Source organism: Carboxylicivirga linearis (assembly GCF_018271995.1).
Taxonomy (GTDB): domain Bacteria; phylum Bacteroidota; class Bacteroidia; order Bacteroidales; family Marinilabiliaceae; genus Carboxylicivirga; species Carboxylicivirga linearis.
The window spans coordinates 1-115,343 of the sequence record NZ_JAGUCO010000015.1; the positions used below are offsets into that span (position 1 = coordinate 1).

At 36.9% G+C, this 115,343-nt stretch carries 73 protein-coding genes and 1 tRNA gene (1 of these 74 running past the window's edge); 52 read left to right on the forward strand and 22 right to left on the reverse strand.

The genetic code is table 11. The features are described from left to right. Positions 1-128: 128 nt before the first annotated feature. Positions 129-203 (reverse strand) — tRNA-Val (locus KEM10_RS15850). 63 nt (positions 204-266) lie between these two features. Next, positions 267-1,571 (reverse strand): bifunctional folylpolyglutamate synthase/dihydrofolate synthase, encoded by a 1,305-nt coding sequence (locus tag KEM10_RS15855; RefSeq protein WP_212217009.1) that lies wholly within the window; start codon positions 1,569-1,571, stop codon positions 267-269. Between the two features lie 81 nt (positions 1,572-1,652). On the opposite strand from KEM10_RS15855, the gene KEM10_RS15860 reads away from it, so the two are divergent. From KEM10_RS15860 to KEM10_RS15880, 5 genes are all read left to right on the forward strand, one after another. Continuing rightward, positions 1,653-2,972 carry a PhoH family protein gene (locus KEM10_RS15860; RefSeq protein ID WP_212217010.1) on the forward strand — a complete coding sequence of 440 codons (1,320 nt, stop codon included), beginning with the start codon at positions 1,653-1,655 and terminating at the stop codon, positions 2,970-2,972. Between the two features lie 117 nt (positions 2,973-3,089). Continuing rightward, positions 3,090-4,412: a tRNA (N(6)-L-threonylcarbamoyladenosine(37)-C(2))-methylthiotransferase MtaB gene (gene mtaB / locus KEM10_RS15865; protein WP_212217011.1), complete on the forward strand. Its 1,323-nt coding sequence runs from the start codon at positions 3,090-3,092 to the stop codon at positions 4,410-4,412. 3 nt (positions 4,413-4,415) lie between these two features. After that, on the forward strand, positions 4,416-5,207 hold the full coding sequence (locus KEM10_RS15870; protein ID WP_212217012.1) for an inositol monophosphatase family protein: 792 nt from the start codon (positions 4,416-4,418) through the stop codon (positions 5,205-5,207). Beyond that, complete coding sequence (locus KEM10_RS15875) at positions 5,208-6,089, forward strand: lysophospholipid acyltransferase family protein (protein WP_212217013.1); 882 nt, start codon at positions 5,208-5,210, stop codon at positions 6,087-6,089. Positions 6,090-6,105: 16 nt separating this feature from the next. Then, positions 6,106-7,137: a glycosyltransferase family 2 protein gene (locus KEM10_RS15880; RefSeq protein ID WP_212217014.1), complete on the forward strand. Its 1,032-nt coding sequence runs from the start codon at positions 6,106-6,108 to the stop codon at positions 7,135-7,137. Here KEM10_RS15880 and KEM10_RS15885 read toward each other — a convergent pair. Both KEM10_RS15885 and gldJ read right to left on the reverse strand, forming a co-directional pair. Continuing rightward, a complete protein-coding gene (locus KEM10_RS15885) occupies positions 7,132-8,421 on the reverse strand; it encodes a UDP-N-acetylmuramoyl-tripeptide--D-alanyl-D-alanine ligase (protein WP_212217015.1) in 1,290 nt (429 codons plus the stop codon). The genes KEM10_RS15880 and KEM10_RS15885 overlap by 6 nt on opposite strands. A gap of 87 nt (positions 8,422-8,508) precedes the next feature. Next, complete coding sequence (gldJ, locus tag KEM10_RS15890; protein ID WP_212217016.1) at positions 8,509-10,008, reverse strand: gliding motility lipoprotein GldJ; 1,500 nt, start codon at positions 10,006-10,008, stop codon at positions 8,509-8,511. 324 nt (positions 10,009-10,332) lie between these two features. Here gldJ and porU point away from each other — a divergent pair, with 324 nt between their 5' ends. From porU to porE, 5 genes are all read left to right on the forward strand, one after another. Next, the gene (gene porU / locus KEM10_RS15895) at positions 10,333-14,100 is read left to right on the forward strand and encodes a type IX secretion system sortase PorU (protein WP_212217017.1); all 3,768 of its coding nucleotides are present in this window, start codon (positions 10,333-10,335) and stop codon (positions 14,098-14,100) included. An 88-nt stretch (positions 14,101-14,188) separates the two neighbouring features. Beyond that, positions 14,189-15,289, forward strand: coding sequence for a type IX secretion system outer membrane channel protein PorV (gene porV / locus KEM10_RS15900; RefSeq protein ID WP_244825933.1), 1,101 nt, complete (start codon positions 14,189-14,191; stop codon positions 15,287-15,289). A gap of 9 nt (positions 15,290-15,298) precedes the next feature. After that, a complete protein-coding gene (gene ispF, locus KEM10_RS15905; RefSeq protein WP_212217019.1) occupies positions 15,299-15,778 on the forward strand; it encodes a 2-C-methyl-D-erythritol 2,4-cyclodiphosphate synthase in 480 nt (159 codons plus the stop codon). Between the two features lie 3 nt (positions 15,779-15,781). Then, positions 15,782-16,090: a thioredoxin family protein gene (locus tag KEM10_RS15910; RefSeq protein WP_212217020.1), complete on the forward strand. Its 309-nt coding sequence runs from the start codon at positions 15,782-15,784 to the stop codon at positions 16,088-16,090. 95 nt (positions 16,091-16,185) lie between these two features. After that, a complete protein-coding gene (gene porE, locus KEM10_RS15915; protein ID WP_212217021.1) occupies positions 16,186-18,171 on the forward strand; it encodes a PorE family type IX secretion system protein in 1,986 nt (661 codons plus the stop codon). Here porE and KEM10_RS15920 read toward each other — a convergent pair. Beyond that, positions 18,163-18,603 carry a hypothetical protein gene (locus KEM10_RS15920; RefSeq protein WP_212217022.1) on the reverse strand — a complete coding sequence of 147 codons (441 nt, stop codon included), beginning with the start codon at positions 18,601-18,603 and terminating at the stop codon, positions 18,163-18,165. The two genes, porE and KEM10_RS15920, sit on opposite strands and share 9 nt — an antisense overlap. Positions 18,604-18,688: 85 nt before the next feature. After that, positions 18,689-19,654 carry a bile acid:sodium symporter family protein gene (locus KEM10_RS15925; RefSeq protein ID WP_212217023.1) on the reverse strand — a complete coding sequence of 322 codons (966 nt, stop codon included), beginning with the start codon at positions 19,652-19,654 and terminating at the stop codon, positions 18,689-18,691. A gap of 260 nt (positions 19,655-19,914) precedes the next feature. On the opposite strand from KEM10_RS15925, the gene KEM10_RS15930 reads away from it, so the two are divergent. Then, a complete protein-coding gene (locus KEM10_RS15930) occupies positions 19,915-20,577 on the forward strand; it encodes a Crp/Fnr family transcriptional regulator (protein WP_212217024.1) in 663 nt (220 codons plus the stop codon). 45 nt (positions 20,578-20,622) lie between these two features. On the opposite strand, the gene KEM10_RS15935 is transcribed toward KEM10_RS15930, so the two are convergent. From KEM10_RS15935 to KEM10_RS15945, 3 genes are all read right to left on the reverse strand, one after another. Beyond that, entirely contained in the window at positions 20,623-23,703 is a 3,081-nt protein-coding gene (locus KEM10_RS15935) for a T9SS type A sorting domain-containing protein (protein ID WP_212217025.1), read from the reverse strand. Between the two features lies 1 nt (position 23,704). Continuing rightward, positions 23,705-24,100: a hypothetical protein gene (locus KEM10_RS15940; RefSeq protein WP_212217026.1), complete on the reverse strand. Its 396-nt coding sequence runs from the start codon at positions 24,098-24,100 to the stop codon at positions 23,705-23,707. Between the two features lie 157 nt (positions 24,101-24,257). Further along, the gene (locus KEM10_RS15945; RefSeq protein ID WP_212217027.1) at positions 24,258-26,600 is read right to left on the reverse strand and encodes a glycoside hydrolase family 127 protein; all 2,343 of its coding nucleotides are present in this window, start codon (positions 26,598-26,600) and stop codon (positions 24,258-24,260) included. Between the two features lie 462 nt (positions 26,601-27,062). Here KEM10_RS15945 and KEM10_RS15950 point away from each other — a divergent pair, with 462 nt between their 5' ends. The 13 genes from KEM10_RS15950 to KEM10_RS16010 all read left to right on the forward strand — a co-directional run bounded on the left by KEM10_RS15950 (position 27,063) and on the right by KEM10_RS16010 (position 57,258). Next, positions 27,063-28,790: a hypothetical protein gene (locus tag KEM10_RS15950; protein WP_212217028.1), complete on the forward strand. Its 1,728-nt coding sequence runs from the start codon at positions 27,063-27,065 to the stop codon at positions 28,788-28,790. 23 nt (positions 28,791-28,813) lie between these two features. Beyond that, positions 28,814-32,077: a SusC/RagA family TonB-linked outer membrane protein gene (locus KEM10_RS15955; protein WP_212217029.1), complete on the forward strand. Its 3,264-nt coding sequence runs from the start codon at positions 28,814-28,816 to the stop codon at positions 32,075-32,077. 30 nt (positions 32,078-32,107) lie between these two features. Continuing rightward, complete coding sequence (locus tag KEM10_RS15960; RefSeq protein ID WP_212217030.1) at positions 32,108-33,949, forward strand: RagB/SusD family nutrient uptake outer membrane protein; 1,842 nt, start codon at positions 32,108-32,110, stop codon at positions 33,947-33,949. A gap of 296 nt (positions 33,950-34,245) precedes the next feature. Then, positions 34,246-35,892 (forward strand): arabinan endo-1,5-alpha-L-arabinosidase, encoded by a 1,647-nt coding sequence (locus tag KEM10_RS15965; RefSeq protein WP_212217031.1) that lies wholly within the window; start codon positions 34,246-34,248, stop codon positions 35,890-35,892. A 200-nt stretch (positions 35,893-36,092) separates the two neighbouring features. Further along, positions 36,093-37,217, forward strand: coding sequence for an aldose epimerase family protein (locus KEM10_RS15970; RefSeq protein ID WP_212217032.1), 1,125 nt, complete (start codon positions 36,093-36,095; stop codon positions 37,215-37,217). Between the two features lie 158 nt (positions 37,218-37,375). After that, on the forward strand, positions 37,376-41,656 hold the full coding sequence (locus tag KEM10_RS15975) for a hybrid sensor histidine kinase/response regulator transcription factor (protein ID WP_212217033.1): 4,281 nt from the start codon (positions 37,376-37,378) through the stop codon (positions 41,654-41,656). 172 nt (positions 41,657-41,828) lie between these two features. Continuing rightward, positions 41,829-43,307, forward strand: a complete 1,479-nt coding sequence (locus KEM10_RS15980; RefSeq protein ID WP_212217034.1) for an arabinan endo-1,5-alpha-L-arabinosidase — start codon at positions 41,829-41,831, stop codon at positions 43,305-43,307. Between the two features lie 7 nt (positions 43,308-43,314). Then, on the forward strand, positions 43,315-44,841 hold the full coding sequence (locus KEM10_RS15985; protein WP_212217035.1) for an alpha-N-arabinofuranosidase: 1,527 nt from the start codon (positions 43,315-43,317) through the stop codon (positions 44,839-44,841). Between the two features lie 520 nt (positions 44,842-45,361). Then, positions 45,362-48,172 (forward strand): beta-galactosidase GalA, encoded by a 2,811-nt coding sequence (galA, locus tag KEM10_RS15990; RefSeq protein WP_212217036.1) that lies wholly within the window; start codon positions 45,362-45,364, stop codon positions 48,170-48,172. Between the two features lie 543 nt (positions 48,173-48,715). Further along, a complete protein-coding gene (locus KEM10_RS15995) occupies positions 48,716-51,103 on the forward strand; it encodes a glycoside hydrolase family 31 protein (protein WP_212217037.1) in 2,388 nt (795 codons plus the stop codon). Between the two features lie 230 nt (positions 51,104-51,333). Further along, positions 51,334-53,469, forward strand: a complete 2,136-nt coding sequence (locus KEM10_RS16000; protein ID WP_212217038.1) for a glycoside hydrolase family 3 C-terminal domain-containing protein — start codon at positions 51,334-51,336, stop codon at positions 53,467-53,469. A 375-nt stretch (positions 53,470-53,844) separates the two neighbouring features. Continuing rightward, positions 53,845-55,923, forward strand: coding sequence for a beta-galactosidase (locus KEM10_RS16005; protein ID WP_212217039.1), 2,079 nt, complete (start codon positions 53,845-53,847; stop codon positions 55,921-55,923). Positions 55,924-56,064: 141 nt separating this feature from the next. Continuing rightward, a complete protein-coding gene (locus tag KEM10_RS16010; RefSeq protein ID WP_212217040.1) occupies positions 56,065-57,258 on the forward strand; it encodes an esterase in 1,194 nt (397 codons plus the stop codon). Positions 57,259-57,414: 156 nt separating this feature from the next. On the opposite strand, the gene KEM10_RS16015 is transcribed toward KEM10_RS16010, so the two are convergent. Continuing rightward, positions 57,415-58,164, reverse strand: coding sequence for an NUDIX hydrolase (locus tag KEM10_RS16015; protein ID WP_212217041.1), 750 nt, complete (start codon positions 58,162-58,164; stop codon positions 57,415-57,417). A 158-nt stretch (positions 58,165-58,322) separates the two neighbouring features. Between KEM10_RS16015 and KEM10_RS16020 the strand changes: the two genes are divergently transcribed. Continuing rightward, positions 58,323-60,722, forward strand: coding sequence for a glycoside hydrolase family 3 N-terminal domain-containing protein (locus tag KEM10_RS16020; protein WP_244825935.1), 2,400 nt, complete (start codon positions 58,323-58,325; stop codon positions 60,720-60,722). A gap of 95 nt (positions 60,723-60,817) precedes the next feature. On the opposite strand, the gene KEM10_RS16025 is transcribed toward KEM10_RS16020, so the two are convergent. The 6 genes from KEM10_RS16025 to KEM10_RS16050 all read right to left on the reverse strand — a co-directional run bounded on the left by KEM10_RS16025 (position 60,818) and on the right by KEM10_RS16050 (position 67,595). Further along, entirely contained in the window at positions 60,818-61,525 is a 708-nt protein-coding gene (locus KEM10_RS16025) for a LytR/AlgR family response regulator transcription factor (RefSeq protein WP_212217042.1), read from the reverse strand. A gap of 4 nt (positions 61,526-61,529) precedes the next feature. Then, positions 61,530-62,624: a sensor histidine kinase gene (locus tag KEM10_RS16030; RefSeq protein ID WP_212217043.1), complete on the reverse strand. Its 1,095-nt coding sequence runs from the start codon at positions 62,622-62,624 to the stop codon at positions 61,530-61,532. A gap of 56 nt (positions 62,625-62,680) precedes the next feature. Beyond that, a complete protein-coding gene (locus KEM10_RS16035; protein ID WP_212217044.1) occupies positions 62,681-63,901 on the reverse strand; it encodes an ABC transporter permease in 1,221 nt (406 codons plus the stop codon). 10 nt (positions 63,902-63,911) lie between these two features. Beyond that, positions 63,912-64,664 (reverse strand): ABC transporter ATP-binding protein, encoded by a 753-nt coding sequence (locus KEM10_RS16040; RefSeq protein ID WP_244825937.1) that lies wholly within the window; start codon positions 64,662-64,664, stop codon positions 63,912-63,914. Positions 64,665-64,958: 294 nt separating this feature from the next. Continuing rightward, on the reverse strand, positions 64,959-66,191 hold the full coding sequence (locus KEM10_RS16045; RefSeq protein ID WP_212217045.1) for an efflux RND transporter periplasmic adaptor subunit: 1,233 nt from the start codon (positions 66,189-66,191) through the stop codon (positions 64,959-64,961). Between the two features lie 75 nt (positions 66,192-66,266). After that, positions 66,267-67,595, reverse strand: a complete 1,329-nt coding sequence (locus KEM10_RS16050) for a TolC family protein (protein WP_212217046.1) — start codon at positions 67,593-67,595, stop codon at positions 66,267-66,269. Between the two features lie 510 nt (positions 67,596-68,105). Between KEM10_RS16050 and KEM10_RS16055 the strand changes: the two genes are divergently transcribed. After that, a complete protein-coding gene (locus KEM10_RS16055; RefSeq protein ID WP_212217047.1) occupies positions 68,106-68,510 on the forward strand; it encodes a hypothetical protein in 405 nt (134 codons plus the stop codon). Positions 68,511-68,780: 270 nt separating this feature from the next. Here the strand turns inward: KEM10_RS16055 and KEM10_RS16060 are convergent, their stop codons facing one another. After that, entirely contained in the window at positions 68,781-69,053 is a 273-nt protein-coding gene (locus KEM10_RS16060; RefSeq protein WP_212217048.1) for a hypothetical protein, read from the reverse strand. Positions 69,054-69,566: 513 nt separating this feature from the next. Here KEM10_RS16060 and KEM10_RS16065 point away from each other — a divergent pair. Further along, a complete protein-coding gene (locus tag KEM10_RS16065; RefSeq protein WP_212217049.1) occupies positions 69,567-70,286 on the forward strand; it encodes a YoaK family protein in 720 nt (239 codons plus the stop codon). Positions 70,287-70,512: 226 nt separating this feature from the next. Here KEM10_RS16065 and KEM10_RS16070 read toward each other — a convergent pair whose 3' ends face one another. Together KEM10_RS16070 and KEM10_RS16075 are read right to left on the reverse strand one after the other, a co-directional pair. Further along, entirely contained in the window at positions 70,513-71,757 is a 1,245-nt protein-coding gene (locus KEM10_RS16070; RefSeq protein ID WP_212217050.1) for a hypothetical protein, read from the reverse strand. Then, positions 71,744-73,084, reverse strand: coding sequence for a DUF4270 family protein (locus tag KEM10_RS16075; protein ID WP_212217051.1), 1,341 nt, complete (start codon positions 73,082-73,084; stop codon positions 71,744-71,746). The genes KEM10_RS16070 and KEM10_RS16075 overlap by 14 nt, the downstream gene beginning before the upstream one ends. A 259-nt stretch (positions 73,085-73,343) precedes the next feature. Here KEM10_RS16075 and KEM10_RS16080 point away from each other — a divergent pair, with 259 nt between their 5' ends. The 12 genes from KEM10_RS16080 to KEM10_RS16135 all read left to right on the forward strand — a co-directional run bounded on the left by KEM10_RS16080 (position 73,344) and on the right by KEM10_RS16135 (position 87,434). Continuing rightward, positions 73,344-74,357 carry a Kelch repeat-containing protein gene (locus KEM10_RS16080; protein WP_212217052.1) on the forward strand — a complete coding sequence of 338 codons (1,014 nt, stop codon included), beginning with the start codon at positions 73,344-73,346 and terminating at the stop codon, positions 74,355-74,357. After that, positions 74,332-74,685, forward strand: coding sequence for a DUF4907 domain-containing protein (locus KEM10_RS16085; RefSeq protein WP_212217053.1), 354 nt, complete (start codon positions 74,332-74,334; stop codon positions 74,683-74,685). The genes KEM10_RS16080 and KEM10_RS16085 overlap by 26 nt, the downstream gene beginning before the upstream one ends. 100 nt (positions 74,686-74,785) lie before the next feature. After that, positions 74,786-75,982 (forward strand): sensor histidine kinase, encoded by a 1,197-nt coding sequence (locus KEM10_RS16090; protein ID WP_212217054.1) that lies wholly within the window; start codon positions 74,786-74,788, stop codon positions 75,980-75,982. Next, positions 75,972-76,703: a LytR/AlgR family response regulator transcription factor gene (locus KEM10_RS16095; RefSeq protein ID WP_212217055.1), complete on the forward strand. Its 732-nt coding sequence runs from the start codon at positions 75,972-75,974 to the stop codon at positions 76,701-76,703. Before KEM10_RS16090 ends, KEM10_RS16095 begins: the two co-directional genes overlap by 11 nt. Positions 76,704-77,041: 338 nt before the next feature. Beyond that, the gene (locus KEM10_RS16100; RefSeq protein ID WP_244825939.1) at positions 77,042-77,725 is read left to right on the forward strand and encodes an NUDIX hydrolase; all 684 of its coding nucleotides are present in this window, start codon (positions 77,042-77,044) and stop codon (positions 77,723-77,725) included. A 129-nt stretch (positions 77,726-77,854) separates the two neighbouring features. Continuing rightward, a complete protein-coding gene (gene araA, locus KEM10_RS16105; protein WP_212217056.1) occupies positions 77,855-79,363 on the forward strand; it encodes an L-arabinose isomerase in 1,509 nt (502 codons plus the stop codon). A 69-nt stretch (positions 79,364-79,432) separates the two neighbouring features. Next, complete coding sequence (locus KEM10_RS16110) at positions 79,433-81,115, forward strand: sodium:solute symporter (protein WP_212217057.1); 1,683 nt, start codon at positions 79,433-79,435, stop codon at positions 81,113-81,115. 18 nt (positions 81,116-81,133) lie between these two features. After that, complete coding sequence (gene araD / locus KEM10_RS16115; protein ID WP_212217058.1) at positions 81,134-81,820, forward strand: L-ribulose-5-phosphate 4-epimerase; 687 nt, start codon at positions 81,134-81,136, stop codon at positions 81,818-81,820. Positions 81,821-81,914: 94 nt separating this feature from the next. Then, entirely contained in the window at positions 81,915-82,943 is a 1,029-nt protein-coding gene (locus KEM10_RS16120; protein WP_212217059.1) for a zinc-dependent alcohol dehydrogenase, read from the forward strand. 22 nt (positions 82,944-82,965) lie between these two features. Further along, positions 82,966-84,603: a ribulokinase gene (locus KEM10_RS16125; RefSeq protein WP_212217060.1), complete on the forward strand. Its 1,638-nt coding sequence runs from the start codon at positions 82,966-82,968 to the stop codon at positions 84,601-84,603. Positions 84,604-84,675: 72 nt separating this feature from the next. Continuing rightward, positions 84,676-85,107 (forward strand): RpiB/LacA/LacB family sugar-phosphate isomerase, encoded by a 432-nt coding sequence (locus KEM10_RS16130; protein ID WP_212217061.1) that lies wholly within the window; start codon positions 84,676-84,678, stop codon positions 85,105-85,107. A 299-nt stretch (positions 85,108-85,406) separates the two neighbouring features. After that, positions 85,407-87,434 (forward strand): transketolase family protein, encoded by a 2,028-nt coding sequence (locus KEM10_RS16135; RefSeq protein WP_212217062.1) that lies wholly within the window; start codon positions 85,407-85,409, stop codon positions 87,432-87,434. A gap of 983 nt (positions 87,435-88,417) precedes the next feature. Here the strand turns inward: KEM10_RS16135 and KEM10_RS16140 are convergent. Beyond that, entirely contained in the window at positions 88,418-89,377 is a 960-nt protein-coding gene (locus KEM10_RS16140; RefSeq protein ID WP_212217063.1) for a toxin-antitoxin system YwqK family antitoxin, read from the reverse strand. Positions 89,378-89,699: 322 nt separating this feature from the next. Here KEM10_RS16140 and KEM10_RS16145 point away from each other — a divergent pair, with 322 nt between their 5' ends. From KEM10_RS16145 to KEM10_RS16170, 6 genes are all read left to right on the forward strand, one after another. Next, a complete protein-coding gene (locus tag KEM10_RS16145) occupies positions 89,700-92,999 on the forward strand; it encodes a toxin-antitoxin system YwqK family antitoxin (RefSeq protein ID WP_212217064.1) in 3,300 nt (1,099 codons plus the stop codon). Positions 93,000-93,001: 2 nt separating this feature from the next. Next, positions 93,002-94,924, forward strand: coding sequence for a transglutaminase domain-containing protein (locus KEM10_RS16150; RefSeq protein WP_212217065.1), 1,923 nt, complete (start codon positions 93,002-93,004; stop codon positions 94,922-94,924). A gap of 21 nt (positions 94,925-94,945) precedes the next feature. Continuing rightward, positions 94,946-96,901: a DUF3857 domain-containing protein gene (locus tag KEM10_RS16155; RefSeq protein WP_212217066.1), complete on the forward strand. Its 1,956-nt coding sequence runs from the start codon at positions 94,946-94,948 to the stop codon at positions 96,899-96,901. Between the two features lie 237 nt (positions 96,902-97,138). Next, positions 97,139-97,792 carry a hypothetical protein gene (locus KEM10_RS16160; RefSeq protein WP_212217067.1) on the forward strand — a complete coding sequence of 218 codons (654 nt, stop codon included), beginning with the start codon at positions 97,139-97,141 and terminating at the stop codon, positions 97,790-97,792. Between the two features lie 333 nt (positions 97,793-98,125). Further along, positions 98,126-98,893: a DUF6597 domain-containing transcriptional factor gene (locus KEM10_RS16165; RefSeq protein WP_212217068.1), complete on the forward strand. Its 768-nt coding sequence runs from the start codon at positions 98,126-98,128 to the stop codon at positions 98,891-98,893. A 106-nt stretch (positions 98,894-98,999) separates the two neighbouring features. Further along, the gene (locus KEM10_RS16170; protein WP_212217069.1) at positions 99,000-100,343 is read left to right on the forward strand and encodes a T9SS type A sorting domain-containing protein; all 1,344 of its coding nucleotides are present in this window, start codon (positions 99,000-99,002) and stop codon (positions 100,341-100,343) included. A gap of 76 nt (positions 100,344-100,419) precedes the next feature. On the opposite strand, the gene KEM10_RS16175 is transcribed toward KEM10_RS16170, so the two are convergent. Next, the gene (locus tag KEM10_RS16175) at positions 100,420-103,278 is read right to left on the reverse strand and encodes a bifunctional fucokinase/fucose-1-phosphate guanylyltransferase (RefSeq protein WP_212217070.1); all 2,859 of its coding nucleotides are present in this window, start codon (positions 103,276-103,278) and stop codon (positions 100,420-100,422) included. 90 nt (positions 103,279-103,368) lie between these two features. Continuing rightward, a complete protein-coding gene (locus tag KEM10_RS16180; protein WP_212217071.1) occupies positions 103,369-104,274 on the reverse strand; it encodes a helix-turn-helix domain-containing protein in 906 nt (301 codons plus the stop codon). Positions 104,275-104,383: 109 nt separating this feature from the next. Here KEM10_RS16180 and KEM10_RS16185 point away from each other — a divergent pair, with 109 nt between their 5' ends. The 7 genes from KEM10_RS16185 to KEM10_RS16215 all read left to right on the forward strand — a co-directional run. Further along, the gene (locus KEM10_RS16185) at positions 104,384-106,168 is read left to right on the forward strand and encodes an L-fucose isomerase (protein ID WP_212217072.1); all 1,785 of its coding nucleotides are present in this window, start codon (positions 104,384-104,386) and stop codon (positions 106,166-106,168) included. Positions 106,169-106,351: 183 nt separating this feature from the next. After that, positions 106,352-107,830 (forward strand): L-fuculokinase, encoded by a 1,479-nt coding sequence (fucK, locus tag KEM10_RS16190; protein ID WP_212217073.1) that lies wholly within the window; start codon positions 106,352-106,354, stop codon positions 107,828-107,830. 4 nt (positions 107,831-107,834) lie between these two features. Further along, on the forward strand, positions 107,835-108,269 hold the full coding sequence (gene fucU / locus KEM10_RS16195; protein WP_212217074.1) for an L-fucose mutarotase: 435 nt from the start codon (positions 107,835-107,837) through the stop codon (positions 108,267-108,269). 60 nt (positions 108,270-108,329) lie between these two features. Continuing rightward, a complete protein-coding gene (gene fucP / locus KEM10_RS16200) occupies positions 108,330-109,610 on the forward strand; it encodes an L-fucose:H+ symporter permease (protein ID WP_212217075.1) in 1,281 nt (426 codons plus the stop codon). A gap of 197 nt (positions 109,611-109,807) precedes the next feature. Continuing rightward, the gene (locus tag KEM10_RS16205; protein WP_212217076.1) at positions 109,808-113,959 is read left to right on the forward strand and encodes a hybrid sensor histidine kinase/response regulator transcription factor; all 4,152 of its coding nucleotides are present in this window, start codon (positions 109,808-109,810) and stop codon (positions 113,957-113,959) included. 187 nt (positions 113,960-114,146) lie between these two features. Then, positions 114,147-115,313, forward strand: a complete 1,167-nt coding sequence (locus KEM10_RS16210) for a glycoside hydrolase family 43 protein (RefSeq protein ID WP_212217077.1) — start codon at positions 114,147-114,149, stop codon at positions 115,311-115,313. An 11-nt stretch (positions 115,314-115,324) separates the two neighbouring features. Beyond that, positions 115,325-115,343 carry the 5' portion of a glycoside hydrolase family 88/105 protein gene (locus tag KEM10_RS16215; RefSeq protein WP_212217078.1) on the forward strand. Its footprint extends 1,280 nt past the window's final position, so only the first 19 of its 1,299 coding nucleotides appear in the window; its start codon is at positions 115,325-115,327; the stop codon falls past the right edge of the window.

The window sequence follows — 115,343 nt, forward strand, 5'->3', positions numbered from 1 at the left end:
CGATGAGGGAGTCGAACCCCCGACCCCTTGGGTGTAAACCAAGTGCTCTAAACCAACTGAGCTAATCGCCCTGAAATATTATTCAGGTTATTTAAAATTAAACCTCACAGTCACCTTTGACTGATGAGTGGGCGATGAGGGAGTCGAACCCCCGACCCCTTGGGTGTAAACCAAGTGCTCTAAACCAACTGAGCTAATCGCCCTTTATCAAGATCTCTCCTGAAAAGCGATGCAAAAATATATCTCTTTTTTATCACCTCCAAATATTATTGAATGTTTTCCAAGGTGTCAGCAACAATGAATGTGCTTCCTCCGATGAATATCAAATCATTAGCATCTGCTATTTTTTTTGCTTTTTCTAAAGCTTCATGAGGAGTTGGGTAACAATCGCCTTCTAGTTGATGATCTTTTGCCATTATTTGAAGCTTTTCTGATGCTATACTTCTTGGAATAGCAGCTTTAGTGAAATAATAAATGGCATCTTTAGGTAGTTGCGATAACACCTTTGCGTGATCTTTATCGTCCACCATTCCAATTATGAAATGCAAGGTTTTATAAGCAGTGTTTTTTATTTGCTCTACTATTAATTTAATACCTTCGGCATTATGACCTGTGTCACAAACTATCCTTGGATTATATCCAATAGTTTGCCAACGTCCCAGTAGTCCAGTATTTGATACTACATTCTGCAGACCCTTGTAAATATCATCTATTGAAATTGGAAAGCCTTTTTGTTGAAGTGATTCGATTGTGCATAAAGCTGTAACAATATTTTTACGTTGATAATTACCCAATAAATCCAGTTTTAGGTTGGGATATTTTATTTGACCATTTTCAGATATCTGGAAAATTTGTTTTTCGTCAATACTAAATGTAGAGTAAGGTGCTTCCAATTTCTGATCTGCGAATGTAATGGGAGTAGATTTTGATTTTGCCAACTCAATAAATATTGGAGATGTTTCTTCCTGTGTTTGTCCAATAATAACAGGAATGTTCTCCTTGATAATACCTCCTTTTTCAGCTGCAACTTTGGGTAAGGTATCTCCTAAAAAAGTTGTATGGTCCAGTCCTATGTTAGTAATTACAGATAATTCAGGAGAGATGATGTTAGTTGAATCCAATCTTCCGCCCATTCCTACTTCTATTATGGCAATGTCAACTTTCTCATTCTTAAAGTATTCAAAGGCCATTGCAACTGTCATCTCAAAAAAGGAAGGCTCAAGAGTGTTGATAATATCCTGATGGTTTTCCACAAAATCAATTACCGCTTGTTCCGAAATCATTTCACCATTCACTTTTATTCTTTCTCTGAAATCAACTAAGTGAGGGGAAGTGTACAAACCTGTTTTATATCCGGCCTGTTGTAAAACCGAAGCAAGACAATGCGAAACGGATCCCTTCCCATTTGTTCCGGCAACATGTATCGTTTTGTAATTTTTATGTGGATGATTGAAATACTTATCCAGCTCAAGTGTAGTGTGTAAATCAGCTTTGTAAGCTGCTTGACCTACACGTTGATACATCGGTAGTTGACTGAATAAATAGTTCAGCGTTTCTTGATAGCTCTTCATTGTTAATCAAAATTAATAATTCGCAAATGTACATCACGTCGAAATTTCCTTATCTTTAATAGCAACAGAAACCCTTTTTATATGGCTAAAAAAATATTTATTCTCGACACCAATGTTCTTCTTCACGACCACAAATGTATATACAACTTAGAGGAAAATGATATAATCATTCCAATTGTTGTATTGGAAGAATTAGATAAGTTTAAGAAAGGTAATGATTTAATTAATTTTCAAGCTCGCGAATTTGCTCGTGAGATGGATAAAATAGCTGGTGAGAAACTTTTTAAGGATGGAGTTGCTCTTGGAAAAGGTTTAGGTAAGCTTTTTGTAGCAACAGGTAAGCCATTGCCGGAGGAAATGAAAGACTCGTTTAGTGAGCATACCGCTGATCATCGAATTTTAGCTATTGCGCTTCATATTAAATCTAAATTTCCTCGACGTCAATCAATATTGATTACTAAGGATATTAATTTACGCTTGAAGGCGAAATCTCTTGGGCTTAAGTCTGAGGATTATGAAAACGATAAGGTTAAAGATATTGATATACTAAGTCATGGAGTCGAGATTCATGAAAATTTCGATAAAAGTATGATTGAGGCATTGTATACCCATCCGGGAATACCTGAAGTGGAATTTCCTGCCGATGAAGACTTGCCTCCAAATCAATACTTTGTGCTTCGTAATGGCAATCAAAGTGTATTGGCTTTTCATGATAAGGTTTCGGGATTAATTAAAAGAGTAGAAAAACATACTGCCTATGGAATTGAACCGCGAAATGCCGAGCAAACTTTCTCATTGGATGCTTTACTAAATCCTGATATAAAATTAGTATCCTTAACCGGTAAGGCCGGGACTGGTAAAACATTATTGGCTTTGGCCGCTGCAATGCAGCAGTTTCAGATGTATAATCAAATATTATTAGCACGCCCAATAGTGCCTTTGGCAAACCGCGATTTAGGTTTTCTACCTGGCGACGTTAATGAGAAAATTGGTCCGTATATGCAGCCGTTATTTGATAATCTGGGGGTGATAAAAAGTAGATTTAAGCCAACTAGTAAAGAAGTTAATCGGATAGATGAAATGGTGAAGAATGAGCAATTAGTAATTACTCCTTTGGCATATATAAGAGGTAGAAGTTTATCAGATGCCTATTTTATTATTGATGAGGCTCAAAACCTGACGCCTCATGAGGTAAAAACCATAATTACTAGAGCTGGTGAAGGAACTAAGCTTATATTTACCGGAGATGTTCAACAGATTGATTCACCTTATTTGGATATGCAATCGAATGGTTTGGCCTATATGACAGATAAAATGCGTGGTCAGGAGTTATTTGCGCATATAAACCTGGTTAAAGGGGAAAGAAGTTATTTGGCTGAATTAGCATCAAATCTTCTATAGAGAGAATACTAATAAATTATGAAGTTTAGCCCTTAACATTTCTTAAGGGCTAGTTTTTTTTTAGAAAGCCTTTAAATAGCTTACTTTTTCATAATTTTGGCGTCTAAAGTAAGGCAGATGATTGACCAATCGGTTTTTAAAAACAGAAAAGTAGCATTCCATACATTTGGTTGTAAATTAAATTTCAGCGAAACTTCAACCGTTGCAGCAACTATGATGGAAGCTGGGTTTTCAAAGGTTTCACTAACTGAAAAAGCGGATGTTTATGTTTTTAATACTTGCTCAGTTACTGAGTTGGCCGATAAAAAATGTAAGCAGGTAATTCGTAAAGCCATCAAGCAAAATCCTGATGCTTATATTGTCGTGACAGGGTGTTTTGCTCAGTTAAAACCCGAAGATGTTGCCCATATTGAGGGTGTTGATTTGGTGTTGGGATCGGATGAAAAATTCGACATTCTGCAATATATGCATGATGGAAAAAAACATGAGACTACCGAGGTATTTGCCGGAAATATTGGTAAGAATAAGAAGTTTCAACCATCATTTTCTTTTGGTGATCGTACTCGTTGTTTTTTGAAGGTACAGGATGGGTGTGATTATTTTTGTTCGTATTGTACCATACCTTTGGCACGAGGTAGAAGCCGAAGTGATAGTGTGGTTAATACTGTTTTGCAGGCAAAGAAGGCAGCTAAGTCAGGTGCAAAGGAAATTATTTTAACAGGTGTAAATATTGGTGATTTTGGAAAAGGAACGGATGAAACATTTTTTGACTTGATTAAAGCATTGGATAAAGTTGAGGAAATAGATAGATTTCGTATTTCGTCAATTGAACCGAACCTGTTAACGGATGAAATAATTGAATTTGTTGGTCAGTCAAAAAGATTTATGCCACATTTTCATATTCCACTTCAGTCGGGGTGTGATAAAATACTTACGTTGATGAAGCGAAAGTATGACACACAACTTTTTAAGCAGAGGGTTGAAAAAGTAAAATCTGTAATGTCGAATGCCTTTATTGGAGTTGATGTGATAACTGGTGTGAGAGGTGAGTCAGATGAAGATTTTGAAACAACCTATCAGTTTTTAGATAATCTGGATATTACGCAACTACATGTTTTTACGTATTCTGAGCGGCCTAATACTAAGGCTTTAAAAATTGAAGGAGTGGTGCCTATTCATGTTCGAAAAGAGCGTAGTAAGAAACTTCATGAGTTATCTGATCAAAAGACTCTAGCTTTTTATAAGCAGCATGTGGGGACTGAAACGGAGGTGTTGTTCGAGAAATCTGAACACGAAGGCTATATGACAGGGTATACACCTAACTATTTGAAATCAGAAATAAAATATGATTCAGCATTGGTTAATCAAATCGCAAAAGTTAAGTTAAAACATTTGACTTTAAACGATATGGCTATGAGTGTTGAAATGATCAAACCATAATATATGAATTACAAAAATATCTGTGAATCTGTTTGTGAGATTGCTCGATCAACAGGTTTATTTATCAAAGAAGAAAGGCAAAATGCAATCTTAAATATTGAGACCAAAGGAAGTAATGATTTTGTTACACACATCGATAAGGCTTCGGAAAGAAGAATTGTTGATGGTCTTAAAAAGCTTCTTCCGGAAGCTGGTTTTATTGCTGAAGAAGGAACAGAGGATGTTCGTGGTGATAAATTTAATTGGATAATTGATCCGATTGATGGGACAACCAATTTTATTCATGGATTATCTCCTTATGCAGTCAGTATTGCCTTGATGGAAGATGATAAAATGGTTGTTGGTGTGGTTTATGAAGTAGGTCTTGATGAGTGCTTTTATTCGTGGAAAGGAGGGCAAGCTTACTTGAATGGGAAAGTTATTGAAGTGTCAAAGGCACCAACCGTAGCTGATAGTTTGGTTGCAACCGGATTTCCTTATTCTAATTTTAGCAGAATGGATGGATTTAAGGAGTCGCTCGATTATTTTATGATGAATTCCCATGGTTTGCGCCGCTTGGGCTCTGCTGCTACTGATTTAGTTTATGTAGCCTGTGGACGTTTTGAATCTTTCTATGAATATGATTTAAAACCTTGGGATGTAGCTGCCGGAGCTTTTATTGTGGAACAAGCAGGAGGAAAGGTTTGCGATTTTTCAAAAGGTGACAATTACATTTTTGGTCGCGAGATTATTGCAAGTAACAAGGCTACATTCGATGAATTTAGCAACGCTATTTATAAATTGATGGTTAAATAAATGAAGGCTTTTTTTACTAACATTTTCATTGGTATACTATGGGTAGGTAGTTTGTTGCCAATGCGTGTGTTGTATGTTTTTGCTGATTTCTATTATATCCTAATACGTCTGGTAGGTTATCGTCGTAAGGTAATTGAGGAAAACCTAAAATATTCTTTCCCGGAAAAGTCTTTTAAAGAGATTAAAAAGATACGTAATAAGTTTTATCGTCATTTTTGCGATTTGTTTGTTGAGACTACCAAGATTCAAACCATGAGTGAGGCTGAAATGAAGAAAAGAGTTAAGTATAATAACTTGGAGTTTATTGATAAAGCTTATGATGAGGGGAAAGATGTTGTTGCAGTAATGGCGCATTATAATAACTGGGAGTGGGTTCCAAGTATTAACTTACATTGTAAAGCCTTAGGGTGTGATGTTTATCGTCCTTTAAAAAATAAGCAGTTTGATGCTTATATGTTGAAACTGAGAGAGCGATGGGGGAATAAAAATTTTACAATGAAAGCAACTTTGAAAGAAGTGGTTAAGTTAAAGAAAGCCAATCAGCGTTTTATACTGGGGTTAATTGCAGATCAAAGTCCAGGAAGAAAAGAAATTCAATATTGGACAAGTTTCTTAAATCAGAATACCCCTGTTCTTACCGGGCCTGAAAAAATTGCGAAGTTAACCAAGTCGCCCGTTGTTTATTTAGACATGCAAAAGGTAAAACGAGGTTATTATGAGGTGAATATTGTTCCTATGGTTGAGGATAGTGAAGTTAGTAGTGGACACGAAATTACCGATAAATATATTCAGTACCTTGAGCAGGTTATAATTAAAAAACCAGAAAACTGGTTGTGGTCACACCGTAGATGGAAATACGTAAACGAAAGAAGAATTAACTAACCTAGCATTGTAACTGATGTCAAAAACTGCTGTTGTAATTTTAAACTGGAATGGAAAAACATTGCTTGAAAAATTCCTTCCGGTTGTTATTAAAAATTCCAATCGTCCGGATGTTGAAATTATTGTGGCAGATAATGCTTCTTCAGATGAAAGTGTTGACTATCTAAAAAATAAATTTCCTGATGTTCAGATAATATCATTAGATAAAAACTATGGTTTTGCCGGAGGATATAATAGAGCACTAAAAAAAGTTGATGCCGATTATTATCTCTTATTAAATAGTGATGTAGCACCTGTTGAAGGCTGGCTCGATCCTTTAATAAAGGCAATGGATACCGATCATAATTTGGCTGCCTGCATGCCTAAAATCAGAGCCTATAATCAACCTGAAAAATTTGAGTACGCGGGTGCTTCTGGTGGATATATGGATGTGTTTGGCTATCCGTTTTGTCGAGGAAGAATTCTAAACGAAATAGAGCAGGACAGAGGTCAGTATAATGATCCTCAATCTGTATTCTGGGCTACTGGTGCTTCCTTAATGATAAGAGCTGATTTGTATCAACAGGCAGGAGGATTGGATGAGTCATTTTTTGCTCATATGGAAGAAATTGATCTTTGTTGGAGGATAAAAAATATGGGTTACAGCATAAAAGTCTTTCCATCATCAGAAGTGCTGCATGTTGGAGGTGCTACCTTAGATCAGCAGCATCCTCGTAAAACGTATCTTAACTTCCGGAACAACCTGCTGATGATGTTAAAGAATTTAAGTGGGAAAAGCATCTTTCCTGTTATTGTTTTCAGAATGATTTTAGACGGAGTAGCCGCATTTCATTTTTTTATTAAAGGTGAGTTTCGTTTTGCTGCAGCTGTATTTAATGCTCATATGTCTTTCTATCGATTACTGCCATCTGCATGGGTAAAGCGAAGACATCAAAAGCATTTAAGGCGAGTTTCAAAACACAAAGAAATATATCCGCAGAGCATTATCTGGGCATTTTATTTTAAAAAAGTGAAGCTGTTTAGTGAATTAAAACATTTTCACTTATAGGAAAGGTAGAAGTTCTTCCAGTTTATTGCTTCTAGATCCCTTAATGAGAATATACGCCTCTTTAGGGGGATTCTGTTTGATAAAATTAATGCAATCATTATTATTTGAAAAATGATTGTAAGATCCATTAATTCCTGAGAACTCATCGCCAATTAGTAAGACCTTTGAAAACTCACAATCGTCAATAGTTTTAATGAGTTTTTTATGTTCCGAAAGAGAGTCGTTTCCTAATTCTTTCATCCCTCCAAGTATAATCCACTTTTTATTTTCCTGAATCTGATTGAAGTTGTCTAACGCAACAGCCATGCTTGATGGATTAGCATTGTACGCATCCATAATAATCCTGTTGTTTTTAGAATTTATGAATTGAGAACGATTATTTGTTGGTTGATAGCTGCTGATTGCATGATTTATTGCCTCAGGGCTAATATTAAAATATCTTCCAATAGCTATTGCCGCATTTATGTTTTCAAGATTATATGCTCCAATCAAATTAGTTGATGTATTATATTCTTTATTTAGTTGTTTATCAGTCCAGTTAATTTTTACAAAAGGTGCAGCATTCGTAAGTTGAACTTCAATATCAGTTTTTCTTCCGAACTCGAACCTCAATTTGTTTTGAGTAGCCATTTCCTGCAGATGCGAATTCTCATGGTTGATAAATATGAGTTTATCATTTTTAGCAGCATAATCATACATCTCCCCTTTGGCTTTTTTTACTCCTTCGAATGAGCCAAATCCTTCAAGGTGTGCTTTTCCTACGTTTGTTATGATGCAGTAATCAGGCTCAGCTATGGCGCATAAAAGTCCTATCTCTCCTATATGATTGGCACCCATTTCTACAATTCCCATTGCCATTTCTTTAGTAAAAGATAAAAGTGTCAGCGGAACTCCAATGTGATTGTTGAAATTACCTTTGGTTGCTTTGGTTTTAAATTTTTCAGAGAGTACCGCATTAATTAATTCCTTAGTGGTGGTTTTACCATTGGTACCTGTTATGGAGATAATAGGGAATGAAAGCTGTCTGCGGTGAAATTGTGCAAGTTCTTGAAGTGTCTTTAATGTGTCTTCAACAATAAATACATTCTTGAGATGTGCAAGATTTGGATTATTAGTGATGGCATATTTTGCTCCTTTTAATAATACCTCCTCTACATATTTATTACCATCAAAGTTTTCTCCCTTGAGAGCGACAAACATAGCTTCATCAGGACAGTTTCTGCTATCTGTAGAAATACCGGTTGAGTCACAAAACGCCTTATATATATCATTTATTTCAGCCATAAACCAAGAATATTTATTTAGCGAAAATAAAAAAAAGAGGTTGACTTATAAAGTCAACCTCTTATATCTATGGAATTATCTGCTATTTTATTTTTTTGTGTTTGACATTGGGCTTCCAACTCGTGTCATAGCACAGCGGAATCCAAGGTCATCACGGCTTTCTCTCTCATCAAGGTAACGACGAGCACCTGGGCTTAGCCAGTAAGCACGATCTCTCCAACCACCGCCTTTATATACTCTTGAACGGTCGCTTACTAAACTTCCTAGGCTACTGTTAGGAGCTCCGGAGTACATATCTCCAGTGCTTGATTCAGATTCAACCCATGAGTCTGCACCTGAAATATTTGTTACTGCATCACCATCTTCAAAGTTTCGGTTATCAGCAGTACGGTAGTTCTTACGGTTCATAATGTCTTTGTCAGTCTCTGCTCTATATCTAATACGACCTAAACTGTCTTTTTCAACAATATAACCTTCTTCGTCAAGAACCTTTTGTTTGAAAACATTACCACGGTAAGGACTAAACTCATCCATGTCTTCGAATGATAATGGACGATAAACGTCAGCTACCCACTCGTTAACATTACCAGCCATACAGTATAAACCGTAATCGTTTGGATAATATGAGTGTACATCAACAGTAATGTCACCACCGTCATTTAAGTCTCCGGCCATACCCATCATATCACCATTACCTCTTACAAAGTTGGCCATCATCTTACCGCGTTCTTTTTTATCGGCATTACGTAAGATATGTCCATCCCAAGGGTAAATACGACGACTTGTCATTCTTTCATCGTAAGAATTACCAATCAAACCTAAGGCTGCATATTCCCATTCAGCTTCGGTTGGGAGGCGGTATTTAGGTAATAACAAACCATCATCCCATCTTACACGACGGCTTTCGTTATTTGGATTAAGGTCTTCCATGGGTCTTTTCCCTTGGATACCTTCGTATTGTCCATATAAGTAGGCTTCCGTATCAAAAACGTTCTCATTTTGTTGGTTTACATCCAATTCAAGAATGCCTTCGTTAACAAGAATCATTTCATTGACTCGGTCGGTACGCCATTTACAATAGTCTTGTGCCTGAATATGGTTAACTCCCACTACTGGATATTCAGCATAAGCAGGGTGACGAAGGTAGTTTTCAACCATTGGCTCATTATAAGCCATTGGACGACGCCATACCAATGTGTCAGGCAATGCTTTTCTGTAAACTTCGGGATAATCAACATAAACACGGTTGATCCAGAATAAATATTCAAGGTAGTCAACATTTCGTACTTCTGTTTCATCCATATAAAACGAAGGTACTGTAACGCGTCGAGGAGCATTGTTCCATTCATAAAGAACATCTTGCTCTACACGTCCCATTATAAAGGTACCTCCTTCAATAAATACAAGGCCTGGTCCGGTTTCTTGCTCGTAGCCGGCTTTGTATTCGAATCCACCATTGTCAGGGGTATTATAGTCCCAACCAGTAGTTGATGAAACACTTTTGTTGCCTTTACCACTTTTGCATGATGAAAAACTAATCATACTTAAAGCAAAAACAGCCAGAATAATTCCGTTTTTAATCCTCATAGCTTATAGTATTGTGATCTAATATTCAACTTTTTATAAAATAAATTAACTCAAAAGTAAAGTTCAATTGCCTTTGTTATACTGCAAAAATAAAAAAAGGTTATACCAATCGAAGGTTTAATGCTTTTTTTTATCTGTAATTTATCAACGAGCAATTTTTCTTAAGTCTAAACGTTAAATATAACAAAATCTTGTGCTGAAAGAGTTATTTTTGCTGCTTTTGTAATTTTTACTCAAAAATGCATTGTGTAAAAATTGCTCAAAGGAACCGCAAGATAAACTTTTAACACATTAGTAACGTTAGTATTACTCATTGAAATTAATATGGTAAGGATAATCACGATAGGATTTATTTGCTTTTTGTTAACTTTTGGATTAGAAGCGCAATCTTTAAAAGAGAATCTAATAATTAATTGGAATACATTTGATGAGTCACAATCATACATGAGCTTTTCAAATCAGGCAGGAGAAACTGAAGAAGGGCTTCCATTAATGTTATGGCAATATCCTATAGAAAATAATTATGTTTCAATTGATGATATAGAGGTTTTTGTAACCCCAAAAGAAAAGCAAGCCTTGAGTTCAAAAGAGACATTATTGATAAAGGATGTTGATTTGAATTCGGTTAAGTTAATTGAAAAGGATATTGTTACTATTCGTAAGAAAAAGTTTCTTGAAGTAAGTATAGTTCCACTTGCGTATGATGAACAACTTCAAGTATATAATAGAATTACCAAGCTACAGTTACAAATCAATATTCCTGATAAAGATAGTTCTAATTCTACTTTAAAATCGTCAATAAACAAAACGGTTACATCTAATTCAGTACTTAGTAGCGGGAGGTGGATTAAAGTTTCAATAAGTGAATCCGGGGTGCATAAAATACCTTATTCTACATTAACTACTTGGGGATTTAGTAGTGGTCAGAATGTAAAAGTTTTTGGGAACGGAGGAAATATGTTACCCAAAAGCAATAGTACTGACAGATATGATGATTTACAAGAGAATGCTGTAATGCATTATAATAATGCTATTTATTTTTATGCTCAGGGACCAACAACCTGGAAATATGATGGTCAGCGGGATATGTTTGTGCATCAAATACATGATTATACCGATGAGGCATACTATTTTTTAACTGAAGATGTTGGAGTAGGGAAAACGGTTCAGACAACATCTGATATGTATGACTCATTTACTAACGAGACTGATGAGTACGATAGTTATACTTATTATGAGTTGGAACTATACAATTTAATTCACTCTGGTCGTACATGGTATGGAGAAAGAATAGAAGTTGGCAGGCTGCAAAATTATGATTTTAAATTTTCTAATTTAAACACAGAAAAGCCACTCAAGCTTTTAACTAGTGTCATTGGTCGTTCTAATACGGGAGCTATCCTAAAAACTTTTATTAATGGTTCAGGTAATCCATTACAAGAAATAACTATCCCATCTGTTGATTACAGTACGACAACAGGTAGTTGGGCTAATTCAGGAATTGCACAGTCATCTTTTTATAGTAATGGAAGTGATGTAAGTGTTGGTTTACTGTTTAATACTTCAGCTAATGGAGCGTTTGGTAATCTTAATTACCTTACTTTAAACGCAAAGGAGTATTTAACACTAAATAATCAACTGGAATTTAGAAATAAAGATGTTGTTGGAGAAGGGAATGTAACCAGGTTTTACTTGGATAATACCAATAGTAACACAGTATTGTGGGATATAACTGATCATATTGATCCTGTCAAGATTGAACTTGAAAGTTATGGTAATAAAAAAGGTTTCACTGCTTCAACTGACAAATTAAAGGAATTTATAGTGTTTGATCCATTGGCTAGTTTACCACAACCTTCTATGGTTGAAGAAGTGGCGAATCAGGATTTACATAGTGTATCTGTTCCTGATATGTTGATTGTTGTTCATCCATTGTTTAAAGAGCAAGCAAATCGTTTGGCAGAACTGCATAATCAGAATTCAGGATTGGAATGCTTAATTGTAGAGCCTCAACAAATTTATAATGAGTTCTCATCGGGACAACCTGATGTTAGTGCCATAAGAGATTTTGCTAGGTTCTTATATCAGAAGGATGATAAATTCAAGTATTTATTACTATTTGGAAATGGTTCCTACGATAATAAAAGTAACGATGAAGATAATACTAACTTCATTCTTACATATCAATCTGAAAATTCAACTAATATTACCAATTCATACACTTCAGATGATTTCTTTGGTTTTTTAGATGAAGGAGAAGGAGGTGGTTCGATACAAAAGTATAAATTAGACATAGGTATTGGGCGATTCCCTGTGAACTCTCAAGAGCAGGCAAAAATAGTTGTAGATAAAATAGAGAACTACCTGTTTAATCCTCTGTATAGTAATTGGAAGTCAACTTTAACTTTTGTGGGAGATGATGGAGACAATAATCTTCATATGCGGCAAGCTGAATCGCTTACTCAAAAAGTGATGAATGAACACCCAGAATTTGATATTACAAAGATTTATTTAGATGCTTATAAAAAAGAAACAAATATATCCGGAGGTGCATATCCTGATGTGAATATAGCTATACAGGAAGCGCTCAATCAGGGGACTTTAATATTTAACTATACAGGTCATGGTGGCGAAAATCAGCTGGCTCATGAAAATATACTAGATAGAACGGATATTGAAAAACTAACAAATACCAACCGACTTCCATTATTTGTAACAGCAACATGTGAGTTTAGTCGGTATGATAAAAAAGATCTTACAGAAGGATCGGCAGGTGAGAAAGTGATAGTAACACCCAATGGAGGTGGAATAGGATTGCTTACAACAACAAGGGTAGCGTGGTCATCTTCAAATTTTAACCTTAATAATAATCTTTATAATTACATCTTTGAAAAAGATACAAACGGGGAGAAGCTTAGGTTAGGAGATATCATAAGAGAAACAAAGAATGCTTCAAGTACAACTATTAATAAGCTGAATTTTACTTTGCTGGGAGACCCCGCTTTGCGATTGAATTATCCTGTTAATAGTATCTCAATTGATAAAATAAATGGGGAATCAGATCCTGCTAAACAAGATACATTAAAGGCTCTTGATTTAATTGAAATAGAGGGGGTAATTGCTGATGGGAATAGTTCCATGTTTGAAGATGGATTAGTTGAAGTGAAGGTGTTTGATAAGCCGGTTACTGTTGCAACATTAGGAAACGGAGGGATGGTGCCTTTCGAATATGAATTATACCAGAATAGAATTTATAGAGGAGATGTAAATGTAAATAATGATCATTTTTCTGTATCCTTCATGGTTCCTAAAGATATACGCTATAATGTTGGAAATGGAAGAATAAGTTTTTACGGCTCTGATGCGAATCAGGTAGAGGCATTTGGTGCAAATAATAATATTAAAGTGGGTAGTATTACCAATAATCCACCAGATGATAATGAAGGGCCTGAAATTACTGCATGGTTAAATTCAGAAGGATTTAAAAATGGAGATGTTACAGGAACAAGCCCCATACTTACGGCTCATTTTTTCGATGAAAGTGGTATTAATACAAGTGGTGTAGGAATTGGTCATGATATTACCTTAACAATAGATGATGATCGATCAAAGTCAATAGTTTTGAATGATTATTATGTGTCGGAGACTGGTGATTATCAAAGAGGAAGTTTGTCTTACCAATTACCAACTCTGGAATCCGGAAAACATGTTCTTCAGTTAAAAGCATGGGATAATGTTAATAATTCATCAACCATTGAATTAGAATTTAGGGTTGAAATTACAGGTGAGTTGAAAATTGATAATGTTCAGGTTGAACCAAACCCGGTGGCCTCCGGTGAGACAGTTAAAGTGTCATTTGATCATGATGCTCCTAATTCAATTTTAGAAACAACTTTAAGGCTTTATGATCTAAGTGGTCGATTGATTGATGTACTAAAACAGCAGAATATATCAGTTGGGGGTGCGGTTACTCCATTTGACTATAAGATTCCGTCCGGCCTTCAGCGGGGAGTGTATATCTTGCACGGAGAATTTAACACAGATGATGGTCAACAAGGCGTATTTTCAAAAAAAATATTAGTAATTAAATAATAATTGGAAAAAATTATAGTTACATCTATATCACTTTGGGGAAAACTGGTGTAAATTTGAACTTTCAAAAATGTATAATAAAATAAGTATGAAAAGGAAATTATTAAAGATTGGTGTTTTATCAGTAATCCTGTCTTTAAACTTTATATTCACTAAGGCGCAAACAACTACTCAAACAGCTGTTCCATTCTTAAATATCAATCCGGAATCAAGAGCCGGAGGTATGGGAGATGTTGGTGCTGCTACATCACCGGATATGAACTCTCAGCATCTGAATCCTGCAAAATATGCTTTTATTGAGAGCAGTATGGGGGTGTCTCTGTCATTTACGCCTTGGTTAAGACAGTTAGTAAATGATATTAACATGTCCTATTTATCATTTCATTATAGACTTGATAAAATGCAGACAGTTAGTGCGTCGTTAAGGTATTTTTCTTTGGGGCAAATTACTTTTACCGGAGCCGATGGTACGGCACAATACACGGGTAATCCCAATGAGTTTGCTTTAGATGCTGCCTATTCAAGAGTGTTGTCTGAAAAATTTTCAGGAGCAGTAGCTTTTAGATATATCCGATCTGATTTAACCAACGGTTATGGAGATAACGGAGCATTGCAAGCAGGAAACGCTTTTGCAGCCGATGTTGCTTTTTACTTTGTAAATCCAATGCGAATCAATCGTAATGATGCCGAATTTAGTGCTGGTATTAATATTTCTAATATTGGTTCCAGAATTAGTTACGATAATGTTAATAAAGAATATATTCCAACTAATCTTAAGTTAGGAGTTGGATTTGCAATGGATATGGACAAGTATAATTCTATTTCATTTGCTTTTGATGCCAATAGATTACTGGTTCCTTACACTCAGGTTGATGATGAAGGGGTTTCATATGCTACAGCCGATGGTTTGAAAGGTGAATTGCAGAAGATAACCATGTCACTTGGGGCAGAATATTGGTATGATAAACAATTTGCTTTACGTGCCGGATATTTCCATGAGGATGAGAGTCAGGGGAATAGGAAGTTTGCATCAGCGGGAGGAGGTTTGAAATTTAATATGTTTCAACTTGATTTCTCTTACCTGATACCAATGGTGGCAAATAATCCATTAGCTAATACCATGCGTTTCTCTCTGTCATTTGATTTAAGTGAAATGAATGGTGGTAAGTCAAAAAAGCGTAGAAGATAATTGACTAAAATGAAAATACGTGTTGGTTTTGGTTACGACGTCCACAAGTTGGGGGAAGGCGAAGAGTTGTGGATCGGAGGTATTCAAATCGATCATATAAAAGGAAGTATAGGTCATTCAGATGGTGATGTTTTAATACACGCCATCTGTGATGCTTTATTAGGCGCTGCAAATTTACGCGATATTGGTTATCATTTTCCCGATAACGATCCGTCGTTAAAAGGAATTGATAGTAAGATTCTTTTAAGAAAAACAATAGATTTGATTACCAATAAGGGTTTTACAATAGGAAATATTGATTCAACCATAGCCTTGCAAAAGCCTAAATTGAAAGATGTGATACCAACTATGCAAAAGGTATTAGCAGATACCATGGCTATTGATATTGAGGATGTAGCAATTAAGGCTACTACCACCGAGAAGTTGGGATTTGTTGGTACCGAAGCTGGTATTGCTGCTTACGCTACGGTATTAATTTCAAAGCATTAAGTTATGAATGAGGTTGAAAAGTTAATTCAGGAAAAGGATGCATTAGTTCTTTATTTTTCTCACGATGCATGTAATGTGTGTAAGGTGCTAAAACCAAAAGTAAAAGAATTGATTACTGAAAAATATTCCAAATGTGAATTTGCGTACGTTAATACCGTTGAACAACCAGAAGTAGCTGCTAACTTTCAAGTTTTTGCTGTGCCAACCGTTCTTATTTATTTCCAAGGTAAAGAATATTACAGGTTCAGCCGAAATATAGGTTTAGGACAAATAGATGAGGCAATAGCCCGACCTTATCAACTTTTATTTTAACATTTACCCCTTCTTCAAGGCAATAATAAAGGGCAACTGTCGTTTTCTCCTTTGTAATAATTGTTTATTTTTGATTTTTCTAAACACTGGAGTTAATGCCCTTTTTGTCGAAAACTTACCGAAAAATTGCTTTTCTCTTAATTGCATTCGTTTTATTCTCCTGTGCTGGAGGAAAGAAGATGGGTAATGCCAATAAAGCTTATCTAATAGGTGAGTATGATCGGGCTGCCAAGCAATTCAAAAAAGCTTACCGTAAAGAAAAGAATAGATACACCAGAGGTGAAATTTCATTTTATTTAGGTAATTGTTATCGAATTACTAATAAGCCTAGTAAGGCTGCCAGTAGTTACAGAAGAAGTGTTCGTTATAAATATGAGAATATAGAAGCGGAATTATACTTGGCAGAGTGTTACTTAGCTTCAGGTAAGTTGGATGACGCTGAAGAAGCTTTTAAAAGTTACTTAGATAAAAAGGCATTAGACCGAAGAGCACAGAATGGTTTGAGTTCCATCCGGCTGATACGTACCGACTCAATAAAAACACGGTATCAGGTGGAGAAAATAAAAGATATTAGTACTACAAGATATAGTGATTTCTCTCCTGGTTACGCCAGTAGCGAGTTTGATCAGGTTTATTTTTCATCGATGCGAACAGAAAAGAAATCCAGAAAAAGAAGCCGTATTACAGGGCAGGGTGCTTCTAATATTTATATGTCAAGAATTGATGCTAAAGGCGACTGGATAGATCCCGAACCTTTGGATGAAACCATCAATACTGAGTATGATGAAGGTTCTGCTACTATGTCATCAGATGGCAAAACAATGTATTTTACCCGCTGTCCATATAATAATGAAGAGGCGCTAACTGCTCAAATGTTTGAAGTGAGTCGTTCGGGTGGTAAATGGGGCGAGCCTACTCAAATAGCTATTGGAGGAGATAGTCTGTTAGTTGCTCATCCTGCTATTTCTCCTGATGGAAATTCCTTGTATTTTGTTAGTGACATGCCAGGCGGTGAAGGAAGTAAGGATATTTGGAAGGCAGAAAAAGGTGGTGAAAGTGGTTGGAATGAACCGGTTAACCTTGGAAACGTTATTAATACACCTGGTGATGAAATGTTTCCCTATGTTAGGGAGGACGGAAGTTTGTACTTTGCCTCTAATGGTCATGTTGGTTATGGTGGTTTAGATATTTATCGTGCGGTTTATGACGAAGAAGCAGGCTATTATAGAGTAACTAATTTAGGAAGCCCGATAAATAGCGAAAGCGATGATTTTGGTATTGTGTTTAAAGGAATGGAAGAAGAGGGGATGTTTAGTTCTTCGCGGGGAAGTTCTAAGGGAATTGATAATATCTATTCATTTATTCTGCCAAAATTAGAGTTTAGCATGAGGGGGAAGGTCATGCATCAGTCAGAAGATACTCCTTTAAGCGAATCATATGTGCGACTAATAGGAACCGATGGTACCAATATTAAGCTCAATGTTAAAGATGATGGATCGTTTGGTTTTCAACTAAAAAAACAAACGGACTATGTGTTTATGGTAGCATCAAAAGGATTCTTTAACTACAAGCATAAGTTTAGTACCATTGGTTTGAGTGATAATAAGGTATTTGAGTTTGAAGTGCCTATGATGCCTATGGAAGATGCAATTATATTTCAGAATATATACTTCGAGAAAGGAGCCTCTGAGTTAAATAATGATTCCAGACAAGAATTAGACCGTTTAGCTGCCATATTAGAGGTTAATCAGAATATTGTATTGGATATAGCTGCTCATGCTTCTGGTGAAGGCAATGAAACGGAATCGATTGTTTTAAGCCAAAAAAGGGCAGAAGAAGTGATGCAATATTTGCTTGCAAAAGGTGTAAAGACTCAACGTTTATCAGCTAAAGGATACGGAGATAGTGAGCCTGTGGAGGTGGATAGTAAATTGGCAAATAAGTACGATTTTCTGACAGAAGGAACCGTTTTGACGGAGAGTAATATCAATAGAATCAGAGGTGCATCCAACAAACGTGAAGCTCATAAGATTAACCGCAGAATTGAGTTTAAGATAAAGAAAGAAGAGGAATCAGAATAATTGTTTTATCCATTGAATTATTGGATTGGCCAGAAATGCCAGTGCAAAGGTCCATGCAATAATTCCAATTATCAGATAAAAAAGAAATTTCTTTCTTTCTGTTAATATCAGCATACCTAACAAAAGAGATAAAATTGGGCCGATTAAACCGGTAACCATTAACCCAAGTGTTGCTACCCCATATTTATCCATCCAAGCAGTAAACTTCTTTTTGCGGGTTTCCAGTTTCTTTTGCCCAAATCGGTGAATTAACCAATTCCGGAATTTATCACCAGCAAAAAACAGTATTAAAATTAAAGAAATAGATCCTGATGAAGTACATATAGCAGACGTAAATGGACTTAATCCTAATGCAAGACCAAGTGGTACACCTTTATAGATACCTGTAGCTCCGGTGATATAAACAGCAAAATATTTAGCTAATTCTTCCATTTTTGATTTTGAGGCTGCGAAAATAATAATATTAGCTAAGCTATAAAAGTGAATACATATATCAATAGGTAGTTAGTTTGTAGCTTTATGATGATTGAATTTTCTTTGCCATTCTTTGGGCGATAAAACTAATAACTACAAGCTGAAAGGCATGGTATATCATAATGGGAAGTAGCATCAATCCCTGGCTGGCCATTCCTTTGAATAATACACTCGACATAACTGTTCCGTGTACCAACGATTTTTTAGAACCACAAAAAAGAGCTGTAATACGATCTTTTCTATTGAGGTTTATCCACTTGCTGGTTAGGTGAATACTTGTATAAACAAGAGCAAATAAAGTAATTACAGCAGTTGCAATGATGAATAATTGAATCCAGGGAATGGTTTCGAAGAGGTTATTGTTAAAAGATTTAGAAAAACTTTTATAGACAATGAGTAGAATAATAGCCTTATCAAATATGGCTAGTTGCTTACTGTGCTTTTGAGCTAATCTTCCCCATATACGATTCAATAAAAGGCCAAAAATTACCGGAAGTACTATTTTAAGGAAAAGACTAAAGAGTATGCCTGATAATTCAAAGTCGATATTGGTTGTGCTAATAAATAAGCCAATCCAAAGAGGTGTTACAAATATACCTATCAAGCCTGATAAACTGGCATTAAAAATAGCAGGCGGAATATTGCCTTTGGCCATAGCAACCATCACAACTGATGATGATACTGTTGAAGGTAAGGTTGCCAGAAAGAATATAGCCAACCATATTAATTTTGAATCTTTTACAAAAGGAAAAAAGGCTATAACCAAAAGTGGGAAAAGTATAAAAGTGGATGCTTGCACTATTATGTGCACCTTGATGTTATTCATTCCTTTTCGCATTTCTGCCGGACTAAGCTTCAATCCATATAAGAAAAATATAAGTGCTATCCCAATTTCCGAAAGATTGTCTAATGAAAACCACCCATCGTACAAAGCCGGATTTGGGTATTTCCAACCTAATGCAATCATAAATAGTAAAGCAATAATAAATGGGTCGATTAACTTTTTCATTTTATGGTTTTGGTAAATATAAGCTTTCATTTTTGAAGAGAAACAGTTTGCATGCTAACACTCTAAGTGTTTAAGTTACCTGTAAAATGGGAATTCACAGTTTTTGCCGCGATAATACTTGTTAATTACTATGTTTTTATAAGCTAATATTTAACTATTCTCAGGTTCATGTGTTTAGTAAATAAGTGAATTATGCTATTGGTTGAGAAACTTAAAATAATGTACCTTTGGGCATCTGATAATTAATTAAAATTTAAAGTATGGCAGTATTTAACTATTCCAGGTTTTTTAATGAGAATACCGATTTGGGGGAGTTGATCTATGAAAAATGTCAGAACTATAAATCAGGGGAATTGGTTTATGCTCAGGATTCGAACATGAACCATGCTTATTATGTAAAAAGTGGATTGCTAAAAATTTACCGAAATGGTGTAAAGGGTGAACAGCAGATTGTTCGTCTGGTAAAAGAAGGTAGTTTAATAGGATTTCATTCCATGTTATCTGATGAGCCTGAAGTTACTGGCTGCGAGAGTTTGAACGATTCGCAGGTTTGTATTATTCCGGGTGATGTATTGAAAGATACTATGAAAAAAGATAAATCCTTGTCTGATTTAATAATGAAACAAACGTGTGAAGAATTAAAACAGACTTGCAATTCAATGATTGAACTATCACAAAAGACAGTACGTGGTAGGTTGGCTAATCTTTTTTTAAAGCTTCAGGAGTTATTTCAGGCGAAAGATGATGAACCTATACCTTTAGTTATTTCGCGCGTGGACATGGCACGATGGATAGGAACCTCAAAAGAATCGGTAAGTCGTTTAATTACCGAATTTAAGGAGGATGGAATTCTAAGTTTTAGCCGGAGCGAAATAAAAATTAATAGTAAAGAAAAACTCACCAAGATTGTGATGATATCATAAAAAATGCCTTCCTGTTATTGGAAGGCATTTTTTGTATAGTATCTTTTATTCTTTCAATATCTTTTTCTTCAGAGTCCGATTTTCACTTTCAATAACTACCAGGTAATACCCACTGCTTACTTCGGTGATATCAAATTCAAAATTGGTTAAATCATTAGCATCAACAAATGATCTTGAATAAATTAGTTGGCCATTTATACTGTAAATTTTTACCTGAGCAGTTTCATTGATATTGTTTTCCAGTTGAATTTTAAACAGTCCCTTATTAGGATTAGGATAAATTTTCAAATCTTTACCTGAATATTCGTTTCTCGATTGATTTTCTAATCCGGTAGTAGCATCCTTGGTGACAGTAACAGAAAAAGTGAACTGGGCCACATCAGTACCCGATGTTGCCTCAATGGTTATCAGTGCCTGACCTTCAGAGCTGTTGGAATAATCAATAGTTAATAAATTACTGTTTATTGAAGCTGAAGCCACTAATGGATCAGAATTGTTAGCCAATGATAATGAAATTTCAGCCCCCGTTTGATGCATGAATAAATCACTAATATTGATGGCATCGTTTACAGATGTTGTTAAGCGCTGAAGGTTAGGTAATTTATTGTGGATGTATAATTTATTAGCTGATTCACCTTTGAATATTCCCCTTCCATGAGTAGCAATTACAACTTTACCATCAAATTCATTTGCTTTAACTCTATTACAAACAACATTGCCCAGGTTGTTGTTATCAACATTAACCCACTGTGTTGATGAACCATTCAATAAGTTGGTTTGATAAACTCCTATGCTTGTTGAGATATAATAAGTTTTTTCTCCATTCCAATTTAATATGGCTGCACTTCTTATAGAAGGGCCAGGCAAAGATTCTGTTGCAGTAAGATTACCATCTATAATGCTAAAAGTATCTCCGCCATCGGTAGAATGAAATAATGAAGGAACGCCATAATTGGCGAATACAACTATTATTTCATTTGCATCATATGGGTTAACCGCAATGTAATACGGGTATGAATCCTGGGCAGCTGAACTTATAGTAATTTCTTCTCTTGTAATTTCTGATTCGACTGCTATACTATTATCAACTTTATACAATTTTGGATAGGTTCCGGTGTAGGTGGCATAATATAAAATGTGATCGGGCACTTTAGATGAAGTCAGTGCTGTAATTAGTTCTCCTGGTGCATCCAAAGCTGAAGGAGCATACCAACCCTCCATGGTAGTACCAGAATTGTAATTACTTATTTTATCAACATTAAGATTAATCCACAGTTGTTCGCCTCCGGCATAATACATGGTAGTATCACCCACCGGATCTATGCAGAAAGGATTTATGAATAGCTGGCCAGTAGCATCCGTTGGAGTAATTTGCGACCAGTTATAAGGACCTGAACTGGAAAAAGGGTTTAGTGGATCACCGGTACTTTCGTTGTAACCGGTTCGCATCAAACTTCCATTTTGAGTTGATATATACGCATACGTTGGAGATAGATAGCAATAAGCCCCATCACCAGAACTGATATCAGTAGAGGAGGAGTTACTGGTTTTAAAATAAGGAGATCCATTATCCTGAGTTCCTCCCAGGTATCGATCTTCATTAGCTCCCATTGAATTAGCCAGTGTATAAAACTGAGTTATGTTATAACCATTGTTCATATCTTGCCATGGTAATAATTCTGGGATAGTTGTGCTGAGTGTTATGTCAGTCAGATAGCTTAATCCCCCATCATGACCACTCCATACAGCATCTGCATTCTGTGGATCAAACACAGTAATATGGCAATCGGGGTGATGGTTAGGATACATGTAATCGTCAGCTCCATCTGGTCCATAACCACCAATCCAGCCATAATCTATTTCAGGAGTTGTGGCAAAGGCATCATTTGAACGGAATAATGAGGTGCTGCCAATAATTACAAAATCTTCATCATCGGGTTTGACTGCTAAGGTCATGTTGTAGCTTCCCTGACTTCCCAAATTACCATAGCTAGGTAAGTTACCTGTCCGATCGCTTAAATAGGAATCAGAAACAGTAGTTTGATTGATAGTGGCTACATGAAAATAAGGGGTGGAACCATCTACAGTATATACATAGGCTATATTAGGATTGGAGGGAGCGAAACGAATAACGCTTCTGTCAAATGATGAAGGAAAACCATCTGGATTTATCGATTCCATATCAATTTTTGTAAAAACAGATGCGCTTGCAGTTTTGTAATATACTCCCGCTTCATAATCTTTTTCTATATCGTAACCAGATTCAGATAACACCACAATCATGTTACCACTGGCATCAATGTCAAAATCGGCATAATAATGATCATTACTGCCTCCAATAACAGGGCCTATGAGATATTCTCCGTTATCTTCGTATGCATATATAATTCCGTAGCTATTACTGGCAATGAATATGGTTCCGGTTATTGGGTCAACCATTACCTTTGAAGCATAATCAAGCAAACTGTTCCAGACATAAGGATTGGTATCATCAATAATGGCTTCCCATGTAATACCATTATCAGTAGAACGATGAAGTCCATATCCAGTATAATTTGCACTTCTTGCATTAGCTGAATTGCCAGAGAATTCTCCGCCTACATAATACCATGTATCCTGATGGCCAACTCGGGTATCCTGACATATAGAATTTACAGCGAATGATCCTGTTTGAGTGGTTTGTAACGACCAGCTTGCACCTTTGTCGGTTGAATTCCAGATACCCCCTGAAACACCGCCTGCAATTACATGATTGGCATCTCTTACATCAATGGCCAAAGCACGGGTTCGTCCTCCAACATCGTGTGGTCCAATTTCTGTCCATGTATAGTTTTCGGCCTGCGAACTCTTAAGGTTTAGTGACTTTAAGCTCTTGAATAATTCTGCTTCTTTGCTTCTTATTCCTTTCGGTATTTCGTTTGTCTCAGGGTTTCTTAATACCTGAAAGAAGTACTCGTTGCGCCCATCGATAGTAGAAGCTTTTGCTTTAGGTGAGAAGCTTGATTTTATTCGTGTTGCGGGTTTTACCTTTTGTTCTATTTTAGAATTGTATAAATAGTATAGGCTACTAACGGAAAGTGCACATGCAATGGCAAATGATGTATATTTAAATAACTGTCTTTTCATTCTATTGTTGATTGATTTCATAAACATCTACAATTATCCAAATTGGATTTGTTTCATTGGGGTTGTTACACCTTAAGGTGGCAGTAATAGTTTGGTCTTTGGGGATTTTAGTTAATTCTTTATCTTTTAATGATAACTTTTGATTGGCCAGAATAGTAGGAGCTTGTCGTCCTCTTTTTATAACTTTTGAAATATTAAAAAAGTACTTGTTCTGCTCACTAACAATTACACCTTCTGCCAATATGGAATTTATGTCGATAGTTTGCTTACTGTGAGGAGCAGGACCTTCTGTTGAAGTCGAATTTATGTTCGTATTAGTATTCTTAGATTGTACAGAACAAGATTGTATGGCACACATACAAGCAATGCCTAAAAGGTATTGAAAATGTTTTTTCATTAGATTGTTTTCCTTAAAACTGCAAGATATAGCAATATTTTCATTAACTCAAGATGGTTATGAGGAATGTTTTTGATAGTTTGATAAGCGGCAATTTTAGAATGTAAAAAAGGACACCCAACGAGGATGTCCTTTAAACTTACTTTTATATTTGACTTTATTTCATTAATCTCACTCCATAGATGCCTCCAGCAACTGATCCTGGTTCAGCAACAAACTTAAGCTCAATTTTACCTGTTTTAATTTTATCCTTTATATCTTCTAAGGGATAATCTACAAAATAGAAACCGTCTTTACCTCCTTCTAAATGGACTTTTGCCAAAAGATTACCATTTAGTTCTATTCTGAATTTACGCCCCGTATCTCCACCAAAATATTCAATTCGTAAGGTTTTAGCTTCAGCTTTTTTGTCATTTAAAATGTAGCTAAACCAACCTGTAGCATCTCTCCAGAATCTTTCCTGATGGATGCCGGAATTGGTTTTTTCTCCTTTGAAGAAATGATCTGATTCAGGCTGTTGTTCTCCCGGTGCTACTTTATCGATGGTTTGTCTTTCTAAAGCTAAGGCAGCCTCTTCTTCTATCCTTAGTTTTTCCATCTCGCTTTCTAATTCAGCTTTAGTATAAACCGGCCAATAAACCATGTATCGAGCATCGTGTACTTCATAAAATGGTTGCAATTCTAATCTTTCGTTATCTTTTAGATCAATCCAAAAGTGCAATGGTTTATTTTCAATAGGGTGAATCTTATCACTGAAATCTCTATTGTCTGCAAGAATAGCAGGAGCTTCCTCTAATGGTCGCATTTCACCTTTAGCAATATGCCCCATACGACTGTCATCAGCGTATAAACCGTCTAAATCAGTAGTGTCGGTTTTTGAACCTAAGACTATAGGGCCGTAGGATACAGAAGCGTAATTTGAATTATCAGGAAGATATTCAATGGTTGTATGCATAGGCATTTTTACTGAAACTAAATCTCCTTCTTGCCATTCTTTCTTTTGTAGTTGTAAATAGCCATTCAATTTTTTTGTTTGAGCAGTTTCTCCATTAATAATTACTTCAGGCGACTTATCGCCTAACCATGCAGGAATACGGATGTTAAGGTTAAATGATTTAGCTGCTTTTTGAATAACAAAATTTATTTCATCGGAGTATGGGAATTGTGTTTCCTGTAGTAACACAACGCCATTTTCTTTCCAACTAAGTTGTGAAGGAATAAAAAGGTTTACAAATAATTCATCTGATGTATGCGTGTAAATCATTTCACCATATTTAGTGTGGTTCTCAAGTCCTGAACCAACGCAACACCAAAATGAAGTATGAACCTGCGAATAAACTCTGTAGTGTTGAGGACGCATTGGTGTGAAATACACAAATCCACCTGTTTCAGGATGTTGAGTTGAAAGAATATGGTTGTATAAAGCACGCTCGTAATAATCCATGAATTTATTATCATTCTCACTCAAGAATAACATTTTACTCAAACGAAGCATGTTATATGTGTTGCAAGTTTCAGGACCTTGTTCTGATTTAATCATTGAAGAATAATCATCAGGTGAGTGAAAATGCTCTCGAACACTGTTCCCTCCGATAGAAATTGTCATGTCATTAATAACTTTATCCCAGAAATATTCCGAGGCTGCGTTCCATGTGGTGTCATGAGCAGCGTCAGCATATCGTTTAAATCCAATAACTTTAGGTATTTGAGTGTTGGCGTGCATACCAACCAGATTGATATTTTTGTCGATTAATGGATTTAAAATTGAATAATCAGAAAATCTTTTGGCGAAGACAAGGTATTTATTATCACCTGATAATTCTGCTACATCCACAAAAACCTCGTTCATGCCACCATGTTCACTAATCAACATTTGTTGTAATTGTTCATCGCTAAGGTGGTCGGTAATGCTCATAAACCAATCAGATAATTTTATCAGCATATTTAAAGCTTCTTGATTATGCGCAAATTCATAGGCATCTCTTAGGCCGGCAAAAATTTTGTGAATATTATATAATGGTACCCAGCCTTTATTTAAAGAAAAACTTCCGGCTTCTATTTTGCCATCCGATATCTCGTTCCAGATTCTTTTACCGTCAGGTACACCACTTAAATAACCATCGCCATTGGCATCCTGGCATTTTTTAAGTTGGGTAACAAAATAGTTAACTCTATTTAAAAGTTCCTGGTTCCCGGTAGAAGCATACATCATTGATAAAGCAGAAAGATAGTGGCCACCAATATGCCCATCTAATCCGGTGTTTTCCCAGTTTGTATAGTTATCTTTTACAGGTTCAAGGCCAGCTTCTTTAAAATATGGAGCCAATAAACGGTCAATATCCAGCTCCAATAAGTATTTGTGATCAACTTTTTGGGCATTTAAAAAAGGTGAAGGTTGTAACTTGACATCTTCTAGCGAAAATGTCTGCATTTTTTCTTGTTTTTTAACACATCCTATAAACAAAGGGATGATTGCTAAGAGTAAAATAGATCTTCTCATATTGTTCATTTTGCTATTGCTGCAATTATTGTTTATTCAAAAATGCTAATAAAATCTAACTTGTAACGGTACAAATTTACTAAATAGGTGGACAATAATATATATGAATTATTCAATTGTACACCTTTTCATATTTACGGGTGTTTATATCTCTGGTTGATTTCTTAAAATATTGATTATCAGCTGTCATTAAAAGTCCACCAAAAAGAATTAATTGTGAACCTTAGGATAATCTGCGTCACCTACTTTTGAATTAACATTTCGAAACATATTCAGAGGTAAAATGAAAAATACCTTAAAAAGGAGAAGGAAGTGTTTTGATGCTTGTGTTAAAAGGAGTTGAATATTCTCTGCGGAGTTGAGTTTTATTAAGCATTCTGATATGCTGAGATCGCTAAGATTTAGGCATTCTTATATATAATGAATATACATTGAAAATTATTGTTAACTAAAGCTATGAAAATGAAAATTAGAAACAAACTGATTAGGCGCGCTTTGTACGCAACAGTTTTTGCTGCATTTGGCTTAGTTGGGTGTGAACAATCAGATAGGTATTTGATTGATGCACCCTCTGATCTTCAAGACAGGATCGACTCTATTGCAGATGCGAATGCAAGTAAAGATACTGGAGATACTACTTATATTAATATCTCTACATCGTTAGTTGGCCAGGAAGATTACAGTTCTGGCTGGTGGGCTGATTTTTCAGATTACTTCACTATTCCAACAAATAAGCTATTACATCTTGAGTTTATTAACCATAATGGAGGTAGTGAAAATAATTGGAATAACTGGAATCTGGCTGTCACCAATGAAGTAGCAGATCGTGATGGTGATGGTTATGCAGAATACTTTGTATTACGCTCAGATGCTTACGGTTGGGGAGGTGGAATGGCTGATATAGATGAACGCTACGCTTTCGATCTGAATATGGTGTCACATGACTATCCTGATACGGATGGAGATGGTGATATTTGGAATGACTTCCGAGCTACCATGGATGGAGCAACGGTTTCTATCGATATTGATCACTCAGCTACAGGTAATGTATTTGTTACGGCTACTGCTGTAGGAACAAATGGTACAACAATAACTGAAACATATCATCAAGGTGTTTCTGCATCTGATGATATTACAGCATTCTTAATTTGTGATGCCAGTTATTTCGAGATGAATACAGCATATTTGATTCCTTCAAAAGTAACTGTAGTAGAAGATGTAAGTCCGATATCAATTGAAGTTACAGGAACTCCGAAATTTGTTGAAATAGGAAATGAAGATTTCTGGGGAGATGGAGTGGCAACCGTAACCTTTGCAGATGGTTCAAGTGCTGAAGTAGACACAGCTGATGTCTCGTTTAGTGTAATACCAGATATGACTACATTGGGAGAAAAAACAGTTGCGGTAGCATACAGTAAAACCAAGCAAGGTAATTATGGTCCGGCAGTAACAACTTCTTACACTCTTGAGGTTACAAATGCAGTTACTTCATTGGAAATAACTACTATGCCTGAAATGACAATCTATGCATTTTATGGCACAGAATCACCTGCATTTGATCCTGCTGGATTGGTTGTAACAGCTACTTATTCTGACGGTTCAACGGGTATACTTGAGAACTCAACTTTAGAATTTGAAATTCCTCTTGTTGCAGGTGATCAAAATGCGACGGTTTCATATGTAGGTGCAACAGGCACGGTAAGTACAACTTTACCGCTTACTATTGTAGAAGGTACCAGTCAGGTAGGAGCGATAGATTTCTCTACTGCCTGGTGGACTGAATTCTCAGATGATTATGCTGTAGCATCAGGTGAGAGTAAAGTAATTACCATGTACTGCTATTCAAACGAGGTTAATAACTGGCATAGCCCATGTACTATTCTTCGTAAGGCTGATAATGCTGAATATGGCGTAGTTCGTATGGATAACTTTGGTTGGGGTGCTGGTTACGAAGGTATTGCCACTGCAACAAATGATTGGAACTTTGATGTATTTGCATCCAATTTAAATGGTTCTAAAGTGGTAATCACAGTAACAAACAATGGCGACAATACGGCTGATATTAATTACGATGTTACCTATGCTACGGGAGAAGTTCATTTCCAGAAATATGAAGGTATAGAAGTTGACAGCTCTGATTTGAATTGTGCTCTGGTTATTGAGGGTGCTTATGTCGTGATTACTGAATAATTATAAAGAATAATACAAATACTATGAAATATATATATATAATCCTGTTGGGATTGTTGACACTACTACCGTCAATATATGCAGAAGGAAACGGCAAAGCCGACCAGACCGCAATGATTCAACAAGGGGAAATAACTGTGATGGGTAAAATCGTTGATGAAAACGGAGAACCCCTAATTGGTGCTACTATTCAGGAAAAAGGTACTACAAATGGTATTATTACTGATATTGATGGTAATTTTTCTCTAAATGTTTCTTCCGATGCAACTCTAATACTATCATTTATTGGATACAATAGCGTTGAAATAAATGTTGAAGGTAAAACAGCCCTCGGAAATATTACGATGGTAGCAGATACCAGAGAAATAGACCAGGTAGTTGTTATTGGTTATGGTACACAAAAGAAAGCTGACCTTACAGGTTCAGTAGCCATTGTTGATGCTGATGAGATGAAGAAACAATCGAATTCAAATATTTCAACAATGTTACAAGGTAAAGCATCTGGTGTTCAAATTACTTCAGATGGTCAGCCGGGAGCAGATCCAACCGTGCGTATTCGTGGTATTGGTTCATTTGGTAACACTAATCCTCTTTACGTTATTGATGGAGTACCTATGGGAACAACCATTCGCGATTTCTCTCCAAACGATATCGAATCAATACAAATTCTTAAGGATGCCTCTGCTGCGGCAATCTATGGTTCTCGTGCAGGTAATGGTGTGATTATCATCACTACTAAACAAGGTAAGAAGAACTCACCAATGAAGATTGACTACAGCGGTTATTATGGTATAGATCAGATTCAAAAAGGAGTATACGATGTTATGAATGCTGATCAATACAAAGAATACTTAACCATGGCCTATGCAAACAGTGAAGTTGCTCTTCCGGGCGGTTATGATCCTGCAAGTAGTAATTATTTATGGAATACGCTTGCTGATGGTACCGAAGTTGCTTCAGTTGATACTGATTGGGTTGATGAAGTGTTTAAAACAGGGATTCGTCAAAATCATAATATTAACCTTTCTGGTGGTGGTGAAAATAATACTTACAACATTGGTCTTGACTATTTTAGTCAGGAAGGTACGATGGAAGGTGCCGGTCCCAACTACGACCGTTTCACAGCTCGTGTGAATAATACGATGGATGTTAAGTTTATTAAAATCAAAACAAGTTTGGTTTATAGCCATAGCGATCAGGATAATATGGCTCTTAGTAACGCCAACGAGTATGTACAAGGTCTTTATGGAGGTCAATATCCGGTAATGGCTTCAGCACTTCTTTTACCTTCTACTATTAAGGCGTATGATGAATCAACATGGGTGCTTGATGACAGACTTTCTTCTGCCGTTGGATGGAGATATGATGCTTACGGTTATGGTACTTACTACGACGATGTTCATGGTGACTTGCGTATGACCAATGTGTTGATGACAAACAATTTATTGGAAAGAAATGTGAAAGTGGATCGTTTTGTTGGTTCTGCCAATACAAGTTTTGATATTTTAGATATGCTTGGTGTGGCAGCCGGCAATCACAAGTTGTCATACAATCTTAACCTGGCATACAATAAAACAATAGTTAAGAATTATTCATTTGTACCGGCCTTTATATCAAGTACAATCAACTATTTACCTAAAGAAAGTGAAGTTCTTAATCAGGAATATAGATACACAAGTAATTCTTTAATTGAAAACTATATAAACTATAGTGGGACATTTGGGAAGCATAACATTGATGCCGTTTTAGGGCAAACCTATCAGAGTGAATATTATCACTCGCTAAGAGGAACGGGTAATAACTTGTCTGAACCCTATTATTTGCAGCTGGATAATGCGTCTGAAAGAAATTCATATAGTTATGAAAGCGATTGGATGATAGCGTCATATATTGGTCGTTTTAACTATAATTACGATGGTAAGTACTTCTTTTCAGCAACAGCTCGTCGTGATGGTGCAAGTCATCTTTCACCAGAAGATCGTTTCGATATTTTCCCATCAGTATCAGCAGGATGGCGAATTGAACGAGAAAGCTTCTTTCCTGTAGATCCTTCTACCATCAGCTTGTTTAAGATTCGCGGTAGTTATGGAGAGTTGGGAAGTATTGAAAACCTAGGAGTATATGATTATATGGCTACAATGCGCAGAAACGATTATACTTACAGTTTCGGTAATAATAAGGTGACGGGATCTGCTATTTCGGACTTTGTAAATACAGCCCTAAGATGGGAAAGCAAAAAAACGCTTGACTTTGGTTTTGATCTGGCTATGTTCAATAATCAGTTTGAGTTTAATTTCGACTGGTATGAAGCAACATCGGAAGCTTTGCACTATGGTGTAAAAGTTCCATCTTCAGGTGGTTTTACAAATGATAGAGTAAGTATGAATGCATCCACTATGGTTAACTCAGGATTGGAATTCTTATTTACTTATCGCAACTACAACCATGCAGTTAAGTACGATATTTCTGCAAATGTTTCAACACTATCCAATGAGGTAACTAGTTTAGGAGTTGCCGATGAGCCTCAAAATGATGGAATATGTCGCACAGAGGTTGGTCGCGAAGTGGGATCATTCTATGGTTGGGTGCTAGAAGATGATGTGAAAAATGAAGATGGAACTTACAATATCAGAAATGGTATAGCTCAAAATCAGGCTGCTATCGATGGTCGTCAAAACGAAGACGGCATGTTTATTTCTCAACCGGGAGCTGAGGCAGGTGATCTTTTGTACAAAGATTTGAATGGCGATGGAACCATTAATGCCGAAGACAGAACCTTTATAGGTAGTGGTTTACCTGATGTTAACTTTGGTTTAAATGCACGTGTTGAATGGAATGGTTTCGACTTAAGTGTTGCTACATTTGGTGCTGCCGGTTTTAAAGCAGTTGATTTTGTTGATATGGAATTACGTAATTCTTATGGTGCTACAAATAAAGATGTTAGTCTGTTAAATGCTTGGACACCTACTAATACAAATACTAATGTTCCGCGAGTGCAATATAAATCGGCTAATGCAACAAATAATTATTTCAGTGATAGATACATACAGGACGCATCCTATTTGAGGATTGCAAACGTGCAATTAGGTTATAATTTCCCTGATCAATGGTTTAATGGTGTGGTTAGTAATGTTCGTGTTTACGCTTCAGGTCAGAATTTATATACATTCAGCAAATACAAAGGTTATAATGTAGACTTTGCAGGCGGTACATATACACCAGGTTATAATTATGCATCGTATCCAACACCGCGATCATTTATGTTTGGATTAAACCTATCATTCTAATATTTATAATCTGAAAAATAAAGAAGCTATATGAAACGTTTAAATATATATCTAGTAATATTCGCGATTATCGCAGGCCTTACAGCTTGTGATGACCAACTCGATGTTGAAAACCCGAATAGTCAAACAACTTTCGATTTTGGAAATACGGAGTCGGAACTTCAGGAGGCTGTAATTGCTTGTTACAATCGAATTCGTTTAGAAGGTACTTTTGCCCGTGTTGGTTATGTTATTGATGCTGTGCGTGGTGATGAAGTCTGGAACTCATCTCAACAATGGTATATAGATGCTGATAACCTTAATCATACATCTGCTTATTTTATGGCTGAATGGCCATGGCGTGATAACTATCATGTGGTAAACCGTGCCAACTTTGTACTTAAAAAAGTGGAAGATGTTGAAATGTCAGAGGATTCCTATAATGAGATTAAAGGACAGGCTCTTTTCTTAAGGTCATTGGCATACTACAATTTAGCTACTATTTATCAGGATGTTCCGTTGATTACTAATTACGACGATTATGTTGATATTAGCACTTTGTATGCAACTACTGCCAGCCAGGACTCAGTTTTAAATAAAGTAGAGGAAGATCTTACTGAAGCCATGAAAATATTGCCTTCACGCAATGAAGGTGGCGAATGGGCCAGTGGTCGTGCTACTTGTGGAGCTGCTGCAGGATACATGGCTCGCACGCTGATGTTCCGTCAGAAATATGCAGAAGCCTATACTGTATTAAAAGATATAATTGCCGGCGAATATGGAAATTATGCACTGGCTGCCGATTTTGGTGACAACTTTAAAGAAAGTACCGAGAATAATTCAGAGAGTCTTTTTGAAGTACAGTTTATGGACTTTGGAACCGGTGGAACTGATGAAGAATGGACTCCGGTAAATATAAGTCCAAATGCAACACAAGGGCATGCTGTTGAGGCTAACTATGCTCCTCAGGATAAAGGTAGTTGGGGTGACTGTGCAGCAGCACCATGGTTGTATAACCTATTTAAAAAAGAAACCTGTACAGATGGATTCCCTGATCCACGATTGTATTGGACATTGGTTACATATGAGCCAGAATATAACGTTGTAACAGATGTTGCAACAGCGGCCTATCCTAATGGTGACCCTCGTACAAATGTGGCTTATAAATCAGAACTATCAGCAGTTACAGGTGATAAGGATAATGATTGGGTTCTGAATTATCGTTCCAACACTTCACAGGGAGGCATATCAATTGCTAAATGGACTTACGCTCGATTAGATATATCAGAAGATGTTATTGTGGGGTTAAGATCCGGTATTAACTTACGTTTGATGCGTTATAGTGATGTTTTATTACGTGCCGCAGAATGTGAGAATGAACTTAACGGACCAACACAAACAGCTATCGATTACATTAACGAAGTTCGTCAACGTGTAGCTCTACCAGATCTTCAACTTTCTGATTTTCCAACAGCAGATGCTCTTTTTGAGCAAATTGCAAATGTGGAACGTCCAAAAGAGTTTGGTTGTGAAAACGGTCGTGGTACTGACTTAATTCGTTGGGGATTCTTCTATGATGATGGTCGTATGCAGCAGATTAAAGAGCATGCTTATTATAAATTGGCACCGAAACAACTTTATACCTGGGAAGAGGATGGAGAAGAAAAGCAAGAAGAGTTTGTTGTTGTTGATTTAGAGGAATTAACTTCAGAAAATGCCAGTGGTTCATCATACGATAGTTATGTTGTTGGACATGAGTATTTCCCTGTATGGCAAACAAATTTGGATACTAATCCTAATCTTACTGGAAACTCAGCCAATAATAACTCAGATAACAGTGTTGCATTCTTTGAAAAAGGATATACTGTTCGCCCTGTTTATAATTTAGATTAAGAGGTTTTTTTGATAAAATACTACTTCCTTATCGATGTACTTTTGTATGTTGATAAGGAAGTTTTTTTTTTGCCCAAATTGTTTGAGATGTAGGATAGAAATGGACGGTTTCTTCTCTTTCTTAGCCAGTACTAATAAGAAATTTCATCTTTTTTTTCTTATTGGATCAGTGGTAGTGGATGTTGGCATAATAGTAAAAGAAGGTATCTATTTTTCTACATGAAATAAGATATAGTCCACCTCTGTAGATTATTAATTACCTTATTTTGAATCAAAATCTTTTAAGCTTGTGAAATATGAAGAAATTTATTTGGGGATTGAGTGCAATAATGATTTTTGCCTGGATTGGATGTTCTGATAGTGGAACAGACCCAAAGCCAGATCCAGATCCAGACCCGGATCCAGACCCGGAATATGTGATTCCAACATATAATGATGATTATACATGGTCAGGTGATGATATTGCCTCATGGAATAACAGATCACAATGGAACTTAGCTAATGTGCATGATCCATCTGTAGCTTATTACAAAGGATATTACTATATGTATAATACAGATGCTTCGTTTGGAAACGAGCATGAAGGTCATGGGCATTTTCAAGGAAAGCGTTCAACTGATTTAGTTAATTGGGAATGGATTGGTGGACCTTTTTATGATCCTCCTGCTTGGGTGGCTGATTCACTGAATAATATTCGTTCACGAATGGGGTTAGATGCAATAGCTGAAAATGATATTCAGTATGGATATTGGGCTCCTGTAGTGCGAAAAATTACTGTTGGAGGGCAAGAAAAGTTACGCATGTATTATAGTATCATTATCGATAACTATATTAAAACGGGTAATCCTATATCAGAAGCTTTTGATGGAAGCTGGACAGAGCGTGCATTTATTGGTATGTGCGAGTCAATTGATCCTGCCGGAGCTGTATGGGAAGACAAGGGATTTGTTACTTGTTCATCATCAGACAGAGGATTAGATTATAGTCGTGCCAGTACATCGGACTGGAGCGGATATTTTTACTACAATGCAATCGATCCAACGTACGTTGTTACAGATGATGGAAAGCATTATTTAGTGCATGGCTCGTGGCACAGTGGCTTTAGTATCTTAGAAGTAAATGCCACAACAGGAAAGCCAATTAATGAGTTAGGCGAACCTTATGCATATAGTGTTAGTGCGTTAACCGCCAGATATGGTAAGAGGATTGCAACTCGCACACCTGGTTCACGTTGGCAAGGTAGCGAAGCACCGGAAATAGTGTATAAAGATGGTTACTATTATCTGTTTATGGCTTATGATGGTTTAGATGTGCCTTATAACACTCGTGTTTGTCGATCTACTTCAATTGATGGACCTTATTATGGTAGCGATGGAGCTAATGTAACCGAAGGAGCAGATTGTTACCCCATAATAACACATCCTTATCAGTTTAATAATCATTCTGGTTGGGTGGGTATTGCTCATTGTGCCGTTTTTCAGGATGAAGATGGCGATTGGTTTTATGCATCGCAAGGTCGGTTACCTGCTGGAACCAATGGTAATGATTATGCCAATGCCAATATGATGGGGCATGTACGAAAAATTCGCTGGACTGTAGGAGGATGGCCGGTAGTTATGCCTGAAAGATATACAGGTGTGCCAGAAAAAGAAATAACTGTTGATGAAATGGTTGGAAAATGGGAGTGTATAACCTTAAAATATAGTTATGGAAATATGCAAACATCAACTGACTTGATATTAGCAGACGATGGAACTGCAAGTGGTGCTTTAAATGGAAGTTGGTCATTTAATAGCTCAACCAATAGATTAACCGTTGGTAATTTGACTTTGTATGTAGAGCGCGAAGTTGATTGGGAGGCAAATCCAAGAGAGGTTACCATTGTATTCACAGGTCTTACCGATGATAGTAAGTACTCTTTGTGGGGTAAAAAGGTAGAGTAGAATAATTGAAAGAGTATTGTTAAGTACTCTTTTTAGACTAAAAATTAAATATAAGCCCCGGTAAAGGATTAAAAACCTTTATCGGGGCTTATTTTATTCACCTCTCAGATATATAATCAAGAAAAAAAGTTAATTTTACTTTTAATAAATTAATCAACCAGGGAATAATCCCTTGAAGTTAAACTAATATTTAGATTCATATGAAAAAATTGCTATTTGCCTTGACAATTGCTTCTTTTTTTACGGCATGTCAATGCGATAAAGCTAAGCTTGACTTAATTGATGCTAATGCTTTTGAAACAACCCTTAACGATAAGGCTATCAAGTTGTATTCCATTACCAATGCCAATGGTTTAACAGCTCAGTTAACCAATTACGGAGCCCGTGTTGTTAGCCTTTGGGTTCCAGACAAAGAAGGTACCTTTGCTGATGTCAGTCTTGGTTTCCGCACTGGTGATGAATACCTTAATAATAAAGAAAACTTCTATGGAGCAACCATTGGTCGTTACGGCAACCGTATTGGAAAAGCGCAGTTTGTAATTGAAGAAGATACTTTCAATATCGATATGAATGATGGAGAAAATACTTTGCACGGTGGTGCCGGAGGGTTCTTCTCAAAAATTTGGGATGTAAAACCAGTTGGAACCAACTCATTGGAGTTTACATATACATCTGTTGATGGTGAGCAAGGATATCCGGGTAATGTTGATGTAAAAGTTGTTTTTGAATTAACAGATAAAAATGAGTTAAAGATTGAGTATTTTGCTTCAACAGATAAAACAACTCATGTTAATTTAACAAACCATACTTATTTTAACTTGGGTGGCGAAGCTGCAGGTACTATTAATGATCACTTATTAATGATAAATGCTGATGCTTTTACTCCTGTTGATGGCGGATTAATACCTACAGGTGAATTGGCTCCGGTTGAAGGAACTCCATTTGATTTTAGAAAAGCTACAGCAATTGGTGATCGTGTTAATGCTGATGATGAACAATTAAGGCTAGGTGGTGGATACGATCATAACTGGGTGCTTAATCAGGCTGTTGATGGATTAACATTAGCTGCAACATTAAAAGAACCGGTTTCAGGTCGTGTAATGGATGTATACACTAACGAGCCTGGTATTCAGTTTTATGGCGGTAACTTTATTGATAATAAAGATATGGGTAAGTATGGTAAAACTTTAAATTATCGCGAGGCTCTTTGTTTAGAAACTCAACATTTCCCAGATACACCAAATAAACCTGATTTTCCTTCAACTTTGTTAAATCCTGGAGAAGACTATTATTCAATTTGTGTTTACGCTTTCAAAGCAGAATAGCTCAAAAAAAATATTTTATAAAGAAAAGAAGGTTGTTTTTGCAACCTTCTTTTCTTTTTCATGGCAGTCTCTGTTATATTTGTACATAACTTTAAATAACAAATCAGCCCAGGTAAGATAAGAGTTAAAGAGTTTGTTTGGTTGTATTAAAGCTGTGTATGAAAAAATTCCCTCTTAAAATAGTATTATTTCTTTTCTATGCTTTTGTCTCATTAAAAGTTTCTGGTCAGAGAAATCCTCGAATCGAATATATTAATATCGAAAACGGATTGCCGCAAAACACGGTTCAATCCATTACAAAGGATGCTTATGGATTTATTTGGTTCGGAACCGATAATGGTTTATGCAGATACGATGGTTATGGATTTGAATATTACTATTCAAATGGTGCTGAAGATCAATTATGGCATAACCGCATTTTACATTTAACCACCAACGGCAAAAATTATTTATTTGTTTCCAATCAAAAGGGCCTGCAAATTCTTAATCTATTAACCGGAAAGTTTGTTACAATACAACAAAGTAAGGTTAATCTAATCTTTAAACAAGATGTTGTAAATAGCTTTTTTGATGGAGATAATCTGTGGGTAATTACAAGAACCAATGGGATATATAAAATATCCGAAAATACAAATGTCTTTGAGGTGATTGGTCATTACTGGACTTCTGAAGAATCTCCTTCTCCGCTTAATATCTATAAAAGTAAAGAAGGAGAAATGTTATTGGGTACAGAAGCAGGGATATTTAAGTTTGATTCTTCGAAGGAGAAGTTTGTTGCTTACCAACTAAATCACAATACAATAAATTCTGAAACGATTCAAAGTATCTTTGATGATGAAGAAAACCTTTATTTAGGTACAACTAATGGCATGTACCTTTGCGGGAAACAATCAGGAGCAATAGAATGGTTTAGTCATGATACAGATAGAAAGAAAAGTATAAACCACTCAAATGTTACAGCTATCTCAAAAGTATCTGATAATATTTTGTTAATTGGTACCTTGGGTGGGTTAAGTACATTAGATATCAAAAGTGGTGATGTAAACAGGTTCAGGCTTTTTAATAATCGGGAAGAGCAATATCAGGCTGAATTTATTCGCTCTATTTATGCCGATAATCAAGGTAGTATATGGATTGGAGGGGATAAAATTGGATTGGCTTATTTTAATGTGCATCAAAAAAACTTCAATTCATTAGATAATTCTAACCCCGATTTTGCAGTTGTCAACAGTAACATTATAAATTCTATTTATAAAAGCAATAAAAATCTTTGGGTTGGAACAGCGGGTTACGGTTTGGTTCGTATCAATCAAGAGAGCAATCAGACAAAAGTGTATCGTACCCAATCAGATAATTCTAATTCTATTGAAAGTAATTTTATCACTTCAATCTATGAAGATGAAAGCAACCAAATATGGGTTGGTACATGGGGAATGGGTATTCAGGTGCTCCAAAATAATGGTCGTTTTAAGGCCTTACATGAAAGTGATGGATTAGTAGGAGAGTTTATTTCTACTATGTATGTGAATCGTCAAGGTGACTTGATAGTGGGTGCACAGCAAGGACTTTGTATTTACAATAAGCAAGAGGGACGATTCTATCAAATAAGGCCGCTTGGCGGAATTCCACAGGATTGGGAAGTGGGGTGTATTCAGGAAGATAAGAATGGTTTTTACTGGATAGGTACAACCAATGGTCTATACCGCTTTGATGGTAAGTTGGTGAATAAAAATGAGATGACTGTAATGTCTCGTTACGAACTAGTTGAGTATAAAGAAACGGATGGCAAGAATAGTTTGCCCAACAACTATATTACTTCACTTACAACCGATATTGATGGAAATATTTGGATGGGCACCTATGGTGGAGGTATTGCCCGGTGTGTTGAAACCAGTAATGGCAATTATGAGTTTATCAGCTTTGGGCAAGAAGATGGATTGGCAAATAATGTGGTTTATAGTGTTTTGTGTGATGACGAAAATAATTTGTGGATAACGACAGAAAATGGCTTATCGAAATTTAATATTAAAGAAAATCATTTCACCAATTACTATCGGCAGGATGGCTTAAGAAACAATCAATATTACTGGTCGGCCGGATTTAAAGATAAGGAAGGTAACATATATATTGGGGGGTTGAAAGGGCTTAATTACTTTCATCCCAATCAAATTTATAATTATCCGTACGATACACGAGTTGCCATAACGGCATTGAATATTTATAATCATAAAGTAACCCCCGGCGATAAATATCATGGTCAGGTGCCTTTAAAAAGAGCATCGTTTGCCAACGATACAATTACATTATCATATAAGGATAACGTGTTTTCTATGGAGTTTTCAGCAATGAATTTTCTTCATTCTTCTAAAATAAAATATGCCTATCGTTTGTCAGGTGTTGATAAAGACTGGGTTGAAGTGGATTCAAAGCGAAGGATTGCATCGTATACAAATCTTGCTGGTGGAACCTATTTATTTCAATTGAAATCTACCGATTTGGAAGGGGTATGGAACGATGAATCTACCGAAGTATACATCGAAATTATTCCACCATTCTGGCAGGAAGTATGGTTTAAATTGTTACTTATTTTGGTATTAATCGTGCTAGGTTCATCCTATGTTAGATATCGTTCTTTTAGAATAACAATGCAGAAGAAACGCCTTGAACAATTGGTTAAAGAGCGAACAATTGAAATCGACAAGAAAAACAAACAGCTAGAAGAAACATCTGAGCGTTTGCTTGAAAACAATGAGCAACTGGAAAAACGAAGTGCTAAAATCGAGAAGCAAAAGGTACAGTTAGAAGAGAAAAATAAGGAAATTGTTTCGCAAAGAGACCAGCTAATTGATCTTAACAAGCAGGTGGAAAGTATTCATCAAATGCGGATGCAGTTTTTTACTAATATATCTCACGAATTCAGAACACCATTAACACTTATTCTTTCGCCAATAGAACGTTTGTTAACCGGAAAGAATAGTACGTTACCTTCAGGAGTGCGAAATTCAATTGAGGTTGTAAAGCGAAATGCCGAACGATTATTATTGTTAACAAATCAGATATTAACTTTTCGAAAGCTGGAAGCAGGTAAATTAAAAATCATGCTTCACAAAGCGATATTAGATGAAGTGATAGTTGAAATTGGTGAGGCTTTTAAAGTTTTGGCTGACGAAAAGGATATCGACTATTCAATTAATGTTGAAGTAGCTGATTACAGTGGTTGGTGCGATAAATCAAAGTTGGAAGACATACTTTTTAATCTTTTGGCCAATGCTTTCAAATATACTCCCGAAACGGGTAAAGTGGATCTGTCATTGCGTTTGAAAACCAGTAACAATCACAAAAAAACGATTGAGGTAGTCGTAACCGATAGTGGGCAAGGAATAAAACCAGATGTTATTGAAAAAGTGTTTGATCGTTTCTATCGCGCAGATAATAACCTGGGATTTGGAACTGGTATTGGTTTATCGTTAGTGAAAGAATTAGTAGATAAACAAAATGGAAATATATCAGTATCTAGCGAGTATGGAAAAGGTTCAACTTTTGTGTTGGAATTACCTATTGAACTGGAAGGATTCGATGACTATACTGTAATAGAAGATGAAGTAGCAGAATCGGTATCGATAGATGAAAAAGTTAGTCTAATAAAAAAGGTGGCTGACGAAGATCAAACATCACTAAATGGCGATACTGATAAAGCAAAAGTATTAGTTGTTGAAGATAATGATGATCTTAGGTATTTTCTGGCTGAATCGCTCGCTGATGAATACAATGTTTATACAGCAAAAGATGGTAAGGATGGTTATGACTTATCTTTGAAGCAAGAGGTTGATTTGGTAGTTAGTGATATAATGATGCCACGCTTGAATGGCCTGGATTTATGTAAACAATTAAAAAATAATTTAAATACCAGTCATCTTCCTGTTATTCTGCTGTCGGCAAAAGGAATGGAAGAAAATCAAGTAGAAGGTTTAGGAGTAGGAGCGGATGATTATATTACCAAACCGTTTAATCTTAGTCTGCTGCTGGCCAAGATGAAGAGCTTGATAGAGAACCGTCAGAAGCTTAAATCCATTTATCTCCAAGATACCACCGGAGAAGAGGAACTTAGGGGAGGTTCGCTGGACGATGATTTTATGCAGAAGGTTAATGCTGTAGTTTCGGAATTGTATGCCGATCCTTCTTTTGATATTGAGACATTCGCTTCAAAAATGTACGTAAGTCGGAGTTTATTATATAAAAAATTGAAAGCATTAACAAATGTATCGCCAAACGAATATATTAATGTCTTCCGATTGAAGAAGTCAATTGCTTTGTTAAAAACAAAAAAATACCAGGTTGCAGAAGTTGCCGTTATGGTTGGCTTCAATGATCCAAAATACTTTAGTCGTGTATTTAAAAAATTCTATAAATGTTCACCAAGTGAATATGCTAATTCTTAAATACTACCAGTAATGAGGAATATATTCCATGTAGATTGAATAATACACCATTAAGGCACTTTTAATTGTAGGTATATTGTACATCTATCCACCTTATAAAAACGATTGTCCTCTTAATAGCGGCCTTCCCGAGCTACTTTTGTTTTCATTAATATGAAAAACTAAAGGCGAGATGAAATATATACCTTACATACTTTTATGTGCTTTCGGACTTCAGGCATGTACGATGGAAGTAAAAAAAGAGGAGAAAAAAAATCCTTACACCGATGATTATACCAATATTTCAAGTTTAAGTCATCGTCATGAGTGGAATGCTGCTAATGTGCATGATCCATCATGTGTTAAGGTTGGCGATACCTACTATGTATATGCTACGGGAGCTTATTTTACTCCACCTAATATTAACTTTATGGATGACACCATTCATATAGGGAAGTTACCAATTCGGAGTTCTAAAGATTTAGTTAATTGGAAGTTTGAAGGATGGGTATTTGATCAAACACCTGCTGAAGCACTAGAGTATGTTAAAAAAGTAAATGGTGGTCATGCCGCAGATAATATGTGGGCTCCATTTATTCGTCAGGTGGGAGATGAGTTTCGCTTGTACTATTCAGTATCCTTCTTTGGATCCAATGCATCTTATATAGGTATGGCAACAGCCAAATCACCTCTTGGACCATGGGAAAATAAAGGTGAAGTTGTAAAAACAACTCGCGAAAGCAAGATGAATGCCATCGATCCATCGGTTATTACAGATCATAAAACAGGCAAAGACTGGATGATGTACGGTTCGTTCTTTGGTGGATTATATTGCATGGAACTGGATCCGGAGACTGGTTTGGCCTTAACAGCTGGTGATGAAGGTCATTTGATTGCACGCTTGGAAAATGGCCATCAGAGAGTTATTGAAGCTCCTGAAATAGTGTACAATGAAGAACAGGATATGTACTATCTTTTTGTGTCGTACGATTCGCTGTTTAGTTTTTATAATATTCGTGTTGGACGATCAAAAATACCAACCGGTCCGTTCCTCGACTATTTTGGGAATGATATGGTAGATACAAAAGATAACTATCCGATTCTAACGCATAGTTATATGTTTAACAATCATCCTGGGTGGAATGGAAATGCACATAATGCTGTATTAAATGATGATGGTAAGTATTATGTGATGCACCAGGGACGTTTGGCTCCTGAAAATTTAGCGTTGCAAATGCATGTGCGCGAAATAAAGTGGTTATCCAATGGCTGGCCTGTGCTTTCTCCTGAGCGATATAATATCATTGATAACCATAAAGAAATTAAAGCAGAGGAATTAGCCGGATCATGGGAAGTAATTGTTTTGGATGATATACCGGATAAAAAACTATATGCCGAAGGAGGATGGGTGTATAAGCCTGAGGCATTTAACTTATCAGAGGAAGCAAAATGGAGTGAAGATGGAAAGATTGAAGTTAAAAAATCAGGAAATATCGTATCTTACGAGTTGAAAAAGGAAACTTTATACCTGGTTGACGAAAACAAGAATAAAATTGAATGTGCAGTATTTAGAGGATGGGACTGGGAGCTTGAGAACGAAACAATTCTTTTTAGTGGAATCTTGCCAAACGGCCGTGGTATTTGGGGTAAAAAAGTAACATCAGTTAAATAAATTAATAATGAAACTTCAATCTATTCTTACAGCTGCAATATTGTTGTGCACATCAACAATTTTTGCACAAAACAAAATTACGGCCCATACCGATAAGGCCGAAACAACTATCAATAGAGATATATACGGTCATTTTGCTGAACACCTTGGGCGTTGTATTTACGACGGGTTCTACGTTGGAGAAGGATCGTCTATTGAAAATGTTAGAGGTTTTCGCGTAGATATCATCGATGCATTGCGCGAAATGCAAATTCCACTGTTACGCTGGCCGGGAGGATGTTTTGCCGATACTTATAACTGGAAAGATGGAATCGGACCTAAAAGTGAGCGTCCTTCCATTGTAAATGTTCACTGGGGAGGAGTAACCGAAGATAACAGCTTTGGAACACACGAATTCCTTGATTTTTGTGAATTAATTGGAGCTGATGCTTATATCAACCTGAATGTAGGTTCGGGTTCTGTACGCGAAGCAAAAGAGTGGGTTGAGTATGTTACTTCGGCCAACAAAAGCCCAATGACCGAATGGCGTAAGCAAAACGGACGTGAAGAACCCTGGAAAGTAAAATACTGGGGAATTGGTAACGAAAACTGGGGATGTGGTGGTAACATGACTCCTGAGTATTATGCAGATCTTTACAGAAACTATGCTACTTATTGTCATGGTGCTGATTATAAAATTGCCGGTGGTGCCAACGTTGCAGATTACAACTGGACAGAAGTATTGATGAAGAAATTGGAACGTTACAAGCATATTGTTGATGGTTTGTCACTTCACTACTATGTTCACCCGGGAGGTTGGGGAAACAAAGGGTCAGCCAGAGATTTTGATGAAGCCGAATATCACCTTACTATGCAAAAAACTTACTATATGGAAGAGTTGATTAATAATCACTCGGCTATAATGGATAAGTACGATCCTAAAAAACAAATCGACATGATTGTGGATGAGTGGGGTGCATGGTATGATTGTGAACCAGGTACAAACCCGGGTTTCCTATATCAACAAAACACCTTAAGAGATGCCATCTTAGCCGGAATTCATTTGAATATTTTCAATAATCATGCTGATCGTATTAAAATGGCTAACATAGCTCAAATGGTGAATGTTATCCAATCGGTTATTCTTACTCGTGAGGATAAGATGTTATTAACGCCTACTTACTACATCTTTAAAATGTACAGTGTTCACCAAGATGCTACTTTGGTGCCATTGGATGTTGAAACAGAAATGTATACAGTAGACGGAAAAGAAATACCTGCTTTAAATGCATCAGCTTCGGTTAAAGATGGAAAGTTAAATATGACGGTTTGTAATTTGAATCCTAACCAGGAAGAAGAAATTGAATATGCTTTTGATGGTGATTATAAAAATGCCACAGGTATGATTGTAACAGGTGATAAATTACAATCGTTAAACGATTTTGATCAGCCTGAAGAAGTATCATTAAAAGAATTCAAGGTTGGTAAACCAAAGAATGGAAAGATTAAATTAAAAATACCAGCGAAATCAGTTGTGTTGATTACATTGGATTAGTATTTTGGTAAGGCAGGTCGGGTTGACCTGCCTTTTTTAATCGGATAGTAATCACTTAAGATATAAATGTCACAAGACCTTGTTGTTTTGTGGCATTTTTTGTTTCTATAAATATTTATTGAATATTGATTCTTCACAAAATGAAATTCGAACGGAGTTGTATATCAACCAAGCCCTACAATGTATGATGAAATTGTTGTTGTACAAAAAGATATAGAAACTGAATAGTGGGTGAACTATAGGTTGTATTAACATTTTCCTACCCAATCGGAAACAAACAATAAACCAAGGCACTTCAATAAATACTATTTTCGTAAACGACGAAATAATGCTTTGATTGAAGAATGTCTGGTCTTAATATGCTGTAAAAAGTCTTGATACTTTGTACTCATTGCATTTCTACTGACTAAAATCTACTGGCTAGTACTTTGACATAATCCATCAAAAAAACGATCGATTTTCATTATTTCGCCACAAATGATTAAAGTAAATTGCTGAAGTTGAAAAGAACTGTTTACATATGAATTTGAATCAAAAGGCTATCTTATTAATTGGGTTATTAACACTAATGCCCGGTTTGTTTGCACAAGTTGTTAGAGAAAGAATCAATTTTGATAAGGATTGGAAATTTGCGTTTGGCCATCCATGCGATGTAGAAAAGGATTTTAACACCGGAACCAGCTATTTTACTTATCTGGCCAAAGCAGGATTTGGCGATGGGGCTGCGGCTGTTGCATTCGACGACCGAACCTGGCGTCCGCTTAATTTACCTCACGATTGGGCTGTTGAAGTGCCTTTTGATGCAAAAGGAAGTCATAGTCACGGATACAAAGCAATTGGTCGGAATTTCCCCGATGTTAGTGTGGGCTGGTATCGGAAACACTTTACGGTTGATGAAGCTGATTATGGAAAGCAGTTTTATATCGATTTCGAAGGAGTATCGAGAGATGCAAAAGTATGGGTGAACGGTCATTATTTAGGAAATGAACCAAGTGGTTACCAAAGCTTCGGATATAATATTACCGACATATTAAACTACGGTGGTGAGAATGTGGTGGCCGTTCGTGCTGATGTTACTCTGGAAGAAGGTTGGTACTACGAAGGAGCTGGTATTTATCGCCATGTTTGGTTGCAAATGAACGCACCTTTGCATGTTCGAAAAAACGGAACATTTGTTATTGCCGACATTGATGCCGATAAAGCTAAAGTTACGGTTAAAACAGAGGTCGAAAATCGTAATCAGGAAGCATCAACTTATATCGTTTCTCAACAAATAGTAAATGCCGAAGGTAAGGTGCTGGCCAAAGCTAAGAGTGGCGAAAACACTATAGCAGCTATGGCTAAAGGAGAGGTTGATCTAACGATGGATGTGGCTAATCCTCATTTGTGGTCGTTAGAAGATCCGTATTTGCATAAGGTCATCACGCAGATTGTAGTGGATGGAAAAGTAATTGACGAGTACAAAACGCGCACAGGGTTTCGTACGGTTCATTTCGATGCCGATAAGGGCTTTTTCTTAAACGGGAAGCATGTGAAGTTGAAAGGAACCAATAATCATCAGGATCATGCGGGAGTAGGCTGTGCCATGCCCGACGAACTTATTCGCTGGCGTTTGCAACAGTTGAAAAACTTTGGGAGCAATGCTTATCGTAGTTCACACAATCCGGCAACGCCTGAGTTATTGGATATGTGCGATGAAATGGGAATTTTAGTGATTGACGAAAACCGCTTGATGGGAAGTCATCAGGAGGCTTTTGATGAAGTGGAGCGATTAATTCGTCGAGACCGCAACCATCCTTGTATTTTTGTGTGGTCGATGGGTAACGAAGAGTGGGGCATCGAGTGCAATGTGTTAGGTGAACGTATCACCACTACTATGCAGAATTTTGCACGTACTCTTGATCCAACCCGCCCAATGAATGCAGCTGTTAGTGGTGGTTGTAATCAAGGCGTTTCGGCTGCTGTTGAAGTAATGGGTTACAATTATCTGGGCCAATGGGATACCGATAAGCATCACGAGTTATTTCCTGATCAACCATCGATGGGTACTGAAGAAGGATCAACCTGGGCAACACGCGGAATCTATTTCGACGATCCCGACAAACACTATATGAGAGCTTACGATCATTTGCCTCGTCCATCGTGGGAAACTATTGAAACTAGTTGGAAGCATTATGCTGAGCGCGATTACCTAGCCGGTATGTTTATATGGACAGGATTTGATTACCGTGGCGAACCAACGCCTTATGCATGGCCATCTATCACTTCCTATTTTGGTATGATGGATTTATGTGGATTTCCCAAAGACAATGTTTTCTACTTGAAATCGTGGTGGGGTAACGAACCTGTTTTGCATCTTCTTCCTCACTGGAATTGGGCCGGAAAAGAAGGTGATACCATTCAGGTTTGGGCGTATAGTAATTGCGATGAGGTGGAGCTATTTCTCAACGGTAAAACATTAGGTCGTAAAACCATGGAAGTAAATGAGCATCTCGAATGGCCTGTGATCTACAAGCCCGGTAAATTAAAGGCTGTGGGGTACACTAAAGGTAAAAAGGTAATGGAAGAAACCGTTGAAACAACAGCTGATGCATATCGTGTTGAGTTAACAGCTCATAAAACCAGACTAAAAAACAGTGCTAACGATTTGGCAGTGGTTACCGTTAAAGTGCTGGATAAAAAAGGTCGTTCGGTTCCTGTGGCGGATAATTTAATTAAGTTTTCGGTAGAAGGACCAGCGCACTTGATAGGTGTTGGAAACGGTAATCCAACATCGTTAGAAAAAGATAAATTCTTCGACGAATATGAAGTGATTCAAACACCCAATATCGAAAAATATGGTTTAGGTGAAGCAGATATTGATCTGCCATCGGAGGCAACGGATGTGTTAGAGAAAGATTCGAAAAACAAGATGATGGTTACTCAATTTGATTTAACCAAAGACGATGTTGCTAAGGGTAAATTTATTTGGTACTCTAAAAAGGTAGGCGATCATCTACAAGCTTATTTAAATGGAACCGCCATTCAACCTATGGATGGTAATTTAGATGAGATGGCTGTGTTTAATATCGATAATGCGTTGTTGAAAGAAGGAACCAACAAACTTGTTTTGGTGGGTGTGCCATTGCCTCCTCCAAATCAATGGGACGAGCCTAATAAGCACCTTGGCGATATTCAAATGGTGAAGGCTGCCGATCAGTGGCAACGTAAATTGTTTAATGGATTGGCGCAAGTTATTGTTCAGCCCGACGAAAGCGGTACGGGCGAAATTATCCTGAATGCTACAGCAGAGGGCTTGAAAAGTACAAAGTTGATTTTAACGGTTGAATAGCAGTTTTCAGTTAACTCTATAATTAATAAGCAGAAGGATTTCGGTTCTTCTGCTTTTTTTAGCTTTCTACCCAAAGTAGCTAAGTTAGATATTGCCCTTTAAATCCTAAAAGGATTTAATTTGAGTAGCCATGGGTGAAACCTATGGTATATACGTATTGCATTTGAACCCCGAACTGGGTTCAATCGATGATTCATTTGTGCATGACACATCAAAATCAATTTTAAGGTGTTATTATCATTCCCTAATGCCACCCATTCGTCACCACACTCGTTAGTACTCCATAAAAGGCTCACCAATCGTTCGGAGAAGTAATTATTGAATCATAAAAGCCTTTCCGATTTTTTGGTGAGGCAATTATTAAATACTAATGCACTTCCTTAGCAAGGTGAGTATTTAATATTTGATAATGATAGGGTAGCTGTGCATAAATAGATGTTTTGGATACCAAATATCAGCCATTGTTAACATTTTATACATGTGTTAACTTATTGAGACTTGTATTTTTAAGCTTTGATCAGAAAATACTAAATCTCATACGAAATGAATAAATATATCTACTGGCTGTTTTCAGTATCTGTATTGCTGATGATGTCCAATTCGATGTTAGCCCAACTTCAAAATATTGGTCTGGTAAACGAACCCATCGACATAAGTAAAGACTTCTACGATTTTAAAAACACCTACTACTTTGCCGATGAGCTTTCATCCTTCGATCCCAAAACAGGGTCAGGAGAAGTTAAATACTCGCGGTACGAATATAAAACCCGCTATGCTTTTAACAACATGTTGGGGGTTCTTCGGCCTGTTGAGCCTAACGAGTTTCCTGAAGGCGAATACCAGTCAACACCTACTTTACCTTTTAAGCTGGAGTTTGTTTCTCCACGTACTGTACGATTGCGTATGCAAACAGGTATGGATAAATCGGTAGATCAACCGTCGTTGATGTTGGTTGATGGTACGGCACCGGTCGATCATTCGTGGAAGTATTCTTCAGCAGAAGGAAAGCATACCTATACTTCGAAATATGGCAAGGTAGTTATCAGCGTTAATCCGTGGAGGGTTTCATTCTATGATGTGGATGGAAAGTTGCTGACGCAAACCAATCATCACATCGATAATGCCGAAACCACTTACACACCTATCATGCCGTTTTCTTTTGTTCGACGTGCTGAAGATTATTCGCGAAGTGTAAATGCGGCTTTTACTTTGGAGCCAAACGAAATGATTTTTGGTTGTGGCGAGTCGTATACCGGGTTTAATAAGCGTGGACAAAAAGTGGTGTTATGTACCGATGATGCCAACGGTATTCAAAACGAGACCATGTACAAGCCCATTCCGTTTTTTATGAGTAACCGCGGTTACGGAATGTTTATGCATACATCAACGCCCATCACCTGCGATTTTGGTAAATATTTCGGCGGTGTTAATTCGTTGATGATTGGTGATGAATCATTGGATTTATTCGTTTTTCTGGGCGATCCTAAAGATATATTGGATGAGTACACCGATTTGACCGGAAAAGCTGCCATGCCGCCGCTTTGGAGTTTTGGTTTTTGGATGAGTCGTATTACCTATTTCTCAGAAGAGGAAGGACGAGAAGTGGCTAAAAAGCTTCGCGATAATGAAGTGCCTTGCGATGTAATTCATTTCGATACCGGATGGTTCGAAACCGATTGGCGTTGCGATTATCAATTTTCCGAATCGCGTTTTGATGATGCTGCTTCGATGATTAAGGATTTGAAGAAGCAAGGCTTTCAGACTTGTTTATGGCAACTACCTTATTTTGTTCCTCAAAACACACTGTTTAACGAGATTGTTGATAAAGGTTTGTACGTAAAAAATGCCAAGGGGAATCTTCCTTACGAAGATGTAGTACTGGATTTTTCTAATCCTGAAACAGTAGCATGGTATCAGGAAAAAATTGGAGGACTGTTGAAATTGGGTGTGGGAGCCATTAAGGTTGATTTTGGTGAAGCGGCTCCATACAATGGTATTTATGCCTCAGGCAGAACAGGATTTTACGAGCATAACCTGTATCCATTACGATATAACAAAGCCGTTGCCGACATTACTAAAGAGATCAAAGGCGAGCAGATTATGTGGGCTCGAAGTACCTGGGCTGGCAGTCAGCGATATCCTTTGCATTGGGGTGGCGATCCGGCCAATACCAATACAGCAATGACGGCCGCTTTACGAGGAGGTTTATCAATTGGTTTAAGTGGATTTTCATTCTGGAGTCACGATATTGGTGGATTTGTTTTGAAAACGCCCGAAGAGCTTTATCGTCGTTGGACACCCTTTGGAATGCTAACATCGCATACGCGTAGCCACGGAGCACCGCCAAAAGAACCATGGGAATACAGCAAAAGCTTTTTGGAAGATTTCAAAAAGGCTGATAATATGCGTTATGAGTTGATGCCGTATATCTATGCGCAAGCCAAACAGTGTACCGAGCAAGGTCTGCCCATGATGCGCGCTTTGTTTGTTGAGTTTCCTGATGATCCGGGTTCGTGGTTGGTTGATGATGAGTATTTATTTGGTTCCGATATTTTGGTGGCTCCATTGTTTGAAGAAGTAAGCGAACGTAATGTATATCTGCCCAAAGGAAACTGGATCGATTATCAAACCGGAAAATCATATGCCGGTGGATGGCATAGTATCGAAGCGGGTGAAATACCTATTGTAATGTTGGTTCGAGAAGGAAGTGTTATACCTCACATCAAGCTTGCACAAAGCACCAAAGATATGGATTGGTCAAAATTGGAACTGCGTGCATTCTGCGGTACTACCAATAAAGCAGAAGGAATCATTTGCTTGCCATCCAACAATCAATTGGTTGAGGTAAGTGTCGAAAAGAAAGATGATCAACTGTCGTTAACCAAAGGATCGCTTAAAGGAGTAAAATTCAATATTACTGAGAACCAATAGTACTAAACAGGGACATATGAAGGCGTAGATAAAGTGAATGGATCTGCGTTGTAAAAGTAAAACTATGCTAAAAATGATATCCCAAAGGGATAAAACAACAATAACCATAGATTAACCCCCATGGTTATTGAACAACATTTACGACAACCCTGAAGTGGGTTGAATAATTAGTTTAAGCATCAGGTAAATCAGTCTGACTTCTAAAAGTCTAAAATCTATAAGTCTGTTAAATGAAGCAACCTATATTAATATTACTGTTTTTAATTCTCCCGATAAGAATGTTTTCTCAATCCTATCCTTTTCAAAACCCAAAATTGGAAGCCGAAAAAAGGATTGATAATCTGCTTTCGTTAATGACGCTAGAAGAAAAGATTGTTTGTTTAAGTACTAATCCATCTGTTCCACGATTGGGATTAGAGGCAACGAGTCATGTAGAAGGATTGCACGGACTGGCGATGGGAGAACCGGGAGGTTGGGGCAAAGATAATCCTGTGCCTACAACTACGTTTCCCCAATCGTATGGAATGGGACAAACTTGGGATACTACCCTGATGCGGCAAATGGGGGAAATTGAAGGATATGAAGTTCGCTATATGGCTCAATCGCCCAAATACAAAAGGGGAGGTTTGGTGGTTCGGGCTCCTAATGCCGATTTAGGTCGCGATCCTCGTTGGGGCAGAACAGAAGAATGCTACGGCGAAGATCCGTTTTTGGTAGGAACCATGTCGGTGGCTTTTATAAAGGGATTGCAAGGCCCGGATGAGAATCATTGGCAAGTAGCCTCATTAATGAAACATTTTCTGGCGAATAGTAACGAGGATAGCCGAACCTGGTCAACCTCCAACTTTAACGAACGTCAGTTGCGCGAGTATTATGCTTTGCCTTTTCAAATGGGAGTAGAGGATGGAGGTTCACGAGCCTACATGGCTGCGTACAATAAGGTGAACGAAGTACCTATGATGGTTAGTCCTTTACTAAAGGAATTAACCGTTGACGAGTGGGGGCAAAACGGAATTATCTGTACCGATGGTGGTGCTTTGAAGTTATTGATCTCAGATCATAAATATTACGATTCCATTGAGATGGGAGCTTCCATGGCGGTTAAGTTTGGTATCAACCAGTTTTTGGATGATTATAAGGGCGCCATCACCCAAGGTGTGGAGAACGGATTTGTATCGGAAGATGAAATTGATGAGGTTTTGAGTGGCGTTTTTCGGGTGATGATAAAACTGGGTTTATTGGATGATCAAACCAATAATCCATATGCATCAATCGGTGGTAATGATGAAACAGAACCATGGTTGAATGAAGAATCGAAGAAGATTGTAAGAGAAGCAACGCAAAAATCTATTGTGTTATTAAAGAATAAAAATTCAACCTTGCCCATCAACAAAAAGAAAATAAATAAACTGGCAGTAATTGGTCAGTTGGCTGATCAGGTATTATTGGATTGGTACTCTGGTTCGGATCCTTATGTGGTGACTCCATTGCAAGGTTTGCAAGAGCGTTTCGGAAAGAATATGGAAATTACCTATGTACCCGATTCTTTATTTAGCGATGCTCTTACTGCAGCTAAAGAAGCGGATATGGTTTTGGTGTTTGGCGGTAATCATCCAACAGGCGATGCAGGATGGGCTAAAGTAACCCGCGATAGCTACGGTAAAGAATCGGTGGATCGAAAATCCATCAATCTCGAAGATGAAGAATGGATTAAAAAGATTTATGAGCAGAATCAGAATACAACTTTAGTGTTGGTGAGCAGTTTCCCGTATGCCATTAACTGGTCCAACCATAATTTACCTGCAATAGTTCACATCACACACAATAGTCAGGAAATGGGGCATGGGTTGGCCGATGTGCTGTCAGGTGATTATAATCCTGCAGGTCGTTTGGTACAGACATGGCCTATGAACATAGGTCAATTGCCCGATCTGTTGGATTATAATATATGGAATAATCGAACCTATATGTATTCAACCGAACCTCCGTTATATGCCTTTGGTTACGGCTTGAGTTATACTCAGTTTGAATATCAAAATTTGGATGTAAAGAAAGATGATGATCAATTGTTGGTTTCTTTAGATGTTGCCAATATTGGTAAGGTAGATGGTGATGAAGTGGTTCAGGTATATGTTTCTTTCCCTGATTCTAAAGTAATCAGACCAATAAAAACATTAAAGGGATTTCAACGCGTGGAGATCAAAAAAGGAAAAACCGAGCGCATTGAAATACCGGTTAAATTCAAAGATCTTTGTTATTGGGATGAGGTTGCAAAACAGATGGTATTGGAAAAAGGAACTATTACCGTTTTGGTTGGAAGTTCATCTGATAATATCAGACTAAAGAAGAATATAGAAATAAACTAATAATGCGAATCAATAGTTCAAATTGTTTTATAGCAAAGTTCAACCCACTTTCGGGGTTGTATCATTAGTCAAATAGTCACCTCGCGCTCCGCACGAGGCTATTATTGTTAATGTCCTTTAGACATTTTCAAATCCTGAAAGGATTTAATATGAATAGCCACGGGTGGAACCCGTGGAATATGAACGTATGATAAAGGAACCCCAAAGTGGGTTCAACTGTTGATTCGTTTCTTGTGTCAAAACAAGAATTGAAAATTGTGAATTCGATAAAAGGTATGCACCATGTGAACAAATGAATAGCCTCCGCGGCTTGAGCGGTTTGTAATCTTTAAATGTGTTAGAATATATTGTTTAAAAAGGATAAACTAAAATAGAATGTTGAGAAAGATTTTGAGTCTGTTATTGATAGCTTTCATTGCAGGAAGCATCAATGCACAAGAATTTTTTAATAAGAAAGATCTAATGTCGGTGGGGGTTTATTATTACCCTGAACATTGGAATCCTGAACAATGGGAACGCGACATTAAGAATATTGCTGATCACGGATTTGAATTTATCCACATGGCCGAATTTGCCTGGGCTATGATGGAGCCAGAGGAAGGTAAGTATGATTTTTCGTGGCTGGATAAAGTGATCGATCTGGCAACAAAATATAAGTTGAAGGTGATTTTAGGAACACCAACACCTTGTCCACCTGTTTGGATGGGAATTAAATATCCCGAAATCTATTTGATGGATGCCAACTATCAACGCGAGGAGCATGGAGCTCGTGCTAATATGTCGTTATCAAATCCGGTTGTTTTGGAGAAAACACAGCAGATTGTGGCTGAAATGGCCAAGAGATACGGTAAAAATAAAACAGTAATTGGTTGGCAAATCGACAACGAACCCGAAGCTAAAGAAGATTACAGTCCATCGTCACAAAAGGCTTTTAAAGAATGGTTGAAAGAAAAATATACAACCGTTGAAGCATTAAATGATGCTTGGGGAACACGGTTTTGGAGTCAGTTATTTTCATCGTTTGATGAGGTACATATTTATAATGCTACATCAGTAGGATGGTGGGGTGCAAATCCTATTGCTTTGCTTGACTTTAAACGATATACAGCCGATACACAAGGTGCTTTTCTTGATTTTCAGGCTGAGGAATTACGTAAATACATTGAGCCTTCGCAGTATATCACCACCAACTACGTGGCCAAAGGCGGACAGACAGATCCTCGAAGAAGTAACAAAATGGATTTTGCCTCTTTTACAGCTTATCCGAATTATGGCAGCAATAATCTTGGTGATTTAGGCTTTCGTTTAGGTGATCATACTGTTTTGATGTATGCCAACGATTATTATAAGTCGGTTGATGGAGTAACGGGAGTGATGGAATTGCAGCCGGGGCAGGTTAATTGGGCCAATCATAATTCATTGCTTCAGCCCGGAACGGTAAGAATGTGGTTGTGGCATTGCTTTGCTGGCGGAAGCTCTTACGCTTGTACTTATCGTTATCGTCAGGTGTTGTATGGCTCAGAGCAATATCATCATGGCATTGTTACCACCGATGGAGTTACTCTAAGTCAGGGTGGCGAAGAATATGTGCAGGTGGTTAATGAAATGAAGCAGTTAAGAAAGCAATATTCATCAAAAGCTAAAACTCCTGAGATACTGAAAAACCGTAAAACAGCAGTGATGTGGTCGTTCGATAATTTGTGGAATCTCGATCGTCAGCGTCAGACATACCAATGGAACACCTGGAGCCATATGCAGCGTTATCAGGGTATTTTACATTCGTTGGGTGCTCCAGTTTCGTTTATCACCGAAGAAGATGACTTTGAAGACTATGAGTTTATTGTAGTACCAGCCTACGAAATGGTGGATGAGGCTTTGGTTGCCAAATGGACAAAGTATGTTGAAAAAGGTGGCAACTTGATTATTTCAACGCGTACCGGAGCAAAAGATAAAAATGCCCATTTATGGGAAAGCAATCTTTCAGGAATAATGAATGATTTGATTGGAGGAGAAATTGAGCAGTTTGATATGTTGCCCGGCGGCAGAACGGGTAATATTGTTGCAGGAGATAAAACCTACCAATGGAGTTCATGGGGCGATTTAATTAAGCCATACAAAGATACTAATGTACAGGCATCGTACGACGATCAGTTTTATAAGGGTACTGCATGTGTGCTGAAGAAAAAAATTGGTAAAGGTACGTTATGGTACATTGGTACTGAATCAACCGATGGTCAGTTGGAAAAAGATATCCTGAAAAGTGCTTATGAAGCAAATAATGTTGAGGTTGAAGATTATCCCGAAGGAGTATTTGTACAATATCGAGATGGATTCTGGGTGGCTGTTAATTATTCATCCGAAAATTATGAATTGAAATTAGATGAACAAACCAACGTATTAATTGGTGAAAAAGTGGTGCCACCTGCTGGTGTGACTGTTTGGCAAGAAAAATAGGTTTTTTTCATAGATAAATTAGTGATCAATTGAAGGCAATGAGTTTGTGAAGAGCTCATTGCTTTTTTATTAAATATTGGAACAATATTATTACCTTGGTGTCTGTTTGACGCAAAGAATACTATTCTAACTAAAATTATTATGAAATCAAAAACAATTCTTTTGGCTCTTTTGGCCGTCTGCACATTCTCATTAAAGGCACAGCAAGCCTTGTGGGGAGGAGCACCTATCGTTTCTCCTGAAGTGAATGACGATAAAACGGTTACTTTCCGTTTTTTTGCTCCCAAAGCTGATACGGTGCTTGTTACTGGTGATTTTCTTCCAACCGAAAAAGTAAAAACTCCTTTCGGAGAAGCGGATGCACCCATTAATGCTCTTATGAAGAAAGATGAGAAAGGGGTGTGGAGCTATACATCAGATAAGTTGGCTTCGGAACTATATAGTTATTCATTTATTGTTGACGGATTAAAAGTGAGTGATCCCAACAATGTTTATATGATCCGTGATGTGGCATCAATAACCGATGTGTTTATTGTTGGTGGCGGAAAAGCTGATTTATATAGTGTAAATGATGTGCCTCATGGAACAGTTGCCCGTCGTTGGTACAATTCTCCCGGAAATGAAATGGCCCGTCGTTTAACAATTTATACACCGCCAAGGTATGAAGAAGGTAAAACTAAATATCCGGTTTTGTATCTTTTGCATGGAATGGGTGGCGACGAAGAGGCCTGGATTGCATTGGGACGAACTTCGCAAATTTTGGATAATTTGATTGCCCAAGGAAAAGCTGAACCAATGATAGTGGTTATGCCTAATGGTAATGTGGCTCAACAAGCTGCTCCCGGAGAATCACCTAAAGGTTTGTATAAACCCACGTTCCAGTTACCTCACACCATGGATGGTACATACGAAGAGACTTTTATGGATGTAATCAATTTTGTGGAAAGCAACTATCGGGTTAAAAAAGACAAAGCGCACAGAGCAATAGCTGGCTTATCGATGGGAGGATATCATTCGTTGCATATTTCAAGGTATTACCCCAATACATTTGATTATGTGGGATTGTTTTCTGCGGCTATTTTGCCAGATCAAAAAATGGAATCGAAAGTTTATAATGATATTGATGGCACGCTTAAAAAACAGATTGAGAATGGATATAAACTGTATTGGATAGGAATAGGAAAGACAGATTTCCTTTATAAGTCAAGTGTCGATTTTGGTGCTAAGTTAGATTCATTAGGAATGAAATATACCTATGTAGAATCGGAAGGTGGTCATATCTGGAAAAACTGGAGAGACTATCTTACTGAGTTTGTTCCTCTATTGTTTAAATAGGATGAAAATATTGATGGAACGGTTCTTTTTTAACAATTTGCTATAAAGAACTGTTTCTTCTTATTTTCGGTCTTCCGTCATCGGTCTCCGATCTTTTAACTTTTGCATTTTGACTTTCTCCTTCTGTCTTCTGACGAATAACTAACAAACTGTGTTTTACCATCCGCTTTTTAAACCATTTTCTAAAGCTTTCTGATAATTCTCCAGATCAAATTCATATAGATAAGGCGATTTATGTGCAACGCCAACTCGTTTTTCATCCAATCGATTAAGGATATTGTACGATAATATTTTTCGCTGAAAATTACGTCGGTCGAGCTGTTTACCCAAAATAGTTTCATAAAGCTTCTGAAGCTCGGGCATGGTAAATTTTTGAGGAAGCAGGTTGTATCCAATGGGCGAATAGTTTAGTTGAATTCGTAAAGCTTCCAAGGCACCGTTAATTATATCGCTATGATCGATTATAACATTTTTTGCATCATCAATATTTACCCATTCACATTTAATAGATAATTCATCCGGATTTGGATTTACCAAAGTGTATTCAACCAAAGCAAAAAATCCTATTGAGATAAAACGATCATTATAAAAAGATATATCAATGTTGGGAATAAGTGATTTGATAATAGGAATGGTTGGATTATCCTTTGATCGGTCAGGTGAACTAAAAACTTTAAACTGTTGTAGAAAGATTTCATCTAAACCCGTTCTCCATTTTAAAATCCTTGAGGCAGCATCTTCAATGGTTTCATCTTTTTTGACAAAACCACCCGGGAGAGCATATTTTTCCAAGTCTTTTAATTCAAGCAATAAAACTTTCAATTCATTCTCGTGAAAGCCAAAAACAACTGAATCAATTGATATATGGGATAAAAATTCCTGATTGTTATGGTAAGGCGTATTCAATATCTTTTTATTTCAAAAGTATAAAAAAATAACAATCCAATTTTGATGATTTATAAAATGTTATTATCATTGTGTAACCATGACGCAATGTAAGCGTATTGGCTAATACTAAATTAATTAATATGAAAAGAGATCGCCTTAAAAAAACTGTCCTCGTCATGTCGACAGTTGTTTTATCATTACTACTGATGAATTGTAGTCCTTCTAATAAACACCAAACGCAAGAAGAAAAGGCTGCTATGATAGTATCAAAAATGAATTTGGAGCAAAAAGCTCAGGTGTTGATTGGAACAGGAATGTTTATGGATTTGCCTGATTCTGTTGCCAAACTTTTCTTTCCTGAAGAGAAAAAAGAAATCATTGATACCGCCTATCAACAAATGGTGGATCATATACGCACTTATCTTCCAGGAGCAGCTGGTTTTTCAGCCGAATTTCCGGAATTAAATATTAGTTCACAGGTATTGGCCGATGGTCCAGCCGGATTACGTATTCAACCAACTCGAAAAGGGGAAGATCAAACCTATTATTGTACGGCATTTCCAATTGCTACTGTTTTAGCTTCCACTTGGGATACTGATTTGATTTATAAAGTGGGGCAAGCAATGGGAAATGAAGTGTTGGAATATGGAGCAGATGTTTTATTGGCTCCGGGTATGAATATTCAACGTGATCCTCTTTGTGGTCGTAACTTCGAATATTATTCTGAGGATCCATTAGTGACTGGTAAGATGGCAGCCGCTATGGTAAATGGTGTTCAGTCTAATGGAGTGGGTACTTCAATTAAACACTTCGCTGTTAATAACCAGGAAACCAATCGTCTTTCTGTTGATGCAACTGTTAGTCAGCGTGCCTTGCGCGAAATTTATTTGAAAGGATTTGAAATTGCTGTTAAAGATGCTCAGCCATGGACAGTGATGTCATCATATAATAAAGTAAATGGGACCTATACTTCTGAAAGTCATGATTTATTAACCAAGATTCTTCGAAATGACTGGGGATTTGAAGGATATGTAATGACTGACTGGGGCGGAGGTAGTGATGTTGTGGCTCAGATGAAGGCCGGTAACGATATGATTATGCCGGGTACACCTGAGCAAATAGAGAGATTGCAAGCGGCTGTAAAAGAAGGGCAGTTAGATGAGAAGGTATTGGATCAAAATCTGATTCGCATCTTTACCGTCATGTTTAAATCGCCTAAGTTTAAAGGTTATCAAAATAGTAATAAACCAGATTTAAAGGCACATGCTCAAATAACCCGTCAAGCGGCAACTGAAGGAATGGTGTTGTTGGAAAACAAAGAAAATACGCTTCCTTTCTCTATTGCCAATGCGGCTGTTTTTGGCACAACATCATATGATTTTATTGCAGGAGGAACGGGTAGTGGTGATGTAAATGAGGCATACACTGTATCGTTGATGGAAGGATTATCAAACGGAAATATTGCTGTAAATGAGGAATTAGCAACTACTTACGAGGACTATATTAAGAAAGAACAGGCCAAGGGTGAAAAATCAGATAATTGGCTGACTGTGTTGATGGGAGGAAAAGTGCCCGTTGCTGAAATGGAAGTAAGTACATCATTAGCAAAGAAAATGGCAGCTACCAACGAAATGGCTTTAATAACCATTGGTCGTAATTCAGGAGAAGGTGGCGACAGAGAGCCAGTTGAAGGAGATTTCTATCTTACCGCAACCGAAAAAGGAATGATCAAAACGGTAACAGATGCTTTTCATGCTGTAGGTAAAAAAGTGGTGGTTATTTTAAATGTGGGTGGAGTGATAGAAACAGCTTCGTGGAGTAAAATACCTGATGCTGTATTGTTAGCCTGGCAAGGTGGTCAAGAAGGTGGTAATTCGGTTGTGGATATTTTAACCGGAAAAGTAAACCCATCTGGTAAGCTGGCTATTACATTTCCTGTTTCTTATGATGATACACCAACTCATACTACTTTTCCCGGACATGAAATTGAAGGAGAAGTGGATGAAGCGGAAGATTTGTCTGGGTTTTCATTTATGAAACGTGTGCCTTGGGAAGTATTTCACGAAGAAGATATTTACGTAGGATACCGTTATTACAACACATTTGATGTGCCGGTGGCTTATCCATTCGGATATGGACTTTCATACACTTCGTTTAAATATGATAATATCAAAACCGACAAAGATGCATTTGACGGAAAAATAACTGTTTCTGTTGATGTAGTTAATGCCGGTGAGGTTGCTGGTAAAGAAGTAGTGCAGGTTTATTTACACGCACCATCAGAAAAAATGGAGAAGCCCGAAGCTACTTTGATTGACTTCGGAAAAACCGGTTTACTACAGCCGGGTGAATCGCAAACGCTATCTTTTGAAATTGAAGCAAAAGATTTGGCTTCATTCGATACAGCAACATCGTCGTGGGTGGCTGAAGATGGTGATTACCAACTGTTGGTGGGTAGTTCAAGCCTTGATATTAAAGGGGCAAAAGATTTTAGTTTGCCTGAATTTACTGTGGTAGAAAAAGTATCAGAAGCTATGAAGCCTATAAAGGAGTTAAATATTTTAACTAAAAAATAAAGATTTGGGTTTAGGAGGTTTGAATGTTATGAAGTTTGCATTCAGACAATGAGGCCTGGCAAGTTGATATTATTCAACTTCGTCAGGCCTTTTTTTTATAAGAAATTCTTATCCAGAAAGTCTTTGAACTGCTTTTTGTATTGATCGCTGACAGGAATATATTCTTTACCAAATACAATTCGGCTTCGGTCAATGGTTTCTATCTTTTCGAGATTAACGATAAACGAACGATGTACCCGCATAAATTTCTCATCAGGTAGTTTTGATTCCAATGCTTTTAGTGAATTCAATGACATTATTGGTTTGTCCTGATGTTGAAGAAAAACTTTTACATAGTCCTTCAGTCCTTCAATGTAATGTATATCATTAAAGTTGATGCGTCGGATTTTGTAATCAGATTTTAAGAACAAAAAGGAATTATTTGCATCAACGGTTTCCTGCGATTCTAAGTCAATTTGTTTTTCTGCTTTTTTAGCAGCTTTCAAAAAATCATCATAACCAAAAGGTTTTAACAGGTAATCAATGGCTTCAAGTTTAAAACCTTCCAGTGCGTATTTTTCATAGGCTGTAGTGAAAACCAATTTAGGTGGTTTTTCCAGAATCCGTGCAAACTCAACACCTGTTAAATCGGGCATCTGAATATCAATAAACATCAGGTCGACTTCTTCATGATTCAGAAATTCCAATGCATCAATTGGGTTATCAAAGGCACCTATTAATTCAAGAAAAGGTGTTTTCTCAATATAGCTGGTAAGCAATTGTAATGCTAGCGGTTCATCATCTATGGCAATGGTTCTGATCATGTTTTTAATCTATCTCAATACTTAAATAAACACTAAATTCATCATCTGTTTGCGAAATATCTAAACGATGTTTGAGTGGAAATAACAGTTGTAGTCGCTTTTTTACATTCTCCAGCCCAATGCCAGAGTGTTTTTCATCTTTTTTACTTTCAGCTGATGATGAAACACTATTTATACATTTAAATAATATTTGGTTGTCGATCACCTTCATCTCTATCTTGATAAATGATTTTTCGCGATAACTGATACCATGTTTAAATGCATTTTCGATGAATGGAATAAACAATAATGGCGGAATTTGTAAATGAAGATGATTATTAGGAAGTTCAATCTCGAATTCCACTTTTGAAGAAACCCTTAATCGCATTAGATCAATGTAATGATTCAGAAAATCAACCTCTTGTTTTAGTTCAGTTTTTCCACTTTCCGAATCGTAAAGCAGATAACGCATCATTTTTGAGAGCTTTAAAACAGAAGCCTGCGCATCTTTTGAACTAATTTCGATTAGCGCATATATATTATTGAGGGTATTAAAAAAGAAATGCGGACTAATCTGGTTTTTTAAAAAAGCCAACTCCGAATTGAGCTTTTCCTTTTCCAGTTCTTTTTGCTTTTTTTCAGTTGTAATATGTTCTTCAATCACACGTAATCCTAATGAAAATCCACTGATAATAACAGATGTTAGGGCAAAGAAATACACTTGCATTTGTCTTAGTGGCGGTTTGGGGATGATTTTGTCCTCGCTTAGTTTTTCAAATGCTTCTGCAATTTTTTGATCTCGTTCCGGATTATGAATAAAAGTTTCATTTAGCAGTTCGGACACAAAATAAAAAATACCAATGCATGCTATGCCAAGCAGAAAATAGACAAGTCTTTGTTTCTTCAGGTAAAAACGAGGTACTAACCATAAATAGTTGATGTAAAAAATGATTCCGTAAATGGTGGCATTCAAATAAAAGCCCCAGGCAATAAAATTCTGATTTCCCCAGTAACGATTAATGATTAACTGAGGCAGAATTACCAGCCCTAACCACGCTAAAACATGCATTACAATTGTTAAAGCCTTTTTATGAGGAGTGTTGATCATTTTATCTTTCAAGTTTTAGGTATTGCCAAAATACACATTAAAAATAGTTTATCATACCTGGATTTACATTACTCATGTCTGATAGCATCAATAGGATTCAGATTGGCTGCTTTGCGGGCTGGATACCACCCAAAGAATACCCCGATTGCCGTACAAACCAGGAATGAAAGAATAATGGCATTCTCCATAATCAGAAATGGAAGATTTAATGCATTGGTAGCTACTAGCGAAACCAATAAACCAAACACAATTCCAATAATTCCTCCGAAGATACTTAGGATAACCGCTTCAATAAGGAATTGCATTAAGATATCGTTGCCACTTCCTCCAACCGACATACGTAAACCAATCTCTTTGGTGCGCTCGGTTACCGATACAAACATGATGTTCATAATGCCAATACCACCCACCAATAAAGAGATGCCGGCAATGGCTCCCAATAACATAGTAAGCATATCGCTTACCGAGGTAAAAGCCTGCACCATCTCGGCTTGAGAACGAACCTCAAAGTCATCATTAGCATCTGCTTTTAATTTATGCTGAGAACGTAGCATGGTTTCAATCTCTTCAATGGCCTGATCAGTGCTTTGTTCATCAATAGAGGAGGCATAAATAGCTTGAATATGTGTAATGGCTAACATACGTCGTTGAACCGTGGTGTACGGGGCCAGAATCAAATCATCCTGATCCATACCCATACCATTCTGACCTTTTTCTTTTAGCACTCCAATAATTTTTAAAGGAATGCCTTCGAAACGAATGGTTTGGCCTACGGGATCAATGCTGGTACCAAAGATGTTTTCAACAACTGTTTTACCTACCAGGCAAACCTTTCCAAGACTGTTGATTTCCTGTTCGGTGAAGATACGGCCATCTTCAATTTCGTATTTTCTTATTTCCAAATATTCATCATTCACACCGTAAATACTGGTTGGCCAGTTTTTATTTCCTTTAATGGCTTGTCCACTGGTTGAAACTTGTGGTGAAATGCGGCTTAAGTATTGAGTGCTTTTCTTCAATTGCTCAACGTCTTTGAGGGTTAATGATTTTGAATTGGAGTTACCCATCATCACACCGCCTCGATGTTGAGAGCCTGGCATTACAAATATCATGTTCGATCCCATGCTTGAAATCTCATCCTGAATGTTCTTTTTCGATCCTTCACCAATGGAAAGCATCCCAATTACCGAGCCTACTCCAATGATGATACCCAACATGGTTAAAATAGCCCTGAATTTATTTCGCTTCAATGCGTTGACTGCTATTTTAGTAAGATTTATATAATTCATTGTTGATTGTTTAAAAGTCAATATCCGTTTCTGCAGGTAGCTCGGCAATCAGCTGCGTGGCATTGTGTCTTGCATCTACAGCCATTTCTTTCTTTATTAAACCATCGCGAAAAACAATGTTGCGTTTCATAAAACGGGCAATGTCTTCTTCGTGTGTTACAAATGCTATGGTTTTACCTTCATCGTTCAGTTTCTGAAATAGCTCCATTATCTCGTATGAGGTGCGAGTGTCGAGGTTACCTGTTGCCTCATCAGCCAGAATCACAACCGGATCGTTAACCAGCGAACGGGCAATGGCTACCCGTTGCTGCTGACCGCCAGAAAGCTGGTTGGGCATATGATGGAACCGATCGGCCAAACCAACCTGTTCCAATGCATGCATGGCTCTTTCGCGACGTTCTTTCGATTTAACCTTTGAGTTGTAGTACAATGGTAATTCAACGTTTTCGAGGGCTGTTGTGCGTGGCAAAAGGTTATATGATTGAAAGATGAAACCTAGTTTTGAATTTCGCAGTTGGGCCAGTTGATTCTTATTCATGTCAGCCATGTTAACCCCATCCAACAAGTAAGTACCATCGGTAGGTTTATCAAGGCATCCTAAAATATTTAGCATAGTTGATTTGCCCGAACCACTTGTGCCCATAATGGCTGCAAAGTCTCCTTCTTTAATTTCCATGTTGATTTTGCGAAGAGCATGAACCGTCATCTCACCAACAGGATAGTCTTTTTTTAAGTCTTTGACTTCTATAATGGTTTTTTGCATGATATTTTTTTTAATGATGATTGTTGTCGTACCAGAATAATCATTGAATTGATCTTTGCCGCTCAAGCCGCGGGGGCTTTTCATTTCTTGTCTTGATACAAGAAACGAAACAAAGAAAATCAAGGCTGCATTGGAAATGACCCAAGTTTATTTGTTGAACCTAAGTGCGGCCGGGTGATTTTCGAGCGAAGCTCTCAACTTCCCGGTCTTACTAATGTTCAACTTCTTAACAATCCTCATTTCCAATGAGGCCGAACCGGTATAATTATGATTTACATGTCTTACTCCTTACGTTTACTTTTTATTTCGTTGCGGTGGCTTCGGCATAAATGGATTGCCTCCTGCAGCCTCAGGAGCCTGCTCTTGAGCGTTCTTCTGCTCCATTTTTAATACAACCATATCACCCTCTTTCAATCCATCCAATACTTCGGCATTAATGTCATCGTCCATGCCCAGCTTTACTGGAACCGGTTGTATCATCGAATCTCTTTTTACCCAGATCATATCCTGATTTTGTCCTTCTCCATCCATCGGGGGCATGCCTTCTGTTGGCGCATCCTGTGGCATTGGAGGTTGCGGTGTGTTTTGCATATAACTCATCATCAATTGTTGATCGGGTTCGAAACGAGCGGCTTTACTTGGAACGGTTAGAATATCTTTTTTCTCAACCACAAAAATGTTTGTCTCGGCAGTTAAGCCAGGCATCAGCTTATAATCGGGGTTGGGAGCAATAATAATGATGGTGTAAGTCACTACATTATTGGTAACAGTTGGCTCCAAACGAACTTCTGTTACTTCACCTTCGAAAATCTCGTTCGGATAAGCATCAACTGTAAACTCAACACGTTGACCTTTCTTTACCTGACCTATATCAGCTTCATCCACATTGGCCTCAACCTGCATTTGGGTTAAGTCTTTTACAATGGTGAAAAGGGTAGGGGTTTCGAAGCTGGCAGCTACGGTTTGTCCTTCCTCAACGGCTTTATTTAAAACCACTCCGTTGATGGGTGAATAAATCATTGCAAAATCGAGGTTGATAAGGTTTTGGCGATGTTGAGCCAGGGCACTTTTGTAGTTAGCCTTGGCAACATTAAAATTGTAAACTGTTTCGTCGTATTCCGACTGTGCAATCAGCTCTTTTTCGAACAAAGGCTTTAATCGGTTGTAGTTAGCTTGTTGAAAATCCATTTGAGCTTTGGCATTATCGAGCGAAGCCTGACTTTGTTCAACAGCAGCTGCTAAGTTAGTGGTGTCGATACGAGCCAGTAACTGACCTTCTTTAACTGTTGAGTTAAAATCAACATAAATATTTTCGATGATACCCGATACCTGTGTACCTACATCAACACTGGTAATGGCTTCAAGAGTGCCCGTTGCAGTAACGGTACTGCTAATGGTTCCGCGTTTTACTATGCCTGTTTCTATATCAATTTGATCAGGACTGATAGTACTTGGTTTTAGCATGAAAAATGCTGTTATGATGGCTGCCAGAACCAACGCTGATATGATGATAATTTTACGTTTCATGATTTTTAATTTTTTAGTCAGTAGTTGTCTTGATACTTTATAGAAGCTTCTGCCTGTGAACTTCTGCCTTAATAACTACAATGTGATGTCTTGTCCTTTGTAAAAATCAAGGATTTTATAATTGAATAATAGTTTGTATTTAGCTTGAAGCAAGGTGCTCTGAGCCTGAATCAGGTTGTTTTTCTCAAAGATGAAATCAACCGAGTTCATCAAACCGTTCTTGTATTTCTCTTCAGCCAGCGCATACGATTCTTCGTTGGATTCAAATACTTCCTGGTTGGCTTCATAGGAATATTGCGATGTAATCACATCCACACAAACCTGCTCAATGTTCATTCGAAGTGTGTTTTGCTCATCTTTCTGGGTAAGTTCTGCTGTTTGATAATTAATGCGAGCCTTTGCAACGCTTGATTTAACCTGCTTATTCTGAAAGATGGGAATTGATAGGGTTAATCCAATATTAGGAGTAAAACGGTCGTTCAACTGATTGGTAAAAGTTTCATCCAAAGCATTACTATATCCGGTTGATAAACCTGCATTGGCCGATAAAGTTGGCATGTAACCTGCTTTTGCTATTTTTTCATTAATCTCGGCACTCTTCATCTGGTATTCTGCACTTTTTAGCGATGGACGAATCTCAGCCGAAATAGCATATACTTCAGTGGCATCAGGTATAATATTCTGGTTAATGTCTTCATTCAACTCAGGGTATGATATCTCAAAATCGTTACTGACAGGTAATAGCATCATTTGCATCAGATTTACTTTTGCAATGGCTAAATCACTTTTGGCTGTAATCAAATTTGATTTTTCTGTTGCCAACTGCGATTTTACCTGTAAATAATCCGATTTAGAAACTACGCCTGCGTTGTAACGTTCTTCGGCATATTGGGCTTGTTCCTGTGTAGCTTCCATTTGAAAACGGGCGTTTTCAACATTTTCCTGATTAAAAATAACCTGCATAAACGCATTCAATACATTTAAAGAGATGGTTTCTTTAACGGCCTCAGAGTCGTAAACACCGGCTTCTAAATCGGTCTTGGCCTGCTCAACCAAATTCTTCAATCTGCCACTGTTGAATAAAGTAACGTTCGAATTTAAACTGTAGTTGTTACTCTGCACATCGCGGTAATCGCTTTCCCAAGAGTTGGCATTGTCATTATTCGACCATGAAGCCGAGTAACTAACGGCAGCATTTAACGAAGGGAGTTTGTTAGCTTTAGCCTGTTCAACATCCACTTCGTTTGATAAGTTATTAAGCAGAGTCTGCTGTACCTGTATGTTTTGCGATAATGCATGATTAATGCATTTTTCCAAGGTCCAGGTATTGGTTGTTTCTGTTTGTTGAGCCATTATGCTGCTCAAACTTAAAAACAGGATGAGAAGTGTGTTAGCTATTTTCATATGATAGTTTTTATTTTTCGTTGTTTGATGATTGAGTTGCTATTCATCTAACTATCAATCACACTTCGAAAGTAGATTCTATCATATAGAGTAGAAATTAAAATAGAAGAACCGGGTGTTTTTACCGACAAACAGGTGTTTTTTCAGAAGATGTTTTTATACAAATCTGATATGAATAGCAAACAATGCCAAGCAGATTGGATCCTTTCGTGTGATTAGCTACCAATAGTCTTAATTTTTAATTATGTCAAAATTTATAAGTAGTTTGCAATAGCCAAAACCCAAGTTTGTTAAGTAATTTATCGTATTCTCAGACTACTTTTTAGATGCGACGAAGTTGCAAACTTCGCCGGGCAGGGGTTTATTGGAGAGTGCAGAAGGATATTTAAAGTAAGCAGAAAGTTTTAAAAAACTAATCTGGCCATCCAAAACTGGAGCATACGGAATATCAGTTATTGGTCAAGGGGCTAAAAACGAAACAATAAATATAACCGTTAATAATTAAAAAGTATGGGAATAGAAGAAGATGTCCTAAAGTGGAAAGGGATTGTTATATATATCATTGGTATTGGTGCAATTTTAGCTTTTATCTATGGGATGATAGAAGGATATTATTTTAGAAGGAGTATTGCTGAAAATCCACGATACACCATTGGAGTAACGACTCGTTTCATTTGGTTAAAAAGTGGAAGAAAAATTGAATATAGTTATAACGTCAAAGAGCAAGAGTATAAATGGCTAGGTATTTATAAGGAAGATATAATTTATCCAAACGGTAGGTACATAGTAAAATTTTCATCAGAATCACCTGAAAATAGTAAGATACTATTTAATTATACCGTTCCTGATACCATAATAGAAGCTCCTTCATTCGGTTGGGAAGAATGGCCGCTAGATAAACATGTTAAACCATAATTTCATACTAGTTTCCAAACGGCTCGGCGTAGATTGTATCTACGTCGAACTTAAAAGGTAGTTTTTAACTACCAATGCTCAAATTTATAAAGTTAGCTATTGTAGGCACACGCTAGTGTGCGATTGTATCGCGTTCCAACTAAGCACTAATTGCAGCTATAGGGAAGTCTAAGACTTTGCTTAGCATGTGCAGCAATAATAAAGGATCCGATCTGAATTTCAATAAATGTTATTCAGATCGGATCCTTTTATTTAATTAACCTTGGCTATTTAATTTTCTTCTTCTGCCTTACTGGCTTTGCGTTTGGTAATGCGAGTACGGGCCTGTGTTTCCATATCGCTTACGCTTTCCATTATGGCATTTAGCAACTCGCCATAGGTCGTTTTATTTCCAAATTCGCTTTGATAGGCCCAACCCGGCAGCACTTTTTCAAGTAGATCAACTCCCTGCTTACCCAGTGCTGTGGCCGCCGTAATATCTTCCTGAGCTGATTCAACCTCGGCTTTTTCTACATATAAACCATCCATAACCCCGCTAAGCATAGTATGCACCAAACGGCTCGGCCTAGATTGTATCTACGTCGAACTTAAAAGGTAGTTTGCAACTACCAATGCTCAAGTATATAAAGTTTGCTTTTGTAGTACACAAGCTAGTGTGCGATTGTATCGCGTTCCAACTAAGCACTAATTGCATATAAGTTAGTAATGCGAATCAACAGTTGAACCCACTTTGGGTTCCTTTATAATACGTTCATATTCCACGTGTTCCACCAGTAGCTATTCATATTAAATACTTTCAGGATTTGAAAATGTCCGAAGGACATTAACAATAATAGCCTCGTGCGGAGCGCGAGGTGACTATTTGACTAATGATACAACCCCGAAAGTGGGTTGAACTTTCCTATAAAACAATTTGAACTATTGATTCGCATATATACTGAAGGTTGTAGATTTACCATTATTGTTAATAAATGATTAAGGATTATAATCATTTAAATGAAAGAAGATATGTTTAAAATACATGTATCTTTGCAGCCTTAAAATTTTAGAGCTCACATGTTTCAACATCAAGGAAAAGCACGAAGTAATCGTCATAATGTGCACATTGCCATTTTTTTGTCTTTTATAGCTGGAATGGTTAATATGTGTGGAATATTTGAACTTCGAACTTTAATTACAAATGTTACAGGACATTTTGCCTGGTTAACGAATGGTGCGTTAAATATGGATTATTCAATTGTAATAACCTTATTGGCCTACCTCCTGGCTTTCTTGTTGGGATCATTCACCTCAGGTGTGTTAATTGAGTGGATGATCTCGAAGAAAAAAATGAATATATATGTATTGCCTACATTGCTCGAAGCAGCAGTTTTGATGCTTGTACCCATATTAAGTGTTACTTCTGATAGTGTTCCCAATGAATTGTTAGCTTCTTTATTGTTAATGGCTATGGGGGTTCAGAATGCATTTGTTACTAAAATATCAAATGCTGTTGTACGTACCACTCACCTCACTGGATTATTTACCGATTTAGGAATTGAGCTTTCACAATTATGTTTTAAGCAGAATATTGACACGCAAAGTAAAAATATATCGACCATTAAACTGCGTCTTAATATTATTACCTTTTTCTTTTTGGGAGGAATAGCGGGTGGATTTGTTTATTATTCGATTCAAATTTACACACTTATAATGGCAGCTATCATTCTATTAAGCGGATTGATATTTGATGCTTTGCATTTTAGGTATGTCAAACGATTACTAAGAATTGGATAGTATTATTATCGCCTAAAAAATTTGATGAAATAGAGAGTAGGTTTTCTGATTTTCAAAACAAAGAATGAGGTGTGAATAATTATCTATATCCCTGAAAGAATATAGTTGGCTAGTCAAGCCAAAGAAAAAGTATTAGACAAAAGGTGAATCAGTAAAATAAGAAAATAAAACCCATAACCACGTTTATTCAACCTGATTACGGGTCATCCCGATTCAATACTAATTACTATTTAAATACACTTTTTCTAAACCAACTTTCGTTAAAGGTTAATCCTAATTTCACCGAGTGAAAATTCTCTTTTATTAAGCCATTTTTTAAGCTTCCTCCCATTTTATATTCGTAACCAAGGTTTAATAACGAACGATTTTTTAAGGGAATAGTCAAACCAGCTGTAACTCCTTTTTCGTTTAGTTCAACGTCTTTAATTGTAAGGTATCTGTCGGCGTAAAATGCACCCAATCGATATTGCATTCGGTTAAATATTGATTGGTACATGTTTTTTTGCGGACTGTATTGAATACCCACATTAAATTGTTGAGTGTCGCGTGTTTTGTGGGTTGTATTAGCCAGATTAATATTTGACCAGTTGCCAGCATGGTAATCAAATGCCAGAAGCCAGGTTTTTTCTTTTTGCAATGCCACACCACCGCCGTAGCTGGTAGGTAAAAATAAATTATCAGCATTCATCCTTTCGGAATAGTATTCGACATCACCTGCTGTATAAACCCTTTGTTTAAACCAGGTGTTTAAACTCGTTTCAGACGAGTAAATACCTCCGAAGCTTAGTTTATATCTGTTTAAAGGAAGGGTATATTGGAAGCTATATTCCAGGTTGAAATTATTGATATGGTAGGAGTGAGAGTTGTAAATAGTTTGTCCTAAAATATTAGGATACTCCGATGTTTCAATAACATCAACGGTACCCCATAGCAAGGAAGTTTTTAGCCCAACGGAAAAATTGCGGAATACTTCAATACCGTTAGACCAACCTAATTCAATAACACCACCTTCCCCTTCGTAAGTAACCGGATATGTTCCGGTAGTTCCTATCAAATATTTTTCAGACTTAATTTTATATCCAACATTTGAATAAGGCGATAGTGAAAAGCCCATACCCCAGCGTGGGTTCACTTTAAAAGCCATTGAAAAGCCATTTATATTGGAATTAAAATTAGTTTGTTGCTCGCTGGAAGTTTCAAAGGTGCTTAAAGTTCCTCTTACCTGCAGGTTAAACAGCATGGTTAGACTATCCATAGAGCTAAGCGATGCCGGATTAATAGTATTTATATAGTTGGTTGCTGAAAGAGCCAACCCTGTATGCCCCATTCCCATGTTAATAGCATCTCCTTTGTTTTCAATGTTTCCAATACCATACATTGAGTATGGCGAAGCTGTGTTATTTTGGCTGTAGGCTGATATGGTGATAAGACTATGGCAAATAATAAAAAATAGTCTATTATTGAATATCATAGTAGTAGTAATAAATTTTTAATTCCGATTTGTAGTTTTGGTTATAATAACCCCCCATAACCATATAATCTAGCTGGGTGCCTGCGTTCGAATCAGTAAATGAAATAGCAAGCCCTTGGTTTGTATCAACAATGGCTTCTTGTATTCGGGTGTTGATGTAGTTAGTAATATCAAATGAATAATAAGTATTCTTGTTATTTATAACGTCTTTATAAAGCGTTGGAGTTAATGTTTCTCCACTCGTATTGTATAAGAAATCACCAAGACTGTTAATTTTATCAATCTCATTTATATAAATGGTTGAAGGCAGATCAGCATACTTAATATAGTCCATAACAGGTCTAAGAACCAGTTCCGCCTTTACAATCCTTCCTTGTTCTTTAATTTCTAAAAGGTTGTTCAGGTGTGGAAAGTCAATGCGTATGCGGTAGCCATTACCGTTCTGGATCAAACATTCACTATCAGTTTGGTTTTCGTTCAACCTGTCCTTCTCAGATGTTAACTGATCCCATGGACTTAGTAAATTACTTTCTTCAATTTCAGTAAAGTGACTAGTTGTCAGCAAGAGGTCAAAATCAGTGGTAATTTCTTGCTCTTCAAGTGTAGCTTTATGTGAGTATAGTCTTAAAAAACATTCTTCCGAATCTATATCAATTCCAATTATTGCATTTGTTTGTAATGTGTCTGTTTGAATGGCAAAACCCTTAAAGTTTTCTCTAAAAAGTGTGGTATAGGTTGATAAACCTTTGTTTTCATCAATAAAATCAATGATGTCTATTGCCAGCTGTTTATTTAATGTCAGAACAATGGATTTTTGTTCTCCGGGCCAGATAAGTAAACTTTTTGTGCCTAATGGTTCTTCTTCAAAGTCAATGTGATTGATGTTGTTTAGATAGCCTGAATTGTTTCTGACAATCTGTTCTTTTAACTGATGCACTTGAAATGAAATCACCGACGATGTGTCACCAATGCTATAACCATTAGGTTTAATTATTAACGCAATGGAGTCAATTACCTGTTTTTCTTTGTCCCAGCTAAAGCCCTCTGGTGTGGTGATGCCAAAATAACTGGTTGCTTTTTGGCTCCCTATTAATGGGTTGTTGTAATATCCCACTAATCCGGATTCTCTTCCTGATGTTTGCACCGAATCAGCTTTAATACTTGATAAGTTAATTGATACAGTATCAATTAAAGCTGTATATGTATCGGAACGCACAAAACCTTTAGCAACGTCTAAATCACCTTCGTCGCATGAAGTCATACAACAGGCAAATAAGGCAATGGATACAAGTAGCAATAGTTTAGATTGTATTGATATTATTGACATAAAATGTGAATCTGTATAAATGATGATGCAAATAAAACACCTTGGCGCATTGGCCTTAAATCTATTCAACCAAAAGTTGGAGTGTATATACCTAATGGTTGAAACATTCAATGAACGGTAGTAAAATCTCTTTGAATGCTAAAAATGACTTTCGTTGAAAAATACGGGTATAATATGGGGGTAGTTGAACTCTTTGTTGATAAGTTTTTAAGAAGGTGTGTCAAGCATATAGATTTGAAGCAAATTCAAAACTATAACAATGCGAAAAAATTTCTTTTATACATGGTTGATTGTCATTATGGCACTTTTAGTTGTATCATGTAGCGATGATGAAGATGAAGATTTATGGGGTAACTGGATTAAACTAGGATCTTTTGAAGGTATTCCGCGTACTGGAGCGGTTGCTTTTACAGTTGGTGACTATGCTTATGTTGGAACCGGATATAATGGTGATGAAGATTTAAGATTAAAAGACTTTTGGAAATACGATCCTGTAAATGATTACTGGACACAAATAGAAGACTTACCTGGAGTAGCCCGGAATTATGCGGTAGCATTTAATGCCGATGGGAAAGGATATGTAACAACTGGTTTTGATGGAAAAAATAAGCTGGATGATTTGTGGGCATATGATCCATCAACCAATACCTGGGAGCAAAAAGCTGATTTTATTGGTTCAGGAAGATACGATGCCATTGCGTTTAGTATTTCTGATAAAGGTTATGTAGGTACCGGTTATGATAATAATTTGTTGAAAGATATGTATCAATATAATCCGTCTTCAGATACATGGACTAAAAAAGTAAGTGTTGGAGGTAGTAAAAGACGTAATGCTGTAGCTTTTGTAATTAAAGATAAGGCATATGTATGTACTGGTATGGATAATGGAGAGTATTTGGGCGATTTGTGGGAGTACGATCCGGATGCAGACTCATGGACCGAAAAACGAAAAATAGAAAATGATGCCAATGAGGATGAAGGCTACGATGATGATTATGAAATTGTGGGAATCAGATCTGTTGCTTTTGTAAAATCCGACTTAGGATATATAACTACCGGAGGTCCTGGATATCCTGGTGTTCGAACCTGGGAGTATGATCCAATTGAAGATTTATGGACTGAAAGAAGCGAGTTTGAAGGTTCAGCAAGATATTCAGCTGTTGCATTTACGCTTAACAATATACCATATGTAGGAACAGGTAATAGCTCAAGTGTATATTTCGATGATTTGTATAAATTCGATCCAAATGCAGAGCAAGACGATGATGATTAATGGGGTGCGAAAATATAAGTACTATCATTTTTTGGCAATTGCTTTAGTGATATTTCTGATTCCTGTCATCATGTACGGTTTAAATACGGATGGGACCGTTAAGAGTAAAATTATATCTCTGGATGAAGGTTATGGTTATGAAATAGTGGTGAATGATAAGGTATTTATTCATCAGGAATATATGCCGGGAGTTAAAGGATATAAACTTTTTGAATCAAAAGAAGATGCTCAGAAAGTGGCAGATATCGTAATAAAGAAATTAAACAATAACGAATCGCCAAAAGTATGTACTGAAGAATTAATAAAAGCAGGGCTTATTCAGCGGTAACGGTAAACTGAAATACCCTGTTTGGGTTTAGATTAAAAAGGTGTATTTTGTGGGGAATAAGTAAAATTATTCCCCATTTTTGTTATTATTTCAGAGTAGAATGCGATTTCCTAATAAAATTTCAAGTATAAGCATCCATCTGGTAGTCTGGATTGGATATAGTTTTCTAATGTTTTATGGCCCTTCCGTGATGATGGATCATAAAACTGCTTTTTTGTTTTCCGGAAGAACTATCTTTATTCATATTCTGCTTTTTTATTTAAACTCATATGTGTTTTTGCCCAGGTTGTTGGGTAAAAGTAGATACCTGACATATGTACTTTCTGTTGGGTTGATGATGATTTTATCATCTTTATTTTATTATTCAACAGATGATTTGATGGGATTTAATCCTGATCACCGGGAACGATTCGAGGAAAGATTAACAGAAGAAGGAGGTAAAGATTTTTTATCATTAGATGATAGTTTAGCCTGGGAACAAGGTTATGAAAAATGGCACATTCGACCACATGAGCAAATAACAGAAGGAGACGATCATACTCAAAATGATGGTTTCAGACCACGCTTTAAAGATAAGTTGGGATTTGCTATACCACCCGGTATACGCATGGGGGCACTATCTTCAGTTGGAATATTGTTTATTAGCATACTATTTTGGGTAATCGGGCAATCAAGAGCGCAGCGTGAAAATGAAATGACATTGATGAATCAGAATTTGAAAAATGAGATGAAATTTCTCAAATCTCAGATTAATCCTCACTTTTTATTTAATGCACTAAATAATATCTATTCATTATCTGTTCTTAATTCGGTGAAAACACCTGATATGATTCTTAAGTTATCTGAAATGTTACGATATGTATTGTACGACTCGGAGGATAGGAAAGTATCATTAGCAAAGGAGCTAACTTATATCCGTAATTTTATCGAATTTCAACGTGTTAAAATTGAAGGAATTCCACAATTGCATGTAGATATCGATAGGGCTGATACGCAATTGCAGATTGAACCAATGTTATTAATTCCGTTTATTGAAAACGCATTTAAATATAGTAAGTTAGAAGATACCCAAAAGGGATGGGTGAAGATGATATTAACCACTGATAAAGGCATTCTTCGTTTTGAGTTGTGTAACAGTTTACTGGGAAAGAACGTAAATGGAGAGCCTGGTGGGATTGGGATAGAGAATACCAGACAACGGTTGAAGATGCTTTATCCCGATAAACATGAGTTATATGTTGGGCAAACCGAAGATGAATTTAAGGTGTTATTAAAGATTGATTTAAATGAAGCTTAACTGTATAGTTATAGATGATGAGTTTCCGGCAAGAGAGTTGTTAACTGACTTTATTAAGAAAGTTCCTAATCTTGAATTACTGGGGCGATTCGATTCTCCGTTAAAGGCTCTTGATGAGTTGCAATCAAATACAGTTGATTTAATGTTTATCGATATTCAAATGCCAGAGATATCTGGTATTGATTTTATAAAAACATTACGTCACAAGCCTATGGTTGTAATCACCTCAGCTTATCAGGAATATGCTCTGGAAGGATACAGTTTAGATGTGATGGATTATCTTTTAAAGCCTTTCTCATTCGATCGTTTTATGCAAAGTGTAAACAAAGCATTCGACAGAATGGCAGATCATACTCCATCTGTATTACCGGATTCCTTACCGACAGAACCAATTGAGCCTGCTAAGGATTATTTGTTGGTTAAAGCCGATTATAAAATTCACCGAATTAAGTTTAAATCTATTGTGTGCATTGAAGGCATGCGTGAATATGTTACCTATTTTTGCGATACCGATAAAGTTGTTGCGTTAGAATCTTTACGTAGTCTCGAATCTTTATTGCCAGAAAAGGACTTTCTCAGAGTTCATAAATCATACATTATCAATATTGATAAAATAACTACTTTCTATGGCAATCAAATAAAGCTTGAAGGATTATCGAAGTATATACCTATTGGTAAGTCGTATAAAGATATCGTTCAGAAGCGTTTGATGGATCAATAATATCTTCAATAAATTAATGGAAGTATTCAGTACTTTTATAAATGTCTTCCATTTGTTTTTAATCCCTTCCAACTTCCAGTAAGTTAACATTTATTCAAATAACTGTGCTTTATTGTTATTCTGCTCGATTAGAAATGAAAAAGCAAGATTGCTGTCGTGTAAGTGTCACATATATAGAGTGTAGTGTCTGGGTTTATTCTTGTCATTATTTCTTATCCATAAGTAATTATCCGTATTTCCTTTTTCTGTTTTAATTAGAATTAATAAAAATAGTAAAAAAGTGTTCTTAGAATTATAATAGTACAAAATACTATTATACATTTGTTGCGATGATGATTATGGGTGAAAAATATAACAAGTTTTCCAAATACTTTGTCGCTATCGACTGTGTAATTTTTGGTTACGAAGATGGCGATTTAAGATTGTTGCTTTATCATCGTGGGTTTGAACCGGCAAAAGGGCAATGGTCGTTATTAGGAGGATTTGTTGGAGATGAAGAGTCTTCTGATGATGCAGCGCATCGGATTTTGAAGGCTATTACGGGCTTAGAAGATATTTATCTTGAACAGGTGCAGGTATATACCAATCCAAAACGTGATCCGGAGGGTAGGGTAATGAGTATTGGTTATTATGCACTTATTCGTGTTGACAAACATAACTCAGATAAGGTACGCGAGAACGGAGCGCACTGGTGGTCTGTGAAAGGATTGCCAAATCTTGTTTTTGACCATCAGGAGATGGTGGATAATGCGCTGCATAAGTTGCAACAAAAAGCAGGTTTGGAATTAGTTGGAAGTGAATTGCTACCCGATAAGTTTACACTGTTGCAGTTACGACGTTTATATGAAGCCATTTTTCAAAGAGAACTGGATACCGGTAATTTTAGAAAAAAGGTGTTGTCATTAAATGTGTTGGAACGATTAGAAGAGAAAAATACCACTGAATCAAGAAGAGGAGCGTATTATTTCCAATTCAAGAAAGGGGTGACAGATAAATCTTTTGATCGTTTAGGTAAGTTTTGAATAGATAATAGTATAAAGTACTATAACTAATTTTGTATATTTAAAAGTTTTAGAAACTAATGATCAGACTTTCAGTCGATTTTGAAATTGAAAAAGCGACTATAATCTGATTTATAAAATCGAGTAAAAATGGAAAAATTAACTCAATCAGAAGTTTGGTTTGTAACAGGTAGCCAGCATTTATATGGCCCTAAAACCTTAGAGCAAGTTGCAGAACACTCAAAAGAAATTGCTGCAGCATTCGATGCGTCTTCAGAGATTCCTGTGAAAGTAGTAGTTAAACCTACAGGTACAGGATCAAAAGAAATACATAAAATTTGTAAAGAAGCCAATAGTTCAGATAATTGTATTGGTATCATTACATGGATGCACACTTTCTCTCCTGCAAAGATGTGGATTCATGGTTTGCAAGAATTAAGAAAGCCTATTCTTCACTTGCACACACAATACAATAAAGAGATTCCATGGAACGATATCGACATGGATTTCATGAACCTGAACCAAAGTGCACACGGTGACAGAGAATTCGGTCACATCATGGCTCGTATGCGTATGAACCGTAAGGTGGTTGTAGGTCACTGGCAAGATCCTAAAACAGTTGCTAAAATTGGTACCTGGACTCGTGTAGCTGCTGCATATGCTGATTCTCGTGATATGTTGATTATCCGTTTCGGTGATCAAATGAACAACGTTGCCGTAACAGATGGTGACAAAGTGGAAGCAGAAAGAGTATTTGGTTACCATGTTGATTATAGCCCAATTGCTGACTTAGTAGCTGTTCAGGATGAGGTTACTGACGCTGAGGTTGCAGAATTGGTTAAAGTATATGAGCAAGATTACGATTTAGCTGACAACTGTAAAGAAGGTGGTGAATTCCGCGATCAGGTTGTAAAAGCTGCTCGTATCGAAATTGCATTACGTCGTTTCTTAGATGCTAAAGGAGCTAAAGCCTTTACTTCTAACTTTGATGATTTATCAGGTGTTGACCAATTACCAGGTTTAGCTTCTCAGCGTTTGATGGCTGATGGTTATGGATTTGGTGCTGAAGGAGACTGGAAAACAGCTGCTTTATGTCGTAATATGTGGTTCATGAGTCAAGGTCTTCCTGATTATAAAGGATGTTCTTTCTTAGAAGACTATACATTAAACTTCGATGGCGAAAACAGTTCTATTCTTCAGGCTCATATGTTAGAGGTTTCACCTTTAATTGCTGATCACAAGCCAAAATTAGAAGTTCACCCATTAGGAATTGGTGGTAAAAATGATCCTGCTCGTTTAGTATTTACAAGTAAAACAGGTCCTGGTGTAGCAGCTACTGTTATCGATATGGGCGATCGTTTCCGTATGATTGTAAATACCGTTGATTGTATTGAGTCAAAAGAGCTTCCAAAGCTTCCTGTAGCTAGTGCTCTTTGGATTCCACAACCAAACTTTGAAGTTGGTGCGGCAGCATGGATTTTAGCAGGTGGAACACATCATACAAGCTTCTCTTATGATCTAACTGTAGAATACATGGAAGATTTTGCTGAAATGGCTGGTATTGAAATGGTATTAATTGATGAAAATACTACTATTCCTGCATTCAAAAACGAGCTTCGCTGGAACGACTTGTATTATCATTTAGCTAAAGGATTATAAACTCTTAAAACCCGAGGCGGAAGAACTCTGCAGTTCTCTTCCGCCTTTAACAACTAAATACAAACTATTATGATGGCAACTTTAGACTGGGTTGTGATTGGATTGTTTTTTCTTCTACTCATCGGAATCATCGTATGGGTAGTAAGTCAAAAATCAAACAACTCAGAAGATTACTTTTTAGGAGGACGTGATGCAACTTGGGTAGCAATCGGAGCCTCTATCTTTGCGTCCAATATTGGATCAGAACACTTAATTGGTTTGGCTGGTGCCGGTGCCTCATCGGGTATGGCAATGGCCCATTGGGAGATTCAAGGCTGGATGATACTTATATTAGGTTGGGTATTTGTTCCATTCTATTCGCGTAGTATGGTTTTAACTATGCCTGAATTCCTTGAAAAACGATTTAATCCGGAATCAAGAACCATTCTATCTGTTATTTCATTGGTAAGTTATGTACTTACAAAAGTGGCTGTAACAGTATATGCCGGTGGTTTGGTATTCCAGCAAGTATTTGGCATTGAGGAAATGTGGGGGATTGACTTCTTCTGGATATCAGCAATCGGACTGGTACTTTTAACTGCTTTATATACCATTTTTGGTGGTATGAAATCGGTGCTCTATACATCGGTACTGCAAACACCTATTCTTTTATTAGGATCTTTAATCATCCTGGTTTTAGGTTTGAAAGAAGTTGGTGGATGGCAAAATGTATTGGAAATTGCCGGAGCTACTGCTACCAACGAATATGGTGACTCTATGGTAAACCTGATACGCGATAACCGCGATGCTGACTTCCCATGGTTGGGTGCTTTAATCGGATCTGCTGTTATTGGTTTCTGGTATTGGTGTACCGACCAGTTTATTGTACAACGTGTATTGTCAGGTAAAGATGAGAAACAATCAAGAAGAGGTACTATTTTTGGTGCTTACCTTAAATTAACTCCTGTTTTCTTATTCCTTATTCCAGGTATGATTGCTTTTGCAATTCATCAACGTACAGGTGCCTTCTTACCATTGTTAGATAACGGTAATCCAAATGCGGATGCTGCTTTCCCAACATTGGTAGCTAAGTTATTACCTGCTGGTGTAAAAGGTTTGGTGGTATCTGGTATTTTAGCTGCATTAATGAGTTCTTTAGCTTCGTTATTTAACTCATCAGCTATGTTATTTACGATCGATTTCTATAAGCGCTTTAAGCCAGAGACTCCTGAGAAGAAATTAGTGAAAATTGGTCAGATTGCAACCGTAGTTATCGTATTGTTGGGTATTCTTTGGATTCCAATTATGCGTAGTGTTGGTGATGTGTTATACGAATATTTACAAGATGTTCAGTCAGTATTAGCACCGGGTATTGCTGCTGCCTTCCTTATGGGTATTCTTTGGAAGCGTGCTTCTGCTAAAGGAGGTATGTGGGGATTATTATCCGGTTTTATCATCGGTATTACCCGATTAGGAGCTAAAGTATACTATTCTACTGTTGAAGGTGCTGCTGATACATTATTCAAATCTGTATTTTTCGATACCAACTGGTTATTCTTCTGTGGATGGATGCTTGTTGTATGTTTGATCGTTGTAATTGTGGTAAGTTTATTTACTGAAGCTCCAAGCGAAGAAAAAATTCAAGGATTGGTATTCGGTACATCAACACCTGAACAAGTTGCTGCAACACGTGCTAGCTGGGGAATGTGGGATGTTATTCATTCAGTAATTATCCTAGGTTTAACAGCTGCGTTCTATATTTATTTCTGGTAATATTTAACAACTTAAGTGATGTTAGAACAATTAAAAGAAGAAGTATTTAAAGCCAATCTGGAATTGGTGAAACATAACCTTGTGATTTTTACCTGGGGAAACGTTAGTGCTATCGATCGCGAATCAGGATTGGTGGTGATTAAGCCTAGCGGTGTGGAGTATGATGTAATGAAAGCCTCTGATATGGTGGTGGTTGATTTGGATGGTAATGTGGTTGACGGCAACCTAAAACCATCATCTGACACACCTACTCATATTGAGCTTTATAAAGCATTTCCTGAAATTGGTGGAGTGGTTCATACTCACTCTACATATGCTACTGCATGGGCTCATGCAGGTTGCGATATTCCAATTTTGGGTACCACACAAGCTGATTATTTTTACGGCGACATTCCATGTACCCGTGATATGACAGCTGAGGAAATTGCTGGTGCATACGAAAAAGAAACCGGAACGGTGATTGTGGATTCTTTCAAAGACAAAAATCCAATGCATGTTCCTGGTGTAATCGTTAAAAACCATGCTCCTTTCTCATGGGGTAAAGATGCACATGATGCTGTTCATAACAGTGTAGTGATTGAGCAAGTGGCCAAAATGAATTTTGTGGCCCTTCAGGTTAATCCCGAAGCTACTATGAATAAGCATTTGACAGAAAAACACTTCAACCGTAAGCATGGCGCTAATGCCTATTATGGTCAAGGATAGATGATGAAATTAGTATCAAGACATAAGTATCAAGACAATTAGTCTTGGATCTTAGTCTTGATACTTATTACTCTGTACTTGATACTGAGAAAATATGAAAGCAGTTAAAATTTCCGGAATTCGCAAAATTGGTGTTTACGATGTAGCCGAAAGCAACATTGTAAAAGATGATGAAGTGAAGGTTGCTATACAATCAGTGGGAGTTTGTGGTTCTGATATTCATTATTACAATGAAGGAAACATAGGCTCGCAGGTAGTGGAATATCCATGGGGCGTCGGTCACGAAGCCGCAGGAAGGGTTTTAGCTGTTGGATCAGAAGTAAAAGATGTAAAGCCGGGTGATAAAGTGGCTATTGAACCCACTGTTTATTGTGGTGAGTGTTCAGAATGCTTAAACGACAGACGTCATACCTGCTTAAATCAAAAATTTTTAGGTTGTCCGGGGCAAATGGAAGGTTGTATGAGTGAAACCTTCGTAATTCCACAAATTTGTTGTGTAAAAGTGCCCGATCATTTATCTCCGCAATTGGCAGCATTTGCAGAACCCCTATCCATAGGATTATATGCATACAAGCTATCAGCAATGCATCAAAAAGATTTTAAAGTTGCCATATTAGGAGCGGGACCCATCGGTTTAACTGTGTTAGCCTCTTGTCTGCATGGAGAGCAAAAGCACATAACCGTTATTGAGCCGCTGGACTATCGAAAAAACTTTGCTAAAGAATGTGGAGCTGCAGCTTCTTTCACTCCTGATGAGGAGGAAGAAATTAAGCAACAAGCATCTTTAGGCTACGATGTAGTATACGAATGTTGTGGAAAACAGGAAGCTCTTGATCAGGCTTTGCGTATTTTAAAGCCGGGGGGTAAATTAATGTTTGTAGGAATTCCTGAAACCCAATCGTTGAGTTACAACATGGATTTGATGCGACGAAAAGAAATCTGTGTACAGAATGTTCGTCGTCAGAACAACAGCTTTGAGGAAGCAATTGATATGATCGCTCAGAATCCGGATTATTATCAAAAGATGATTACCCACAATTACACCGTGGATGAATCCGGACAGGCTTTCGAAAATGTAGCTGGCTATAGAGATAATGTAATTAAAGCAATGGTTAATTTCTAGTTAACTAATCAAATAAGATAAAATGAAAAAGCAATATGTAATCGGGTTAGATTATGGTTCTGACTCAGCAAGAGCGTTAATAGTTGACGCGAATACTGGTGAAGAAATGGCTTCATCGGTTAAGTATTATCCTCGTTGGATGGAAGGTAAATATTGTGTGCCTGCACAAAACCAATACCGTCAACATCCTAAAGATTATTTAGAGGTAATGGAAGGTACCATTACTGAAGCATTAAGCAAATGCGACGCTTCAGTAGCTGAAAACGTAGTGGGTATTTCATTCGATACAACCGGTAGTACTCCAGCTTTAACAGATGGAAACGGTACTCCGTTAGCAATGCTGCCTGAGTTTGAAGAGAACCCGAATGCAATGTTTATTTTGTGGAAGGACCACATGGCTGTTAAAGAAGCTGATGAAATTAATGAGTTGGCTCGCAAATGGGATGTAGACTTTACTAAATACGAAGGTGGAATTTACTCTTCGGAGTGGGTATGGGCTAAAGCATTGCATGTTTTACGTAAAGATGATGCCGTAAAAGCTGCTACTAAATCATGGATTGAGTATTGCGACTGGTTGCCAGCTGTATTAACAGGTAAAACGGCTATTAATGAAGTAAAACGTAGCCGTTGTGCTGCGGGTCATAAAGCATTGTGGCATCCAGACTGGAAAGGCCTTCCACCAGAAGAATTTTTGGTTGAATTAGGTCCTGAATTAAAAGGATTACGCGAGAATTTATTTGAAGAAACATATACAAGTGACGAAGCATTCGGTAACCTTACTGCTGAGTGGGCTGAAAAATTAGGTCTTTCAACCGACGTAGTAGTGGGTGTAAGTGCTTTTGATGCTCATATGGGTGCTGTAGGTGCCGAAATTGAAGCAAACACTTTCGTACGTATCATGGGTACATCAACTTGTGATATCATGGTATCTCCTGAAACTGAATTAGGCGATAAATTAATCCCGGGTATCTGTGGTCAGGTTGACGGTTCTGTAATCCCTGGAATGGTAGGATTAGAGGCTGGTCAGTCGGCTTTTGGTGATGTTTACGCATGGTTCAAACGTGTATTGGAATGGCCACTTCAATTCGTGTCAAGTGAAGAGGAGAAAAAAGCTATCATGGATAAAATTATCCCTGCTTTGGCTGATGAGGCTGCTCAAATTCCAATGGAAGAGTCAACTATTTTGGCAACCGACTGGTTCAACGGTCGTCGTACACCAGATGCTGACCAAAATGTAAAAGGTACTATCACTGGTTTGAATTTAGGTTCAACAGCTCCACGCATCTTTCGTGCTCTAGTTGAAGCTACAGCTTACGGATCTAAAGCTATTGTAGACCGTTTCCTTGATAACGGTGTGAAAGTAGACCAGGTGGTTGCTATTGGTGGTGTAGCTAAAAAATCAGACTTTGTAATGCAAACATTGGCTGATGTATTAGGAATGCCAATTAAAGTAGCTCGCTCAGAGCAGAGTGTTGCTTTAGGTGCTGCTATGTTTGCTGCAGTTGCTTCTGGTGCGCATGCTACAATTGCTGATGCTCAAAAAGCAATGGGACAAGGATTCGAGAAAGAATACAACCCAATTGCTGCAAATGTAGAAGCTTACAAAGCACTTTACGAAAAGTATATCAAATTAGGAAAACTTACTGAAGCAGGTATTTAATCCTGCACTCGCTTGATTCATAATACCGGGAGCCGTTAACTTCTCCCGGTTTTTCAAAATTAGATATACAAGATGGTGTTAGGATTAGCCTCTGATCACGCCGGATATGAGATGAAGGAATTCATCAAACAATATCTTTTGGGGAAAGGGTATTCGGTGAACGATTATGGAACAAACAGCGGAGATAGTTGCGATTATGCCGACTATGCTCATCCCTTGGCGGAAGCTGTAGAAAAAGGCGAAAATCAATTTGGTTTAGCTTTTTGCGGAAGTGGTAACGGTATTAATATAAGCTTGAATCGCCATAAAGGTATTCGATCAGCTTATTGTTGGAAAACAGAAATAGCAGAATTAGCCCGCCTTCATAACGACGCTAATATTTGCACTGTTCCGGCCCGTTTTATCGAAAAAGATCTTTGCATTGAAATTATTGAAAAGTTTTTGGCCACAGCTTTTGAAGGTGGAAGACATCAATGCAGAATTGAAAAAATTGAAATAGAATAGCATATTTTAATTGTACTGATTGGCCTCAAGAGGGATGATGATTTTTGGAAGATAAACATTAGTAAGACCGGGAAGCTGATCCGGCAACTGCCGGAGTAGATCACCCGGCCGCACTTAGGTTTATCAAATAAAAAGAAATCATCACTATTGCAGCCTTGATTTTCTTTGTTTCGTTTCTTTTATCAAGAAAAGAAATGGATAAAAAATAGAAGTCAAAGTGTTGAGTGGCTTAATGAAGTGTACAATTAGAGTTATGAGTAAGAGATACAATAAATATAACTATAACTAAGAATCAAATTATGGCAAGTGCTGCACAAAAAGGTGCTGATAACATTCGTATTTTATCAGCGGCAATGGTTGAAAAAGCCAAATCAGGTCACCCAGGCGGAGCAATGGGTGGAGCTGACTTTGTAAACATTTTATACTCTGAATTCTTAAACTACGATCCAGCGAACATGACTAATCCGTTCCGCGATCGTTTCTTCCTGGATCCTGGTCACATGTCACCAATGTTGTATAGCGTTTTGGCGTTGTCAGGATTTTACTCAACTGACGATTTAGCACAATTCCGTCAGTGGGATAGCGTAACACCGGGTCACCCTGAGGTGGACGTGTTACGTGGTGTTGAAAATACATCTGGTCCTCTTGGACAAGGTCATACAATGGCAGTTGGTGCTGCTATCACTGAGCGTTTCTTAGCGGCTCGTTTCGGTGAGTGGACTGCTCATAAAACTTATGCATTCATTTCTGACGGTGGTGTTCAGGAAGAGATCAGCCAGGGTGCTGGTCGTATTGCAGGTTTCTTAGGTTTGAGTAACCTGATTATGTATTACGATTCAAACGACATCCAGTTGTCAACTACAACTGCTGAAGTGACTGCTGAAGATGTTGCTAAAAAATATGAAGCATGGGGATGGAGTGTTGTGACTATCGATGGTCATGACGAAGCTCAAATCCGCAAAGCTATTGTTGATGCTCAGGCTGAAACAGAAAAACCAACTCTTATCATTGGTAAAACAATTATGGGTAAAGGTGCTGTTACTGCTGCTGGCGAAAGCTTCGAGCGTAAAACATCAACTCACGGACAGCCTCTTTCTGCTGCTGGTGCCGATTTCAAAGCTACTATTAATAACTTAGGTGGCGACGGTGAGAATCCTTTCGTTATCTTCCCTGAAGTTGCTGACACATACGCAAAACGTAAAGAAGAGTTGAAAGCATGGGCTACTGAGCAAGCGGCTACTCAAAAAGAATGGGCTGCTGCTAATCCTGAATTAGCTGCTAAATTAGACCAATTCTTCTCAGGTAAATTACCTGAAATTGATTGGGCTGGTATTGAGCAAAAAGCTAACTCAGCTACTCGTGGTGCTTCTGCAACTGTATTATCTGTATTGGCTGATAAAGTAGAAAACATGATTGTTGCTTCTGCTGACTTGGCTAACTCTGATAAAACAGACGGTTTCTTAAAGAAAACAACTGCTTTCACTAAAGGTGATTTCTCAGGAGCATTCTTCCAGGCTGGTGTTTGTGAGTTAACAATGGCTGTTATCATGAATGGTATGGCATTGCACGGTGGTGTGATTCCTGCTTGTGGTACTTTCTTTGTATTCTCTGACTACATGAAACCAGCGGTTCGTTTGGCTGCTTTAATGCAATTACCAGTTAAATATATCTGGACACATGATGCTTTCCGCGTAGGAGAAGATGGTCCTACTCACCAGCCGGTTGAGCAAGAAGCTCAAATCCGTTTGATGGAGAAATTGAAAAACCATCACGGCGAGAACTCTACATTGGTTCTTCGTCCTGCTGATGCTGTCGAGGCTACTGTTGCCTGGAAAATGGCGTTGGAAAACACAAAAACTCCAACTGCAATGATTTTCTCTCGTCAGAATATCACTGATCTTCCAGCTGCATCGGGTAATCGTTACGAAGAAGCATTACAAGCTGCAAAAGGAGCTTACATTGTTGACGATTGCGAAGGTACTCCTGATGTAATCTTGTTGGCTAGTGGTTCTGAGGTAGCTACTTTGGTTGAAGGTTCGGTTAAATTAAAAGCCGACGGTGTAAAAGTACGTATTGTATCTGTTCCTTCTGAAGGATTATTTACATCTCAACCAAAAGAGTACCGTCAATCAGTATTGCCTGCTGGTGTTGCTAAATTTGGTTTAACTGCCGGTTTACCTGTAACCTTAGAAGGTTTAGTAGGTGCCGACGGTATTGTAGCTGGTTTAGATCATTTTGGTTATTCAGCACCTTACACTGTGTTGGATGAAAAATTTGGTTTTACAGCTGATGCTGTATACAAAAACGTAAAGACGTTATTGGGTTAATTTAGATAAACATGTTTAGGAAAGGTCGATAGGTTTCTATCGGCCTTTTTTTGTGCCAAAATGCCAAGGCATTTGTAAGGAAGTACAGCTAAGCGAAGTGTTTGATGTATTTAGTAGTCTGTGACGACTATAGACTACTTATAAGGTTCGGCGTTATTACAATTTACGCTGATTGAGGTTTTGTTAATTTAATGTTTTATTAGTTTTAAGGCAGATGACAACAGTTTATTTAAATATAAAAATATCGAACATTGATAATAAAACGCCAAACCATGATCGGAGAATATCGAACTGTCATGTCAAGATTACAAACCACGACCTTTTGCTATATAAATGCTATCTCTGGATAGCAAACTGCCTTCTTAGCGTATCAAACCGAGTACTTAAAGTATCGAACTGTCATCTCGAGATTACAAACCGTGAACTGTTTTCATATAAATGCTATCTCGAGATTGCAAACCGCCTTCTTACACAATCGAGCCGGGTATTTCAATTGAAGAACCAACTATTTAGCTTCTAAACCTCCCCAATGCGAAACGAAATCTTTGACTCCGCTTAATTTATAAATTAGTCTGTGAATACAGCTACTTAGATTGTACTTGTTCATTATTAGTTACCAACTGCTTATTTAAGCGAAGAAGTTGCAAACTTGGGCGGGGTAAGAGTATCCCAATTATTCTACAGGTAACCCTACTGCTACCTCGCGAATCTTTCGCGAGGTTACGCTAATAATAAAAAGCCATTCCAAAGGTACGTGACTTAATTATTTATTATCAGTATTGCTGGTTAACTGCCTGCTGCAGTTAGTAAACTGCGTTTTACTTGCAATATAAATACAATTAGTGCTTAGTTGGAACGCGATGCAATCGCGCACTAGCGGGGTGAATACAGCTACTTAGATTGTACTTGTTTATTATTAGTTACCAACTGCTTATTTAAGAGACGAAGTTGCTAACTTGGGCGGTGTAAGAGTATGTTACAATCTACTTAGTAGGGAGTACAATAAAATCTTCAAATAATAAATTCGTCATTATTAATATATCATCTTTCTCCAATTGTACATATCCCGTAATTAAATTATAACCAACTTCATAGTTGTCAATAGGTAATTCGACTTCCAAACTGTTTTTTTCAAAAGTATATTCATTATAACCGGCCTCAAGACTTAAGTCATTTTTTAACTCTCCAACTTTCAACTTCATAATACACTCATTTATATTTGGAATTGGTATTTTAATTTTGGCAATCAAAGTGTCTCCAAAATAAATTGTGTCAGGCATGTCAACATAGTGATATGCATTATGGATGCTAGTAGTATCTATTGTATTATCTATAATATCTAAATTGCCAACAGGAACTTTTTTAGTAATATGCCCACTATCGTTAATTTCTAGCAAGTTGTAAAACTCCATTGTTTTGTTTTGGTCGATCACAATTTCAATTTGTTGCATTGCTTTTCTATTCTCAAAAGCAGTACAATACAACTTGTCACCTCTTGATAGATAAGTAATTTCCTTTTCAAGAATTGGTTTACCCATTATCCAAAAAATTTCTGAGTCTATATTGCCTGAGGAATTGTAAAAATATTCAACACCATGTACTTCTCCATGATTAAAAGGCTGAACAATACGACTTCCATCATCAAACATAACATGAACGTTTCCATGTTTTTGGCCGTGTATATAATTCGTTTCCTTATAATAACCTTCACCTAGATTCTTTTTATAACAGATGCCATGCTTTTCATTTTTTTTATCTAAATGAATAACTTCTATAATAGTGTCATTTTGGAATTTAATAATTTTTGAAGGGAGTGAATCTGTAAAGTAAGTACTCTTAATTAAAACTCCATTACTATCATATTCATGCAGAGGCTTTCCTTTTTCTGTGCAGGAAAAGAAAATAATACCTATTAATACGACGCAAAAAAGGGCTAGCTTCATGGTTATTATCTTTGAATTTTTATTGAGTATGGTCTTATAGCAAAACCAAGTTATTGACTTCGTTTGATTTATAAAGTAGTAAGTGACTACAATAACTTACGAAGTTGCAGACTTAACCGATCTAAGATAATATTGTTTATCGTATTTTGATTGAATTCAAATAGAGTTTTAGATTTTTAATTTAACCAAATTAATGTATTTTCAACTTACATTAATAGTAAGGTACAATAGCAATCAGATCAAATTTCTGTTGAGGGGAAGTAGCTTTATATATGTTTAAGTGTTGTGGAAGGTGTTTGATGTAAATTGTTATCCATTACGAATGATTTACTTATATATGAAACAAATACCTGTTATCCTAAGAGTCTCAACTGTTCTTCTTTTTTCTTTCATTTCATCTGTACTTTTTGCTCAGCAGATTCCGTCTCAACAAATAATTGAAGAAGCAATGGAATCGTACGACGAAGGAAAGTATGATTTAGCTATCGAGCAGTATAGAACCATCCACGAAAACGATTCAAATTACCAATGGATGTTAGCCGAATTAGCCATGGCTTATATGGCAAAAGGAGAAAATGATAGTGCCATTATGGTTGCTGATAATGGGCTGAAGTTAAAAGGTAGTAATACCATGCATTTATTGCGAACAAAAGGTAGCGCCTATGATAATAAAGGTGAATCGGACAAAGCTATTGCTATATATAAAGAGGCTATTGAAAAATTTCCATACGTGCCCTTGCTATATTTTAACTTAGGTATAACCTATTATAAGCTCGAAAAATATGAACAGGCCTTACAATGTTTTCAGCAGTCGGCAACAGGTAATCCTTTTCATGCATCAAGTCATAGGATGTTGGCTTTTTTAGCTGCCCGTCAGAAAATGTATACGCGAGCCTTACTTTCTTTGGAAACCTATTTGGCTTTGGAGCCCAACAGCAACAGAAGTAATGCCATGTTGGTGTATCTCGAGAATTTTTCAGGAAACTATCTCGATACAGCAAAAGGTCAGTTTATAGAACCTTTTATCGATAACTCTTTATTCGAAGAAGTAGATCATTACCTGAAAGCAAAAATTGTTTTAACCGACAGATATAATTCACCCATTGATTTTAATGCTAATCTGGTGAAACAAACTCAAATGGTATTTGATGTTTTGCCTTTGGATCAAATGAAAGATGATTTTTGGGTGAAGATGTACTATCCATTTTTTAGAGCTATAAAGCAAGAGGGGCATATCGTTCCTTTCCTTTATACGTTGCTGTTATCAACCGATGCAGAGCCGGTTCAAAAATATTTCTCAAAAAATGAGAAAGACTTAAAGGCATTTTATTCAACCGGATCGAATCTTTCATATGTTAAGCAAGAGCGCCCGGCTAATTTAGATGGTGAAGAGAAGCTATATACCTTTGATTATTTCGATAGCGGAAATTTATATTCCATTGGAAATTCAAATGAGAACGACGAAGAAACAGGGCCGTGGGAATATTACTTTTCTAACGGACAGTTGCAGGCAAGAGGAAGCTTTGAAAAGGGTGAGAAGGTAGGCGATTGGGAGTATTACCTGGATAACGGATTGCTAAAATCAACGGAAAGTTATAATGCAGGTGAGCTTATTGGCGATTATATCGGATATTACGATAATGGTAAGAAAAGCATACAAATACCATATGATCATGGAGAGATTAAAGGTATGGTAACCTGGTATAATTATTTTGGTGATGTTAGTAATGAAGTGGAATTTGTTGACTCCAAGCGAAATGGAAAAGGGGTTTCGTATCATTTAAATGGTAAAGTAAAAGAGCTATATAATAATAAAGATAGCGAATTAACAGGTGTATCATATGATTTCTTTAGTACGGGCGATACTTCGTTGGTTGAAAGTTATATAGGTGGTAAGCTGGATGGCGTATCGCGAGAATATTTTATGAACGGACAGCTTTATGCCATTGGTAATTATAAAGAAGGAAATAAGGTTGGAGAGTGGCTTGTTTATTACAGCAATGGGAACCTACATTCAAAAGCAAATTATTCCGATGAAGGAAAACTTATTGGGGAATATCTCTCCTATTATCATAATGGCCTGTTAGAATCAAAGCGAACCTATACCAGCGAAGGAAAGTTAGATGGTAAGTTGGTTTATTACAATAGGTATGGTCAGCCTTATCTCGAAGAGACTTATTCGAATGATTTGCTGATTGAGGTAGCTTCTATAAATCGCAATGGACAGCGCTATGCTGTTACCGGAAGTGAAGATGGAACATTTAGTTTTGTGAGCTACGATATTAATGGACGTAAAATTAACGAAGGTTCGTTTATAAAAGGTCAGTCAGCAGGCAAATGGAAGAGTTATTATAAACTGGGACAACTGCAACGCGAATATGAATATGTGGATGGTAAAGTTAACGGACAGATGATTTACTATCATCCAAACGGGCAGAAAAGTGCTGAGTACTCATATGAAAATGGCGTTTTAAAAGGTAAATACGCAGCCTATGAGAAAAACGGAAAAATAAAAGTTGAGGGGTATTATAAAAATGATCAAGCTGATGATAATTGGAAATATTACAACTCGGCCGGCGAATTAGAAAGCATGATTTACTACCTGAATGGTTCTCCTTATGGTTTCGATTATACTTTTGATGTGGACGGTAACTTGTATGAAAAAAGAAAGGTTCGCGAAGGGATGGTTTTAGGCTATACCGAGTTTGACGATAAAGGAGAGCTTTTGTATCATGCAGATCTTACTAAACAATCTACCTATTATCTGAAGGGAAGAGGGGAGCTGAAAAATTGTGAGATCAATACCTTATCAGGAATGTATCATGGCGATTTAACTTGGTATTACCCAAATGGTAAGGTTTTATCGGTTAAAAAAATGGAGATTGGCAGAGCGCATGGCAAATACAAATATTTCCATGAGAATGGAAAACTTCGCATACAAGGAAATTATTTTAATGGCGATCATGATGGTATGTGGGAGTATTTCTATGAAGATGGGAGTAAGAAAAATATGTATTCGTATTATGCCGATGAAAAAGATTCCATCTGCCTTACCTGGCACAAAAACGGTCAGCTCAAAGAGAGGGAAAGTTACTTTATAGGAGAACTTCAGGGTGATGCCTATCAATATGACGAGTATGGTGAGCTGATGATTAAATTAATTTATGATGAGAATGAATTAGTAGCTTATCAGTATAATAAAGGTGGCGACTTATGTGATACCATATTTGTTAAAGGGCCTGATTATAAAATAGAGGCTTATTTTAATAATGGACAGAAAAGTTATGAGGTAGACTACAAAGACTTTGTGCGCAACGGTACACTTTTAAAATATGATAGTAAAGGACAATTGAAGGTAAAAAGGGAATTAAAAGATGGTTTGTATAATGGGCTTTGCGAAAATTATTATGCAAATGGTCAGTTGCAATCGGAGTATAAATACAAAGATAATTTGCAGGAAGGTGAAGAGAGAATTTATTACGAAACGGGCAAGTTAAAAAAGATTATTAATTGGAAAGGTGATAAGCAACATGGGCTTACCCAATATTATAATGAAGCTGGCAAACTAACCCAAGAGGTAATGTATGACAATGGCTGCTTTGTAGATGTGAAAAATAAGTGACTATGAGAAAATTATTAGCGGCTATAGGTCTTGTTATTCCTTTTTTATCGATTTGTGCAAAAGAGCAGTTTAATCTGGATGAACTGAAAAAAGAATATTCGAAATACAATGCGGTTATTACATCTAAGGAGGAAGTATATGTTTTTGATATTGTTGATGATACCTTAAATGTAAGTCAGACGGTAAAGAGAAAAGTGATGATTCTGAATGAGTTCTCAAAAGCTTTTACCAATGATCTTATTAGTCATAGTTCATTTTGCCGATTAGAAGAAAAAGAGGCGTATACCCTGGTGCCCAATGGTAAAAAATATCAAAAGGTATCTGTAGATAATTTTCAGGAATCGCATAATAGAGATGGAAGTGTGTTTTACGATGATTCGAAGATAGTGCAATTCTCATACCCTTCATTGCAGGAAGGAGCCGTTACTTCACTGGAATATAAGTTCGTTTATAATGATCCTCATTTTATTCGAAGCGCCTTTTTGCAATCCTATATACCTATAATTAAGTCAAAGGTGCTTATTAAATATCATCGAGCCATTGATTTGGGTTATTTTTTGCAGAATACAGAACAGTTGAATCTTGATGTAAAAACTTACTCAAAAGGAAAATATAACTACATAGAATTCGAAGCCGATAAGGTGGATCGATTCAAATATTTTGGTGGGAATTATTATTCAATTCGTCACTTCAGTCCACATTTAATGATTTACCTGAAAGAAGTTAATCTGGACGGGCAGAAAGAAAAGTATTTTGGAAGTGTTGATGATTTGTATCATTACATGGTTCAATACATCGAAGAAGCTAATGCTGATGATTCTGATGATTTAACACAACTGGTTCAACAATTAACAAAAGGATTAAGCGAGGATGAGAAGGTGAAGCAGATTTATTATTGGGTGCAAAAAAATATCAAATACATTGCCTATGAAGATGGATATGATGGTTTTCGACCTATGAAAGCTGTTGATGTTTATAAAAAGCGATTTGGTGATTGTAAAGGTATGTCGAGCTTAATTCGTAAGATGATGTTGATTGCCGGTGTAGATGGGCATTTTACATGGGTGGGCACCCGGCATTTGCCTTATAAATATACCGAAACACCATTGCCATCGGTCGATAATCATATGATAGCCGCCTACTTAAAAGGAAACTCGGTTATTGTATTGGACGGAACCTTTAAATACCTTGATTTTGGTATTGTGCCTTATCATATTCAGGGAAAAGAAATTTTGGTTGAGATGGGGAGTAGCAATTACCAAATACATCAAATGCCTGTTTCGCCTGCCCAATATAGTATCGTCAAAGATTCTGTTGTGATTAGTCTGGATAATGACACGGTGAAAGGGAAAGCGACCAGGATTCAAACCGGTTTTAACAAGCTAGAATTGGCTCATGCCATGGATGGTGTAAAAACAGATAAATATGACAAAAGCTTTACGCGACTGTTTAATAAAGGAAATAACAAGTTTAATGTAACTGATTACCATGTTCATAATTTGTTTCAGCACGACCAGCCGGCAGTGGTGGATTATGAGTTTACATTACAGGATTACTACAAGCATTTTGAGGATGAAATATACGTGAATCTGAATCTGGATAAGTCGTATATGGATATGGAGGTGGATACCAGCAGTATCACCGGACCGATTGAAAATGATTTTTACTGCATCGAAAATTATATTACCGTTTTTGAAATTCCGGACGGTTATGAAGTGACCTATATTCCTGAGAATGGTGAGTATTCCTCAGATAAGTTTGGTTTTAGTATTAATTATCAAAAAGATGGAGATAAAGTGGTGATGAATAATAATATACAATTTGACTTCTTCTATCTGATAGGTGATGATTTGCTGGAATGGAATAAGATGGTGGCGCAATTAAGAAAGCATTATCGATCAACAATAGTTTTAAAAAAGATATAAACCCGGATAATAACAATTTATATGAGATACCTGATTTTACTAGCCTTCAACTTTTCAGTATTGTTTGTTTCGGCTGTTAATAAAGAGAAGAGTGAGCCATTTTGGGAAACAAGTCCTGAATATTCTGAGATTTCTTCGGAATATACCGGTGAAAATGTGGTGGGCTTGCTGCTCGATGAGAGAAGAGATTATTATCATGATGAGGAAGGTGATATGATTGGAACGCACACCATGCATCGAAAATATAGGTTAAACAACGAAGAATCGATTAATAATTTTAATAAGATATCAGTTTCGTTGAGTGATGTGATAGAGGTGCTTGAGATAAGAGCGCGCGTGGTAAAACCTGATGGTAAAATAGTAGAGTTTGATGAAAATAATATCAAAGAAATAAAAGAAGAAGGAAGCGGAAATGCATATAAAATTTTTGCGATTGATGGTATTGAAGTGGGTGATGATGTTGAATATTACGTGATTAATAAGGTGAGTTATGAGAATTTCGGACGCTTATTTGTCCAGTACGATTACCCTTTTCAGGAGGTCAACTTTGAAATGATTACTCCCAAAACAATACTTTATGATTTTAAAGGATATAATGGAATAGGTGCGGTTGAGCATACTACACTGGATGATGAGCGAAATTGCTATACATTCAAAAGAAGTAATGTGGATGCTATAAAAGGAGAGAAGTTTGCATATAAAACACCGCGTCGTCAGCGCATTGAATATCGTTTAGATTACAATCTGGGAAGAAAGTTAAGTCAATCGTTAACATGGGATGATGCAGCGCAGCGCATATATGAAATGCTATATCTCAATAACGATGAAAAAGTACTTAAGAAATGGATTAGTGAAATTGGTCAGTTGCCTGCCGATGATGTTGAAAAGGTTATTCAAATTGAAGATTTTTTAAAGAGAAATATTTTTATTCGAGAGTTTCATTCGCCTGAATTTGATGATATCAATTTTGTGTATGAGAACAAAGTAACCAGTAGCAGAGGAATGGCTGGATTAATGGCAAAGCTGTTTAATTATTATGGAATCGATCATCAGGTGGTGCTTACCTCAGAAAGAGACAATGTTAAATTCGATCCCGACTTTCAATCATGGAACTACCTGGAGGAATATCTTATCTATATACCAGAGGCAAATAAATATATCGATCCATCGAACTATGCATTGCGTTTAGGCTGTTTTAACGGAATGTGCTCTGCCAATTACGGTTTGTTTGTTGAGTTGGTTAATATTGGTGATTTTCAATCGGCCATTGGCAAAACAAAGTACATTAAAGCAACCGGAGCCGAAGAAAACTACCATAACATGTATATAAATGTGGTGGTGGAAGTTGATAATGCAATTTCAAAGGTAAATACCTGGACAGGCTTTAAAGGTTTGAGCGGAGGATTTATTGGCTTGATCTATCAAATGGCCGATGAAGAGCAGAAAAAGAATATGCTTAAAAGCTTGATGACCATTGAGGCGCCAGAAACTGATATTACTTTGTTGGAGAGGAATGAGCCTCAGGAAGGGCAGGATATGATGGCTGATGCAGAAATGGTGATTCATTCGGAGGTGGAAACCAACACATTTGTAGAAGAGGCTGGAAACAAATTATTACTTCATATAGGTAATACTATCGGACCGCAGGTAGAAATGTATTTCGAAGATGAACGAAATCCCGTTGCCGAAAATCAGTTTAACCGCTCTTATTATCGCGAAATAGAGTTTAGAGTACCGGATGGTTATAAAATAAAAAATCCAGAAGCATCTGTTATTTCAGTGGTGGAGAAAGAAGGAGAAGAACCAATCTTTATATTTGATTCAAAATACACGTATGAAGGTCAGCAATATAAAGTTATAATTGACGAATACTACAAAGAGATATACGTACCAGAGGAACATTTTGAAGGTTTTAAAAACGTAGTAAACGCCGCTGCCGATTTTAATAAAGTGGTGCTGGTGTTGGAACCCATCTAGGAAATCTGTTGAAGTATTAATGTCTTTCGTTTTTTCTGAAATAAAAATCTATAGAACCACCCGTACTGAAATATTGATGGGTGGTTTTTTATTATAAATATATTGATATACAAAATAAAAAGAGTAAATGATACAATATAGTTTACATTATTAGGTTATTATTGTTAAAGTATATCTGCCTATGAACTAATTCTACATCATTTTTCAATTAATTAAGTTTAACCTAAAATTAAAATGATGAGAAAATTAATTCTAATGTTTACACTGCTAATAATAGCCTTGTGTTCATGCGAAAAGGATGATCATAGTGTAAATAATTTAAAGTCTGATTACATACCTATGGCTGTTGGTAATTATTGGATCTATGAGACATATAACACAAATACTTTAGGAGAAGAGAGAAAACAATCTTATGTTGATAGTGTTGTAATTGTTAAGGATACATTAGTTAATGGTGATATTTTTTATAAGTATGAGTATTTTAAAATACACAACCAACAGTCAACTCTAGAAAGAACTTTATACTATAGAGATTCATGTAAGTATTTAATAGATATCCAAGGTAGGAAATTGTTCTCTGAAAATAATTTTAACGATACGTTGAGGTATCATAATTATGTAGGTGAAGTTGATACTATATATACTTCAAGTTATAAAATGGAAGCTTTTAATGATATAGTTGATATTCCTGCAGGGACTTTTAGCGATGTATTGAATTTTAAAGGTACTGTATATTGTAATCCAAGATACACTGAAATTCCAAATCCCAGGTATACACATAATTATTATGCAAGGAATGTAGGACTTATATTTGAATCCTATTCTTATGTGTTTTCAGGTGAGAGGCTAGAGAAGAAGTTAGTCCGATATGAATTAGTTGGTGATAAGTAGGATTTGTTTTTTGGGAAACACATTGGTAAAATAACTATCGCCCCTCAGTTAAATAAAACGAGGGGCGATTGATTTTTATAGGTTTATGATCTCGATATTCTAAATCCCAAACCGAACATTCATAGGCTTCAGATAAAAAGCTAATGCTTAAAGTAAAAGATCAATAAGTCAGGGCAGAAATTAAAAGTAACCAACAAAAAATCATTATAGTAATTATAATATTTATTGTCTGATAGAAAGTTTGCCTGTATTTACTAAACGTTAGTCTTATTCAAGGGGGTATTGCTGTAAAATCACAGTTAATTTATCTTGTAGATAATTAAAAAAGCAGGGGTGTTGTTACTTTTGGGTATGTTTTGGGATTATAAGGAAAGATATCCAAAAGGGATTTTAAGTGATTTTGTGCATTGTTTCTGGCAATATAAAAATGTTGATTCAGAAATACAATATAGCATATTACCTGATGGTTTCTTTGAAGTAATAGCTGAATTTGATACAAATGGTTTAATGGGTGTTAAACTTAAAGGTTTATGGACAAAACCTAAACCAGTTACTATTTCTTCTTCAATCATCGTTTTTGGTGTACGACTAAAACTGTCGGCAGCTGAATATTTGATGGATGAATCCATTCGTACGTTGTTGAATACAACTAGAAGCTTACCATTTGACTTTTGGAATATAGATACCTATTTAGATAAAGGATTTGATATGTTTATTGAGGATTTATCTAATCTGTTGACAGAAAAATTAAAAAATGGTAAGGAGGTAGATGCCAGAAAAGTAAAACTGTTTAATCTTGTTTACGAAAATATTTCTCAAAGTGTAGAAGAAATTTCTGATTATGTGGGGTGGAGCAGTAGGCAAATTAACAGATACTTCAATAATCAGTTAGGATGTCAGCTTAAAGAAGTATTAAATATAGTTCGGTGTCAGACAACATTTAAATATATTGCTGACGGCATTTATACTGCCCAAAAAGGTTTCTACGACCAGTCGCATTTTATAAAAGAAATTAAAAGATACTGCGGAGTGACTCCCAAAGAACTCAATAAAAACGAAAACGACCGATTTTTACAATTGTCAACCATTTCTGATAAATAAATTTACCGAGTCAAAAATAGGTGTAAATACCTTTTGAAAATTGGATGATTAACCAATCTATATACACCTGTTTGCCTGTAGATTATTGACTCTAAATTTATATAATATGAAACAAACATTTACTTTATCTATCTTATTGTTGGTGGTGTCATTGTCCTTTGGGCAAAGTAACACGCAAAGGAGTTTTAAAAACATATTCAGAAAAGAAAAACAACACTGTAAAGCATTTGCTCGTCTGGGATCTAATGTAAAAGTTCATTCATTAAAATCAACCCAGGCATTTCAGCAAAAGTTGGATTATAGTATTGAAGATGGTAAATATCAAGATGATGACTGGACCGTTTATACTAGAAGTGATTATTATTATAATGATGATAATCAGGTGTCTGAAGTTATCGGATATAGAGAATTAGATAATGGAGAAAAGGACTATAATTACAAATACACCTACACTTATGATGATAATAAGATGTATTATCTGGAGTTCTGGTGGGATAATGAAACAAATGGTTGGAGCACCTCGGCCTATTACCGAGAAGAATATACCTATGATACAGATGGTAAATTAACTAACTATCTTGGGAAATATAGAGAAAATGGAGCCTGGTTAGATGATTATCGAATCACATATAATCATAATGTCAATGGTTATCTGATATCTGAAGTATATGAGTACTACGAATACGATGCTAATTTAGAGAAAGGAGAATGGTTGGTGGATGAATCATTGGATATTGCCCGAAATGCAGATGGAAAAATTACTTCTATTACGGCAGAAATGATAGAGGATGATTCAGATGAGTATGTAACTTTAACAACTAAAGCTGAAGGTGGAGTTACTTATAATGCCAATGGTGATTTAATACAACTAATTATTGGGTTTACCGATAATGGAGTGTGGGTTAATACTCTAAAGTTAGTGATGGAATTTGATGATAATGGCAATTGCTTAAGCGATAAGAGTTATAACTATGGCGATACTGATTGGGAAGAAGAAATGGCCGAAGGTACTGAATTTACATATTACTTAAATTATGATTTCTCTGAAGTAATGGGTATTCCCAAATCGATGTATTATGATTCTTTTTACTTTACGATGAATAATATAATGCATACGGATACTGAGTATTGGAGTGATGATGATGATACATATGGAATTGATCGAACAACCTATTATTATTCAGATATTGTTTCAACAGGAGTAGAAAATATTGAAAGTGCTGATATAATATTATATCCAAATCCGGTTGAATCAAATCTACAAGTTAGCTTTTCGTCAAACTCAAATACAGCAGGTTTAATGTTGTATAATATTAGTGGTGAATTGATTTTTTCAAAAGAAGTAGCAGGTGAAGAATCTATTAATATCGAAGCATTAAGTAGTGGTATTTATATCTATAAGATTACTGTTGATGGTGATTCAAAAAACGGTAAACTGATTAAAAAATAAAATTGTGTAGTACTAGAATCAAGCTTTAATTTGATAGCCTCCCGCAATTTATTTCTAATTGCGGGAGGTTTTTTTATTACGATCTTGAAATCCTAAAACCAGATTGACTGATATCCATTTTTACAAAGCGGGCACGGTCGTTAATTGGATTGTTTGTAAGCGTATTTTTAATGCGGGCTGCAGCTTCAGGATCTTTGGCACAAATTACCATAAAGCCTCCGCCGCCGGCACCCAGGAGTTTATGTCCTAAGGCCAAATCATCAATTTGGTCAACAATCTTTTGCACTTCTGCAGTATTTACTCCTGAATCAAGCATCTGATTCAATTTCCACGAGTGGCGAACCATCTTACCGGTTGCTTCAAAATCATAACGCTGAATGGCATCGGCAGTGCGATAAGCGTGCTGTTTAATCTCCTGCAAAGTACGCAAGCGTTGCCCTTCATTTAAAAACATTCCACTTACGATATCCTGTAATACATTCTTTGCAACGCGAGTGATTCCGGTATAATACAACAACCAGTTTTCTTTATAATCGGTTCCGGTAAATACCTGGTCAGGCAGCCAGCGAACATTCATCTTTTCCTGTGTTCCGGGTTCTGATTCCAATAATTTCACTCCCGGTAGAATTCCGCCATACTGATCCTGCCATCCGCCACCGGTTGTTAATAATTGCTCTAGTATTAATGTTCGATGACAGATTGTTTGGTGATCCCAACTCAGACTTGCAAAATCGGCTAAAGTACCTAAAAGTGTTGCAGCCAGTATCGAACTTGTTCCCAAGCCCGATCCTTTCGGTATGGCTGCCAGCATTGATATTTCAAAACCGCCTCCGAATTCGTTTAATTGTTGTTCGAGCGAGCTGAATTGTAATCCGCAAAAATCGGGATGAAATCCCGCCAGACACAATGCTGCTTTAGGTATCGAAAAGGCTGATCCTACTTTATTATAATTGGCTAATTCTTCGTATGATGTAATCACTTCTGAAACTCCATTGTCGATTGATCGAAGCGTAATCTTTTTCTCGGATGATAAACGAATATAAGCCTGAATAGGAGGCTGCTCATTAAGTTCAACTGCCAAATTCATTACACTTCCTCCATACTGCATACAGAACGGAGGTGTATCAGCCCAACCTCCAGCTAAATCCAGACGGGCAGGACTGCGTCCCCAGATAATCTGATCGGAATAAATGTTTAATTGTGGAACAACTTTATGTTCTGATGATTCAGATATAATATTCTGAAGCAATGAAAAAGCCTTTTGTTCTTCTACTGTTCCGTCCTGTCCCTTGTTTTTATTCACCTCGGAGCGAAACATATAATCACGGAAGCGAATCATCGGCGATACAGTCTCAGGAATCGGAGCAGGTATCTCCAAGTTGTTTTGAGCAAACTCTTTAGCTGTTTTCTTCAGGTCAGCCTGGTAAAAAACGCTTCGTGAATAGTTGTTGGCTAAGAAGGTGAGATTTATTTTTCTGAATTGTTTACGTTGTTGATTAGCTCGAGCCAGATTTGCGCGGGCACTGATCTGATCAGCAGATATTCTTTCTGAATTCAGCCATAATGCTTTTGCTGTTTCGTCATTGGAAGAATTAATCAACCAGTTGATTAGATCCTGATTTAAGTTTTCTGGTTTAATCAACGGAAAAATGTTGGCAGCCTGCAGATCAGATGTATTTCCAAAATCTACATCGTCGAAAAGTATACCTCTATCCTTGAGCCAGCTGTTAAAAGGTTGCCCCATCCATAAGGTTGAGTCATCAGATAAATCACCTCTGAAAGCATCGTCAATTCCATAGGGGCGGATGCATATTAAATCATCACCAACAGGAACAATATCAATACATATGCCCGCCGGAATATCAAGATTCCAATTGTTCTCTGGAATTCCGGTCAGAACATGGTTGTGATGTAAACACCAGCCTGACGGAATATGACTGTTTTCGATCCAGATATTTTTATGGTTGCTGTTCCAACTAATTTCTGTCAAGGCATTTTGCACAAACAGCGAAGGATGTGCTTTTACTTTATTATGCCAGATGTTCCTCTGATCTTGAACCCGATTCTGAATTTTTTCGGTTGAGGTAATCAATTCGCGGGATGTTCCAAAGTGGTAGAATTCACCTTTTTCAAGTGGAAGAATAGCAACTGATAATTCATTTATCTCATCGTCGTTTTGTTTTGGATGATCGCCGAGGCAAGTGCCAAACGAACTGTATAAATCGTAAAAATCAGGAATCTCTTTACTGAATTTGTTATCGGTCCAGCCACTCTTTTTCATCAGTAATTCAATAGCACGGTCGCTCAAAATCCATACGCCGATATCCATCATAAACAAATGGCTTCCTGTTAACTCTTCAATTTCCTGATGTGACGGTTTCTGCAACATAAAATCCAATAGTTGTGGATTATGACGAGGCGTAAAAAACACCCCGTGACGCGATGCCAGATGTTGATCAACCCAAATACCCAAACAAACCACATCGGCTTTTGGCAATTCAAACGGAAGATCATCAGCTAAAATCATCACATCGCCACTGGCAATTAAAGTATTCTGATTTTCATTGGAAGCTTCCATCAACTTATCCAGAAGTGGAGTTTGCAAATCTAATAAAGTCTGATCCAGACTCTGCCCGCGACTCCATCTGAAAACAGGTATTGGAGATAGCACCTTACCTGCAGGTGCATATGCGGGTAAACGTCGGCTTTGTCCTCCTGCATGTATAATTATTTTCTTTTCGATGCCCAGATAATCCTCAATGCTTGGTTGCGTTTGAGTTCTAAAATGTTCAGCCAAAAGGTGTGCTGTTCCGCCACCTGAACCAATCTTAGTGCCGGCAGGATCGGAGGCTACAAACCATTCTTCAGTTGAATGTTTTGTAATGTCATGAAAAACAGAAACCAAATTTTCCGGTAAGGAAAGAAGATATTTCATTATTGATAGGATCTAAAAATTAAAACTATAGAGTCGGGATAAACGGAATGCTAAGATAGGTAAATATTGAAAATTAAGATTGGCTTTGTTTTAGCTAATCTTAAATTCATTTCTGTATTTAGCTGGCGACATAGCTGTTACTTGTTTAAATATTCTTGTGAAATGATAGCGGTTGGCAAATCCCGTTTTTGTGGCAATTTCATCAATACTGTCATTGGAGTGATGCAATTGTACACATGCATTATTAATGCGTTTTTGCCTTACGTAGGTTTGCGGCGATATACCTGTCTCCTGTTTAAATAATCGGGTAAACGTATTAGTTGCTAACCTGCATTTTTCAGCCAGAATGCTGTTTGATAGTTCTGAACTAAGATTGCTTTCGATGTAATTTAGTGCTTTCAATATATGATAATTACTTGTAAGTAATTCCCAGTTTTGCTCCTTAATCTCCGACAGTAAATCAATAATTAAAGATTGAATAGTAAGCAGTGTGTAAAAACTAAACTGTGTATTATCCACACTCAAATGCTTTGTTATTATATTTATTTTCTCTTTTATATGATAGGTTAGATCAAAAGTGAAAATACCGGCCGATACATTGTCATAAGGGGTGCCTATATTAAAATGAATGTATAGGTGCTCAATAAAGTCTTTATGCAGGTTTAAAAATGAATACTCAGAATTAATTCTTCCTCCTTTTAAATTGTATCCTTTTAATGGAATTTTATGATCAAACAAATGGGTGGAATAGGAGGTGTTAGGTGCAATCAGATAAATTTTATCTGGAAGTAATTCCGTGGTGATATCTCCGGATTTAATGAAGGCGCCTTTTTTATTATTGTAATAAATTCTCCAGTACGGAAACGATAATTCCTTGTATTCCCATCTTTCAAGCCACCAGTAACGACAGCAAAGTATCTGCAGGTTATATTTAGGAAAGTGCTGTAATATATCCGAAGGATCGCCTTTGTAGGGTAGCTGATTTGGGGCTTTCATTTTGTATGTTGTTTCAAATAGATACAAATATACAAATATTGGATATTTTATTTTATCCAGTTAAATATCATTTTTGAATGAATCAGTTACAACTAAATTTCAAGTAAAAATGGCAAACAGATTAATAGGCGAAGTGCCCATGGTGGGTATACGTCCCGTTATTGATGGAAGAGAGCGAGGGGTAAGAGAATCATTAGAGCAGCAGGTTATGGATTTGGCAAAAGCTGCCGCAACTTTCATAGAATCCAATTTACGATTACCAGGAGGAGAAAAAGTAGAATGTGTTATTGCAGATACTTGTATTGGTGGTGTTGCCGAGGCTGCTATGTGTGCGGCTAAATTTAAAAAAGAAGGAGTAGGAGTGTCGTTAACCGTAACTCCGTGTTGGTGTTACGGAACAGAAGTAATGGATACAGATCCGTTAATTCCTAAAGCTGTTTGGGGATTTAACGGAACTGAGCGTCCGGGTGCTGTATATCTGGCTGCAGCTTTGGCTGGTTATACTCAAAAAGGATTACCGGCTTTCGGTATCTATGGGCGTGATGTGCAGGATGCTGGTGACACAACCATTCCGGATGATGTTCAAGAAAAGATACTACGTTTTATAAAAGCTGCTTTGGCTGTGGCACAAATGAGCGGTAAGTCGTATTTATCTATTGGTTACAGTTCGATGGGTATAGCAGGATCGATGGTTAACTCAGACTTCTTTCAGGATTATCTCGGAATCAGAACTGAGTTTGTTGATAGTACCGAAATTCTTCGTCGGATTGATGAAGGAATCTATGATAAAGATGAGTTTGAGAAAGCGCTAAAGTGGACGAAAGAAAATTGTAAGGAAGGACTCGACAGAAACAAACCGGAGGTGCAGGTTGATCATACGCGTAAAGAGCACGAGTGGGAAACAGTGGTGAAGATGACATTAATTTGTCGTGATATGATGATAGGTAATCCTAAACTGATTGATATGGGTTACCGTGAAGAAGGATTGGGGCGCAACGCAATTCTCGGTGGTTTTCAGGGGCAACGTCAGTGGACCGATTATCAACCCAATGCTGATTATACAGAAGCTATTTTGAACTCTTCGTTCGATTGGAATGGTATACGCGAAGCATTTGTTTTAGCTACTGAAAACGATAGTTTGAATGGAGTAGTAATGTTATTCGGACATTTATTAACCAATACATCTCAAATATTCTCGGATGTTCGCACATACTGGAGTCCTGATGCTGTAAAACGCGTTACCGGTAAAGAGCTAACCGGAAAAACCAAAGACGGAATTATTCATTTGATTAATTCGGGTTCAACTACTTTAGATGCAACTGCCCAACAAAGAGATATCGAAGGTAATCCTGTAATGAAACCATTCTGGGAGATATCTGAAGATGAGATGCAAGCATGTTTAAAGAATACTGTTTGGCCTCCAGCTGACCGCGAATACTTTAGAGGAGGAGGTTTTTCGTCTCTTTTTAAAACTGCTGGAGAAATGCCAGTTACCATGAGTCGGATTAATCTAGTAAAAGGGCAGGGGCCGGTACTTCAAATTGCTGAAGGATGGACCGTTGAATTACCGGATGATATTCATGAAATATTGGATGAGCGAACTAATCCTACCTGGCCTACAACTTGGTTTGTACCTCGGACAAACGGAACAGGTGCTTTTAAAGATGTGTATTCGGTGATGGCTAATTGGGGTGCCAATCATGGAGCTATTAGTTACGGGCATATTGGAGCTGATTTGATAACGCTAGCTTCAATGCTTCGAATACCGGTTTGTATGCATAATGTCGACAATGATGATATTTTCAGGCCAAGTGCATGGGCTTCTTTCGGCGAAGATAAGGAAGGAGCCGACTATAGGGCTTGTAATACTTATGGACCATTATACGGAATATAATCTATCTCTCAGTTATTCCCCGGGTCTGATGTTAATCTGAAGGCTCGGGGTAACATACACTTTTATGATAGTTTTATTAATTTGTATGTAATTGATTGATATTTTCAAATCAAGTTGTATGAGTCAGATATTAAGCAAGATATAAGTAAGTCTTATGTCTAGGATCTAATAGTCTATTAATGTATGGAAAGAAAAGATATAGCCATTGTATTTGACTGCGGAGCTACCAATGTGCGAGTGATTGCCATGAATATTTCAGGTACAATTGTAGCTTCCGAATCAATGCCAAACGAAACCGATGGAGATCCTCATTTTCCCGGTGGAAGAATTTGGGATGTAGATAAGTTGTGGGATAAATTATGTGGTTGTTCTCGAAAAGTCTTGAATCAGATAGATTCGGGCAGGATTGCAGGTGTTACGTTTACCACTTTTGGTGTTGACGGAGCTTTGGTTGATAATACGGGAGAGCTGTTATATCCTGTTATTTCGTGGCAGTGCGATCGAACAAAGCCAATAATGGATAATATTGATAAATATTGTTCCTTAAATCGTTTGTACCAATTGAGTGGTGTCTATCCATATGCTTTTAATACCATCAATAAAATGATTTGGCTGAAAGAGAATCAACCAGATCTAATAGAAAAAGCGTTTCGATTCTTGTTTATGCCATCATTGCTGATTCATCGATTAACTGGAACAATGCAGAATGATGCCACTATGATGGGCACTTCCATGATGACGGATTTAAAGAATCGATGTTTTTCGGATGAAATATTATCCTCTTTAAATATTAATAAAGATTTGTTTGGCGAGATGGCGGAACCGGGAGACATAGCCGGTGCTGTTCATGTTGAAGGGAGTTTATCAACCGGAATCCCCGAAAATACTTCCGTATTTTTTGCCGGACACGATACTCAGTTTGCCGTTTTCGGTTCAGGAGCCAAATTGAACCAACCCGTTTTAAGTTCAGGTACCTGGGAGGTATTGATGGTGCGCACAGATAGTTTTGCCGCAACGCAATCAGAACTGGATGAAAACCTTACTACCGAGGCAGATGCCATCAAAGGTTTTTTCAACATCGGACAGAATTGGTTGGGATCGGGAGTGTTGGAATGGTTCTCCTCCAACTTCTATCCCGAATTAAAAGGGAATCAGTTGTATGAAACCATGATTTCTGAAGCTTCCGATATCAAAACAGGCGAGCACGGACTTTGTATTTCTCCTGCCTTTTATGATGACGGAACAGGCAAAGGCGGAGGCATTATTTCGGGATTAACTATAAGTTCCAAACGAGAGGAAATTTACAGGGCTTTGTTGGAGAGCATGGCACTTCGATTGCGCGAAGGATTATTTGCAATAGAAAAAGCCGGTGATTTTAAAGCCGAAAGTATTATTTGTGTTGGTGGTGGCTCTAAAAACGGCCTTTGGAACCAACTGAGAGCAGATGCCATTCAACGCCCCCTTCATGTAATCGATCAAAAAGAAACCACGGTTTTAGGCGCTGCTCTTTTTGTTTTTCAAGGAGCCGGTTTGTATTCTTCCGCAGAAGAAGCTTTGAATGCAATAAAAAATAATTCAGAAATAATTTTACCGAAAAAAGACGATTCTTCTTTGTGGGATCGTTTATTTATGGAATATTTAAAGTTGAAAATTAAAGATTAATCCAATGCTAAAAGGAATATCCCCAATTATAAGTCCTGATTTATTATCTGTTTTAGCCCGAATGGGGCACGGCGATGAAATTGTTTTGGCAGATGCTCATTTCCCAGGCGAGACATTTAACTCAAATGTACTAAGAGCTGATGGCATTCGAATTTCAGATTTATTAGAAGCCATTCTGCCATTGTTTGAGTTGGATGCTTATGTGCCTTCGCCACTTATTATGATGGCAGCTGTGCAAGGAGATGAATTGGATCCAAAAGTGGAAGAAGCTTATTTAAAATCTATTCATAAAACGAATCCAAATGCAGCACCCATTATACGAATCGATCGTTTTGCTTTTTACGAACAAGCTAAATCGGCTTTTGCTGTGGTAATGACAGGCGAAACTGCCAAATATGGAAATATAATCCTGAAAAAAGGAGTAACACCTTTAATCTAAATTCTAGTTTCTACCCCATAAAATCTATAGTATCCTTAAATCCAATAAAAAAATCCCTTTATGAATACATCCAAAGCTAAGGTTGTTGAACGAAAATACCTGCTTACATTTATAATTATAACCACACTATTTGCTCTTTGGGGCTTTGCTAATGATATAACTAATCCGTTGGTAGCAGCATTCCGAACCATCATGGAGATATCTAATTCAAAAGCTGCACTAATACAATTTGCTTTTTATGGCGGATATGCGACCATGGCAATTCCGGCTGCTTTGTTTGTTCAAAAATATAGTTATAAACAGGCAATATTACTTGGTTTGGCATTATATGCAACAGGCGCATTGTTATTCTGGCCGGCTGCTCAGTACGAGGCATTCACCTTTTTCTTGTTGTCGTTATATATTTTAACCTTTGGCCTGGCATTTTTAGAAACTACCGCTAATCCTTATATTCTTTCGTTGGGAGATGAAAGAACCGCCACCCGACGATTAAATTTGGCTCAGTCTTTTAATCCACTGGGTTCAATACTAGGAATGACGGTAGCATCCGAAGTTATTTTATCGTCATTACAATCGGAGCAAAATGGAGTTGAATTCTCTACTTTAGATGCAGCTACCAAAGCCATCCAACGCACCCATGACTTAATGGTAATTCGTAATCCATATGTGGTGCTTGGTTTGGTGGTAATTCTAATGTTTATGGTTATTCTCATAACCAAAATGCCGAAGATCGGACATCAGAATGAAATTCACCCGATGCAATCGTTTAAACGTTTGATAAAGAATAAGGTGTATCGAGAAGGTGTGATTGCACAGGTGTTTTATGTGGGAGTGCAAATTATGTGCTGGACATTTATCATTCATTATGCCGAAAATCTGGGAATTGATAAGGCTACCGCTCAACGATACAATATGATTGCAATGGGTATCTTTATTGCCAGTCGTTTTTTAAGTACAATGTTAATGAAGTATATCAGTAGTCAGCGATTGTTGTTTTTATTTGCTGTTGGCGGAATGATATCAATATCGGGAGTAATATTTATTGGAGGAATGATCGGATTAGCGTGTTTAGTCGTAACTTCTGCTTTTATGTCGTTAATGTTTCCAACTATTTACGGAATTGCCCTGGAAGACGTAAAAGAAGATACGACATTGGGAGCTGCCGGTTTGGTAATGGCTATTGTTGGCGGTGCTTTAATGCCACCTTTACAAGGATTAATTATTGATTGTGGAACTGTAGGATGGTTGCCATCTGTAAATGCTTCGTTTATTTTGCCTCTGATTAGTTTTATGGTGATAGCCATTTATGGTTATAGAGTGATGAAAGTTCATAGGGTATAAATGAAGTTCTGCCAGATTTTTGAGTTTTCATCTATTAGTTTTGTGCAATCGAATGAATTTTAGTTTCGAATTTGTTATTGAAACGTTCAATTTTTTGGAATTTGTTTTTATTACAAGTTACGAATCTATATCTTCGGAGCTTGAACCTCCCATATGGCAACTTGAAAATTTTAGATTAAAGGCAAACTTCATTAGGTATGTATCGTTATCACTTAGCATTAATTCTTTCACTATTAAGTATTAGCCTTAAGGCTCAGCGAATTCTGGAATTCGATAAGCTGTCTTTACAAGATGGCTTTTCATCAAGCAGAGCAAATGCAATCATTCAAGATAAGAATGGATATATATGGATAGGTACCTGGAATGGGCTGAATAGGTATGACGGATACGAGGTTAAAGAATATATTCCTGATTTTCGTGATTCAACAACATTAAGTAATCGAGAGGTGGTTTCTTTGCTTGAAGGTAGCAACGATAATATTTGGATTGGTACTACATCCGGATTGAATTGTCTTAATCTTCGAACCAATCAAATGCGCTCATTTCCTTTTCAAAACAGGATAATATCATTACTTGAAGATGGTGAGGGTTTGATATGGGTTGGAACCAGCAATGGAGGATTGCATATACTTAATCCTAAGACAGGGGAGAAAAAAAATTATTTTAACGGTTACACAGTAACCGATATATGTTATGACTCTCGAGGGATATTTTGGTTGGCTACTTACAATGGTTTAATTCAGTTTGATAAGGTTAATCAAAATAATCGCTTTTACTATCATAATGAGAATGACCCTAATTCTATTAGTAATAATACAGTAACTCAGATAAAAGAAAGTGCTGATGGAAAACTATGGGTTGGTACCTGGGGAGGAGGATTGAACCGTATTGAGGTATTTCCGGAAGTGGATAGTTTGCATATTTCGCATTTTAATACTTCAGCAGAAAATGGTAGCCTGACTTCAAATGTTATATATCGAATATTTATTGATGAGTTTGAGAACGTTTGGTGTGGAACCTGGGATAAGGGAGTAATGCTGTTAGAAGGCAGGGAACAATCTAAAGATCCGTCTGAAGCCATTGTATACAGTTATAAGAGTAACGCCAACGATATAAATAGTCTGTCAGGCAATAATATTTCTTCTCTTTTTGTTGATCGTACTGGCATATTATGGGTTGGTGCAGCAAAACTTGACAGAACATCTATTGTTAACAATGGAATTAAACGTTATAAGATCCATGGAGAAGCTGATGGTAAGTTTAGCTTTAGAAATGTTCGCTCTTTTACCCAACAGGATAGTTTTATATGGGTTGGCACTTCCTTCGAACTAAAATTATACCAACAGGATGAAGATTCTTATACTGAGGTAAAAGATTTGCATGATTTTGCATATACTCATAATAGATATTCTTATGCAGCCAGTTCTATTATTTCGTTAGAATGCAATAAGCATGGCTTATGGGTGGGAACAGATGATGCCGGTTTGCTTTTTTACCCTGGATATAGTGCAATAGAGAAGAGAAATCCGAAGTTTGAGTATTTTAATACCAATACATCAGCAGCTTTACCTGGTAATAAAATTAATGTTATTAAAAGCTCAGATAAATATGATAATGTTGTTTGGGTGGGAACCCAACAAAGAGGCATTGCCAAATTAACATACACAAAAGGGGATGTAAAAACCAGAATAATTACAGGTGGAAGTGATGACAATCATCTATCGGATAATAACACCCGCACTATTTATGAAGATCACGATGGTTTAGTATGGGTAGGTACTCAAAACGGATTAAATTGTCTGAATCCTGAAACAATGGAGATCAAGAAGTTTTATCATTCTTTTAAAGATGATAAAAGTATTAATGACAATGTAATCAATGTTATTTATGAAGATACAAGTGGTAATTTATGGATAGGAACTAACTCTGGCATAAACAGAAAGTATGTTGAAAGGTTGCCTGATGGTACAGAAAAGATAGTTTTTGAAAGTTATCCGCACGTTGAAGATGTGGGAAATGGAATTATTACCAATATACTTGAAGATGAAAGCGGTACTTTATGGATTAAGCCTTACCGAGGGATTGTGAAATTTAATCCTCAGAAAGAACGAGTAATAAAAAGTTATGTAACCAAAGAGTATCTGACTCTTTCGGTAGAAACGAATGCCGCTTTAAAAACAACTGATGGTAAGATATTTCTAGGGGAGGACAAAGGATTTATCTATTTCTATCCCGATAGTTTATTTAAAAATACATTAGCACCTAAAGTTTGTATTACTGATTGTATAGTTTTAAATAAAAGTGTAGTTGAAAATGAGAAGAGAGATAAGATAATAGGTGATACCATAACCAATTCTATTCCTTTTGTTGATAAACTGAATTTTTCGTTTAAAGATCAGGTTATTACATTCATGTTTTCAGCGATGGATTATAAAGATCCAAATAGAAATGAGTATGCCTATTTCCTTGAAGGATACGATAATATATGGAATGAAGTTGGAGTCAGAAATTCAGCGACATATACAAATATTCCTCCCGGAGACTATGTGTTTCATGTAAAGGCTGCCAATAGCGATGGCAGATGGAGCGAAAACTCTGCATCCATACAATTTACAGTAAGTCCACCTTGGTGGAAGACTATTTGGGCTCTTATTGCTTATGCAGTTGGTATTATTTCTACTTTGTATTTCTTTAAAGAATACTCATTAATACAGGTAAGAGAAAAGAGTAGAATAAAGCTTGAATTGATGCAGAACGAAAAAGAACAGCATCTTAATGAGCTGAAAACTCAATTTTTTACCGATATAACACATGAGTTCAGAACTCCGCTAACTCTTATTCAAGGGCCTGCAGAAGAATTAAAGAAACTTGGAAAAGAATCGCCGTACATGGTGAAACAGGCTGATCTGATATTGAAAAATACGAATAGACTCTTAAGATTAATCAACCAGTTGATGGATTTCAGAAAGGTTGACAGGGGTAAAATGGCACTGCAGCTTCAGTCGTATAGTGTTACTCAATTAATGAAAGAATTATTCGAATCATTTAAAGGAGTAGCTGATTCTCGCGATATTGATTTTAACCTTGAAATGGCTCAGGAAAAGATAATGGCATATGTTGATGGCGATAAGCTTGAAAAAATAATGTTTAATCTTGTTTCTAATGCATTTAAGTATTCTGATGATAATGGAATGATTACCATACGTGCTGCAATTGAAGAATCTGACGAAAAAGAAGTTTTAGCCATAGAAGTAGAGGATGATGGGATTGGTATTGGTTTAGACAATAAAAAGAGGATTTTTGAACGATTCTTTCAAACGCATGAAAAACGCACGCATAGTACCGGAGGAATTGGTTTGTATCTTTCTAAAACATTTGTTGAGCAACATGGCGGTACCATACAAGTTGATAGCGATTACGGGCAGGGTAGCTGTTTTAGGGTGGTTATTCCAACAAGAAATAATGAAGTAGATGAAAATGCTCCTACATCTGAATTAGTCTCGGAAAATATAGAAGATAACAATGCTAATGTTGAAGAGGAATCTTCGCAAGTGGTAATGCCACATGAGAGTGGAAAAGTATTTGACGTATTAATAGTAGAAGATGATTCAGATCTGAATGATTTTATTGTATCCGGTTTGTCGCACGAATTTAATGTGGTGGGAGTGTTTAACGGAAACGAAGGCTTTGAACAAGCCAAAGCATTAAATCCTGATATTATTGTTACTGACGTTATGATGCCGGGTATGGATGGATTTGAGATGTGCCGAAAAATTAGGAAAGATGTATCCACGTCGCATATTCCTGTTATATTCCTAACGGCCAAAACCATGATGGATGACGAGATTAAAGGCCTTGAATTGGGTGCTATTGATTACATCTATAAGCCTTTTAACATAAATGCACTTCAGTTGAAGGTTCATAACGTGTTGAATGGTCGTAAGAAAATACATGACCAGATGCGTAAGGAAAAAATTCTAGAACCAGAAAAAATAGAACTTACATCTCTGGATGAGAAATTACTAAAAGATGCGGTGGATGCTGTAAACAAATATTTGGATGATCCAACCTTTGATGTAGTGAAGTTTAGCGAAGTAATTGGTTTAAGTGCCAATCAGGCGTATCGTAAAATAAAAGCTTTAACTGGTCAAACGGTAAAAGAATTTATACGAAATCAGCGATTAAAAACGGCTGCTTCACTATTATTACAGAAGAAGAGATCTATATCAGAAATTATTTACATGGTTGGCTTTTCAAGTCCGTCGTATTTTACCAGATGCTTTAAAGAGTTTTATAAATGTACGCCTAAGGAGTATATAGCCAAGGATGGAAAAATTGATCAGGCTTAATCGAAAAATAGTCCTGATTAAGAGAGTGCAGAATTGAACAAAGGATTGCCAGATGTGTGCAATTATTCTCGATTCTGTGCTATTTTATCTGTAGTTTTCTTACATTAATTAGAATGCTATTTCAATACTTTTATATTTCAGAAAATATTGTTTGAACCAATTAATTGGTTGATATAAAATTATTGAGATGAGTTTAAAGTTTAAGGTAATTGCCGGTTTTTTTATGAGCTTCTCTATTGTTTTAGGAGCTTGTTCTGGTAATGCCAAATCAGAAAAAACAGCAATGAATGAAAGTTTCGTGCCTGGGGAGTTGTGGTACGATGCTGATAGTGTTCATATTAACGCTCATGGTGGAGGCGTTCTGTATCACGAAGGAACCTATTATTGGTTTGGAGAACATAAAACATCAGGAAGAGGAGGAAATACCAGCCTGTTAGGTTTACGTTGTTATTCTTCAGATGACCTATATAACTGGAAAAACGAAGGAATTGCTTTGGCTTCGGTTGATGATCCGGAATCAGAAATAACACATGGATGTGTGATGGAGCGCCCAAAGGTTATTTATAATGAAACAACCAAACAGTTTGTTATGTGGTTTCATTTAGAGCTGAAAGGGCAAGGTTATGCTGCAGCACGCACAGGACTTGCTGTTAGTGATAAGGTAACCGGCCCCTATACTTTTGTTAAAAGTTCACGTGTTAATGCCAATGTTTGGCCTATAGAAGCAACTACCGAAATGAAAAACTGTTCAGGAGAAACCAAACATGATTGGTGGACTCAGGAATGGAGAAAAGAGGTTAACAAAGGATTGTTTGTCGCTCGTGATCTTGATAGTGGTCAAATGTCGCGTGATATGACTTTGTTTGTTGATGATGATGGAACAGCCTATCATATTCATTCAGCTGAAGAAAATCTTACCTTGCATATTGCAGAATTAACCCCCGATTATAAAGATTTTACCGGTAAATGGACTCGTGTTGCTCCCGGGGGACATAACGAGGCGCCTGCCCTATTTAAATATAAAGGTAAATATTATATGATTGCATCGGGGTGCACAGGATGGGATCCTAATGAAGCCCGTATTTTGGTCGCTGATTCAATCTGGGGACCTTGGGAGTATAAAGGAAATCCGTGTAAAGGAAAAGATGCCAATCTAACTTTCCATTCGCAAAGTACATTTGTTCTTCCTGTGGCTGGTAAAGAAAATGCTTTTATCTTTATGGGCGATAGATGGAGACCACGAAATCCAATTGATGGACGTTATGTGTGGTTGCCAATTACTTTTGAAGATGATCAACCGGCAATAGAATGGCATAAGCAATGGGATCTATCTGTGTTTAATAGCGAAATTTAGAAAAAAGTTATATGAAAAGATTAATGTTTT

Coding starts and splice junctions, on each gene's coding strand:
- KEM10_RS15855 (WP_212217009.1), bottom strand. CDS start 1,571: ATGAAGAGCTATCAAGAAACGCTGAACTATTTATTCAGTCAACTACCG.
- KEM10_RS15860 (WP_212217010.1), top strand. CDS start 1,653: ATGGCTAAAAAAATATTTATTCTCGACACCAATGTTCTTCTTCACGAC.
- mtaB (WP_212217011.1), top strand. CDS start 3,090: ATGATTGACCAATCGGTTTTTAAAAACAGAAAAGTAGCATTCCATACA.
- KEM10_RS15870 (WP_212217012.1), top strand. CDS start 4,416: ATGAATTACAAAAATATCTGTGAATCTGTTTGTGAGATTGCTCGATCA.
- KEM10_RS15875 (WP_212217013.1), top strand. CDS start 5,208: ATGAAGGCTTTTTTTACTAACATTTTCATTGGTATACTATGGGTAGGT.
- KEM10_RS15880 (WP_212217014.1), top strand. CDS start 6,106: ATGTCAAAAACTGCTGTTGTAATTTTAAACTGGAATGGAAAAACATTG.
- KEM10_RS15885 (WP_212217015.1), bottom strand. CDS start 8,421: ATGGCTGAAATAAATGATATATATAAGGCGTTTTGTGACTCAACCGGT.
- gldJ (WP_212217016.1), bottom strand. CDS start 10,008: ATGAGGATTAAAAACGGAATTATTCTGGCTGTTTTTGCTTTAAGTATG.
- porU (WP_212217017.1), top strand. CDS start 10,333: ATGGTAAGGATAATCACGATAGGATTTATTTGCTTTTTGTTAACTTTT.
- porV (WP_244825933.1), top strand. CDS start 14,189: ATGAAAAGGAAATTATTAAAGATTGGTGTTTTATCAGTAATCCTGTCT.
- ispF (WP_212217019.1), top strand. CDS start 15,299: ATGAAAATACGTGTTGGTTTTGGTTACGACGTCCACAAGTTGGGGGAA.
- KEM10_RS15910 (WP_212217020.1), top strand. CDS start 15,782: ATGAATGAGGTTGAAAAGTTAATTCAGGAAAAGGATGCATTAGTTCTT.
- porE (WP_212217021.1), top strand. CDS start 16,186: ATGCCCTTTTTGTCGAAAACTTACCGAAAAATTGCTTTTCTCTTAATT.
- KEM10_RS15920 (WP_212217022.1), bottom strand. CDS start 18,603: ATGGAAGAATTAGCTAAATATTTTGCTGTTTATATCACCGGAGCTACA.
- KEM10_RS15925 (WP_212217023.1), bottom strand. CDS start 19,654: ATGAAAAAGTTAATCGACCCATTTATTATTGCTTTACTATTTATGATT.
- KEM10_RS15930 (WP_212217024.1), top strand. CDS start 19,915: ATGGCAGTATTTAACTATTCCAGGTTTTTTAATGAGAATACCGATTTG.
- KEM10_RS15935 (WP_212217025.1), bottom strand. CDS start 23,703: ATGAAAAGACAGTTATTTAAATATACATCATTTGCCATTGCATGTGCA.
- KEM10_RS15940 (WP_212217026.1), bottom strand. CDS start 24,100: ATGAAAAAACATTTTCAATACCTTTTAGGCATTGCTTGTATGTGTGCC.
- KEM10_RS15945 (WP_212217027.1), bottom strand. CDS start 26,600: ATGAGAAGATCTATTTTACTCTTAGCAATCATCCCTTTGTTTATAGGA.
- KEM10_RS15950 (WP_212217028.1), top strand. CDS start 27,063: ATGAAAATTAGAAACAAACTGATTAGGCGCGCTTTGTACGCAACAGTT.
- KEM10_RS15955 (WP_212217029.1), top strand. CDS start 28,814: ATGAAATATATATATATAATCCTGTTGGGATTGTTGACACTACTACCG.
- KEM10_RS15960 (WP_212217030.1), top strand. CDS start 32,108: ATGAAACGTTTAAATATATATCTAGTAATATTCGCGATTATCGCAGGC.
- KEM10_RS15965 (WP_212217031.1), top strand. CDS start 34,246: ATGAAGAAATTTATTTGGGGATTGAGTGCAATAATGATTTTTGCCTGG.
- KEM10_RS15970 (WP_212217032.1), top strand. CDS start 36,093: ATGAAAAAATTGCTATTTGCCTTGACAATTGCTTCTTTTTTTACGGCA.
- KEM10_RS15975 (WP_212217033.1), top strand. CDS start 37,376: ATGAAAAAATTCCCTCTTAAAATAGTATTATTTCTTTTCTATGCTTTT.
- KEM10_RS15980 (WP_212217034.1), top strand. CDS start 41,829: ATGAAATATATACCTTACATACTTTTATGTGCTTTCGGACTTCAGGCA.
- KEM10_RS15985 (WP_212217035.1), top strand. CDS start 43,315: ATGAAACTTCAATCTATTCTTACAGCTGCAATATTGTTGTGCACATCA.
- galA (WP_212217036.1), top strand. CDS start 45,362: ATGAATTTGAATCAAAAGGCTATCTTATTAATTGGGTTATTAACACTA.
- KEM10_RS15995 (WP_212217037.1), top strand. CDS start 48,716: ATGAATAAATATATCTACTGGCTGTTTTCAGTATCTGTATTGCTGATG.
- KEM10_RS16000 (WP_212217038.1), top strand. CDS start 51,334: ATGAAGCAACCTATATTAATATTACTGTTTTTAATTCTCCCGATAAGA.
- KEM10_RS16005 (WP_212217039.1), top strand. CDS start 53,845: ATGTTGAGAAAGATTTTGAGTCTGTTATTGATAGCTTTCATTGCAGGA.
- KEM10_RS16010 (WP_212217040.1), top strand. CDS start 56,065: ATGAAATCAAAAACAATTCTTTTGGCTCTTTTGGCCGTCTGCACATTC.
- KEM10_RS16020 (WP_244825935.1), top strand. CDS start 58,323: ATGTCGACAGTTGTTTTATCATTACTACTGATGAATTGTAGTCCTTCT.
- KEM10_RS16025 (WP_212217042.1), bottom strand. CDS start 61,525: ATGATCAGAACCATTGCCATAGATGATGAACCGCTAGCATTACAATTG.
- KEM10_RS16035 (WP_212217044.1), bottom strand. CDS start 63,901: ATGAATTATATAAATCTTACTAAAATAGCAGTCAACGCATTGAAGCGA.
- KEM10_RS16040 (WP_244825937.1), bottom strand. CDS start 64,664: ATGCAAAAAACCATTATAGAAGTCAAAGACTTAAAAAAAGACTATCCT.
- KEM10_RS16045 (WP_212217045.1), bottom strand. CDS start 66,191: ATGAAACGTAAAATTATCATCATATCAGCGTTGGTTCTGGCAGCCATC.
- KEM10_RS16050 (WP_212217046.1), bottom strand. CDS start 67,595: ATGAAAATAGCTAACACACTTCTCATCCTGTTTTTAAGTTTGAGCAGC.
- KEM10_RS16055 (WP_212217047.1), top strand. CDS start 68,106: ATGGGAATAGAAGAAGATGTCCTAAAGTGGAAAGGGATTGTTATATAT.
- KEM10_RS16060 (WP_212217048.1), bottom strand. CDS start 69,053: ATGCTTAGCGGGGTTATGGATGGTTTATATGTAGAAAAAGCCGAGGTT.
- KEM10_RS16065 (WP_212217049.1), top strand. CDS start 69,567: ATGTTTCAACATCAAGGAAAAGCACGAAGTAATCGTCATAATGTGCAC.
- KEM10_RS16070 (WP_212217050.1), bottom strand. CDS start 71,757: ATGATATTCAATAATAGACTATTTTTTATTATTTGCCATAGTCTTATC.
- KEM10_RS16075 (WP_212217051.1), bottom strand. CDS start 73,084: ATGTCAATAATATCAATACAATCTAAACTATTGCTACTTGTATCCATT.
- KEM10_RS16080 (WP_212217052.1), top strand. CDS start 73,344: ATGCGAAAAAATTTCTTTTATACATGGTTGATTGTCATTATGGCACTT.
- KEM10_RS16085 (WP_212217053.1), top strand. CDS start 74,332: ATGCAGAGCAAGACGATGATGATTAATGGGGTGCGAAAATATAAGTAC.
- KEM10_RS16090 (WP_212217054.1), top strand. CDS start 74,786: ATGCGATTTCCTAATAAAATTTCAAGTATAAGCATCCATCTGGTAGTC.
- KEM10_RS16095 (WP_212217055.1), top strand. CDS start 75,972: ATGAAGCTTAACTGTATAGTTATAGATGATGAGTTTCCGGCAAGAGAG.
- KEM10_RS16100 (WP_244825939.1), top strand. CDS start 77,042: ATGGGTGAAAAATATAACAAGTTTTCCAAATACTTTGTCGCTATCGAC.
- araA (WP_212217056.1), top strand. CDS start 77,855: ATGGAAAAATTAACTCAATCAGAAGTTTGGTTTGTAACAGGTAGCCAG.
- KEM10_RS16110 (WP_212217057.1), top strand. CDS start 79,433: ATGATGGCAACTTTAGACTGGGTTGTGATTGGATTGTTTTTTCTTCTA.
- araD (WP_212217058.1), top strand. CDS start 81,134: ATGTTAGAACAATTAAAAGAAGAAGTATTTAAAGCCAATCTGGAATTG.
- KEM10_RS16120 (WP_212217059.1), top strand. CDS start 81,915: ATGAAAGCAGTTAAAATTTCCGGAATTCGCAAAATTGGTGTTTACGAT.
- KEM10_RS16125 (WP_212217060.1), top strand. CDS start 82,966: ATGAAAAAGCAATATGTAATCGGGTTAGATTATGGTTCTGACTCAGCA.
- KEM10_RS16130 (WP_212217061.1), top strand. CDS start 84,676: ATGGTGTTAGGATTAGCCTCTGATCACGCCGGATATGAGATGAAGGAA.
- KEM10_RS16135 (WP_212217062.1), top strand. CDS start 85,407: ATGGCAAGTGCTGCACAAAAAGGTGCTGATAACATTCGTATTTTATCA.
- KEM10_RS16140 (WP_212217063.1), bottom strand. CDS start 89,377: ATGAAGCTAGCCCTTTTTTGCGTCGTATTAATAGGTATTATTTTCTTT.
- KEM10_RS16145 (WP_212217064.1), top strand. CDS start 89,700: ATGATTTACTTATATATGAAACAAATACCTGTTATCCTAAGAGTCTCA.
- KEM10_RS16150 (WP_212217065.1), top strand. CDS start 93,002: ATGAGAAAATTATTAGCGGCTATAGGTCTTGTTATTCCTTTTTTATCG.
- KEM10_RS16155 (WP_212217066.1), top strand. CDS start 94,946: ATGAGATACCTGATTTTACTAGCCTTCAACTTTTCAGTATTGTTTGTT.
- KEM10_RS16160 (WP_212217067.1), top strand. CDS start 97,139: ATGAGAAAATTAATTCTAATGTTTACACTGCTAATAATAGCCTTGTGT.
- KEM10_RS16170 (WP_212217069.1), top strand. CDS start 99,000: ATGAAACAAACATTTACTTTATCTATCTTATTGTTGGTGGTGTCATTG.
- KEM10_RS16175 (WP_212217070.1), bottom strand. CDS start 103,278: ATGAAATATCTTCTTTCCTTACCGGAAAATTTGGTTTCTGTTTTTCAT.
- KEM10_RS16180 (WP_212217071.1), bottom strand. CDS start 104,274: ATGAAAGCCCCAAATCAGCTACCCTACAAAGGCGATCCTTCGGATATA.
- KEM10_RS16185 (WP_212217072.1), top strand. CDS start 104,384: ATGGCAAACAGATTAATAGGCGAAGTGCCCATGGTGGGTATACGTCCC.
- fucK (WP_212217073.1), top strand. CDS start 106,352: ATGGAAAGAAAAGATATAGCCATTGTATTTGACTGCGGAGCTACCAAT.
- fucU (WP_212217074.1), top strand. CDS start 107,835: ATGCTAAAAGGAATATCCCCAATTATAAGTCCTGATTTATTATCTGTT.
- fucP (WP_212217075.1), top strand. CDS start 108,330: ATGAATACATCCAAAGCTAAGGTTGTTGAACGAAAATACCTGCTTACA.
- KEM10_RS16205 (WP_212217076.1), top strand. CDS start 109,808: ATGTATCGTTATCACTTAGCATTAATTCTTTCACTATTAAGTATTAGC.
- KEM10_RS16210 (WP_212217077.1), top strand. CDS start 114,147: ATGAGTTTAAAGTTTAAGGTAATTGCCGGTTTTTTTATGAGCTTCTCT.